The organism is Arthrobacter sp. TJ-265 (genome assembly GCF_058269135.1).
This window is the reverse complement of the sequence record NZ_JBZCND010000004.1, coordinates 1-111,893: the sequence shown is the minus strand read 5'-3', so window position 1 is coordinate 111,893 and position 111,893 is coordinate 1. Positions and strand designations below refer to the sequence as shown.

The 111,893-nt window shown below is 67.3% G+C and carries 113 protein-coding genes (1 of these 113 running past the window's edge); 50 read left to right on the top strand and 63 right to left on the bottom strand.

Annotated elements, in window-relative coordinates; all coding sequences use genetic code 11:
* From AC4D2E_RS14325 to AC4D2E_RS14305, 5 genes are all read left to right on the top strand, one after another.
* Positions 1-1,202, top strand: the 3' portion of a protein-coding gene (locus AC4D2E_RS14325; protein ID WP_490953044.1) for a glycosyltransferase. The gene continues 10 nt to the left of window position 1, outside the view; only the last 1,202 of its 1,212 coding nucleotides appear in the window; its start codon lies off the left edge, out of view; its stop codon occupies positions 1,200-1,202.
* Positions 1,202-2,329, top strand: a complete 1,128-nt coding sequence (locus AC4D2E_RS14320) for a glycosyltransferase family 4 protein (RefSeq protein WP_490953043.1) — start codon at positions 1,202-1,204, stop codon at positions 2,327-2,329. The genes AC4D2E_RS14325 and AC4D2E_RS14320 overlap by 1 nt, the downstream gene beginning before the upstream one ends.
* Before the next feature lie 68 nt (positions 2,330-2,397).
* Positions 2,398-4,167, top strand: a complete 1,770-nt coding sequence (locus tag AC4D2E_RS14315) for an ABC transporter ATP-binding protein (protein ID WP_490953042.1) — start codon at positions 2,398-2,400, stop codon at positions 4,165-4,167.
* On the top strand, positions 4,164-5,366 hold the full coding sequence (locus AC4D2E_RS14310) for a phosphotransferase family protein (protein ID WP_104167792.1): 1,203 nt from the start codon (positions 4,164-4,166) through the stop codon (positions 5,364-5,366). Before AC4D2E_RS14315 ends, AC4D2E_RS14310 begins: the two co-directional genes overlap by 4 nt.
* Positions 5,366-6,421 (top strand): phosphotransferase, encoded by a 1,056-nt coding sequence (locus AC4D2E_RS14305; RefSeq protein WP_490953041.1) that lies wholly within the window; start codon positions 5,366-5,368, stop codon positions 6,419-6,421. Before AC4D2E_RS14310 ends, AC4D2E_RS14305 begins: the two co-directional genes overlap by 1 nt.
* A 33-nt stretch (positions 6,422-6,454) precedes the next feature.
* Here AC4D2E_RS14305 and AC4D2E_RS14300 read toward each other — a convergent pair whose 3' ends face one another.
* The 7 genes from AC4D2E_RS14300 to AC4D2E_RS14270 all read right to left on the bottom strand — a co-directional run bounded on the left by AC4D2E_RS14300 (position 6,455) and on the right by AC4D2E_RS14270 (position 11,435).
* Positions 6,455-7,132 carry a response regulator transcription factor gene (locus AC4D2E_RS14300; protein ID WP_490953040.1) on the bottom strand — a complete coding sequence of 226 codons (678 nt, stop codon included), beginning with the start codon at positions 7,130-7,132 and terminating at the stop codon, positions 6,455-6,457.
* Positions 7,129-8,736 carry a sensor histidine kinase gene (locus AC4D2E_RS14295; protein ID WP_490953039.1) on the bottom strand — a complete coding sequence of 536 codons (1,608 nt, stop codon included), beginning with the start codon at positions 8,734-8,736 and terminating at the stop codon, positions 7,129-7,131. The genes AC4D2E_RS14300 and AC4D2E_RS14295 overlap by 4 nt, the downstream gene beginning before the upstream one ends.
* Positions 8,726-9,100 (bottom strand): hypothetical protein, encoded by a 375-nt coding sequence (locus AC4D2E_RS14290; RefSeq protein WP_490910286.1) that lies wholly within the window; start codon positions 9,098-9,100, stop codon positions 8,726-8,728. Before AC4D2E_RS14290 ends, AC4D2E_RS14295 begins: the two co-directional genes overlap by 11 nt.
* Before the next feature lie 57 nt (positions 9,101-9,157).
* Positions 9,158-9,607, bottom strand: a complete 450-nt coding sequence (locus AC4D2E_RS14285; RefSeq protein WP_490953038.1) for a hypothetical protein — start codon at positions 9,605-9,607, stop codon at positions 9,158-9,160.
* Between the two features lie 101 nt (positions 9,608-9,708).
* Positions 9,709-10,152, bottom strand: coding sequence for a GNAT family N-acetyltransferase (locus AC4D2E_RS14280; RefSeq protein WP_490953037.1), 444 nt, complete (start codon positions 10,150-10,152; stop codon positions 9,709-9,711).
* A gap of 111 nt (positions 10,153-10,263) precedes the next feature.
* A complete protein-coding gene (locus tag AC4D2E_RS14275) occupies positions 10,264-10,953 on the bottom strand; it encodes a GAP family protein (protein WP_490953036.1) in 690 nt (229 codons plus the stop codon).
* Positions 10,926-11,435, bottom strand: a complete 510-nt coding sequence (locus AC4D2E_RS14270) for a TetR/AcrR family transcriptional regulator (protein ID WP_490910290.1) — start codon at positions 11,433-11,435, stop codon at positions 10,926-10,928. Before AC4D2E_RS14270 ends, AC4D2E_RS14275 begins: the two co-directional genes overlap by 28 nt.
* A 181-nt stretch (positions 11,436-11,616) precedes the next feature.
* Between AC4D2E_RS14270 and AC4D2E_RS14265 the strand changes: the two genes are divergently transcribed.
* Together AC4D2E_RS14265 and AC4D2E_RS14260 are read left to right on the top strand one after the other, a co-directional pair.
* The gene (locus tag AC4D2E_RS14265) at positions 11,617-12,195 is read left to right on the top strand and encodes a winged helix-turn-helix domain-containing protein (protein ID WP_490910291.1); all 579 of its coding nucleotides are present in this window, start codon (positions 11,617-11,619) and stop codon (positions 12,193-12,195) included.
* Positions 12,192-12,983: an SRPBCC family protein gene (locus AC4D2E_RS14260; protein WP_490953035.1), complete on the top strand. Its 792-nt coding sequence runs from the start codon at positions 12,192-12,194 to the stop codon at positions 12,981-12,983. Before AC4D2E_RS14265 ends, AC4D2E_RS14260 begins: the two co-directional genes overlap by 4 nt.
* Positions 12,984-13,065: 82 nt before the next feature.
* Here the strand turns inward: AC4D2E_RS14260 and AC4D2E_RS14255 are convergent, their stop codons facing one another.
* Positions 13,066-13,926 (bottom strand): polysaccharide deacetylase family protein, encoded by an 861-nt coding sequence (locus AC4D2E_RS14255; protein ID WP_490953034.1) that lies wholly within the window; start codon positions 13,924-13,926, stop codon positions 13,066-13,068.
* Entirely contained in the window at positions 13,916-15,466 is a 1,551-nt protein-coding gene (locus AC4D2E_RS14250; protein WP_490953033.1) for a YcaO-like family protein, read from the bottom strand. Before AC4D2E_RS14250 ends, AC4D2E_RS14255 begins: the two co-directional genes overlap by 11 nt.
* Positions 15,467-15,641: 175 nt before the next feature.
* On the opposite strand from AC4D2E_RS14250, the gene AC4D2E_RS14245 reads away from it, so the two are divergent.
* The 3 genes from AC4D2E_RS14245 (at position 15,642) to AC4D2E_RS14235 (ending at position 18,904) form a co-directional block, all read left to right on the top strand.
* Positions 15,642-16,949: an ABC transporter substrate-binding protein gene (locus AC4D2E_RS14245; protein WP_490953032.1), complete on the top strand. Its 1,308-nt coding sequence runs from the start codon at positions 15,642-15,644 to the stop codon at positions 16,947-16,949.
* Entirely contained in the window at positions 16,949-17,911 is a 963-nt protein-coding gene (locus AC4D2E_RS14240; protein ID WP_490953031.1) for a carbohydrate ABC transporter permease, read from the top strand. Before AC4D2E_RS14245 ends, AC4D2E_RS14240 begins: the two co-directional genes overlap by 1 nt.
* Positions 17,912-18,118: 207 nt before the next feature.
* On the top strand, positions 18,119-18,904 hold the full coding sequence (locus tag AC4D2E_RS14235) for a carbohydrate ABC transporter permease (protein WP_490953030.1): 786 nt from the start codon (positions 18,119-18,121) through the stop codon (positions 18,902-18,904).
* A gap of 44 nt (positions 18,905-18,948) precedes the next feature.
* On the opposite strand, the gene AC4D2E_RS14230 is transcribed toward AC4D2E_RS14235, so the two are convergent.
* A complete protein-coding gene (locus tag AC4D2E_RS14230; protein ID WP_490953029.1) occupies positions 18,949-19,671 on the bottom strand; it encodes a TetR/AcrR family transcriptional regulator in 723 nt (240 codons plus the stop codon).
* 89 nt (positions 19,672-19,760) lie between these two features.
* Here AC4D2E_RS14230 and AC4D2E_RS14225 point away from each other — a divergent pair, with 89 nt between their 5' ends.
* The 3 genes from AC4D2E_RS14225 to AC4D2E_RS14215 are packed head-to-tail and all read left to right on the top strand — an operon-like array spanning position 19,761 to position 22,122.
* Positions 19,761-20,567, top strand: coding sequence for a DUF4386 domain-containing protein (locus AC4D2E_RS14225; RefSeq protein WP_490953028.1), 807 nt, complete (start codon positions 19,761-19,763; stop codon positions 20,565-20,567).
* Between the two features lie 5 nt (positions 20,568-20,572).
* The gene (locus AC4D2E_RS14220; protein ID WP_490910300.1) at positions 20,573-21,166 is read left to right on the top strand and encodes a hypothetical protein; all 594 of its coding nucleotides are present in this window, start codon (positions 20,573-20,575) and stop codon (positions 21,164-21,166) included.
* The gene (locus AC4D2E_RS14215) at positions 21,163-22,122 is read left to right on the top strand and encodes an NAD-dependent epimerase/dehydratase family protein (RefSeq protein ID WP_490910301.1); all 960 of its coding nucleotides are present in this window, start codon (positions 21,163-21,165) and stop codon (positions 22,120-22,122) included. Before AC4D2E_RS14220 ends, AC4D2E_RS14215 begins: the two co-directional genes overlap by 4 nt.
* A 75-nt stretch (positions 22,123-22,197) precedes the next feature.
* Here the strand turns inward: AC4D2E_RS14215 and AC4D2E_RS14210 are convergent, their stop codons facing one another.
* Complete coding sequence (locus tag AC4D2E_RS14210; protein WP_490910302.1) at positions 22,198-22,452, bottom strand: hypothetical protein; 255 nt, start codon at positions 22,450-22,452, stop codon at positions 22,198-22,200.
* A gap of 224 nt (positions 22,453-22,676) precedes the next feature.
* Here AC4D2E_RS14210 and AC4D2E_RS14205 point away from each other — a divergent pair, with 224 nt between their 5' ends.
* Genes AC4D2E_RS14205 through AC4D2E_RS14180 form a run of 6 tightly spaced genes read left to right on the top strand, consistent with a single transcriptional unit; the run spans position 22,677 to position 29,127 of the window.
* Entirely contained in the window at positions 22,677-24,137 is a 1,461-nt protein-coding gene (locus AC4D2E_RS14205; RefSeq protein ID WP_490953027.1) for a fumarylacetoacetate hydrolase family protein, read from the top strand.
* Positions 24,130-24,855, top strand: coding sequence for a GntR family transcriptional regulator (locus AC4D2E_RS14200; RefSeq protein ID WP_490910304.1), 726 nt, complete (start codon positions 24,130-24,132; stop codon positions 24,853-24,855). Before AC4D2E_RS14205 ends, AC4D2E_RS14200 begins: the two co-directional genes overlap by 8 nt.
* Positions 24,856-24,864: 9 nt before the next feature.
* Positions 24,865-26,415 carry a 5-carboxymethyl-2-hydroxymuconate semialdehyde dehydrogenase gene (gene hpaE / locus AC4D2E_RS14195; protein ID WP_490910305.1) on the top strand — a complete coding sequence of 517 codons (1,551 nt, stop codon included), beginning with the start codon at positions 24,865-24,867 and terminating at the stop codon, positions 26,413-26,415.
* A 34-nt stretch (positions 26,416-26,449) separates the two neighbouring features.
* Positions 26,450-27,526: a 3,4-dihydroxyphenylacetate 2,3-dioxygenase gene (gene hpaD, locus AC4D2E_RS14190; protein ID WP_490953026.1), complete on the top strand. Its 1,077-nt coding sequence runs from the start codon at positions 26,450-26,452 to the stop codon at positions 27,524-27,526.
* Positions 27,527-27,553: 27 nt separating this feature from the next.
* A complete protein-coding gene (gene hpaH, locus AC4D2E_RS14185; protein ID WP_490953025.1) occupies positions 27,554-28,339 on the top strand; it encodes a 2-oxo-hept-4-ene-1,7-dioate hydratase in 786 nt (261 codons plus the stop codon).
* A complete protein-coding gene (locus tag AC4D2E_RS14180) occupies positions 28,324-29,127 on the top strand; it encodes an HpcH/HpaI aldolase family protein (RefSeq protein WP_490910308.1) in 804 nt (267 codons plus the stop codon). The genes hpaH and AC4D2E_RS14180 overlap by 16 nt, the downstream gene beginning before the upstream one ends.
* On the opposite strand, the gene AC4D2E_RS14175 is transcribed toward AC4D2E_RS14180, so the two are convergent.
* Positions 29,121-30,659: an aromatic amino acid ammonia-lyase gene (locus tag AC4D2E_RS14175; RefSeq protein ID WP_490953024.1), complete on the bottom strand. Its 1,539-nt coding sequence runs from the start codon at positions 30,657-30,659 to the stop codon at positions 29,121-29,123. The two genes, AC4D2E_RS14180 and AC4D2E_RS14175, sit on opposite strands and share 7 nt — an antisense overlap.
* Before the next feature lie 131 nt (positions 30,660-30,790).
* On the opposite strand from AC4D2E_RS14175, the gene AC4D2E_RS14170 reads away from it, so the two are divergent.
* Positions 30,791-31,405 (top strand): ClpP family protease, encoded by a 615-nt coding sequence (locus AC4D2E_RS14170; protein WP_104167767.1) that lies wholly within the window; start codon positions 30,791-30,793, stop codon positions 31,403-31,405.
* Positions 31,402-32,013, top strand: a complete 612-nt coding sequence (locus AC4D2E_RS14165; protein WP_490910311.1) for a ClpP family protease — start codon at positions 31,402-31,404, stop codon at positions 32,011-32,013. The genes AC4D2E_RS14170 and AC4D2E_RS14165 overlap by 4 nt, the downstream gene beginning before the upstream one ends.
* 6 nt (positions 32,014-32,019) lie before the next feature.
* Here the strand turns inward: AC4D2E_RS14165 and AC4D2E_RS14160 are convergent, their stop codons facing one another.
* The 5 genes from AC4D2E_RS14160 to AC4D2E_RS14140 all read right to left on the bottom strand — a co-directional run bounded on the left by AC4D2E_RS14160 (position 32,020) and on the right by AC4D2E_RS14140 (position 34,788).
* Complete coding sequence (locus AC4D2E_RS14160; protein WP_104167765.1) at positions 32,020-32,400, bottom strand: helix-turn-helix domain-containing protein; 381 nt, start codon at positions 32,398-32,400, stop codon at positions 32,020-32,022.
* Positions 32,401-32,535: 135 nt separating this feature from the next.
* Positions 32,536-33,297, bottom strand: a complete 762-nt coding sequence (locus AC4D2E_RS14155; RefSeq protein WP_490910312.1) for an ABC transporter permease — start codon at positions 33,295-33,297, stop codon at positions 32,536-32,538.
* Positions 33,294-34,100: an ABC transporter ATP-binding protein gene (locus AC4D2E_RS14150; RefSeq protein WP_490953023.1), complete on the bottom strand. Its 807-nt coding sequence runs from the start codon at positions 34,098-34,100 to the stop codon at positions 33,294-33,296. The genes AC4D2E_RS14155 and AC4D2E_RS14150 overlap by 4 nt, the downstream gene beginning before the upstream one ends.
* On the bottom strand, positions 34,097-34,456 hold the full coding sequence (locus AC4D2E_RS14145; RefSeq protein WP_490910539.1) for a DUF1048 domain-containing protein: 360 nt from the start codon (positions 34,454-34,456) through the stop codon (positions 34,097-34,099). Before AC4D2E_RS14145 ends, AC4D2E_RS14150 begins: the two co-directional genes overlap by 4 nt.
* A gap of 2 nt (positions 34,457-34,458) precedes the next feature.
* A complete protein-coding gene (locus tag AC4D2E_RS14140) occupies positions 34,459-34,788 on the bottom strand; it encodes a PadR family transcriptional regulator (RefSeq protein ID WP_490910314.1) in 330 nt (109 codons plus the stop codon).
* Positions 34,789-34,919: 131 nt separating this feature from the next.
* On the opposite strand from AC4D2E_RS14140, the gene AC4D2E_RS14135 reads away from it, so the two are divergent.
* Positions 34,920-35,354 (top strand): hypothetical protein, encoded by a 435-nt coding sequence (locus AC4D2E_RS14135; RefSeq protein WP_490910315.1) that lies wholly within the window; start codon positions 34,920-34,922, stop codon positions 35,352-35,354.
* Here the strand turns inward: AC4D2E_RS14135 and AC4D2E_RS14130 are convergent.
* Complete coding sequence (locus tag AC4D2E_RS14130) at positions 35,320-36,372, bottom strand: glucose 1-dehydrogenase (protein WP_490910316.1); 1,053 nt, start codon at positions 36,370-36,372, stop codon at positions 35,320-35,322. The two genes, AC4D2E_RS14135 and AC4D2E_RS14130, sit on opposite strands and share 35 nt — an antisense overlap.
* Before the next feature lie 190 nt (positions 36,373-36,562).
* On the opposite strand from AC4D2E_RS14130, the gene AC4D2E_RS14125 reads away from it, so the two are divergent.
* Together AC4D2E_RS14125 and AC4D2E_RS14120 are read left to right on the top strand one after the other, a co-directional pair.
* On the top strand, positions 36,563-37,579 hold the full coding sequence (locus AC4D2E_RS14125) for a nitronate monooxygenase (RefSeq protein WP_258069865.1): 1,017 nt from the start codon (positions 36,563-36,565) through the stop codon (positions 37,577-37,579).
* A 31-nt stretch (positions 37,580-37,610) separates the two neighbouring features.
* A complete protein-coding gene (locus tag AC4D2E_RS14120; protein ID WP_490910317.1) occupies positions 37,611-38,351 on the top strand; it encodes a CPBP family intramembrane glutamic endopeptidase in 741 nt (246 codons plus the stop codon).
* A gap of 52 nt (positions 38,352-38,403) precedes the next feature.
* Here AC4D2E_RS14120 and AC4D2E_RS14115 read toward each other — a convergent pair whose 3' ends face one another.
* The 7 genes from AC4D2E_RS14115 to AC4D2E_RS14085 all read right to left on the bottom strand — a co-directional run bounded on the left by AC4D2E_RS14115 (position 38,404) and on the right by AC4D2E_RS14085 (position 46,376).
* Entirely contained in the window at positions 38,404-38,754 is a 351-nt protein-coding gene (locus tag AC4D2E_RS14115) for an L-rhamnose mutarotase (RefSeq protein ID WP_490910318.1), read from the bottom strand.
* 17 nt (positions 38,755-38,771) lie between these two features.
* The gene (locus AC4D2E_RS14110) at positions 38,772-40,241 is read right to left on the bottom strand and encodes an arabinose isomerase (RefSeq protein WP_490910319.1); all 1,470 of its coding nucleotides are present in this window, start codon (positions 40,239-40,241) and stop codon (positions 38,772-38,774) included.
* A 78-nt stretch (positions 40,242-40,319) separates the two neighbouring features.
* Positions 40,320-41,381 (bottom strand): rhamnose ABC transporter substrate-binding protein, encoded by a 1,062-nt coding sequence (rhaS, locus tag AC4D2E_RS14105; protein ID WP_181033627.1) that lies wholly within the window; start codon positions 41,379-41,381, stop codon positions 40,320-40,322.
* 61 nt (positions 41,382-41,442) lie between these two features.
* Positions 41,443-42,633, bottom strand: coding sequence for an ABC transporter permease (locus tag AC4D2E_RS14100; protein ID WP_490953022.1), 1,191 nt, complete (start codon positions 42,631-42,633; stop codon positions 41,443-41,445).
* Positions 42,626-43,669 carry an ABC transporter permease gene (locus AC4D2E_RS14095; RefSeq protein ID WP_104167760.1) on the bottom strand — a complete coding sequence of 348 codons (1,044 nt, stop codon included), beginning with the start codon at positions 43,667-43,669 and terminating at the stop codon, positions 42,626-42,628. The genes AC4D2E_RS14100 and AC4D2E_RS14095 overlap by 8 nt, the downstream gene beginning before the upstream one ends.
* Positions 43,666-45,219, bottom strand: coding sequence for a sugar ABC transporter ATP-binding protein (locus AC4D2E_RS14090; RefSeq protein ID WP_490953021.1), 1,554 nt, complete (start codon positions 45,217-45,219; stop codon positions 43,666-43,668). The genes AC4D2E_RS14095 and AC4D2E_RS14090 overlap by 4 nt, the downstream gene beginning before the upstream one ends.
* Before the next feature lie 125 nt (positions 45,220-45,344).
* On the bottom strand, positions 45,345-46,376 hold the full coding sequence (locus AC4D2E_RS14085) for a LacI family DNA-binding transcriptional regulator (RefSeq protein WP_490953020.1): 1,032 nt from the start codon (positions 46,374-46,376) through the stop codon (positions 45,345-45,347).
* Between the two features lie 223 nt (positions 46,377-46,599).
* On the opposite strand from AC4D2E_RS14085, the gene rhaI reads away from it, so the two are divergent.
* The 3 genes from rhaI to AC4D2E_RS14070 are packed head-to-tail and all read left to right on the top strand — an operon-like array spanning position 46,600 to position 51,336.
* The gene (gene rhaI / locus AC4D2E_RS14080; RefSeq protein ID WP_490910323.1) at positions 46,600-47,766 is read left to right on the top strand and encodes an L-rhamnose isomerase; all 1,167 of its coding nucleotides are present in this window, start codon (positions 46,600-46,602) and stop codon (positions 47,764-47,766) included.
* The gene (locus AC4D2E_RS14075; RefSeq protein WP_490953019.1) at positions 47,763-49,847 is read left to right on the top strand and encodes a bifunctional aldolase/short-chain dehydrogenase; all 2,085 of its coding nucleotides are present in this window, start codon (positions 47,763-47,765) and stop codon (positions 49,845-49,847) included. The genes rhaI and AC4D2E_RS14075 overlap by 4 nt, the downstream gene beginning before the upstream one ends.
* A 1-nt stretch (position 49,848) precedes the next feature.
* Positions 49,849-51,336 carry a rhamnulokinase gene (locus tag AC4D2E_RS14070; protein ID WP_490953018.1) on the top strand — a complete coding sequence of 496 codons (1,488 nt, stop codon included), beginning with the start codon at positions 49,849-49,851 and terminating at the stop codon, positions 51,334-51,336.
* Here AC4D2E_RS14070 and AC4D2E_RS14065 read toward each other — a convergent pair.
* The 7 genes from AC4D2E_RS14065 to AC4D2E_RS14035 form a co-directional block, all read right to left on the bottom strand.
* The gene (locus tag AC4D2E_RS14065; protein WP_490953148.1) at positions 51,325-51,726 is read right to left on the bottom strand and encodes a DUF2256 domain-containing protein; all 402 of its coding nucleotides are present in this window, start codon (positions 51,724-51,726) and stop codon (positions 51,325-51,327) included. The genes AC4D2E_RS14070 and AC4D2E_RS14065 overlap by 12 nt on opposite strands.
* Before the next feature lie 8 nt (positions 51,727-51,734).
* Positions 51,735-51,878: a hypothetical protein gene (locus tag AC4D2E_RS14060; RefSeq protein WP_490953017.1), complete on the bottom strand. Its 144-nt coding sequence runs from the start codon at positions 51,876-51,878 to the stop codon at positions 51,735-51,737.
* A gap of 706 nt (positions 51,879-52,584) precedes the next feature.
* On the bottom strand, positions 52,585-53,628 hold the full coding sequence (locus tag AC4D2E_RS14055; protein ID WP_490910328.1) for an SIS domain-containing protein: 1,044 nt from the start codon (positions 53,626-53,628) through the stop codon (positions 52,585-52,587).
* A gap of 29 nt (positions 53,629-53,657) precedes the next feature.
* Complete coding sequence (locus AC4D2E_RS14050) at positions 53,658-54,506, bottom strand: carbohydrate ABC transporter permease (RefSeq protein WP_490910329.1); 849 nt, start codon at positions 54,504-54,506, stop codon at positions 53,658-53,660.
* Complete coding sequence (locus AC4D2E_RS14045) at positions 54,503-55,474, bottom strand: carbohydrate ABC transporter permease (protein ID WP_490910330.1); 972 nt, start codon at positions 55,472-55,474, stop codon at positions 54,503-54,505. Before AC4D2E_RS14045 ends, AC4D2E_RS14050 begins: the two co-directional genes overlap by 4 nt.
* 2 nt (positions 55,475-55,476) lie before the next feature.
* Positions 55,477-56,769, bottom strand: a complete 1,293-nt coding sequence (locus tag AC4D2E_RS14040; protein ID WP_490953016.1) for an extracellular solute-binding protein — start codon at positions 56,767-56,769, stop codon at positions 55,477-55,479.
* A gap of 47 nt (positions 56,770-56,816) precedes the next feature.
* A complete protein-coding gene (locus AC4D2E_RS14035) occupies positions 56,817-57,905 on the bottom strand; it encodes an N-acetylglucosamine kinase (RefSeq protein WP_490910332.1) in 1,089 nt (362 codons plus the stop codon).
* A gap of 54 nt (positions 57,906-57,959) precedes the next feature.
* Between AC4D2E_RS14035 and AC4D2E_RS14030 the strand changes: the two genes are divergently transcribed.
* The 3 genes from AC4D2E_RS14030 (at position 57,960) to AC4D2E_RS14020 (ending at position 60,220) form a co-directional block, all read left to right on the top strand.
* Complete coding sequence (locus tag AC4D2E_RS14030; protein WP_490910333.1) at positions 57,960-59,171, top strand: ROK family transcriptional regulator; 1,212 nt, start codon at positions 57,960-57,962, stop codon at positions 59,169-59,171.
* Positions 59,172-59,376: 205 nt separating this feature from the next.
* Positions 59,377-59,571: a hypothetical protein gene (locus AC4D2E_RS14025; RefSeq protein ID WP_490910334.1), complete on the top strand. Its 195-nt coding sequence runs from the start codon at positions 59,377-59,379 to the stop codon at positions 59,569-59,571.
* A 175-nt stretch (positions 59,572-59,746) separates the two neighbouring features.
* Positions 59,747-60,220, top strand: coding sequence for a cupin domain-containing protein (locus AC4D2E_RS14020; RefSeq protein WP_490953015.1), 474 nt, complete (start codon positions 59,747-59,749; stop codon positions 60,218-60,220).
* A gap of 141 nt (positions 60,221-60,361) precedes the next feature.
* On the opposite strand, the gene AC4D2E_RS14015 is transcribed toward AC4D2E_RS14020, so the two are convergent.
* From AC4D2E_RS14015 to AC4D2E_RS14000, 4 genes are all read right to left on the bottom strand, one after another.
* Positions 60,362-60,811: a DUF4913 domain-containing protein gene (locus AC4D2E_RS14015; protein ID WP_490910336.1), complete on the bottom strand. Its 450-nt coding sequence runs from the start codon at positions 60,809-60,811 to the stop codon at positions 60,362-60,364.
* Positions 60,808-61,164 (bottom strand): TraM recognition domain-containing protein, encoded by a 357-nt coding sequence (locus tag AC4D2E_RS14010; RefSeq protein ID WP_490953014.1) that lies wholly within the window; start codon positions 61,162-61,164, stop codon positions 60,808-60,810. The genes AC4D2E_RS14015 and AC4D2E_RS14010 overlap by 4 nt, the downstream gene beginning before the upstream one ends.
* Positions 61,068-62,210: a type IV secretory system conjugative DNA transfer family protein gene (locus AC4D2E_RS14005; protein WP_490953013.1), complete on the bottom strand. Its 1,143-nt coding sequence runs from the start codon at positions 62,208-62,210 to the stop codon at positions 61,068-61,070. The genes AC4D2E_RS14010 and AC4D2E_RS14005 overlap by 97 nt, the downstream gene beginning before the upstream one ends.
* Positions 62,211-62,410: 200 nt before the next feature.
* The gene (locus AC4D2E_RS14000) at positions 62,411-62,956 is read right to left on the bottom strand and encodes a hypothetical protein (protein WP_490953012.1); all 546 of its coding nucleotides are present in this window, start codon (positions 62,954-62,956) and stop codon (positions 62,411-62,413) included.
* Positions 62,957-63,166: 210 nt separating this feature from the next.
* Between AC4D2E_RS14000 and AC4D2E_RS13995 the strand changes: the two genes are divergently transcribed.
* A complete protein-coding gene (locus AC4D2E_RS13995) occupies positions 63,167-64,729 on the top strand; it encodes a GGDEF domain-containing protein (RefSeq protein ID WP_490953011.1) in 1,563 nt (520 codons plus the stop codon).
* Positions 64,730-64,871: 142 nt separating this feature from the next.
* Here AC4D2E_RS13995 and AC4D2E_RS13990 read toward each other — a convergent pair whose 3' ends face one another.
* Positions 64,872-65,627, bottom strand: coding sequence for a MerR family transcriptional regulator (locus AC4D2E_RS13990; RefSeq protein ID WP_490953010.1), 756 nt, complete (start codon positions 65,625-65,627; stop codon positions 64,872-64,874).
* A gap of 226 nt (positions 65,628-65,853) precedes the next feature.
* Positions 65,854-66,378, bottom strand: coding sequence for a small multidrug efflux protein (locus AC4D2E_RS13985; protein ID WP_490953009.1), 525 nt, complete (start codon positions 66,376-66,378; stop codon positions 65,854-65,856).
* Positions 66,379-66,864: 486 nt separating this feature from the next.
* On the opposite strand from AC4D2E_RS13985, the gene AC4D2E_RS13980 reads away from it, so the two are divergent.
* The 3 genes from AC4D2E_RS13980 to AC4D2E_RS13970 all read left to right on the top strand — a co-directional run bounded on the left by AC4D2E_RS13980 (position 66,865) and on the right by AC4D2E_RS13970 (position 71,599).
* Positions 66,865-67,743, top strand: a complete 879-nt coding sequence (locus AC4D2E_RS13980; RefSeq protein WP_490953008.1) for an alpha/beta fold hydrolase — start codon at positions 66,865-66,867, stop codon at positions 67,741-67,743.
* Positions 67,721-68,554: an alpha/beta hydrolase gene (locus AC4D2E_RS13975; RefSeq protein WP_490953007.1), complete on the top strand. Its 834-nt coding sequence runs from the start codon at positions 67,721-67,723 to the stop codon at positions 68,552-68,554. Before AC4D2E_RS13980 ends, AC4D2E_RS13975 begins: the two co-directional genes overlap by 23 nt.
* 174 nt (positions 68,555-68,728) lie before the next feature.
* On the top strand, positions 68,729-71,599 hold the full coding sequence (locus tag AC4D2E_RS13970; RefSeq protein WP_490953006.1) for a helix-turn-helix transcriptional regulator: 2,871 nt from the start codon (positions 68,729-68,731) through the stop codon (positions 71,597-71,599).
* A 224-nt stretch (positions 71,600-71,823) separates the two neighbouring features.
* Here AC4D2E_RS13970 and AC4D2E_RS13965 read toward each other — a convergent pair whose 3' ends face one another.
* Together AC4D2E_RS13965 and AC4D2E_RS13960 are read right to left on the bottom strand one after the other, a co-directional pair.
* Complete coding sequence (locus tag AC4D2E_RS13965; RefSeq protein WP_490953005.1) at positions 71,824-72,753, bottom strand: SDR family oxidoreductase; 930 nt, start codon at positions 72,751-72,753, stop codon at positions 71,824-71,826.
* Between the two features lie 155 nt (positions 72,754-72,908).
* Positions 72,909-73,748, bottom strand: a complete 840-nt coding sequence (locus tag AC4D2E_RS13960) for a helix-turn-helix transcriptional regulator (protein WP_490953147.1) — start codon at positions 73,746-73,748, stop codon at positions 72,909-72,911.
* A gap of 183 nt (positions 73,749-73,931) precedes the next feature.
* Here AC4D2E_RS13960 and AC4D2E_RS13955 point away from each other — a divergent pair, with 183 nt between their 5' ends.
* Both AC4D2E_RS13955 and AC4D2E_RS13950 read left to right on the top strand, forming a co-directional pair.
* Entirely contained in the window at positions 73,932-74,765 is an 834-nt protein-coding gene (locus AC4D2E_RS13955; RefSeq protein WP_490953004.1) for an amino acid-binding protein, read from the top strand.
* Between the two features lie 300 nt (positions 74,766-75,065).
* Positions 75,066-75,863 (top strand): CPBP family glutamic-type intramembrane protease, encoded by a 798-nt coding sequence (locus AC4D2E_RS13950; protein WP_490953003.1) that lies wholly within the window; start codon positions 75,066-75,068, stop codon positions 75,861-75,863.
* A gap of 128 nt (positions 75,864-75,991) precedes the next feature.
* Here AC4D2E_RS13950 and AC4D2E_RS13945 read toward each other — a convergent pair whose 3' ends face one another.
* On the bottom strand, positions 75,992-77,095 hold the full coding sequence (locus tag AC4D2E_RS13945; protein WP_490953002.1) for a PQQ-dependent sugar dehydrogenase: 1,104 nt from the start codon (positions 77,093-77,095) through the stop codon (positions 75,992-75,994).
* A 51-nt stretch (positions 77,096-77,146) separates the two neighbouring features.
* Positions 77,147-78,172, bottom strand: coding sequence for a zinc-dependent alcohol dehydrogenase family protein (locus AC4D2E_RS13940; RefSeq protein ID WP_490953001.1), 1,026 nt, complete (start codon positions 78,170-78,172; stop codon positions 77,147-77,149).
* Positions 78,173-78,311: 139 nt separating this feature from the next.
* On the opposite strand from AC4D2E_RS13940, the gene AC4D2E_RS13935 reads away from it, so the two are divergent.
* Complete coding sequence (locus tag AC4D2E_RS13935; RefSeq protein ID WP_490953000.1) at positions 78,312-79,193, top strand: helix-turn-helix transcriptional regulator; 882 nt, start codon at positions 78,312-78,314, stop codon at positions 79,191-79,193.
* Positions 79,194-79,241: 48 nt separating this feature from the next.
* Here the strand turns inward: AC4D2E_RS13935 and AC4D2E_RS13930 are convergent, their stop codons facing one another.
* Complete coding sequence (locus AC4D2E_RS13930; protein ID WP_490910355.1) at positions 79,242-80,009, bottom strand: MerR family transcriptional regulator; 768 nt, start codon at positions 80,007-80,009, stop codon at positions 79,242-79,244.
* A gap of 128 nt (positions 80,010-80,137) precedes the next feature.
* Positions 80,138-80,401 carry a hypothetical protein gene (locus tag AC4D2E_RS13925; protein WP_104167728.1) on the bottom strand — a complete coding sequence of 88 codons (264 nt, stop codon included), beginning with the start codon at positions 80,399-80,401 and terminating at the stop codon, positions 80,138-80,140.
* Positions 80,402-80,550: 149 nt separating this feature from the next.
* On the opposite strand from AC4D2E_RS13925, the gene AC4D2E_RS13920 reads away from it, so the two are divergent.
* Positions 80,551-80,982 carry a helix-turn-helix domain-containing protein gene (locus tag AC4D2E_RS13920; RefSeq protein WP_490952999.1) on the top strand — a complete coding sequence of 144 codons (432 nt, stop codon included), beginning with the start codon at positions 80,551-80,553 and terminating at the stop codon, positions 80,980-80,982.
* A 29-nt stretch (positions 80,983-81,011) separates the two neighbouring features.
* Here AC4D2E_RS13920 and AC4D2E_RS13915 read toward each other — a convergent pair whose 3' ends face one another.
* Positions 81,012-82,241, bottom strand: a complete 1,230-nt coding sequence (locus AC4D2E_RS13915; RefSeq protein WP_490952998.1) for a PucR family transcriptional regulator — start codon at positions 82,239-82,241, stop codon at positions 81,012-81,014.
* A 266-nt stretch (positions 82,242-82,507) separates the two neighbouring features.
* Here AC4D2E_RS13915 and ald point away from each other — a divergent pair, with 266 nt between their 5' ends.
* Positions 82,508-83,620, top strand: coding sequence for an alanine dehydrogenase (gene ald / locus AC4D2E_RS13910; RefSeq protein WP_490953146.1), 1,113 nt, complete (start codon positions 82,508-82,510; stop codon positions 83,618-83,620).
* A gap of 25 nt (positions 83,621-83,645) precedes the next feature.
* Here ald and AC4D2E_RS13905 read toward each other — a convergent pair whose 3' ends face one another.
* The 3 genes from AC4D2E_RS13905 to AC4D2E_RS13895 are packed head-to-tail and all read right to left on the bottom strand — an operon-like array spanning position 83,646 to position 86,222.
* A complete protein-coding gene (locus AC4D2E_RS13905; protein WP_490952997.1) occupies positions 83,646-84,701 on the bottom strand; it encodes a Gfo/Idh/MocA family protein in 1,056 nt (351 codons plus the stop codon).
* Between the two features lie 14 nt (positions 84,702-84,715).
* A complete protein-coding gene (locus AC4D2E_RS13900; protein WP_490952996.1) occupies positions 84,716-85,543 on the bottom strand; it encodes a GAF and ANTAR domain-containing protein in 828 nt (275 codons plus the stop codon).
* A 49-nt stretch (positions 85,544-85,592) separates the two neighbouring features.
* On the bottom strand, positions 85,593-86,222 hold the full coding sequence (locus AC4D2E_RS13895; RefSeq protein WP_490952995.1) for a TetR/AcrR family transcriptional regulator: 630 nt from the start codon (positions 86,220-86,222) through the stop codon (positions 85,593-85,595).
* A gap of 113 nt (positions 86,223-86,335) precedes the next feature.
* On the opposite strand from AC4D2E_RS13895, the gene AC4D2E_RS13890 reads away from it, so the two are divergent.
* Positions 86,336-86,896, top strand: coding sequence for an NADPH-dependent FMN reductase (locus AC4D2E_RS13890; protein WP_490910360.1), 561 nt, complete (start codon positions 86,336-86,338; stop codon positions 86,894-86,896).
* A gap of 103 nt (positions 86,897-86,999) precedes the next feature.
* Here the strand turns inward: AC4D2E_RS13890 and AC4D2E_RS13885 are convergent, their stop codons facing one another.
* The 3 genes from AC4D2E_RS13885 to AC4D2E_RS13875 form a co-directional block, all read right to left on the bottom strand.
* A complete protein-coding gene (locus tag AC4D2E_RS13885; RefSeq protein ID WP_104167720.1) occupies positions 87,000-87,191 on the bottom strand; it encodes a hypothetical protein in 192 nt (63 codons plus the stop codon).
* Between the two features lie 32 nt (positions 87,192-87,223).
* Complete coding sequence (locus AC4D2E_RS13880) at positions 87,224-88,198, bottom strand: lantibiotic dehydratase C-terminal domain-containing protein (RefSeq protein WP_490952994.1); 975 nt, start codon at positions 88,196-88,198, stop codon at positions 87,224-87,226.
* Between the two features lie 83 nt (positions 88,199-88,281).
* Entirely contained in the window at positions 88,282-88,422 is a 141-nt protein-coding gene (locus AC4D2E_RS13875; RefSeq protein WP_490952993.1) for a hypothetical protein, read from the bottom strand.
* Positions 88,423-88,792: 370 nt separating this feature from the next.
* Here AC4D2E_RS13875 and AC4D2E_RS13870 point away from each other — a divergent pair, with 370 nt between their 5' ends.
* Together AC4D2E_RS13870 and AC4D2E_RS13865 are read left to right on the top strand one after the other, a co-directional pair.
* Positions 88,793-89,761 (top strand): helix-turn-helix transcriptional regulator, encoded by a 969-nt coding sequence (locus AC4D2E_RS13870; protein ID WP_490952992.1) that lies wholly within the window; start codon positions 88,793-88,795, stop codon positions 89,759-89,761.
* Between the two features lie 58 nt (positions 89,762-89,819).
* On the top strand, positions 89,820-91,112 hold the full coding sequence (locus AC4D2E_RS13865; RefSeq protein WP_490952991.1) for an aminotransferase-like domain-containing protein: 1,293 nt from the start codon (positions 89,820-89,822) through the stop codon (positions 91,110-91,112).
* 19 nt (positions 91,113-91,131) lie between these two features.
* On the opposite strand, the gene AC4D2E_RS13860 is transcribed toward AC4D2E_RS13865, so the two are convergent.
* From AC4D2E_RS13860 to AC4D2E_RS13830, 7 genes are all read right to left on the bottom strand, one after another.
* Positions 91,132-91,356 carry a hypothetical protein gene (locus tag AC4D2E_RS13860; protein ID WP_490952990.1) on the bottom strand — a complete coding sequence of 75 codons (225 nt, stop codon included), beginning with the start codon at positions 91,354-91,356 and terminating at the stop codon, positions 91,132-91,134.
* Between the two features lie 9 nt (positions 91,357-91,365).
* Entirely contained in the window at positions 91,366-93,030 is a 1,665-nt protein-coding gene (locus AC4D2E_RS13855) for a dihydrolipoamide acetyltransferase family protein (protein ID WP_490952989.1), read from the bottom strand.
* Between the two features lie 9 nt (positions 93,031-93,039).
* On the bottom strand, positions 93,040-94,014 hold the full coding sequence (locus AC4D2E_RS13850) for an alpha-ketoacid dehydrogenase subunit beta (protein ID WP_490952988.1): 975 nt from the start codon (positions 94,012-94,014) through the stop codon (positions 93,040-93,042).
* Positions 94,014-95,231, bottom strand: coding sequence for a pyruvate dehydrogenase (acetyl-transferring) E1 component subunit alpha (gene pdhA / locus AC4D2E_RS13845; RefSeq protein ID WP_490952987.1), 1,218 nt, complete (start codon positions 95,229-95,231; stop codon positions 94,014-94,016). The genes AC4D2E_RS13850 and pdhA overlap by 1 nt, the downstream gene beginning before the upstream one ends.
* Before the next feature lie 101 nt (positions 95,232-95,332).
* Positions 95,333-96,523 carry a histidinol-phosphate transaminase gene (locus tag AC4D2E_RS13840; protein WP_490952986.1) on the bottom strand — a complete coding sequence of 397 codons (1,191 nt, stop codon included), beginning with the start codon at positions 96,521-96,523 and terminating at the stop codon, positions 95,333-95,335.
* Between the two features lie 9 nt (positions 96,524-96,532).
* On the bottom strand, positions 96,533-97,807 hold the full coding sequence (locus AC4D2E_RS13835; protein WP_490952985.1) for a hypothetical protein: 1,275 nt from the start codon (positions 97,805-97,807) through the stop codon (positions 96,533-96,535).
* Complete coding sequence (locus AC4D2E_RS13830) at positions 97,804-98,112, bottom strand: hypothetical protein (protein ID WP_490952984.1); 309 nt, start codon at positions 98,110-98,112, stop codon at positions 97,804-97,806. Before AC4D2E_RS13830 ends, AC4D2E_RS13835 begins: the two co-directional genes overlap by 4 nt.
* A gap of 158 nt (positions 98,113-98,270) precedes the next feature.
* On the opposite strand from AC4D2E_RS13830, the gene purB reads away from it, so the two are divergent.
* The 4 genes from purB (at position 98,271) to AC4D2E_RS13810 (ending at position 105,287) form a co-directional block, all read left to right on the top strand.
* Positions 98,271-99,701 carry an adenylosuccinate lyase gene (purB, locus tag AC4D2E_RS13825; protein ID WP_490952983.1) on the top strand — a complete coding sequence of 477 codons (1,431 nt, stop codon included), beginning with the start codon at positions 98,271-98,273 and terminating at the stop codon, positions 99,699-99,701.
* Between the two features lie 61 nt (positions 99,702-99,762).
* Complete coding sequence (locus tag AC4D2E_RS13820) at positions 99,763-100,650, top strand: endonuclease/exonuclease/phosphatase family protein (protein ID WP_490952982.1); 888 nt, start codon at positions 99,763-99,765, stop codon at positions 100,648-100,650.
* A gap of 81 nt (positions 100,651-100,731) precedes the next feature.
* Entirely contained in the window at positions 100,732-102,174 is a 1,443-nt protein-coding gene (locus tag AC4D2E_RS13815; protein WP_490952981.1) for a lipase maturation factor family protein, read from the top strand.
* A 671-nt stretch (positions 102,175-102,845) separates the two neighbouring features.
* Positions 102,846-105,287 (top strand): hypothetical protein, encoded by a 2,442-nt coding sequence (locus AC4D2E_RS13810; protein WP_490952980.1) that lies wholly within the window; start codon positions 102,846-102,848, stop codon positions 105,285-105,287.
* A gap of 37 nt (positions 105,288-105,324) precedes the next feature.
* Here the strand turns inward: AC4D2E_RS13810 and AC4D2E_RS13805 are convergent, their stop codons facing one another.
* The 3 genes from AC4D2E_RS13805 to AC4D2E_RS13795 all read right to left on the bottom strand — a co-directional run bounded on the left by AC4D2E_RS13805 (position 105,325) and on the right by AC4D2E_RS13795 (position 106,961).
* Positions 105,325-106,053 carry a class I SAM-dependent methyltransferase gene (locus AC4D2E_RS13805; protein ID WP_490952979.1) on the bottom strand — a complete coding sequence of 243 codons (729 nt, stop codon included), beginning with the start codon at positions 106,051-106,053 and terminating at the stop codon, positions 105,325-105,327.
* A 92-nt stretch (positions 106,054-106,145) separates the two neighbouring features.
* Positions 106,146-106,469, bottom strand: coding sequence for a hypothetical protein (locus AC4D2E_RS13800; RefSeq protein ID WP_490952978.1), 324 nt, complete (start codon positions 106,467-106,469; stop codon positions 106,146-106,148).
* 69 nt (positions 106,470-106,538) lie between these two features.
* Positions 106,539-106,961, bottom strand: coding sequence for a hypothetical protein (locus AC4D2E_RS13795; RefSeq protein ID WP_490952977.1), 423 nt, complete (start codon positions 106,959-106,961; stop codon positions 106,539-106,541).
* 197 nt (positions 106,962-107,158) lie between these two features.
* Between AC4D2E_RS13795 and AC4D2E_RS13790 the strand changes: the two genes are divergently transcribed.
* From AC4D2E_RS13790 to AC4D2E_RS13775, 4 genes are all read left to right on the top strand, one after another.
* Positions 107,159-107,929 (top strand): hypothetical protein, encoded by a 771-nt coding sequence (locus AC4D2E_RS13790; protein WP_490952976.1) that lies wholly within the window; start codon positions 107,159-107,161, stop codon positions 107,927-107,929.
* A gap of 153 nt (positions 107,930-108,082) precedes the next feature.
* Complete coding sequence (locus AC4D2E_RS13785) at positions 108,083-109,162, top strand: hypothetical protein (RefSeq protein ID WP_490952975.1); 1,080 nt, start codon at positions 108,083-108,085, stop codon at positions 109,160-109,162.
* Entirely contained in the window at positions 109,159-109,527 is a 369-nt protein-coding gene (locus AC4D2E_RS13780; protein WP_490952974.1) for a GntR family transcriptional regulator, read from the top strand. The genes AC4D2E_RS13785 and AC4D2E_RS13780 overlap by 4 nt, the downstream gene beginning before the upstream one ends.
* 413 nt (positions 109,528-109,940) lie before the next feature.
* Positions 109,941-110,681 carry a hypothetical protein gene (locus AC4D2E_RS13775; RefSeq protein ID WP_490952973.1) on the top strand — a complete coding sequence of 247 codons (741 nt, stop codon included), beginning with the start codon at positions 109,941-109,943 and terminating at the stop codon, positions 110,679-110,681.
* A 91-nt stretch (positions 110,682-110,772) separates the two neighbouring features.
* Here AC4D2E_RS13775 and AC4D2E_RS13770 read toward each other — a convergent pair whose 3' ends face one another.
* Both AC4D2E_RS13770 and AC4D2E_RS13765 read right to left on the bottom strand, forming a co-directional pair.
* A complete protein-coding gene (locus AC4D2E_RS13770) occupies positions 110,773-111,279 on the bottom strand; it encodes a DUF7010 family protein (RefSeq protein WP_490952972.1) in 507 nt (168 codons plus the stop codon).
* A 138-nt stretch (positions 111,280-111,417) separates the two neighbouring features.
* Entirely contained in the window at positions 111,418-111,648 is a 231-nt protein-coding gene (locus AC4D2E_RS13765) for a hypothetical protein (RefSeq protein ID WP_490952971.1), read from the bottom strand.
* Positions 111,649-111,893: the final 245 nt, after the last annotated feature.

Below are 111,893 nucleotides of genomic sequence, written 5' to 3'. Positions count from 1 at the left end.
ATCCGCGGTTCTCCGAGACGTTCATCGTGACCGAGATCCTTGCCCGGGAAGCGCAGGGCGAGGACCTCCGCCTCTTCTCGTTGCGTCCGCCGATCGACCCCCGATTCCACCCGGAACTCGCTCGCGTCCAGGCCGGCGTGACGTACATACCGAAGCCTTCGAAGATCCTCGAGGCCTGGGGCCTGCTCGGGGAAGGCCTGGCGACGATCCCGACGTTCGGGGAGCGCTTCGCGCACATGCTGCCCGATCTACTGGCGATGGACCCGACGGAAGCCCATCAGGGAGTCGGGCTGGCTGCGGAGTTCGCCCGCCAGGGCATCACCCACGCTCACGCGCACTTCGGATCGATGGCCGCCCGCGCCACCGCCATCGCCGCAGAACTCGTCGACATCCCCTTCTCCTTCACCGCCCACGCGAAGGACATCTTCCACGAGGAGGTGGACGCGGCGGTCCTGGCGGACCTGATGCGCCGGGCTCATCACGTCGTCACGGTCAGCGACTTCAACCACCGCTTCCTCGACCGGCTCGCGACCGGCGCGGATGCCTCCGTGCACCGCGTCTACAACGGCCTGGAACTCGGCCGGTTCCCGTACGAGGACCCGGCACCACGCGGGCCGGTCCTGCGTGTCTGCGCCGTGGGCAGGCTGGTCGAGAAGAAGGGCTTCCGCTACCTGCTCGACGCCGTCGCCCGGCTGAAGGCCGACGGCCTCGCCCTGGACGTCCGCATCGCGGGAGGTGGCCCTGAGCATGAGGATCTCCTTGCGCAAGTACGTGCGCTCGACCTCGCGGACGACGTCACGCTCCTCGGCCCCCGGACCCAGGAAGAAGTCGTCGCCGTGCTGCGGTGGGCCGACGTCTTCGTCGCGCCGTGCATCATGGCCGCCGACGGCAACATGGACGGCCTGCCGACCGTGCTCCTGGAGGCCATGGCAACCGGCGTCCCCTGTATCGCGAGTGACGTGACAGGAATTCCGGAGGTCTTCGATTCCGGGGACGGCGCCCCCACGGGCATCCTGACCCGGGCGGGGTCCACAGCCGATCTCGTCGACGCCCTCACCTACTGTGCATCCGCCGACCTGACCGGGATGGCACGCGCGGCGCGGCAGCTGATCGAGTCGTCGTTCGACTCCGTGGAGCAGGCTCGTCGGCTGCGCGAGCTCCAGACCGGACAGGGCGCCCTGAGCTCGTCGAAGGGGTCCTGATGCACGTCGCCTATGTGTGCGTCGATCCCGGTATCCCGGTGTTCGGCTCCAAGGGAGCCTCTGTCCACGTCCAGGAGATCGTCCGGAGCTGGCTGGCCCGCGGCGCCGATGTCACCGTCTATTGCACGCGAATCGGCGAGTCGGTTCCCGACGACCTTGCCGGCATGCGGGTGGTCACCCACCCCATTCCCCGCGGCAGCGGCCCGGAGCGTGAACAGTCCCAACGGGACGCCGCCGCTGCACTGGCTGCACAGGCCGTGGAGGACGGCGTCACCGCGATCTATGAGAGATACTCGCTCTTCAGTGATGCGCTTGCACGGATCATGAACGCATTGTCGGTCCCCGGCATCCTCGAGGTGAATGCGCCCCTCATCGATGAACAACGGACCCACCGCGCACTGCACGACGAGGGAGCAGCACTGCACGCACTCAGGATCCAGCTTTCGGCGGCGACGGTCGTTGCGTGCGTGTCCGATCCCATCGCTGCCTGGGTTGCCGCACACGCATCGTCCGATCCCCCGCCCAGGATCATCACTGCACCCAACGGGGTCAATGTGAGACGCATCGTGCCCGCACCGGAAGCCGATGGCACCCCCACCGTGGTCTTCGTCGGAACCCTGAAACCATGGCACGGGGTCAGCGACCTCATCGAGGCGAAGGCGCTGTCCGACGGTTCCTGGAGACTGAGGATCGTCGGGGACGGTCCCGAAGCCGCAAGCCTGCGTTCCCTGGCCGCCGCGAAGGGTGTGGACGCCGACTTCACCGGGGCGTCGACTCCTGCCGAGGTGCCCACGATGCTTGCCGGTTGTGCGATCGCGGTGGCACCCTATCCCCGGACCGAGCGGGAGGAGGAGCAGTACTTCTCCCCCCTGAAGATCTACGAGTACTGCGCCGCCGGATTGCCGGTCGTGGCATCGGCCGTCGGGCAGGTTCCGGGCATCGTCGACGACGGGGTGACGGGCGTCCTCGTCGAACCCTCGCACCCCGCGGCGTTGGCGGCCGCCCTGGACGAGCTCGCGGGAGACCCACTCGCACGCCGCACCATGTCCATGGCTGCCCGCCGGTTCGCGGAGCGCCACAGCTGGGACGCCGTCCTCGATGCCATCCTGGAAGAGAGCAACCTGTGAGCAGGCCGACCACCCCCGGTCCACCGACCTCCGGACCACCGGCGAAACCCCTTCGAAGGACGCTGCGCATGGTGCGGCCGCACCTCGGCCGGCACAGGACGCTCATGGCCGGCGGCGTCACGGCCCTTCTGCTGGAGGTCGCGTTCCGCGTTCTGGAACCCTGGCCCGTGAAATTCGTCATCGACGCCGTGACCAGGAGCCTCGGCGCCGATTTCTCCGGTGGTGGACCCTCAGCATCCCCGGGTCTGCTGATCCTGTGCGGGGCTGCGCTGGTGGCGATCATCGGGTTCCGTGCCCTGTTCAACTTCCTCGCCACCATCGCGTTCGCCCTGACCGGTTCCCGTGTGGCCACCGACCTACGGTCCCGCGTATTCGCGCACGTCCAATCGCTGTCACTGTCCTACCACTCCTCGTCCCGGACGGGCGACATGGTCCAGCGCCTCATCGGCGACGTGGGGAAGCTCCAGGAGGTGGCCGTGAGCGCGGGCCTGCCGCTGATCGCGAACTGCATCACACTCGTGGCCATGGCCGGCGTGATGTTCTGGCTGGATCCCCTCCTCGCCCTCGTCGTCGTCGTCGCTTCGGCGGCATTCCTTCTGCTGTCGAGGCTGAGCACCGGGAGGATCACCGTCGCCGCACGCCGTACCCGGAAGGGCGAGGGGGCGCTGGCGAACACCGCGCAGGAGAGCCTGGGAGCCATCCGCGTCGTCCAGACGTACGGTCTCGAACAGACACTGGCACGCCAGTTCGGGACCAGCAACGAGAAGACGCTGCGCGAAGGCGTGCTGGCCCGCCGTCTGGCCGCGGCCCTCGAACGCCGCACCGATGTCATCGTCGGCGTCGCGACCGCACTGGTGCTCACGGGAGGCGGCTGGCGTGTGGTGCAGGGCGCCATGACGCCCGGCGACCTCGTCCTGTTCCTCATGTACCTCAAGACGGCGATGAAGCCCCTCCGCGACCTGGCGAAGTACACCGGGCGCATCGCCCGCGCGACCGCATCGGGCGAGCGCGTCGCCGATCTGCTCGATCAGCCGGTCGACATCGAGGACAGCCCCCACGCAGTTCCCCTGTCCCGGGTGTGGGGCGACCTCGAGCTGCGCGGCGTGACGGCAGGGTACACGCCCGACGAACCAGTGCTCCGGGATGTGGACCTGACGTTCATGGGCCACCGTCGCACAGCCGTCGTCGGCCCCTCGGGCTCCGGGAAGTCCACCCTCGCCTCGCTCGCGGTACGGATGATGGACCCGCAGACCGGGAGCGTCCACCTGGACGGCAAGGACCTCCGGCACGTGACCCTCGAATCACTCCGCTCCAATGTCAGCCTGGTGCTGCAGGACGCCGTCCTCTTCACGGGCACCATCCGGGAGAACATCCGCTATGGCCGCATCGACGCTTCGGACGAGGACGTGGAGTACGCGGCGAAGCTCGCCAACGTGCACGGCTTCGTGGCGCAGTTCCCGGACGGGTACGACACGACGGTGGGCGAACGGGGCGGGACCCTCTCCGGCGGCCAGCGCCAGCGGATAGCGATCGCGCGGGCGCTGCTGCGCGATGCACCGCTCGTGATTCTCGACGAGGTCACCACCGGCCTCGACAAGGACTCGCGCGCGGAGGTCCTGAAAGGGCTGGACCTGCTCTCGCGGCATCGCACCACGATCACCATCACCCACGAACCCGCCGTCGCGTTGACGCACGACTGGATCATCTGGCTCGATGACGGGACCGTCCGCTTCGAAGGGTCCCCCGCGGACATCAGGGAGCACCCGGTCTACGGGGGGTGGGCCGGTGAAGCCGACGACGTCAAGGACCTGTCAGCCACCGGCCGGCGGCAGCCATGAGCGTCGCCCTCATCGACCCGGCGCTGCCCGCGCTGCCGGCCATCTTCGATCCGGTCGGATTGTCCGCCCTGTTCTCGCGTCCGGTGCACGCCGACCGGCTACGCCACAAGCAGGGCGTCTCCGCCGTCGCACGCCTCCGGACCCGTCACCCGGGACAGGCTCCACCGGCCGACGCCCGGCGGGCACCCGATGCGGATCCCGCCCCGCGATGGGTGGCGACCTACGCGCCGCACCACGCCGCCAAACTGGACAAGACGCTCGCGCGGGCCGCGAACCACGGATATGACATCGACGTGATCGGACTGCCCGGACGGCATACGCTCGTCGCCGGCCCTATCGGCCTGGACATGAAGCTGCACGACACCCTCCGGGCATTCGAGGGGCACCATCGCCTGTCCCTCGGGCCGGGCCGGGTCCTCAACTACAACCCCCACCGCCGCGTGGTCTTCCGGATGGAGACGGCCGCCGGCGCCACGGTCTGCAAGGCCGGCCGCGCTGATCCCGCAGAGACAGCCTTCCTCGCCGACCTCGCACGCCGCGGTGTCCCGGTCCTGCAGCGGATCATCCCCCTCGACGCGCCGCAGGCCGGCACCCTGCGCTACTACCCCTGGTTCGGACAGGGAGACCTCCAACAGGTGGCCGGCGAGGATGGTCACGACGCCGCCCGCTCCGCCGGCGCCGCCCTTGCACTCCTGCACGCACAACCCACCGACCTCGCACCACGACCAGCACGGGACCTGCTCCACAAACTGCGCACCCTGAACGAGCGGGACCTGCACCTGACGCCGGGAAGCCAGGCACGACTGAGCAGGATCCACGCCGCGCTCGTCCGACGCCTGGGCGACGACGACCGCACAGCCCTCGTCCATGGTGACTTCTCCGCTGATCAGGTGCTCGTCGACGCCTCTCACGTGGTGCTCGCCGACTTCGACCGGTCGACGACGGCGCCCCCCGGCACGGATATCGGCTCGTTCGTGGCCGTCGACCTGCTGCAGGAACGCGCTTCAGGCCGTACCCTGCGCGGACACTTCCTCGACGGCTACGAGGACGCCGGTGGGCGCATCGACCAGGACACCGTGCTCGCCTGGACCGCCGCACATCTCCTGGATCGCCTCGACGAGCCGTTCCGGTCCTGTTCACCCTCGTGGCGTGACGACACCGAGGAACGGCTCGAGATGCTCGCAGCCCTGGTCGCGTGATGCTCATCCCCGACGATGTCCTGGACAACGAGGGCACGCGGCTCACCATCCACCGCACCTGGCCGCACGACGGTGGACTCACCATCGAAGCCGTCGACGAGACCACAGGGCGTCTGCGGGCCGGACACCTCGATGCGGATGGCACGGTGGCGTTGACGCCCTTCGGGGAGGACCCGGCCCTGGCAGGTCTTCCCGCGGCCGTCGACGCCGGTGAACTCCTGGTACACCGCTTCACCAGGAGGGCCGTCGTGAGGACGGACAGCGCATACCTGAAGCTCCTGCCACCTCGGAAGGTCGGCCGGGTCGTCACCGCTCACGCCACGGCTGCCGGGCTCGTCGCAGCCGCAGGCATCGCCACTCCCCGCGTCACCGCCGTCGACGGGGCTACGCTCACCCTGTCCGCGGTGCCGGGCGCCAGTCTGTACGATCTCGGCTGCTCGAGTACCAGTGCCGGGAGCGATGGCAAGGCAATGCTCGACCACGCCTGGTCCGTCTGGGCCGCTCACTGGCCGGCTTTCGCCGCCGTCCCCGGTGGTGATGCTGGTCGTCTGCCTTCCTACGGCCCACATGACGAAGTCGAGACGCTCGCCACCTGGATGGTCCGCTGCCTCGACTTCGGTGCCTCTCCGGTCCCGGACGCGGCCCTGCGTGCGGCAGTACGCACCGCTGCCGGCCGTCTTCTGCACGGTACGGCGCAGGCTCCCGTCCTGTCCCACCGCGACCTCCATGACAAGCAGGTGCTCATCTCCGGCGGGGGGAGCAGCCAGGGGACGCTCGGGCTGATCGACTGCGACACGCTGGCCCTAGCCGAGCCGGCCCTCGACCTGGCGAACCTCCTGGTGCATCTGTCGTTCCGTGAGGCGCAGGGCCTCCTCAGCGCCCGACGGCGTGCCGCCGGGGAGCGTGCGATCCTCGCCGTGGCGGAGGAACTGCTGGTACCCGAAGACCGGCTGGACGCCTATGCGCTGTCGACGAAGCTGCGCCTCACGTGCATCTACGCCTTCCGCCCGCGTTGGCGGCAGCTCACGAAGGACTGGTTCCACGACGCCCTCTGATGCCGGCCGACGCGCTCGGTGCTCGGCGTCGGGCTAGGGCCGGGGACGATCGGCGACCAGTCGGTACCCCATGCCGCGGACGGTCGCGAACCGCTCCGGTCCGAGCTTGTTGCGGAGGTACCTCACATAGACGTCGACCACGTTGGAGCCGGGGTCGAAGTCGTACCCCCAGACGCGGGAGAGCAATTGCTCCCGGCTGAGGACCTGGCCGGGGTTGCGCAGGAACGCCTCGGTCAGGGCGAATTCGCGGGCGGACAGGTCCACCTCCCTGCCGTCGATGAGGGCGCGGCGGGTCCGGAGGTCCAGCTGGAGGCCTTCGTGGGAGAGGACGGAGCTCTCGGTGCGGGACGGATCCGGGCGCAGGCGCAGACGGACGCGGGCCAGTAGCTCCTCGAAGCGGAAGGGCTTGGTCATGTAGTCGTCGGCGCCGCCCTCGAGGCCGGCCACGGTGGCGTCCGTGGTGTTGCGCGCGGAGAGGATGATGACGGGGGTGTCGTTGCGGGCCTCCCGGAGTCGTCGGAGCACCGTGAAGCCGTCCTGGTCCGGCAGGCCGAGGTCGAGGATGACGAGTTCGAAGTCCCCGGTCTGCGCCAGGTGATAGCCGTCCCGTCCGTTGATCGCGCTGGTGGGCACGTAGCCGGCCGCCCGGAGCCCCTTCGCGATGAAGGCGCTGATGCGTTCCTCGTCCTCGACGATCAGGATCTGGGTCACGGTTCCTCCTTCGTGGCAGGGCCACGGTGCTCGCGGGATACTGCATCGGCCGGGTTCCGGCGGGCCGCCGTCGGAAGTTCGAGGGTGAAGGTGGAGCCGCGGCCCGGCGCCGACAGGACACTGACACCGCCGCCGTGGGCCTGCGCGATCGCTTCGACGATGGACAGACCGAGGCCCGCGCCCTCGGCGCGTCTGCCGTCGGAGCCGCGTTCGAAGCGGCCGAAGATGCGCTGCTGGTCGGCGGCGCTGATGCCGATGCCTTCATCACGCACCCACAGGCTGAGACGGTCGCCGTCGAGCCGGGAGCCGACGGCGATCGTCGACCCGTCCATGGAGAACTTCACGGCATTCGCGGCGAGTTGAAGCAGCGCCTGCGTGACCCGCCGGTCATCGAGTGGGACCTCCCCTTCAGCCCGTGAGTCGATGATCCATCGCCGGTCACCCAGTCCGCGTGCCTTGTCGAGGATGTCGTCCGTCAGGCGATCGACGCTGGTCGGTTTCGGGCGGACGAAATCGGGACGAGCGCTCCCGGCCAAGGTGACCAGGTCGTCGACGAGGAGACGCATGCGTTCCAGCTCGTCGAGGGCGACGGCCCGCACGGCGTCGACGTCCTCCCGATCGGTAGGATCCTGCAGCTCGAGGTGACCCTGGATGATGGTGATCGGCGTGCGGAGCTCATGGCCGACGTCGTCGAGCAGTTGCCGCTGCGACGTGAAGGACTTCTCGAGGCGGTCGAGCATCGCGTTGAAGGTCCGCGTCAGATCGGACAGGTCGTCGTTCCCGGTGACGACGATCCGCTGCGAGAGGTCGCTGTCATTGATGGTCTGTGCGGTCTCCCGGAGCCGCCGCACCGGGTGCAGCAGGTTGCCGATGAGCAGCCAGCCGACTGCGCCGATGAGCAGCAGCGCCCCGAGGCTGATCAGGGCGAAAGTGGTGAACGTCCGGTTCAGCTCCGCCCGTTCCGCGTCGATGTCGTAGGCGAGGACGAAGGTGGTGGGCTCCGTGTCCTCGCTCAGCATGACCGGCACGACGATGGCGCGGTAGGTGGCTCTGGCGGTGTCGATCGTCGTGATGGCGACGTCGTCCGCCGACGAGCGGTCCGCCGCGGCGGCCACCAGCTCGGGGTCGTCCTCGAGGCGCAGGGACACGGCGTCGTTGGCGAGGAGAACCGCGTCACCGGCGCGGATGCCCATCATGCCTTCGTTCGGGGCAGGAAGGGTGCGCTGCATGACGAGGTAGACGAGGGTCTCGGCAGTGACGAACGGAGATCGGGTGGCGGGATCGATGCCCGTCGCCAGAAGGGTCTCGAACTCCCCGAAACTGCGTTCCAGCGAGTTGTCGATGTCCGCGTTGAGTGTTGCCCGTTGCAGTCCGTATGCCGTGGTTCCTGCGAACAGGAGACCCAGGGCGGACAGGGCGAGCAGTGCGCTCAGTACACGGGACCGGACCGACCACCGACGGGTCGCACGGCTGAAAACGCGGCCGATCCGGTCCAGTCTGCCCCCGTCCTGCGCCGTCGGGGTGTACCGAGGCGGAGGTGGGCGGCGCACCAGGTGACCGCGGACAGGCACCGCAGGGAGCGGCCGCGTCTTCTCAGTCGTCATCGTCGTCATCCCCATCGCCCACGTCGTCGTCATCGTCATCGTCATCGCCGATGATCGGTGGCGGCGCGGGCACGACCTCCGGTGGAGGGGCGGGGGCAGGGGCCGGAGCGGGGGTTGACGCAGGCACGGACGGTGTCGGGGACCCGTCTGCGGGCGGCTCCGGGCGCGGAGACTCCGGGGTGGGATCCGCCGGCGGGAGCGACGGCGGTCCCGGAACCGACGCGGGGTCGGTGAAGACGACCGCGGGTCCGAGCTGCTGATCGGGAGGATCACGCACGATATTGACGAGGGTGAGCACGCCGGTCACCATGAGGGCGGCAAGTACCGCGCCCAGGAGCCACATCTGAAGCGCCGCGGATCGCATGGCTCAAGTATCCCGCCGCTTCGTGAGACCAAGATGAGAAGGACTCGTCGATCGTGCTTATCCGCCGGCCACCGCGTACTCCCCGTGCAGGTCCTCCGCCAACCCTTCGATGTCCCAGGTCGTGGGTTCGCCCGTGGCCACGGCAGTCACGTCGACCACCATCCAGTTAGTGCCGCGGGCGAGGTGCACCTCACCCTGGTTCGAGCCGGTCCGGATCTCGAAGGCCTTCCGGAGGGAGTCCTCGTCCGGGTACAGATCGATCTGCACGTTCTCCGAGCACAGCTTCTGTTCGGACGTCAGCGCGCCCCCGTCCGCCGGCACGATCGGATCACCCGCAGGTTCGGCCTCGCACCCCAGCACTCCGTCCACGGCGGCGTACGCCTCGTCCATGGAGGTGAATGCCGGCGGGGCGTCGGTGTGCGCCTGCCCTGGGGTGCTGCAGCCGGCGAGCAACCCGACGGTGAGAACGGCGGCCGCTGCAGCGCCTGGAGAACGTCCTTGGTGCATAGCTTGTACCCCCATGACTATCGAACGCACTCTGCCAGAACCCGCCCGATAGGCGAAGCATCGCGTGAAGCATCGCGTGAAGCGATGCCCGAGCCGACGACTCAATCCTTGAAGGTGAAGAACGTGACCGGCGCGGCGGTGGCTCCCAGTGCCCGGTAGAACTCCAGGGCGTGCACATCCTCATTGTCTGCAGGAACGAAGATCTCGTGAATGCCCTCGGCCGCGGCGGCGGCACGCAATTCGAGGACGAGTCGACTCGCGATGCCCTGCCTCTGATGGTCCGGCCGCACGGCGAGATCGTAGATGAACAGCTCCGACGACTGCGAGCGTGTCATGGGCAACGTGTGAGCGGTCAGGCCACCGATGATCTCCGGACCGATCGACGCCGCGAAGGCCCAGAAATTCTCTCGCCCCAGAAGGTCATCGACATAGTCCTGACCGAGCTGCTCATAGTCCTCCTCGAAGACCCGCGCCATCATCTCGACCATGATCCTTGCCGTGGCAGCGTCCCCCCGGACCAGGCGCCTGACGTCGAGCTCGCTCATCGCAGCATCATCCCACGCTCCGACCGCCCCGTCCCGGGTGAGAGGCGCGATCCGTCAGGTGGCGCCGAATGCGTTCGTCCGTCGAGACGGTTGGTGGCCGTGGCAGCCTGCTCAGGGCCAGAGGGCGAAGGTGAGGACTGCGGCGGCGAGGACGAACAACGTGAACGCTGCTGGGAGGGAGCGTCGGACAATGCCCGTGGAGAACCGGTCCAGCACCTTGCGTAGGCGTGTCCTGACTGTATCGCCGTGAGCCATGCCGAGGGCCAGGAGGATCAGGCATGGGATGCAATAGACGAGCGCGTAGCCGGCGAGGACGACCAACCCGATAGGGATGTCGACATCCGCGGCGACCATGCGTTCGATGGCGATGAAGTAGGGAAACGCGTTGGGCAGGTCGGCTCCGGTGATGATCACACCCAGCGGGAAAGCAGTCCACACCCCGAACCACGGCGGAAGATCGATCCCTTTCCTCTCCCGGTCCCTGAAGCGGCGGAACCCTGCAACCGCGAGAGCGACGGCGGCGATGAGGAACACTGCACGGCGTAGCCAGATGAGCCCTTCACCTACGGCATCGGCGGCGACGCTGGCACCGAGGAAGATCGCCGTGCCGAGGGCGAAGACGGTGCTCATCGCCCCGAGAACGAACGTCAAGGCCGAACCGACAGGCCGATGGGCGACGGCGAGCAGGATCAGGGTGATCACGACGATCGTCGCCGGGTTCAACGAGTCGGCCAGGGCGAGACCCGCGATACCGGCGAGCAGTCCACCACCGATCACGTCGGGGACCTGCCATTCAGCCACTGCAGGATCGAGTCGAGGCTGGCCCCGGTGTCGTCGTCGGCAAGGCTGTTCAGCAGCATCCCGTCACCCAGGAGGCGGATGATCGAGGCCGTCACAGGATCCCCCGTTTCAACGGTGAACAGGTGTTCCCACCGCCGGGTGGCCTCGGCCGCATGCTGCAGAAGCGTATCGGTCAGAGAGGTCCGATCAGTGAGCAGGATCGACATTGCCCGGTAGAGGGCAGCCTCTTCACGGGAGGACGACAGGCGCAACCAGGTCTCGACCACCGTGCCGCGCTCAGCGGCCGCGGTCAGAGCCTGGTCCAGATCCCGTATCGCCTGCACCGCGATGCCCTCCACCAGGGCATTGCGCGAGGAGAAGTGGTGCATCAACCCGCCCTTGGACACCCCCGCCTGCTGGGCGATCACCCCCATGGACGGCACCGACCCGGTCTCGATCGCCAATCGCCGAACGGTCTGCAGGATGTGTTCCCTGGTGCTCATGAAGCAACGGCACCACGAGAACCGACCGACCGGTCGGGTTGGTATCGGGAATCGGGCATCCTCATCACTCCCTCCGGCCTCCAGGTGACTGATCGTCGGTGCCGGCGGGGATGCGGATCCGAGGGCGTCATTCATCCGGCCATCTATTGACAAAGTTTATTGTCAAGCTCAGGATGGTCGCATGCAGGACGTCGAAGTCATCGAGAACGCAGAGGCAGCCGCCGTCGTGCTGGATCCGGTCCGCGCCAGGCTGCTCGGGGAGCTGGCCGTTCCGGCCTCCGCCGCCGGGCTCGCCCTGCGAGTCGGCCTCGCACGCCAGAAGGTCAACTACCACCTCAAGGCGCTCGAGCTGCACGGCCTGGTGGAACTGTTCGAGGAGCGCCGGCACGGGGGCATCACCGAGCGGGTACTGCGGGCGTCGGCTGCGTCCTACGTCGTATCACCCGCCGCCGTCAGCGCATCCGCGGCCGATCCGGAGGCCAACGACGACCACCTGTCGGCGGCCTACCTCGTAGCACTGGCCGGCCGCCTGGTGCGCGAGGTCGGCGCCCTGGCCCGCCGGGCCGGCGCATCCGGCAGGGCCCTGCCGACACTGACCATCGACACGCAGATCGGGTTCCGGTCGGCCGCCGACCGGGCTGCCTTCGCCGACGAGCTGACCGCTGCGGTACTCGACCTGGCCGCTCGCTACCACCATGACGACGGGCGCCCGCACCGGCTCGTCGTCGCTGCACACCCACTTCCCGAGGAGAACCGATGAACACGATCCCGAACGTCCCGTACCGCCTGGAATTCGCCGTCGAGGTCCCTGGGACCCCGGAGCAGGTCTGGCAGGCCATCGCCACGGCCAAGGGCATGAGCGCCTGGTTCCTGCCGACCGAGATGGAAGAGCGCGAGGGCGGCTCGCTGCATTTCACCATGGGCCCCGAGATGGGGTCGGATGGCCGGGTCACCGGCTGGGACCCGCCACGCCGCCTCGAGTACGAGGAGGACTGGGCCGCCCTCATGGGCAAGGACCCGGCTGCGCTCAGCCCGCTGACCTCCGCGTTCCTCGTCGAGGCCCGGTCGGGCGGCACCTGCGTGGTGCGCGTCACCAGCAGCGGCTTCGGGACCGGTGCCGCCTGGGAGTCGGAGTTCTGGGAGGACATGGGCGCCAACTGGATGCCGTTCTTCGACAACCTGCGGCTCTACCTCTCGCACTTCCCCGGCCAGGAGACCACGCAGCTCGAGGCCACCGCCTCCCATCCCGGCGACGCGCAGGCGCTCTGGTCGATCCTGCACGACGCGCTCGGACTGGGAGACGAGGGTGCCACGGTCGAGATACGCGGTGCCACCGGCACGGTCGAGCGTGTAGGCGAGCGGCAGACGCTGGTCCGGCTCACCGCGCCGGTGCCCGGGATGCTCAGCGTCTTCACCTACGGCGAGAGCGCCGGGACCGCGACGGCGGGCGTACGGGCGTATCTGTTCTCCGCCGACGCGGCGGACTACGTGCGGCGCGAAGAACCGGAGTGGCAGAGCTGGCTTCAGGGGCTCACCGTCCCGGCCTGACCTGCGCGCCGTTCCCCGCGGGGGCGGTCGGAGACCGCGAAGCAAGCCTGATCGCGGTCTCCGAGTACGGCAGGCAGCACGGCTAGATGGTCTCCCAGGACCAGTTGGAGACGAGGTCGGTCACCCCGAGCTCACGCAGTCGTCGGTTCCCGAGCAGGCTGTCATCGAAGCGTGCACCCCCGCACCACGCACCCACCCGTGGTGCGCGGCCGGCGATCCGGGTGAGTCGATGCACGACGTCGGTCACCTCGGAGGTCACCGTCGCGGGCGTGATCTCGTCCGCCGAGCGATGGGTGAGCGTGTGGAAGCCCAGTGCGTGGTTCCGTGCCAAGCGGATCAACTCGTCGTCGCTCAGGGTGCCGGCACGGTCGTCCAGGACCTCGAGGGCGATGGGCAGGATCACGACGCGGAGCCCGAGCCGTTCGCAGATCGGGACGACCATCCGTGCCGCGTCCTTGTATCCGTCGAACAGGAGGACGACGACCCGCGGATGGAGCTCCTCGTCCGCGCCGGCCGTCAGGAGATCCCGGAGCCGTGCCAGCTTGTTCAGCCGCCGGTCCGCGATCTCGAGGTGTCCCGGCAGGACATCGTGGAAGTTCAGGGCGAGGAGCGGGATCGCCGACAGCTCACCCTCCGACCACCCTGCGCCTTCGCTCTCCAGCAGGAGTTCCCCGAGGACGCTCTGCAGGACGTAGGCCTCGTAGGTGAACGGTACGGGGCGCCGGAGTGCTGCCGGCAGTGGGCCCATGATGCCCGGGATCAACGCGGACGGATCCGCTCCGGCGGCCACTGCGGCGTCGTCGAGCAGCACCACCGGTGCTCCCCCGGGCTGCTCACCCTGATCCAGGATGTACGTCTCCAGCTCAGCGGCGCTCTGTTCACTGTTCATCATGTCCGGCGTGTCCGGCATGTCCGTCGTGGGATCGGGAGCACTACTGCTCACCGAGGACGAGTCGGGCGGCATGCCGGCCGGGCTCACGGTACAGCGGCAGCAGCCCGGCCGCGACGGCCTCGACGGCGTCACGATCCACCCATGCCGGGCCGCCGAGCCGCTCGACGGCTTCGTCGGTCAGGATCACTTCCCGCCAGCCGTCGCCCTCGGGTCGCCGGCCCACGCGCGCGAGATCGCCCCGCCCGTCGTCGACCAGTCTCCGCACACCCGCCTCACCGATCCGGCCATAGGCGACCGTCTCCACTTCGGTCCCGGGCACCACCACCTTGACCGCCCGTGCCACGCCGTCATCGGTCGGTCCAGGGGGCGTCAGATCGGCGACAAGAACGTCGAGGCCGTGGTCGGTCATGACCGCCAGCGGGTCGGCGGTCGGCCGCGTCGGGAGATCACGGAACCGCATGACCGATCGGCGGGAGAACACCGTGGTGTCCAGGCGCGCCCGCACGGCTGCGTCCTGCTCCGCGCCGGCAGTCAGCCAGGCCACGGTTGCCTCGAGGACGCGCGGTTCCTCGGCGCCGGGATCGACGACGGCCAACGCGTCGTGCAGATAGTCCCGCGGCGTGATGCGTCGGACCGCGGCCAGGGGGCCGTGCATGAACGCCTTCCGGGCCCGGGCAGAGGCGAATTCGAGCACCGCCTTGCGCAGCGCCACATCCCGGTCGGGATGTGCCGCCTCCCCGCAGGCTGTCGCGACGACGAGATCGTCGCCCGGTGCGTGCCCGACGACGTACAGGTCGGGTACCCCGCGATCGATCGACGCGATCTTCACCAGCACGTCCACCCCCGCGCTGCGCAGCGCTTCGAGCGCCTGGCGGGTCTCGGCGTCCCCGTCGTCGGGGCCCAGTTCGACGACCGTCCCCCGGTCGAGCGCCCGGAAGGTGAGACCGTTGCCGTCGCGTTGAAGGATCTCGAGGACGCCGTGGACAACGGCCTGCCGCAGGCTCGTCCCCGCGCCCATCCCGTTCGCGACGGGCATCAGCAACCGCTCACCCGTATCGCGATCATCGAGCTCCGACGGGCTGCTCGCGACGAGATCGACCGGGACGAGCACCGGCTCCCCGTCGAGTTCCAGGGCCGGCCCACCCCGGCGGTCGGAGCTGTCGAGGCTTCGGGCGGCGAGGGCTCGACGCATCGGCACCCAGGTCAGGACCATGTCATCGGCGTAGGGGGAGCCCACCGGCAGCCCCAGGGTCCGCGGGTCCGCGACTCCCGCTGCTCCATGGCGACGCCGGAGTTCGCTGTACGACGCCGTCGTCCGCCCGAGGCGTGCGAACGCCATGAGGGAGAAGGCGCTTTCGACCGTCTCACCGAGAGCACCGACACGCGCCTGCGCCGCGGACGGACCGTATCCGACGCCGCCCAGGGCCGCGCCTGCTCCACGCCACCACGTCGCCCACGTCGGGACGCCGGTCCGGTCGAGGCCGTCGATCGCGAACTGCGCCTGCAACCCCGGGAGAGCGGCCTCGTAGGCTGCTGCGGCCGCCGCCAGTGCCCCCTCAGCCGGCAGCGCAGTCCCGCTCCTGTGCATCATGCCCCCAGTAGAGCACACGGCTCCACGATGCGATCCGAGTGGACGCCGTCGCCCGCTGACAGTAGTCCTCGGGGTCGTCGGGGACGGTCGCCGGGCGGAAATACTTTGCCGGCGCCCTTCGGACTGTCGGCGCGGCGCTGTAGGTTGTGATCACCCTCACCCGGAAGGCATGAACATGACTATTTCCAGACGGCAGATCCTTGGCGGAGCAGGTTTCCTCGCGGCGGCGGCGGCGCTGAACGGATGCGCGGGATTCTCCGGCGGCTCCAACTCCGGCGGGGGTGACGGTGAGCAGGACACCCTGACGTTCACCACCTGGGGCAGTCCGGCCGAGGAGGAGGGTTTCCGCCGCGGGATCGAGGCGTTCAAGGCCGCCAACTCCGGTGTGGACGTCCAGCTCAATCTCGTACCCTACGAGCAGATCTTCCAGAACATCGACGCCCAGCTGCAGGCGGGGACGGCGCCGGACCTCTTCCGCGTCGACTACGGCACCATCGGTGCCTACAGCAGCCAGGACCAGCTCCTCGACCTCAGCAGCTACTTCGACACAGCGGCGGGCGAGGAGTTCCTGCCCGCCATGTGGCAGGCCGTCCAGTTCGAGGGCAAACCGTACGGCGTTCCGCACCAGACCGACACCTCTGCCCTCGTGTACCGTACCGATCTCTTCGAGCAGGCGGGCATCACCAGTGTTCCCGACAGCCTCGACTCCGCGTGGACGTGGGAGGAGTTCCGCAGGGTTGCGGAGCAGCTCCGCGGCTCCCTCCCCGACGATCTCTACCCCTTCGTCTACAACTGGCAGCTCGGCGGTTCCACCCGCTGGCTGAGCTGGCTCTTCCAGGCCGGTGGCCGACTCTTCAACGACGATCTCACCGGCTCCGCCATCCAGTCCGACGCCGGGACGAAGGCCCTGGCCTTCACCCAGGGTTTCTTCACCGACGACCTCGTACCCCCCAGCAGCTCCGTGAAGTCCTCCACGTACGCGGACAACGCTTTCTCCGCCGGAACCACCGCCATGGCCTTCGTGGGCAACTTCGTGCTTCCGAGCCTGGATGAGGCCATCACCGACTTCGAGTGGAGCGCCACCTACCTGCCCCGCGACGAGCGTGGTGCCTGTGACCTGGGCGGCAACGCCCTCGTGGCGACGAAGAACGCCCGAAACCCGGAGCTTGCGGCCGAGTTCCTGAAATTCATGACGCAGCCGGATCAGATGTCGGACTTCTGTGCGCGCGCCATGGAGCTGCCCACCCTGAAGAGCCTCGTCGACTCCGAACTCGATTACCAGACGCGGCCGGACATCGCAGGCATCTTCGTGGAACAGGCAACCACCCTGGAGCCGTCCGACGTGGAGCAGCTCACCTCCCCCGCCATGGCGGCGATCAACCCCAAACTGCGCGACCAACTCGAGGCTGCCTTCACCCAGGGCCAGCCGGTCGAGGAGACCCTGGCGAACATCGCAGCAGCCGTGGATGAGGCAGCCGGCTGATGTCCGCCAGCACCTCGGCCCGCGAGGAGTCCACCGGTGACACCCGAGGGCTGCCCCCACCGGTTCCCACCTACACGGCCAGGGCAAGGAACGGGGCGCATCGGCGCACGCTCGCCTCCTACGGCTTCCTGGGACCCAATCTCGTACTGCTCGGCGTGTTCCTCTTCCTGCCACTGGGCTGGGCCTTTCTGATCAGCTTCCAGGAATCCAGCGGCTTCGGAGCGAGTGGCTGGGTGGGGCTGCAGAACTACCAGCGGCTCGTCACTGATCCCACTTTCTGGCAATCGGCGCTCAACACCGCCGTCTTCACCCTGATCACGGTGCCATTGAGCCTCGCCCTGGGGCTGGCCCTGGCGGTCCTCATGAACTCCGTGCTCCCTGGGCGCAAGCTCTTCCGCACGCTGGTCTACCTGCCCATGGTCATCTCGGGCGTCGCCACGGCCCTCATGGGGGTGCTGCTCTTCGATGAGGCGACGGGCATCATCAACAAACTCCTCCGCGAGGGCGGGCTGGCAGGCATCCCCTGGCAGTCGCAGGGATCTGCCGCGTTCGCCTCGATCGTCCTGGTGACGCTGTGGATCCGCGTGGGGTTCAACATGGTCATCTACCTTGCCGGGCTGCAGAGCATCTCGCCGGAACTCTATGAAGCGGCGAAGCTCGAGGGCGCCAGTTCATGGCAGCAGTTCCGCTACCTCACCGTGCCCCTCGTCGGCCCGTCCACATTCTTCCTGCTGATCATGGACGTCATCTACTCGTTCCAGGTCTTCGACACCATCTTCGTGATGACCGGGGGAGGTCCGGGCCGGTCGACCTCGGTGCTGGTCACGTACGCCTACGAGAACGGCTTCGTCACCCGTGACCAGAGCTACGCGGCGGCTATCGGCATCGTGATCTTCCTGCTGACCCTCGTCTTCACCGTCCTCCAGTGGCGGGGCAACCGCACGCGCGACACCACCGGATAGCTCGACGCAGCGCCGGCCGGCACGGGTCGGCGCCAACGACCACCCATGACAGCCCACGAGGACAGGATTCCCATGGCGCATCCACTCTCCCCCAGGGGCAGTGACCGGGCGACTCGCCCGGCCGGTCCCCCAGCAGGACCGGCCGATTTCGTCCCCCGCGTCAAGCGGATATCGCCCACGCAGCATGCATCCGCGGCGGCCCGACTGGTGACCGCCGTCATCGTGGGCCTGATCATGATGTTCCCGCTGTACTGGATGGTCACGATCGCCTTCTCCCCGAACGCCGACGTCTTCAGCCGCGAGCTGCGCATCTGGCCTTCCGAGTGGTCGCTCGAGAACTTCCGTACCATTTTCGGCCGCTTCCCGACGGCCACCTGGTTCGGCAACTCCGTGGTCATCACGGTCATCGTCACGGTCCTCACCGTGACCGTGAACCTGCTGGCCGGCTACGCCTTCGCCAAGCTCGACTTCCGCGGCAAGGGAGCGATCTTCCTCCTGGTGTTGAGCACGATGATGGTCCCGGTGCAGGTCCTGATGGTGGCGCAGTTCCGCCTCGTCACGGAGCTCGGGATCTACGGCACGTTCTGGGCGGTCATTCTGCCGTCGGCTGCTTCCGCGTTCGGCATCTTCCTCGCCCGCCAGTTCATCATCGCCATTCCCGACGAACTCATCGAAGCAGCGAAGGTCGATGGCGCGGGCACCCTCCGGATCTTCCTGCAGATCATCCTGCCGCTGTGCAAGCCGCTGATCGCCGTGCTCGTGCTGCTCACCGTGATGTACCAGTGGAACGATTTCGCGTGGCCGCTCATCGCGCTCAAGGACAGCCAACTCTTCACCCTGCCCATCGGCCTGCTGTACCTGAGAGGGCAGTACGGGGCCGACTACGGTGCCATCATGGCGCTGGCGCTCGTGTCCATCACGCCGATCGTCATCATGTTCCTCGCCTTCCAGAAGTACTTCGTGCAGGGCCTCGCACGCAGCGGCATCCGGTAGGAGGACAGAAGCAGCAGGGCGCCACTCCGGATCCGGCCGTCGCGTCACCCAACGGCGGCCTGCGCCACGGGGACAGTCGTCCGGGTCGCCGAGTCACCGAGGCCGTCGAGTATCCGGTGGAGTCCCCACAGATACTGTTCGGTGGACACGTACCGGGCCATGACCTGAGCGGCGGCGGCCGACAGCGGGTACGTCTCGGCCGGTATTCCGGAGAAGCCGGAGTACCGTGCCGCGATGCGATCCGCTTCGGGGGGTGCCTGACGGACGTCACCGAGTTCCGCCACCTCCAGGGCGATCGAGCCGAAGACGTAGACGATCAGCAGGTAGGAGGCCTTCGCTGCGTCCGTGGGCGAGAACCCTGCGCCGGAGAGGACTTCCATCAGCCGTTCATTGAGGGCAAGGGCGCGGGGGCCGTCCATGGGACCGCCGATCATCAGTCCGACGGCACCGGGATGAGCCGTGAGGCGCTCCCTCAATTCGACGGCCAGGAGCTCGATCCGCCGTCGCCAGGGCACGTCCGGGTCCACGAATGCCGCGTGATCGACCTGCCCGAGAAGATGCTCGACGATCGCCCTGATGACGGCGGCCTTGTCGGGGAAGTACGTGTAGACCGCGTTGGGAGCTACGCCGATCCGGGCGGCGATCCCTCGGATGGACGCCGCAGCGACACCGCCCTCGTCCAACAGGCCGAGAGCGGCCTCCACGATCTCCTCCCCGGTCGAAACCCTCCGCGGGCCGCGACGGGAACCCTTGAGTTGCTCGGTCATCGACGGACTCCTTACCCTTGACACTTTTCTGTACAGGGTACAGCATTTGTACACCGTACAAATAAGGTCTCGGGGAAGCAGGGTCGATCATGACAACCAGAAGCAGCATCAGGAGCCTACGGCGGCTCACCGGCACCCTCTTCGTGGTCAGCGCCGTTGCTTTCGCCGCTGCGGCGACAGCCCTGTCCATCGCCTTCGACTGGCCGGACATCCTGCGGGAACCGCCCGGCACCGTCCTGCCTGCTTTCGCAGCCGGCGGACCCGGCCTGGTCTGGCTCTGGTTCGCGACGGCCTGGACCTACGGCCTCCTCGCCCTGCCCGTTCTCCTCCTACCCGCGGCCCTCGGACTGCAGAGGAGTCCCGCAGTGCGGGTGGCTACCTCTGTGGGCGCCGCTTCGGTGCTGGTGTCCCTCATCGGGTTCCTTCGCTGGGTGTTCGTCGTCCCACCACTCGCTGACTCCTATGTCACCGGTGATGCAGTGACCCGGGCGGCGGTGGAGGCTGCATGGACCGCGCAGCATCAGTTCGGGGGAGCGCTGCTGGGAGAACACCTGGGCCAGGTGCTCGTCATCGGCTGGTCGGTCACGCTCAGCGTGATCATCTTGCGCAGTGGGATCCTCCCACGCTGGCTCGGCACCGTGGGCATCGTTGCCGGCGCGATCTACCTGCTCAATCAGGGCGACGTCTTGTCGACCGCCGTGCCCGGTTTCCCTGTCTGGGACCTGGCCGGGCTCCTCGGCAGCACCGCCTGGGGACTCTGGGTGGCCGCCCTCGGCGTCGCCCTGTTGACCCGCCCTGCTCCCGACCACGCAGGCTCTGCCGGCCGACCGGAGTCCACATCCTTCCCCCTCGCCCCGACGGACAGCCGGCCGGCCCCCTCCGGACCGAGGACCTGATCCTCATGGTGCACTCCCCCTCATTCCGATCCCCGTTCCTGCGCACCTGGCTTCTGTGGATTGCAGGATTCATTGCGTTCCCCGTCGCCGGCCTCATCGGCAGCTTCGTCGTCGGTCGCGTCGACAACAGCGCCTCGGCGCTCGTCGGCGGCGCGATTGCCGGGCTCATCATCGGCAGCGGCCAGACGCTGGCCGGCAACCACCGCCTGCAGGCGGGCAGGTGGATACCGGCGACCACTGTGGGGACGAGTGCGGGGCTGCTCCTCGGCGCCTCCGCGGTGGACTACGGCACGTCCCTCGCCGACCTCGCGCTGATGGGAGCCCTCAACGGCCTCGTCGTGGGCGCTTGCCAGGCTGCAGCATTGCCGCGTGGCGTGCGTCCCCGCTGGGTCTGGGCGGCCGTCGTTCCTGCCCTGTGGGCGCTGGGCTGGACCGTCACGACCCTGCTGCGGGTCAGGGTCGACGAACAGTTCATCGTCTTCGGAGCCACCGGGGCCCTCGTCTTCGCCGCACTCTCCGGACTCGCCCTCCACTGGCTCGTTCCCTCCCGGGCGGATGCTACTCCCGCAGCGCTCCCGACGAGGTCGGCGACAACGTGAGCGCCGGGCTGCACGTCATCTTCGGCACAGGAGCGATCGGCCTCGCCACCTACGATGCGCTCCGTCGCCGCGGCCGCACCGTACGACTCGTCAACCGTTCAGGCCAGGCCCCCGTCGGTGCTGACGTCGAGGTCCTCGCCGGCGATGGCCGGGACGCCTCTTTCGCAGTGAGCGCGGCTCGTGGCGCCGCCGTCGTCTACCAGGCACTGAACCCGCCGTACTCCCAGTGGAGTCAGCAGTTCCCGCCACTGCAGGCAGGCGTGCTGACCGCTGCCGAAAAGGCGGGCGCACGCCTGGTCAGTCTTGAGAACGTCTACATGTACGGGCGTCCCGCAGGACGCCCGCTCACCGAGGACCGCAGGAACAACGCCCACACCAGGAAAGGGCGGCTCCGGGCGGGCATGGCCGAGGAACTACTCGCAGCACACAGGGCCGGCCGCGTCGAGGTCACCATCGGTCGCGCGTCGGACTACTTCGGCCCCCGCGGCGGTGCCCAGTCCAACCTCGGCGACCGCGTCTTCCCCTCCGCGCTGGACGGCAGGACCGCGACAGTCCTCGGCAACCCCGACCAGCCCCACACCTACACCTACCTCCCCGACATCGGCGAGGGTCTTGCCGTCCTCGGCGACCACCCCGACGCCCCGGGACAGATCTGGCACCTGCCCAACGACCCCCACACCCGCACCACACGACAACTCGTCGAGATCATCTACAGGCAGGCCGGCCGGCCTCGGCCCAAGCTCCGCGCCGTCCCGCCACTGCTGCTGCGCGCGCTCGGACTCATGAACCCCACCGTGCGCGAACTCCTCGAGATGCAGTACCAGTTCGAGGAACCCTTCATCGTCGACAGCAGCAAGATCACCGACCGCCTCGGCATCACCGCCACACCGATCGAACACGCCATTACCGAGACGCTCCGAACCTACCGTCAGGTGCAGGACCCATCGGAACCATAGTGCCGGTCGACACCGACCCCACTGCGGTGATCCCGGTGGCAGGCGTCGTCGCCCACGCTGCTGATCGCGGGAGGCTCAGCGCCGGATCCCTTTCCAGAAGTACGCCACGGGGCCCACGAAGTTGATCGCGATGATGGCAGCCCACATGCCCTTGCTGCCGTTCACCGTGTCCTTGGGCCGGGTGGCCAGGTCTGTCCAGGCGAACGCGGCCAGGGACAGTTGCACGGCGCCGAGGACCAACACCCTCGCCTTCTGCCCGTCCGTGAGGTCGCTCCAGCGCTTCTTGGCGGCTTTCTTCGAGTGATGGGTGGATGCATTGCGGTCAGCCATGGGGGTCTCCCGAGTCGGAGCCGGTACCGGAAGCGGGGCTGATGCCTCATCTCCCGGCGCACGGACAGGCGGTACGTTCGGATGCCAAATTCCACCACGGACCGCAGTCCACCACCATGCCCCGGGCGAAATTCCTGCGGCGGCAGAAGATACCCGACCTTGACGCATCCGAACGCCCCTGCCTACTCTTCGTATACGATTTCGTACTCGATGAGGAGCAACGGGTGGAACTGCTCGACGACGGCGTCCTGACCGCAGCCCGCAAGGTCATCGCGGTGCACATCAACTACCCCAGCCGGGCTGCCCAGCGGGGCCGCACGCCCGAACAGCCGTCCTATTTCCTCAAGCCACCCTCCTCGCTCTCCCTGTCCGGTTCCACCGTCGAGCGTCCTGCCGGCTGCGAGCTGCTCGGCTTCGAGGGCGAGATCGCCCTCGTCATCGGCTCCCCCGCCCGCCGGGTCTCCCCCGACACCGCGTGGAGCCACGTCCGCTGGGTCACGGCCGCCAATGACCTCGGCGTCTACGACCTGCGCTACGCGGACAAGGGGTCGAACCTGCGGTCCAAGGGCGGGGACGGCTTCACCCCGGTGGGTCCCGGGCTCCTGCCGGCCGACGCCGTCGACCCCGCCGCCCTCCGGATCCGCACCTGGCACAACGGCGCACTGGTACAGGACGACACCACCGCCGACCTCCTCTTCCCGTTCGCGCGGCTCATCGCAGACCTGTCCCAGCTCCTCACGCTCGAACCCGGCGATCTGATCCTCACCGGCACGCCGGCGGGAGCGTCGGTCGCCGGTCCGGGCGATGCGCTGGAGGTCGAAGTGACCGCGGGCGGCCTGTCCACGGGACGGCTGGCCACGACGGTCAGCGAGGGCACGACCCCCCTGGCCCCCTTCGGTGCCCGTCCGAGGGTGGACGACGTCCAGCGCGAGGAGGCCTACGGCTCCCGCGAGGCGGCCGGACTGCCCACGCCGCAGAAGGTCCTGACACCCTCACTGAAGGCGACGCTCGAAAGCGTCTCCACCGCCACCCTCTCCTCCCTGCTGCGCAAGCGGGGGCTGAACAACGTCAGCATCGACGGCCTGAGCTCCACGCAGCCGGGCCGGCGCGTCGTCGGACTCGCCCGCACCCTCCGGTACGTGCCGAACCGCGAGGACCTCTTCATCGCCCACGGCGCCGGGTACAACGCCCAGAAACGCGCCATCGACACCGTCGACGAGGGGGAGATCCTCGTGATGGAGGCCCGCGGCGAGAAGGGCACGGGCACGGTCGGGGACATCCTGGCCCTCCGTGCGCAGGTGCGCGGAGCGGCGGCGATCATCACCGACGGAGGCGTCCGCGACTTCGCCGCGGTGGCCTCCATGGACATGCCCACCTTCTACGCCAACCCGCACCCCGCCGTGCTGGGGCGGCGCCACATCCCGTGGGACACCGACGTCACGATCGCCTGCGGAGGGACGACCGTCCAGCCCGGCGACATCATCGTGGCGGACGCCGACGGCATCCTCGTGATCCCGCCCGCCCTCGCGGCGGACCTAGCCGCGGACGCCGTCGCCCAGGAGCGGGAGGAGACGTTCATCGCGGAGATGGTGGCCGACGGGCACGGCGTGGACGGCCTGTACCCGATGAACGCCGCCTGGAGGGAACGCTACGGCCAGTGGCAGGAACGGCATGCTCATGGCTGAGCCGGTAGCGACCGACGACGCCCCCGCGGCGGGCAGCAAGTCGCAGCAGGCCTACGGTGCCGTGAAGCAGCGGATCGTGGACGGCGCCTATCCTCCCGGACACCGGTTGGTCCTGGCCGCCATCGCGCAGGACCTGGGGGTCAGCGTCGTGCCCGTGCGTGAGGCCATCCGCCGCCTCGAGGCCGAGGGCCTGGTGACCTTCCAGCGCAACGTGGGAGCGACGGTCGCGGGGATCGACCCCACCGAATACCTCTACACCATGCAGACCCTGAGCCTCGTCGAGGGAGCGGCGACGGCGCTGTCCGCACCGCTGATCGACGCCGAAGTGCTGGACCGGGCCGGCGCGGTCAACGAGGAGATGCGCGCCTGCCTGCAGGACTTCGATCCCCTCCGTTTCACCCGGCTCAACCAGGACTTCCACGCCATCCTCTTCGAGCGCTGCCCCAATCCGCACATCCTCGACCTGGTGCACCGCGGGTGGAACCGGCTCGCGTCGCTGCGGTCCTCGACGTTCCGCTTCGTGCCCGAGCGCGCCCGCGAGTCCGTCGAGGAGCACGCGCACCTGCTCTCCCTCATCGCTGACGGTGCCGACGCCGACACCATCGAACGCTTCGCGCGCCTCCATCGCAGCGCCACCCTCGACGCCTACCTGACGCACTTCAGCGCCACCGAAGCAGCCACCGACGCAGACCCTGACGCAGCACACGACCACGGTTAGGACCCACCCATGACGAGCCCCGGTGCACAGCCGATCGCAGCAACCGAGCAGCACATCCCGGAAGGACTGCCGTCCTCCCTCCAGCACTACATCAACGGCCGGTTCGTCGACTCCGTGGGCGGGGCGACGTTCGATGTCCTCGATCCGGTGTCCAACACCACGTACGCCACCGCGGCGGCCGGCCAGCAGGAGGATGTCGATCTCGCGGTGGCCGCCGCACGGGAGGCCTTCACCGACGGACCGTGGCCGCGGATGAAGCCCCGCGAGCGCGCCCGCGTGCTGAACCGGATCGCCGACGCCGTCGAGGCGCAGGAGGCCCGGCTCGCCGAGCTCGAGACCTTCGACACGGGCCTGCCGATCACGCAGGCGAAGGGCCAGGCCCTGCGCGCTGCCGAGAACTTCCGCTTCTTCGCGGACCTCATCGTCGCCCAGTTCGACGACGCCATGAAGGTGCCCGGCTCCCAGATCAACTACGTGAACCGGAAGCCGATCGGCGTCGCCGGCCTCATCACCCCGTGGAACACGCCGTTCATGCTGGAGTCCTGGAAGCTCGCGCCCGCCCTCGCCACCGGCAACACGGTGGTCCTGAAGCCCGCCGAGTTCACGCCCCTCTCCGCGTCCCTGTGGGCGCAGATCTTCAGGGACGCCGGGGTGCCCGACGGCGTCTTCAACCTCGTCAACGGTCTCGGCGAGGAGGCCGGGGACGCCCTCGTCAAGCACCCCGACGTCCCCCTCATCTCCTTCACCGGGGAGACCACCACGGGCCAGACGATCTTCCGGAACGCCGCGGCGCACCTGAAGGGACTCTCGATGGAGCTCGGCGGGAAGTCCCCGTGCATCGTCTTCGCCGACGCGGACCTCGACGCCGCGATCGACTCGGCCCTCTTCGGGGTCTTCTCTCTCAACGGCGAGCGCTGCACCGCCGGCTCCCGCATCCTCGTCGAACGGCCCGTGTACGAGGAGTTCTGCGATAAGTACGCGGCCCGCGCGAAGACCATCGTCGTCGGCGATCCCCACGATCCGCGGACGGAGGTCGGGGCGCTCGTGCACCCGGAGCACTACGCCAAGGTGGCCTCCTACGTGGAGATCGGCAAGACGGAGGGCCGCCTCCTCGCCGGTGGCGGGCGCCCCGAGCACCTGCCCGAGGGCAACTACATCGCGCCCACGGTGTTCGCGGATGTCTCCCCCGACGCGCGGATCTTCCAGGAGGAGATCTTCGGGCCCGTCGTCGCCATCACCCCGTTCGAGGACGACGCCGAGGCGCTGGCGCTGGCCAACAACACGCGCTACGGGCTCGCGGCCTACGTGTGGACGAAGGACCTGACCCGCGCCCACACCTTCGCGCAGAACGTGGAGGCCGGGATGGTGTGGCTCAACAGCCACAACGTCCGCGACCTCCGGACGCCCTTCGGTGGCGTGAAGTCCTCCGGCCTCGGGCACGAGGGCGGCTACCGCTCCATCGACTTCTACACCGACCAGCAGGCCGTGCACATCACCCTCGGCACCGTCCACACCCCGAAGTTCGGCAGCGTCACGGACTCGGCCGCCAACGAAGGCTGAACCTTCCCCGTCCGCCCGACGAAGAGAGAATCCCATGACCACTCCTGTTCCCACACCCTCGGTCCCGGCACCGGACATCGTCCGCTGCGCCTACATGGAGATCGTGGTCACCGACCTCGCCCGCTCGCGTGAGTTCTACGTGGACGTCCTCGGCCTGCACGTCACCGAGGAGGACGAGGACGCGATCTACCTCCGCTCCCTCGAGGAGTTCATCCACCACAACCTGGTGCTGCGGCGCGGCCCGGTCGCCGCCGTCGCCGCCTTCGCCTATCGGGTGAAGTCGCCCGCGGAGGTGGACGCCGCGGAGGCGTACTACCGCGAACTGGGCTGCCGGACCGAACGACGCCGGGACGGATTCACGAAGGGCGTCGGCGACTCGGTGCGCGTCGAGGACCCGCTGGGCTTCCCGTACGAGTTCTTCTACGACGTCCAGCACGTGGAGCGCCTCACCCAGCGCTACGACCTGTACTCGGCCGGCGAACTCGTGCGGCTGGACCACTTCAACCAGGTCACCCCCGACGTCCCGCGGGGACGTGCGTACCTCGAGGACCTCGGCTTCCGCGTCTCCGAGGACATCCAGGACTCCGACGGCGTCACCTACGCCGTGTGGATGCACCGGAAGCAGACCGTGCACGACACCGCCCTCACCGGAGGCAACGGCCCGCGCATGCACCACGTGGCGTTCGCGACGCACGAGAAGCACAACATCATCCAGATCTGCGACAAGATGGGCGCCCTGCGCATCAGCGACCGCATCGAGCGCGGACCCGGGCGGCACGGCGTCTCCAACGCCTTCTACCTCTACATCCTCGACCCGGACGGCCACCGCGTCGAGATCTACTGCCAGGACTACTACACGGGCGATCCGGACAACCCGACCATCACCTGGGACGTCCACGACAACCAGCGCCGCGACTGGTGGGGCAACCCCGTGGTGCCGTCCTGGTACTCGGAGGCCTCCCTCGTGCTGGACCTGGACGGCAACCCCCAGCCCGTCGTCGAGCGGGAGGAGCGCAGCGAGATGGCCGTCACCGTCGGCGCCGACGGCTTCTCCTACACCCGCAGCAAGGACGACGGCGTCGAGGGCTTCAAGCTCGGCACCCAGCTCTGACCGCCGCTCCGCCACCGAAGGAACCCGATGCTCGATCCGCAGACCATCAGCCAGATCGCCGACGAACTCCTCGACGCCGCCCGGACGAGGACCCCGGTCCCGCTGCTGACGGCCCGCTACCCGGGCATGACCGTCGAGGACTCCTACGCGGTGCAGCGCCTGTGGCGGCAGCGGAACGAGGACGCCGGCCGCACGCTCGTGGGGCGGAAGATCGGGCTCACCTCACGGGCGATGCAGGCCGCGACGGGCATCACGGAGCCGGACTACGGGGCGATCTTCGACGACATGGTGTTCGAGACCGGCTGCTCGGTAGCGTGGGACACCTACACGCATCCACGGGTCGAGGTGGAACTCGCCTTCGTGCTCAAGCACGATCTCGCCGGGCCGGGCTGCACGATCTTCGACGTCCTGAATGCCACCGACTACGTGGTGCCGGCCCTCGAGATCCTCGACTCGCGCATCGAGATGCAGGGGCGCACCATCGTGGATACCATCTCCGACAACGCGGCGATGGGCGCCATGGTCGTCGGCGGCAGACCGGTGAGGCCGGACGCCGTCGACCTCCGCTGGGTGTCCGCCATCCTCTACAAGAACCAGGTGGTCGAGGAGACCGGCGTGGCCGCCGGGGTCCTCGACCACCCGGCCGCTGGCGTGCACTGGCTCGCCAACACGATCGCCGCCCACGGGGACGGCCTGAAGGCGGGCGACATCATCCTCGCCGGATCATTCACCCGGCCCATGTGGGTTCATGCGGGCGACACCGTCCACGCCGACTACGGACCGTTGGGGGCTGTCACATGCCGCTTCCACTAGGGGATTCCTTCCGCGAGGCGCTGGCCGCCGCCGACCGCCCGCTCGTGGGCATGTGGGTGTGCTCGGGTAGCCCGCTGGTCGCCGAGATCTGCGCCGGCGCGGGGCTGGACTGGCTGCTCGTGGACGCCGAGCACAGCCCGAACGGCCTCGAGTCGATCCTCGCCCAGCTGCAGGCCGTCCAGGGGTACCCGGTGCGGACGCTCGTCCGGCCACCCGTCAACGACGCTGTCCTCATCAAGCAGTACCTGGACCTGGGCGTGCAGAACCTGCTGGTCCCGATGGTGCATTCCGTCGCGGACGCCGAGGCCGCCGTCGCCGCGACCCGCTACCCACCGGAGGGCGTGCGCGGCGTCGGGTCGGCGCTCGCCCGGGCCGCCCGCTGGAACCGGGTGCCCGACTATTTGGCGCGTGCGTCCTCGACGATCAGCGTCACCGTGCAGATCGAGTCGACGGCGGCCGTCGACGCGGTGGAGGACATCCTCGCGGTCGACGGCGTCGATGCGATCTTCGTCGGCCCGTCCGATCTCGCGGCGTCCATGGGTGTTCTCGGCCGGCAGGAACACCCCGAGGTGGTGGCCGCCGTCGAGCAGTGCCTCGCGGCCGCGACGCGGGCCGGCAAGCCGGCGGGCGTCAACGCCTTCACCCCGTCCGTCGCACGGCGGTATCTGGACAACGGGGCCGGGTTCGTCCTGGTCGGCGCCGACGTCGCGCTGCTCGCCCGCGGTTCCGAGGCCCTCGCCGCCGGCTTCATCCCGGCAGCAGACGGCGGTCCCCGCGCGAGCTACTGACGGCTCGGGGCCGGATACTGCTCCCGGATCCTGTGGTGGACCTCTGCCGCAGATGCCGCCCCCACGGCCGCCGCATGGACCAGCGCCGCCACCCGGGCGGTCCCGCTGCCCAGCCGGGTGGGGGACGACAGGTCGAGCACGTCGACCGCCAGCAGCACTTCGATCGCGAGGAGATCCGAGAGCAGTCCCAGGGCCTCCTCCGTCTTCCTGACACCGAGGACAGCCCCCGTGGCATGATCCTCGACGCCCAGATCCAGGACGGTCGAGTTGAGCGTCGCGGGGGCCGCCAGAAGACGGAGGGCCGTGAAGCAGGCCGACGCGGCGTACCGGAGCTGGACGCCGGGCAGTGACGCCGGGCCCATCGCCGGCGGTGGAGTCCCCCGTTCCAGGGATCCCATGACGGCGTCCCACAGGTGGCTCATGCGCCGCTCGCTGAGCTGCCCCACGTGGACGAGGGCCACGCGCAGGGCGTCGAAGGACACGGCCATCACGATGGGATGGAAATTGCCGTTGCTGATCATGGTGCCCGAGGTGACGTCGGCCAGGGGGTTGTCACTCGCGGAGTTCAGTTCGACCTCCACCGACCGGCGCGTGGCCGCCAGGAACTCCCGCAGGGCCCCGTGGACCTGGGGGACCACCCGGAACGACAGTGCATCCTGGACGGACCGCGGTCCTGCAGCGTCCAGCAGCCGGCTGCCCTGGAGCAGGCCCAGAAGGTGCGCCGCGGCGGCGATCTGCCCGGGGTAGGGCTTGGCGCGGCCGACCGCGGGCAGGACGATGGACGGATTGCCGCCCGTCGCCTCGAGGGACAGGGCGGCGGCTTCATCGGCGGCGTCGGCGACCCGGGCGGCGTGGGCGGTCACGATGGCGCCGTGCCCCACGGAGACCCCGTTGGAGGAGATCAGGGCGAGGCCGTCCTTCCCCTCGAGGCGCAGCGGCGGGATCCCGGCACGGCGCAGCGCCTCCCCGCCCGGGAGGGTCACGCCGTCGTACCGGGCAAGGCCTGCGCCGACGGCCACCTGCGCGATACCCGCCATGTGGCCGATGTCCGCGGCCCCGATGGAGCCGGTTCCGGGCAGAACCGGATGCACCCCGGCGTTGAGCATGGACACCAGGGTGCCGGCTGCCGCGAGGCTCGCCCCGGACCCCCCTCTCGCCATGCCGTTGATCCGCACGACGATGGCCGCCCGGACGACGTCCTGTGCGAGCGGCGGCCCGAACGCTCCTCCGTGGGTGTCCACGAGCATCCGCTGCTGCCGTTGGAGTTCCTCGCGACGGACGCGCTGGTCCTTGCCGTGCCCGACATTCGTGGAGAGCCCGTAGACCGGGATGCCTGACGCGAGCGCCTCGTCGATCAGCACCCGGCCCGCCGCGATCCGCGCTCGCGCCGCCTCGCCGAGCCTCAGTTCTGCACCCTCGACGGCGGCCAGGAGGTCCTCGATGGTCAGGGGCTGGGCGTCGACACTGACGGGGTCCATCATCGCCTCCAGGATCGGGTCCGCCGAGGAACGTCGCTGCGGACGTGGCGACACTGTACTCCTGCCGGTCCTTCGTGGGGAGGCCGGCGGTGAAGCTCCGGGCCTCCCACCCGCGCAGCCCGCAGCAGATCTGCCTGCGGCAGCGTGCCATTGCCCGGGCACGGCGGCGGGACGAGGGTGGGGCCATGACCGACGAACGCAGATCACCATCCCTCGACGACACCCTGACCCAGCAGCTCATGAGCCACCGGATCCTGCTGCTCGGCACCGAACTGGACCAGGAGGGCGGCAACCGGCTGTGCACGCAGCTGATGCTCCTCTCCGCCGAGGATCCTCAGCGCGACATCAGCCTGTGGATCAACTCCCCCGGCGGATCCGTGCCCGCGATGCTCGCCATCCGCGACGTCATGCGCCTCATCCCGAACGAGGTCTCCACCGTGGTCCTCGGCCTGGCCCTGAGTGCCGGACAGTTCCTCCTCAGCTCCGGCACGCACGGCAAACGGTTCGCCCTGCCCCACGCGCGGGTCCTGCTGCATCAGGGCTCGGGAGGAATCGGCGGCACCGCGATGGACATCGCCATCCAGGCGGAGGACCTCCGGCACACGCGGGACACCGTGCTCGGGCTCATCGCCGCGGACACCGGCCAGCCGATCGAGCGCGTCACGGCCGATTCCCTGCGGGACCGCTGGTTCACCGCAGCCGAGGCCCGGGCGTACGGGTTCGTGGACAGGATCATCGACCACGTCGACGACATCCGGCCGGGCCGACGCCCCGCGGTCAGCCTGGGAGGCGTGCGATGAGCAGCTACACCATCCCCTATGTCACCGTGCACCACGGCAACGGGTCGCAGCAGACGCTCGACATCTTCAGCAGCCTGCTCACGGAGCGCATCATCTACCTCGGCACGCCGCTGGACGACGGCGTGGCCAACGCGCTCATCGCGCAGCTGCTCCATCTGGAGTCCGTCGGCTCGTCGCTGCCGATCGACCTCTACATCAACTCGCCGGGCGGGTCCATCAGCGCCATGCTCGCCGTGTACGACGCCATGCAGTACGTCACGTCCCCGGTCCGCACCACGTGCATCGGGCAGGCGACCTTCACCGCGGCGGTGCTGCTCGCCGGGGGAGAGCGCGGTGCGCGCTCCATCCTGCCGCGCGGACGCGTGGTGCTGCACCAGCCGACGGTCGACACGGGCAGGGGCACCATCCCGGACCTCATCCTCGAGGCCGACGAGGTGGAGCGGATCACGGCGCTGCTGGACGAGCTCCTCGCCCGGCACACGGGGAGGTCGGTGGAGGACATCCGGCGGGACACGGACCGGAACCTCGTCCTCGACGCCCGGCAAGCGGTGGACTACGGGGTGGTCGACATCGTGGTGGAGTACCGGAAGACCGACCTGCCGGGATAGGGACGCTCAGGCGGCGAGGTGGACCTGCGACGAACCGCCCTGGGCCATGCGGGCGGTGGCATGGGAACTCAGGGTCCGGACCGTCACGCCGAGCGAGCGGGCGATGGCGGCGAGGATCTCCGACGAGGCGTCCTTGCGTCCGCGTTCGATCTCGGAGAGGTACTGCGGCGAGATGGCTGCACGGCCTGCGACGTCCGTGAGCCGCTCGCCCCGGTCCAGGCGGAGGTCGCGCAGCACGTCGCCGTAGGCCTCCCGCAGGAGCGGTTCGCGCTCCCGGCCGGTTCCCGGGGTGCGCGGAGGACCGGCCGGGCGGCGTTCCTCCCGGGGCGGGACCTCCCGCGGTCGTCCGGTGGATGCAGGTGACGGAAAGTACAGAATCTCGCCCATGCAGCCCGACTGTAGTCCGGCGAGGAGCTCCATGGGGGCCGCTCTGCTCAGAGCAGAGCGGCCTCGGCCGGGAGATCCCAACGTCGGGCCCGTGGAGATGGTCGATCGTTTCCACTCGGAGGGACCCGTGCGACCTCAGTGGGTCCTGCGCCGGTACATCATGATCGCGACGGCATACGCGACTGCGAGGAGCGCGGCGCACCACCCGAGCGCCATCCAGAGATCGGCGCCGACGGGCCGGCCCGCGAACAGGTCCCTGATCGAGTTCACGATGGACGTGACGGGCTGGTTCTCGGCGAACCATCGGACCGGGCCGGGCATGGTCTCCGTCGGGGCGAAGGCGGAGCTGATGAACGGGAGGAGGATCAGGGGATAGGAGAACGCACTCGCACCGTCCACCGTCCTGGCAGACAGCCCCGCGATCACCGCCATCCAGGTCAGCGCCAACGTGAAGAGCACCAGCATGCCGGCGACCCCGAGCCAGGCACCGACACCCGCCGTCGTCCGAAAGCCCAGAAGGAGGGCGACGCCGACGACGATCACGAGTGAGACGAGGTTCGCGACGAGCGAGGTCAGCACGTGCGCCCACAGCATGCTGGACCGTGCGATGGGCATGGACTGGAAGCGCTCGAAGATGCCGCTCTGCAGGTCCAGGAACAGACGGTATGCGGTGTAGGCGACGCCGGACGCGATCGTGATGAGCAGGATGCCCGGCAGCATGTAGTTCACGTACGAGGACGTGCCCGTGTCGATCACCCCGCCGAACACGACGACGAACAGCACCATGATGGCGACCGGCATGACCGCCGTCGTCACGATGGTGTCGAAGCTGCGGGTGATGTGGCGCAGCGAACGGCCCGTCAGGGCGGCGGTATCCCCGACGAAACGGGTGCTCATCGGGATTCCTTTTGGGTCTGCCGGTCGCCCGGGGCCGGTTCTGCCGTGCCCCCGCCGATGATCCCGAGGAACACGTCCTCGAGGGTCGGCTGCTTCTCGACGTACTCGACGCGGGCGGGGGGAAGCAGCCGCTTGAGATCGGCCAGGGTGCCGTCGGCGATGATCCGGCCCTCGTGGAGGATCGCGATGCGGTCGGCCAACTGCTCGGCTTCGTCCAGGTACTGGGTGGTCAGCAGCACGGTCGTGCCCCGCTCTGCAAGCTCCCGGATGGCCCGCCACACCTCGAGCCTCGCCTCGGGGTCGAGCCCCGTGGTCGGTTCGTCAAGGAAGATGACGGGTGGGTGGCCGATGAGGCTCATGGCGATGTCCAGGCGACGCCGCATCCCACCGGAATAGGTCGCGGCCTTGCGGTCCGCGGCCTCGGTCAGCGCAAAGCGCCGGAGCAGGTCATCGGCGATCCCGCTCCGATCCTCGAGGTGCCGGAGCCTCGCGACGAGCACGAGGTTCTCGCGTCCGCCGAGCACTTCGTCCACGGCGGCGAACTGCCCGGTGAGGCTGATGGACTCGCGCACGTCAGCTGCGTGCGTGGAGACATCGAAGCCGTTGACGGCGGCGGTCCCGGCGTCGCCGGCGAGCAGGGTGGACAGGATTCTCACGACGGTCGTCTTGCCAGCGCCGTTCGAACCGAGCAGCGCGAAGATGCTGCCGACGGCCACCTCGAAGGAGACGCCGCGCAGGACCTTCACCTCCCTGTACGACTTCTCGAGCGCTGTCACCCGGATCGCGGGAGCCTGGGTGGTCATCGCCGTTCCTCCGCCTCAGCACGGTCGATGGCCCTGGCGAGCCGCTCCCGTTCCTTCCGGATCCAGCTCCCGCCGCCGTAGTTCTGCATGAACTCCTCGGCGAACTCCACGGGGTCCGTCCCGACGACGTCGCGGAGCGGGGTACCCGCGGCGATGCTCTGCTCGAACAGGTCGGCGAGGTCGTTGACCATCGCGATGAGGCTGCTGCCTTCATCGCTCGGTCCGAGGTGGAGGAGGTAGCGCTCGAGCGCGAGGGCCGCCTCCCGGTATCCGTCGGGCATCCGCCGCACACGCTCCCTGTACTCCCTGTACCGCTTCTTGGCGCCGAGATCCCCGACGATCTTCTCGATCCACATGGTCACCGTCCTCCTTCGCGGAGCTGTTCGAGCCGTTCCGAGAGGAAGCTCCAGGTCCTCCAGAACTCGTTGAGGTACTCCTGCCCCTGCGTGTTGAGGGAGTACACCTTGCGAGGTGGCCCCTTCTCGGAGGGCACTTTCTCGACGTCGACGAGACCGCGCTGCTCCGCGCGGATCAGGAGCGCGTAGATGGTGCCTTCCGCGATGTCCGTGAAGCCCTGATCCCTCAGCCACGCCGTGATCTCGTAGCCGTACGCCGACCTGCCGGACAGGAGTGCGAGGACGATCCCCTCGAGGGTGCCCTTCAGCATCTCCGTCGCCTGCTTGCCCATGGGCCCTCCTCAGCTACTCAGTGACGCTGTCTACTGGTACAAAGTAACACTGTGTACTGGTAGCTAGCAAGAGGGAGTAGTGGGCTTCCCGGGGGATTCTCTGGCGTGGCTGCATTCGCTACGATCCGAGCATGACCCGACGTCCGTTCCGCCGCGCCCCGCAGGGGCCGGTCGACCTCCCCGCCGCCCTCCTCGCCGTCGTCGGCGGCTTCCAGGCCGCACTGGCCGCAGGCGCGCCGTGGGGAGAAGCGGCCTACGGGGGCGCCCACCGGGGTGTACTGCCGGCGAAGTACCGGGCATCGAGCGCCGTGTCCACGCTGGTGTACGCCGCGCTGGTCCTGGTCACCCTCGGCAGGGGCCCGGGCCCGACGGCGCGGCGCCGGATCCTCACGGCGGCGTCCGGACTCATGATGGTCGGCACGGTGATGAACCTCGCGTCGCGGTCCCGGATCGAACGGCTGGTGTGGACGCCGGTGGCGGGGACCCTCGCGGTCACGCTGCGGCGCGCGGCCCGCGCACCCCGTACGGGGGTTACGTCGGGTCCTGGAAATCCAGGACGACCTTGACGTCGTCGTCGTGCTGCTCGAAGGCGTCCCGGAAGTCGTCGATCCTCACCCGTCGCGTGATCATCCGCTCCAGCCAGGACTCGTCGGCTGCTGCGAGAGCTGCGGCCGCTGACGTGTAGTGCCGCTTGTTCGCGTTGACGGTACCGAAGATGACCTCGTTCTGGAGGACGGTGGTGCGGTTGAGATCGCCGATGTCCGTGGGGGTCTTCCCGCCGACCCCGGAGATCCCGGTCAGACAGGTGATCGAATTCTGCCCTCCCCCGGTGATGGCCTCGAGGATGACCGGGGCGACGCCGGTGCATTCGATGATGACATCGGGACGCACCTGCGAGTGCTGCAACGAGTCCGTGTGATAGACGGCGCCGAGGTCGCGCACCAGTCCGGGCTTCGGCCCCTCCGTGATGAGGTCGTACACATGTACTTCCAGTCCGCGCTGGATACCGAGAAGCGCTGCCAGGAGGCCGACGGGACCCGCTCCGGTCACAGCAACGGTTTCCGGCGCGAAGTAGGCCCTCTGGCCGATCCGCTCGATCTGCTCCCACGCCTTGCAGACGACGGTCGTCGGTTCCAGGAGCACACCGACCCGCTGCAGGGCGGGGTCCAGCTTCACCAGGGCGTCCGCCTGGCCCCGCCACTGCTGGCGGGCGAACCCGTCGAGTTCCTTGATGCCATGTTCTGCATAGCGGCCGTTCAGGCACATGTCCCACTCGCCCGCGGCGCACGCCCCACACGGAACCGGGTCAGGCCTTCGGACGATGCCGACCACGATATCGCCCGGCGCCAGATCCGAGCCGGCAGGGGCCTCAGCAACCCGGCCCAGATTCTCATGCCCCAACACCAGGTGGTCTTGTCCCGGAGGAGCGACACCGAAGTCGCCGGCGACGATCTCGGAATCGGTTCCGCACAACCCCACCGACAACGTGTCGACGAGCACGTCGCCCTCCTCGGGGGGCGGCGCGGCAATGTCACGCAGCTCCAGTGAGTCCGCCACCCCGGGGGTGACCGTCAACGCACGCACGCTCTTCTCCTTCCGCTGGTCTGCCGGCAGGTGCCGATCCCTATCATCCGAAAGTCGGTGGCGGAAGCGCAGGCGGATGAAGCGACAGGAGACATCTTGACAGGGGCGCCTGCAGCGATGCTCGAGGCAAGGAACCGTCCCGCGCCGGTGGCGGGTGCTCCTGCCGACGATGGGCACTACCGTGGTCCTCGTGCTTGCCTCTGATCTATCCTCGCTGCGTCGGCCGATCATCGGCGCGCCCATGGCCGGAGGGCCCTCCACCCCTGAGCTGGTAGCAGCGGTCACCAATGCGGGTGGCCTGGGGTTCCTTGCCGGCGGGTACAAGTCGCCGGATCACCTCGCCCAGCAGATCAGCGCCACCCGGACCCTTACCGGGGGCCCGGTGGGGGTGAACCTCTTCGTCGTGTCCGCGGACGACGCGGACGGGAAGGAGCTCGAGGCATACCGCCAGGAGCTCCAGGTGGAGGCGGACCGGCACGGGGTCGAACTCGGACGGCCCCGCTGGGACGACGATGCGTGGGAGGGCAAGCTCGACGTCGTGCGCGCGGCGAAGCCGGAAATGGTTTCCTTCACGTTCGGCTGCCCGGCCGCCGCCATCCTGCGCGACCTCGACGAGCTGGGGATCCTCACCGCGGTGACCGTCACGGATGCTGCTGAAGCACGCACCGCTGCAGGCAACGGCGCCCAGGTCCTCGTGGTGCAGGGACCCGGAGCCGGAGGCCATCGCGCGACCTTCGATCCTGCCGCCGAACCCGGTACCCATCCGCTGACCGAACTTCTCGCCACCATCAGGACCATGACCGATCTGCCCCTGATAGCAGGCGGGGGCATCAGCACACGGCACCTCGCCACAGAGATCCTCGGTGCCGGGGCTGCTGCCGTCCACGTGGGAACGGCTCTGCTGCTGGCTGACGAGGCAGGAACAACCCCCGCGCACCGCTCGGCACTGAGGGACCCGCAGTTCACGGAGACGTCGGTCACGCGCGCGTTCACCGGACGACCGGCACGGAGCCTGCGCAACCGCTTCATGGACGACCACCCGACCACCGCCCACGCCTACCCCCACATCCACCACATGACCTCCCCCCTGCGTGCAGCCGCAGCAGTGCGCAACGATGTGCAGGCACTCCACCTCTGGGCCGGGACCGGGTACCGGCACATCCGGCAGGGCTCTGCGGCCGACATCGTCGCCGCGCTGACCCCCTGACGCGGGCCACATCATGACAGGGAGACCTCCTATGACAACCAGTCCGAGCATCGGACGAGAATCCGCGGGACGGCAGGTGAGGCCGGCAACTCTCGGTCAGGCGGCCTGGGCGCTGATGTTCGTGGTCGTCTACATCGCCGTGGTCGCCGGCACGATCGTCGTCGTCGGGCTCTCAGGCATCGTCGACTTCACCCTCGCCACCCTGCTGCCGGTGTTCCTCGTGACGGTCACGGTCGCCGCGATCCTCGCCCTCTATCTCCACCTCGTCCGCCGAAATGGCCTCCGGCCGGCCGATCTCGGCTTCCGGCGCCCCACGCCCCGGCTGTTCCACCTGCTCTGGCAGATCCCGGTCATCATCCTCGTCTGCGGCAGCCTGCAGGGCCTCTTCCTCGTCGCCCTGACCGGCCTCGGCGTGGACACGGCGTCGGCCGGAACCGCCGACCCCCTCGCGGAGATCATTACTTTGTCGGGCCCGTGGATCGCCGTCTGCTTCCTGATCATCGCCGTCCTCACCCCGCTCTGGGAGGAGGTCCTGTTCAGGGGTGCCTTCCTGGACGGATTCACCCGGCGCTTCCGGCCCGTCGTCGCGATCACCCTGTCCGCAGCGCTCTTCGCCGCGGTCCACCTCGTCCTGCTGACGTTCGTCTACCTCTTCACCCTCGGCATCGCGCTGGCCCTGCTTCGACGGTTCCACCGGAACCTCTGGGCCCCGATACTCCTCCATGCCGCCAACAACGCGCTCGTCACCCTCACCGTCCTCGCCGTCGTCTGACTCAATCGGCCCACCCCGCCGTCCGGACTCGACGACGGCGCCGCCCGCAGACCTACAGCTGGTCCTCCAGGTGGAAGACCTCCTCGAGGCGGAGGAAGCCCTCATCCGGGCGACCCTCGAGCGCCACGAAGAACGGTCCCATCTCCGCCTGCCACCGGGCATTGACCTCGGTCGCGGCCATGGCGGCGTGCGACGCGGCGAAGTCCTCGCACTCCACGTACCCGATCAGCAGGCCGTCCGGGCGCAGGAACAGCGAGTAGTTGTTCCATCCGGTGTCCTTCAGCGCCCGGGCCATGTCCGGCCAGATCGCCGCGTGGCGCTCCCGGTACTCGGGGATGCGCTCGGGCCGGACCTGCAGCTGGAAGCAGACGCGTTCCATGGGTCTCCGTTCGTCGTCGTTCATGTCGCGGGTGGGAAGGATCAGAGCGAGACGTGGCGGTGCTCGACGCCGAGCAGGGACGCCGCGGCCTTCACATCGGCGGCCCGATGGCCCACGCACAGCGCCCAGTGGTGGCCGACGCCGGTCCGGCTCCACTCGTCCACCCACACCCCGGGGTCTCCCCCGAAGTCCACGCGCGACGTCGTGTTCCCGATCGCGAGCAGCGAGCCGGGGACAACAGTGCCCTCGGAGGTGACGAAGACGTAGGAGCCGTCCGGGTCCTGCCCGATGCCGAACGTCGTCACCGGTCCCTGCCGGACGTCGAACTCGACGGACACGCCCCAGCCCCGCTTGCCGTGATAGACGCCGAGCCCGCGCAGCAGCGGCCGGGCGGCGCTGACCGCGAGGTGCGCCGGGCCGTCGTGCCCCATCTCCACCACGCCGTCGAAGAAGTTCAGGGCCTGGATCTCCGTGAAGGACCCGCCGGCGCCCATCGCCTGCGAAGCGAGCATCGCGATCGAGGTCCGCAGCTCGTACTCCCCCGCCATGGGGACACCACGGGCCGTGAGGATCGACGCGCCGAGGATCATGCCCGCCCCGAGCCGTTCGTGCTGCTCCCCCGCGAGACCGCGGTGGTAGTAGGCGAGGGAGTCGAGGTCGAACTCCGAGACGAGCCGGTCGAGCCCCACCGAGACCTTCGCGCCCCACGCGAAGTCGTCGTCGTCCACGGATCCGTCCACGGTGAACAGGCTGCGCGCGAGATCCACGCGCTCCCGGACCTGGCTCTCCGTGACCTCCCCGACGAACTCGCGCAGGTCGTCGAACTCGACCACCTCCACGTGGGAGCCGAACGTCGTCGAGACCGTGGTGAGATCGGTGGAGACGTCCAGCATGCCCGGGTACAGGTGTCCCATGAGGCCGTGGCGGGCGTGCCGGAGCCGGCCCCGCACGCCCGCCGCGTGGACCCACCGGCCGATGCGCTCCCAGGCGGACTCCTGCTTCAGGTGCCCGGACACCGAGCGGAAGGGGATGCCCGCACGCCCGAAGACGTTCGCGACCTCCGGGACGGGGCACTGCCCGCAGTAGGCGAGCCACCGGCCGGTGTCGAAGTTCGCGTGATCCATGGCCTCCGTGGGTTGCAGGTCGATCACGAGGACCGGGGTCTGCGAGCGCTGGGCGATCGGGAGCACCATGGAGGACGTCAGGTAGGTGGTGAGAAAGATGACGATCAGGTCGCAGTCCGCGCGCCGGAGCTCCTCGGCCGCCCCGGCCGCCTCCCGCGCGTCGGACACGAAGCCGACGTCGGTCACGTCGGCGTCGAGCGCCTCGAAGCGTGAGGTGACGTACCGCACCGATTCCCGCAGCTGGGGCAGGAGGTCGGGGAACTGCGGCCAGTATGCTCCGAGTCCCCCGGAGACGAGCCCGAGGCGCGTGGGACGACGGCGGACCGGCTCGAGCCGGCCCGGGAGCGCAAGGGGCGTGTCGGGTCCTGCCGCGGAATCGGTGGTCATGGGCGTGCTCCTCAGGTGGAGGGTCGGAGTCCCGCGGGAAGGGCGGGGCATCCGAGGACGCCCCGCCCTGCTCGGCGGCTAGAAGTCGTAGTCGTCGATGTTGTCCGCGTTGAACTGCGTGGGCGGACCGACCAGCACGATGCCGCCGTCGCCGATCTCACGCTCGCCGAGCTCGCCGGCCTCGAACGTGTCGCCGGCCTCCCCGGTGATGTCGCCGTCGGCCAGTGCCTTGCCCGCGAAGGCCGCGACGTAGCCGAGCTGCGCCGGATCCCAGAGCGCGAACTCGGTGACGGTGCCGTCCTTCACGAACGGCCGCATCTCGTTCGGCAGGCCGAGGCCCGTCAGTGCGACCTCGCCCTTGTACTCGGAGGTGGAGAGGTACCGGGCGGTCGCGGCGATGCCGACCGTGGTGGGAGAGATGATGCCCTTCAGGTCCGGGTAGGCCTGCAGGAGCCCCTGCGCCTCCTGGAAGGACTTCGTGTCGTCGTCGTCGCCGTAGACCTTCGCGACGAGCTCGATCTCCGCGTAGTCGGGGTTGGACGCCAGTTCCTCCTCCATGAACTTGATCCACTCGTTCTGGTTCGTGGCATTCGCGGTGGCGGAGAGGATGGCGATCTCCCCCGCTCCACCGATCTGCTCGGAGATGAGCTCGAGCTGGATCAGCGCCACCTCCTTCGCGTCCACCTGGCTGACGAAGAGGTCGCGGTAGTCGGGGTTGGTGTCGGAGTCGAACGCCACGATCTTCGCGCCGGCGGTACGGGCCTCCTCGAGGGCGGGGCCCACGGCATCGGGATCATTGGCGGCGATCACGATCACGTTGGTGCCGCGCTGCGTCTCGGCGTTGATGAAAGACACCTGGCTCGATGCGCTGGCATCCAGCGGGCCCACCACCTCCGAGGACGCGAAACCGGCCTCCGAGGCGCCGTCCTCACCGCCGCCCAGCACCACGTCGGTGTAGGGGTTGTTGAGCTGCTTGGGGATGAAGGTGATCGTCTGCTCGCCTTCCGACCCGCTGCCGCCCTCGCCCCCGCTGTCGGAGCCGGTGTCGCCGCCGCAGGCGCTGAGGACGAGCGCGGCGCTCGTGGCGAGGGCCGCGACGGCCATCCGCCGTCGGGTGGATCCGGAATGGATGAACCTCATTGTTTCTTCCTTTCGATGTGCGCTGGGAACCAGTCGCCGGGTGCAACCCCAGGGGGACGGCCTAGGGAAGTGGTGCGGTGCGGACACGCCTGGCGTGGCGTGCCTCGCGGATGGCGGACGCGATGTTGGGCGCCACCACCGAGATGATGAGGAGGGAGCCCGTGACGATGATGAGGACCACCTCGGAGACGCGGTCCAGCTTGAGTGCATAGTTGATGGTGCCGATCAGCAGCACCCCGGCCAGGACCCCGGGGATGGACCCCTTGCCGCCGAAGATCGAGACTCCGCCGAGCAGCACCGCGGCGATCACCGCGAGTTCCAGGCCGCTCGCGTTGTCGCTCCGGGCGCTCGAGTACCGGAGCGTCCAGTAGATGCCGGCGAGCGCGGACACCGTGCCGGTGGCCAGGTACAGCAGGAACTTGGACCGGGCGACGTCGATGCCGACGAACGTCGCGGCCTCCCTGCTGTACCCGAGGGCGAAGAGCCCCCGGCCGAAGGGCGTGAAGTGCAGGACGACGGCGAACGCGACGATGAGCACGACGACGCCGATCATGACCGTCGGGATGCCGGTGCCGCCGATCTTCGAGGTGGCGAAGGCGGTGAGCCCGGGCGGGAAGTTCGCCACGGCGTTGTCGCCGATCACCACGAGCGCGAGGCCGCGGAAGAGCGCCAGCGTGCCGATGGTCACCGCAAGGGACGGTAGCCCGAGATAGGCGATGAGCACTCCGTTGAAGGCTCCCGCGACGAGTCCCGCCAGCAGGCACACCACCAGGACGAGCGCGATCGGCATGCCGCCCTGCCAGAGGACACCCATGAGGGCGCTGGTCAGCCCGGCGATGCTCGCGACCGAGAGGTCGATCTCCCCGGAGATGATGACGAGCGTCATCGGCAGCGCGATGAGCAGGGTCGGGATGACGTCGAGGAGCAGGAACCCCACGGTGACCGGTGACGCGAACCGCGGGATCGTGAGGCAGGCGTAGACCACGACGACGATGAGCACGTAGATCATGACGGCGTCGCGCCCGAGGAGGATCCGCGCGGCGCCCGTACGCCCCTTCGGGATGGCGAGCACCTTCGTGGTGTCGGCCTTCCGCCCCGCCGGACGCGCCTGCTTCGGCTGCTTCTCCTCGGGGGTCCTGGTGCCTGGGGCGGACATGCGCCTGCCTTTCGCTGGGGTGCCGTTCTCCGGCGGGTGGCCTTCGGTCGGGGTGGCGTTCTGCGCACCGGGCTGGTCGTCGAGGCGGTCAGACATTGCGGGCCTCCGCGATCCGGAGCTTGCGGGCGGACCGGACACTGGCGATGCGGTCGATGACGACGGCGGCGAGGATCAGGACGCCGACGATGGCCTGCTGCCAGAACTTGTCGACACGCAGCGCCGTCAGGGCGCTGGTGATCGTGGTCAGGAGGAGGGCGCCGATCGCGGCGCCGAGCACGGTGCCGCTGCCGCCGAAGATCGCGACGCCGCCGACCACCGCGGCGGCGACGACGTCGAGCTCGAGGCCCGCCCCCGTCGTCGCGCCCACCGAGTTGAAGCGGCTGGCGTACAGGACGCCGGCCAGGCCGGCCAGCAGTCCGTTGACCACGAAGGCGAGCAGGACGCGGCGGGTCACCGGGATGCCGAACAGGCGGGCGGCGTCGGGGTCCGACCCGATGGCGTACAGGTCCCGTCCCTGCCGGGTGCCGAGCATGTAGACCGCGACGATCGCGACGACGCCCACCGCGATGAGCGTGATCAGGGGGAACCCGAGGAACGTGTCCACGGACAGGTCGCCGAACGCCTGGGGCCGGTCGCCGGCGAAGTACTGGGTACCACCGGCCCAGGCGTTGTTGATGCCCCGGTAGATGTAGAGCGTGCCGAGCGTGATGACGAGGGCCGGGACCTTCGCGATGGTGATGAGGAGACCGTTGAACGCGCCGAGGGCGGCGCCGAGGAGCATCCCGAGGACGAAGACCACGACGATCGGCACATCGGGCGCGGCGGCGAAGAGGCTGCCGGTCCCGAAGGCGACGAGCCCGAGGATGGATCCGACGGACAGGTCGATGTTCCGGGTGATGATCACGAGGGTCTGACCGACGGCCAGGATCATCAGGATGGTCGCGTTGAGCAGCAGGTCCTTGATGCCCTGTTCACTGAGGAACAGCGGGTTCAGCGCCGCGGTCACGGCGACGAGCAGCACCAGGGCGAGGATCACCGGGAGTTCGCGGAGCTTCAGGAGCGAGGCGAGGACCGAGGTCCTCTCGTGTCCGGGAGCCGGGCGGGCGGGCGCGTTCTTGCTGTCGAGGCTCATCGCGAGGACTCCAGGGATGCTGTGGCGGCATGCATGACGGTTTCTGCGGTGGCCTCTGCGCGGTCGAGTCGCCCGGTGATCCGGCCCTCCCGCATGACCAGCACGCGGTCGGCCATGCCCAGCACCTCGGGCAGCTCGGAGGAAATCATGAGGATCGCGATGCCCCGTCCCGCCAGCTCGGAGATGAGGCGGTGCACCTCCGCCTTGGTCCCGACGTCGATGCCGCGCGTCGGCTCGTCGATGATCAGGAGCTTCGGGTCCGTGGCGAGCCACTTCGCGAGGACGACCTTCTGCTGGTTCCCACCGGACAGGGTGGATACGGCGTGTTCGGGTGAGCCCGCCTTCACCTGCAGCCTCCTGCCCCAGGTCTCGGCGGCCTCGCGCTCGGCACGCGCCCTGATGATGCCGAACCGCGCGAGGGAGTGACGGAGCGTCAGGGCCGTGTTGCGCTCGACCGACAGGTCCATGACGAGCCCCTGCTTCCGGCGGTCCTCCGGGACGAAGCCGATCCCGGCGTCGATCGCGGCACGCGGGTCCTTGCGGCGCAGCGGCGTGCCGGCCATCCGGACGGTGCCCGACTCGTAGCGGTCGATCCCGAACACGGCGCGGGCCACCTCGGTGCGCCCGGCTCCCACCAGCCCGGACAGTGCGACGATCTCGCCCGCGCGCACCTCGAAGTCGATGTCGTGGAAGACGCCCGGCCGGGTCAGTCCCTCGACCTCCAGGACGACGTCGCCGGCCTTCGTCTCGGTCTTCGGGAACAGGGCGTCGATGTCGCGTCCCACCATCTCCCGGACGATCGCCTCCACCGACGTGGCCCGCGTCTCGTGGGTGGCGATGTAGGCGCCGTCCCGCATCACCGTGATGCGGTCGCACAGGCCGAAGACCTCGTCGAAACGGTGGGAGATGAACAGGATGCCGCTGCCGGCGTCTCGCAGGCGTCGGGCGACGGCGAACAGGCGGTCCACCTCGACGCCGCTGAGCGCCGCCGTGGGCTCGTCCATGACGAGGATGCGGGCATCGAGGGAGATGGCCTTGGCGATCTCGATGATCTGCTGGTCGGCGATGGACAGTCCCTCGGCCACGCGGTCGGGGTCGATCGGGACACCGAGCTGGCCGAACAGCTCCCTCGCGCGGCGCCGCATCTCGACGCGGCTGATGAGGCCGAAACGGCCCCGGGGCTGCCGCCCGATGAAGATGTTCTCGGCGACCGTGAGATCGGGGAAGAGCGTGGGTTCCTGGTAGATGACGGAGATCCCGGCAGCCTTGCTGTCGGCGACGTTGCGGAAGCTGACGCTCTGCCCGCCGACGAGGAACTCCCCCGCGTCCGGGTGGTGCACCCCCGCCAGGATCTTCACGAGGGTGGACTTCCCGGCGCCGTTCTCACCGACCAGCGCGTGGATCTCGCCTGCCGCCAGGTCGATGGTGCCGTCGGCGAGGGCGACGACCGGACCGAAGGTCTTCAGCGCCCCGCGGAGTGCCAGCACGGGGGTCCGCCCCGGTGCGGACGGGTCCGTGGCGTCACTGCCAGGGCCATCAGGGTGCGTCACTGCGACTCCTCGGGAAGAAATGAATCGTTTCAGATTCGATGTCCTCGAATAGTAGGCGCGACCCACAGGGCCGTCAACAGGCCGAGATCGGACTGTGACCCCGGCGCGACCGCGGGGTCGACCCGTCAGCCGGGAGCTTGGACCCGGGCCTGCGAGCTGCGGCGTTCCACGAGTTCGGGATCGAAGATCACCTGGCGCCGGCGGGCGGTGGGCCCCTCGATCTCCTCGAGGAGCAGCTCGACGGCGGTGCGCCCCATGAGCTCGGTCGGTTTGCGGACGCTCGTCAGCGGGACCACCGTGGAGGCGGAGAAATCGATGTCGTCGTACCCGATGAGCGCGAGGTCCTCGGGGATCCGGAGGCCGCGGATCAGCAGGACAGCCTGCATGACGCCGATCGCGAGGAGGTCGTTGGCGCAGAAGATGCCGTCCGGCAGCTCCTCGTGCCGGCGCCGGGCGATGGTCTCCCCGACGTCCCGGCCGGCCAGGACCGTCATGGCATCGGCTTCGAGGACCTCCAGCACGGCGCCGTCCTGCTCCGCGATCGCCTGGCGGGCACCCGCCAGACGGTCCGCGACCTGGCGGTAGTCGGCCCTGGTCCCCACGAACGCTATCCGCCGCCGGCCCGCCTCGAGCAGGTGCCGGACGGCGATGTAGCCGCCGGCGACATCGTCCACGGACACCGAGCTGCAGCGTCGCTGCGGGTCGACGCGGTCCACGAGCACCACGGGCATGCCCCGCTGGCGCAGCGCCTCGACGCGTGGGCCCACATCCCCGACCGGCGAGATGAGCATGCCCTGCACACGCTGCTGCTCGAAGACGTCGATGTACCGGGCCTCGCGCTCCGCGTCCTGGCCGCTGTCGCCGAGCACCACGGTGCTCCCGTTCTCGGCAGCACAGTCCTCTGCCGCGCGGGCGAGCGAGGAGAAGAAGGGATTCCCGACGTCGAGCACCACCAGGCCGATGGTGCGGCTCTGGCCCGCCCTCAACTGCCGGGCGGCGTCGTTCCGCACGAAGCCGAGCCCGTCGATCGCGGCCTGCACGCGCTCGCGGGTGGCCGTGGAGACGCGCGCAGGATGGTTCAGCACGTTCGAGACGGTTCCGACCGCCACTCCGGCCCTGTCCGCGACGTCCTTGATGCTGACTGGTCGGCTGCTCATGGGGACTCCGGCTGTCTCGGAGGTCTCGTCGCGCGTCGGCGGGGCGCCGATAGGACGGTTGACACTCGGTCTCCCGCAAGGATAGCTTTGAAACGTGCTAATGAAACGATTCAAAAGCACGACGCATCCACTTCCTCGTCCGGGCCCCGTCCGGACGGGCGACAGAACCCGAGAATCACCGCCGGTGGAATGAAGCACCCGGCCCGCACGCTGGAGAGAGTACATGACTGTCATCGACGACATCGCGGCAGAGCTGGACCAGCTCGCCATCGAGGTGCCCTCCTGGGCCTACGGCAATTCCGGGACCCGGTTCAAGGTGTTCGCGACGCCCGGCACGCCGCGCACCGTCCACGAGAAGATCGCCGATGCCGGCATGGTCAACCGACTGACCGGCCTTGCCCCGAGCGTGGCCCTCCACATCCCCTGGGACAGGGTCGACGACTACGCGAGCCTCGCCGCGCATGCCGGCGAGCACGGCGTACGGCTCGGCACCATCAACAGCAACACGTTCCAGGACGACGACTACAAGTTCGGCAGCCTGACGCACAGCGACGCCGCCGTGCGGAACAAGGCGATCGACCACATGTACGAATGCATCGAGGTCATGAACGTCACCGGCTCCCGGGACCTGAAGATCTGGCTCGCGGACGGCTCGAACTACCCGGGGCAGGCCGACATGCGGTCCCGGCAGGACTGGCTGCAGGACTCCCTGCGGAAGGTCTACGACCGCCTCGGCGAGGGCCAGCGGCTGGTGCTCGAGTACAAGTTCTTCGAGCCGGCGTTCTATCACACGGACGTCCCCGACTGGGGTACCTCCTACGCCCACTGCCAGCAGCTCGGCGACAAGGCCCTCGTCTGCCTCGACACGGGCCACCACGCGCCCGGGACCAACATCGAGTTCATCGTGGCGCAGCTGATCCGCCTCGGGAAGCTCGGCTCCTTCGACTTCAACTCCCGCTTCTACGCGGACGACGACCTCATCGTCGGGGCGGCGGACCCGTTCCAGCTCTTCCGCATCATGGCCGAGGTGATCCGCGGCGGCGGCCTCGACCCGTCCAGCGGGATCGCCCTCATGCTCGACCAGTGCCACAACCTCGAGGAGAAGATCCCCGGGCAGATCCGCTCGGTGCTGAACGTGCAGGAGATGACGGCGCGCGCCCTGCTCATCGACCGCCCCGCCCTCACCGCAGCGCAGGAGGCCGGCGACGTCCTCGGCGCCAACGCCCTTCTGATGGACGCCTTCTACACCGACGTCCGCCCGGGCCTGGCCCGGTGGCGCGAGTCGAAGGGACTCCCTGCGGATCCCCTGACCGCGTACCGCGACAGCGGATACCAGGACCGGATCAACACCGAACGGCAGGGCGGCCAGCAGGCCGGATGGGGAGCATGACAGTGACGACGAAGCAGCCGACGACGGCCACACCTACCAACGGCACAGCCAATCAGACCGTCAGCGACCTCATCGGGCGCTCCAACCGGCTCGGCGCCGACAAGCGCACCACGAACTACGCCGGCGGCAACACGTCCGCCAAGGGCACGGGCGTCGATCCCGTCACGGGCGAGGACGTGGAGCTGCTCTGGGTCAAGGGATCCGGAGGCGACCTCGGCACGCTCACGGAGTCCGGGCTCGCCGTCCTGCGGCTCGACCGCCTGCAGTCCCTGCGCTCCGTGTACCCGGGGGTGGAGCGCGAGGACGAGATGGTCGCCGCGTTCGACTACACCCTCCACGGAAAGGGCGGGGCGGCGCCGTCCATCGACACCGCCATGCACGGGCTCGTCGACGCCGCGCACGTGGACCATCTGCACCCCGACTCCGGGATCGCCGTCGCGACCGCGGCGGACGGCGAGGCCCTGACCAGCACCATCTTCGGGCCGAAGGTGGTCTGGGTGCCCTGGCGGCGGCCCGGGTTCCAGCTCGGCCTCGACATCGCCGCCCTCAAGGAGGCGAACCCCGAAGCCATCGGCACCATCCTCGGCGGCCACGGCATCACCGCCTGGGGCGACACGTCAGCGGAGGCCGAGGCGAACTCGCTGTGGATCATCGAGGTGGCGGAGCGGTACATCGCCGAGCACGGCCGTCCGGAACCCTTCGGGCCGGCGCAAGAGGGCTATGCCGCACTGCCCGAGGAGGAGCGCCGGGTGAAGGCCGCGACCCTCGCGCCGACCATCCGTGGCCTCGCCTCCACGGACAAGGCACAGGTGGGCCACTTCACCGACGATCCCCGCGTCCTCGACTTCCTCGCGTCCACCGGGCACCCGCGCCTCGGGGCGCTCGGGACCAGCTGCCCCGACCACTTCCTGCGCACCAAGGTGAAGCCGCTGATCCTCGACCTGCCGGCGGACGCCGACGTCGAGAGCTGCCTGCTGCGCCTGCGCGAACTGCACGCTCGATACCGCGCGGACTACGCCGCCTACTACGACCGCCATGCGACGCCGGACTCCCCTGCCATGCGCGGCGCGGACCCGGCGATCGTGCTGGTGCCCGGCGTCGGCATGTTCTCCTACGGCGCCACCAAGCAGACCGCCCGCGTCGCCGGGGAGTTCTACCTCAACGCCATCAACGTCATGCGGGGCGCCGAAGCCATCTCGACCTACGCGCCGATCGAGGAGAGCGAGAAGTTCCGCATCGAGTACTGGGCCCTCGAGGAGGCCAAGCTCGCGCGCATGCCGAAACCGAAGTCCCACGCGGGGCGCATCGCCCTGGTGACGGGAGCGGCGTCGGGCATCGGCAAGGCCATCGCGACGCGCCTCGCCGCGGAGGGCGCCTGCGTGGTCATCGCGGACCTGGACATCGACAGCGCGAGCAGGGTCGCCGAGGATCTCGGCGGGTCCGACATCGCCATCGGCGTGCAGGCCGACGTCACTGATCCGGCCCAGGTGCTTCAGGCCGTGAAGGCCGCCGTACTGGCGTTCGGGGGGCTGGACCTCGTGGTCAACAATGCCGGGCTGTCCATCTCCAAGCCCCTGCTCGAGACCACCGAGAAGGACTGGGACCTGCAGCATAATGTCATGGCGAAGGGGTCCTTCCTCATGTCGCAGGCAGCCGCGAAGGTGCTGATCGAACAGGACATGGGCGGGGACATCATCTACATCTCCTCCAAGAACTCCGTGTTCGCCGGGCCGAACAACATCGCCTACAGCGCCACGAAGGCGGACCAGGCCCACCAGGTGCGCCTCCTCGCCGCCGAGCTCGGCGGCTACGGCGTGCGCGTCAACGGCATCAACCCCGACGGCGTGGTCCGCGGCTCCGGCATCTTCGCCGGCGGCTGGGGTGCCAAGCGGGCAGCGGTCTACGGCGTGGAGGAGGAGAAGCTGGGCGAGTACTACGCCCAGCGGACGCTGCTCAAGCGCGAGGTGCTGCCGGAGAACGTCGCCAATGCCGTGGCCGTCCTGACCTCCGCCGAACTCTCGCACACCACGGGGCTGCACATCCCCGTGGACGCGGGCGTCGCCGCGGCGTTCCTGCGCTGACATGGTGGTCGACCCGACACCGGTGTTCGTGGCCGTGGACATCGGGGCGTCCTCCGGCCGGGTGATCCTCGGCAGGCTCACGGACGCCGGTCCGGAGCTCGAAACCGTCCATCGCTTCCCCAACGGCGCGCATTTCCTCGGCGGCGCCCTGCGGTGGGACATCGAGGCGCTCTTCGCGGAGGTACTGACGGGTCTCCGTCTGGCAGGTGAGGCCGCGGCGCGGGCGGGTGGCACCGTGGCGAGCATCGGCATCGACACGTGGGCGGTGGACTACGGGCTCGTCGACGACGCCGGCACGCTCCGGCATCTGCCCTTCAGCTACCGGGACGACCGCACCGCGGCGAGCATCGCCGTCGTGCATGGTGCCGTGCCGCCCGAGCGGCTGTACGCGCGCACCGGGCTGCAGTTCCTGCCGTTCAACACGGTCTACCAGCTCGCCGCCGAGCGGTCGCTCGAGGGTGTCCAGGCGCTGCTCATCCCCGACCTGCTCGCGTACCGGCTGACCGGCGAGCGCCGCACGGAAGCCACGAACGCCTCCACCACGGGACTGCTCGACGCCGCCACCGGCACCTGGGCGGCCGATCTCTTCGACCCGCTCGGCCTGCCCCCGGAACTCTTCCCGCCGCTCGTCGAACCCGGCACGGTGGTCGGCCGCCTGCTGCCGGCCGTCGCGTCGGCGACGGGCCTCCCGGCGGCCACCGCCGTCGTCGCCGTCGGGTCGCACGACACCGCCTCCGCCGTCGCCGCGGTCCCCGCGGACTCCCCGCACTTCGCGTACATCTCCTCGGGCACGTGGTCGCTCGTCGGCGTCGAACTCGACGCCCCCATCCTGACCGGGGAGAGCCGCGCCGCGAACTTCACCAACGAGCGGGGCGTCGACGGGACCATCCGCTACCTGCGCAACACCGGCGGACTCTGGCTGCTGCAGGAGTGCCTGCGGGAATGGAGCATCGAAGGGCCCGAGCCCGATCTCACCGGGCTGCTGGCCGCCGCGGCGACCCTGCCGGCCGACGGGCCGACCATCGACGCGGACAGCACCGACTTCCTGGCGCCGGACGCCATGCCCGCGCGCATCCGGCGGGCCGCCGGGGCGGGGCGGGACGTCCTGCCGACGCGGGAGGCCGTGGTCCGGTGCATCCTGGACAGCCTCGCCGCAGCCTACGCGCGGACGCTGCAGGACGCCGTCCGGCTGTCAGGACACCGCATCGACGTCCTCCACGTGGTGGGCGGAGGGTCGCAGAACACGCTGCTGTGCCAGTTGACCGCCGACCGCACGGGACTGCCGGTCCTCGCAGGCCCGGTCGAGGCGACGGCGCTCGGCAACGTCCTCGTCCAGGCGAGGGCCGCCGGCGTGCTGGGCGCGGCTCCCGGAACCTCCGGCTCTCCCCTCGCAGGTCTGCGCGCGGCCGCCCGCCGCTCGGCCCGGACCGTCCGCTACGAGCCTGCGCAGCGCGTGGCTGCGACGGAGCGGATTCCGTCAGCGAGGTGACCGCAGGGCCACGGGCCCCTTCGCCGTCGACGGGTCGACGACGACGCCGCGCTGCACCATCTCCGCGAGGCCACGGTTCACGAGGCGGCGCGCCGCGCTCCGGGCAGGCTCGTACAGGAGGCTCCCGCCGTCCTCGTCGAGGGCCCGGGCGGCCTCCGCCGGGTCGAGGCCCTGTCCGCGCGGCACGCTCCGGAGGCGTGCCAGGAGCCACTCCTCGAGGGCCGTGTCGATCGATTTGACCTTGCGGGCCCGGCAGGCGTCGCTGCAGTAGAGCACCGTGTCCCAGGTCCGCTCCCACTTCTTCCGCCACTCCATGCGGCGGCCGCACGACCTGCAGAACTTCGAGTCGGTCGAAGCACCGGGACTGGGCCCCTTTGCGGGCGGCCTCACCCGCGGCGTCACGCGCGTCCGACCTTGGTGCGGATGGTGGCGAAGCCGAGACGCACGGTGATGTCCCAGCGGCGTGCATCGGAGGTTTGCTCGACGGCGTCGGCCACCGGTCTCACCACGCCCTGCTCGTCCGCGCTGCTGTCCGAGGTCATGACGGTCCTTCCTGCCATCCGTGCGGGTCCTGCGGCGGGCAGACGTGGGAAAGGACTGCAGTTCGGTGGTGCACCAAGCATAGGAGACGCGGCTATGCCATCAACGACGCATCACCCTCGACGCCTGCTACCTCCGCGAGCACGGCCGGCTCGGCTACACCGCGACCGTGAACCGCACCTAAGGTGCCACTGTCGACGCCGAGCACGCCATCCTCGACGCGCGGACCGACCGGGCCGGCACCCGGCCGCGACGCCAACCGCCTATACGTAAACCTCGGGGACGACAACGACAAGACAGTGACCCGCGGAGGAGCTCTGGCGACGATCACCGTGAATCACGACCGCAGCCTGCCGCCCATGAGGCGGTGCGGGCAGAAGCCGTTCGTACCGATGACGTCGCGACCCTCTCCGGCGTCTACAACGATGGCTGTATTCACCTACATCTGCGAGGGCCTGCCGACCGTGGGACAGCGCGCACTGCCGGCGGTCGACGAGCTCACCGCAGCGTTCGACCAGATCGGCTCGAACAGCGCCGAGTAGGGGCTGCGTCAACGTAAGTTGACATAACGATAAATATCGGCGGTTTAGGGGTGAGTTGTTTGTGGTGAGGTAGTGGACACCCCGGCGGTTAAGTAGCCGCCGGGGTGTCCCAGAATAGAAGCCTGCACCTATCTGAAGCGTCAGGCGACTCCCGCTATGAGGCTACCTATTCGTCATCATCCTTCCCGATTTTTGTGTCGGGCTGGCTGTAGAGGAATTCCTCGATTGTGATGCCCCGGCGCTTGGCGATCGCCTCGGTCACCACGTGAAGTGCGACGGTTTCCGCAATCACTCGCGTGAAGCCGCTGCTTGCCTCGGGCAGCCGGATCACGCGCACATTCCTGTGGGGCATCGCGTTGAGCTCGTCGTCTTTGCTTGCCGAGACGACGAGGACTTTCACCCCGGCTTCTGCCTGGGAGGCTACGATTCCGAGCCCCCGACTGTCGCCGAAGAGTACGAGGCCTGTTCCTTCGCGGGCACTCTCCATCGGCCCGTGAAGGTACTGGTAGAGCTCGTAGCCCGCTGTGGGCAAGCGCAGTGCTTCCCGAAAGACGAGGGCGCCTTGGGCTGCGGAGGTAAATGAGACACCGAGTCCTGCGAAGTCCACGAACGAGACGTCATCGAAGAACTCTGCGATGTCGTCGGCCTCAGGACCATACCGGTCGAGCGATTCCTGCACAATTGCCGGCACGGTGGATTCGTCGAAGGATCGATCCGGCAATCCTGCGGCACGCAGGAGCGCGGAGTAGGCCGCGAGCGTCGCAATGTAGCCCGCCGTGTAGACGGGTGAGTCGGGGATACCCCCGAGAGATACGACAGCATCAGAGACTTCGGCTATCTCGGCCTCGGGGTAGTTGGTGATCGCGATTCGGCTGCCCGCGCGCAACCGGCGAGCTACGTCGATTGGTTCCGGGCTGCGGCCGGATTCGGAAACGATCAGGTTGTGATCACCTGGTTCGAAGCCGTCCGGGGCGTCAAAGAGATCAGATGCGGTGATATTGACTCCACGAACGCCCTGTTCGGTGAGAGCCCAGATGAGTGCGTTCGCGGAGTGACTTGAGGCTCCCATGGAGATGACAGCAACGGTCTCACCAGGCTTCCAAGGCGCAATCGACGCCTTCGTGACCGATGTGCTGATGTGGCGCGTCGCGGTCTCGAGAGCGCTCGGTTGGTTCCAGACGGTCCATGAGAAAGTTTCACGGTTCTGCATGAGGGTTCCTTTCGTGCTGCTGTGGGTTGTCAGCCTTTGACGGCGCCGGCGGCGAGACCGCTGACGACCTGGCGTTGGAAGAGGAGTGCGATGAGGACGGGTGGAACCGATGCGATCAGGCCGCCCGCTGCAACCAGCCCGAAATCGGTCGTATAGCGGCCGGTAAACTCCGCGATTGCGACGGGCAGGGTTTTTGCGGCATCCGTCGAGGTAAAAATGAGCGCGTACATGAATTCGTCCCATGCGAGTAGGAACGCGAACATCGTTGCCGAGAACAGGCCTGGTTTCGCCGACGGGAGGATGACGTGAAAGAGTGCGCCCAATCTCGTCGTTCCGTCGATGCGGGCTGCTTCCTCGAGATCCGCCGGAATCGTCGCGAAGTAGTTGCTCAGGATCCAGAGAGTGAAGGGAACGACCAGGGCGCAATTGACGAGGATGAGCCCGATCCTCGAGTCCAGCAGTGAGAGCGAGCTGAGGATGAGGTAGAGCGGAATGAGCAGCGCCACCTGCGGCAGCATGTAGGTTGCGAGGAAGATCATGAGAGTCGTGCGTTGGAACGGGAAGCGCAGCCGCGCGAAGGCGTAAGCGCCGAAAATGCCCACCACCATGGAGATGACGACAGTGCTCGTGCCCACGACGAGCGAGTTCATGAATGCAGCGCGGAACGACGCGCCCACGGGTGATGATGCGTCGAAAAGGACGGTCGTGTACCGGTCGAGATACAACTCGCTCGGCCACCATCGGACGGGTCGCGCGACGATGTCACTCTGGGTGGAGACGCTCGCGAGAAGCATCCACGCCAGAGGTGCAACGCAACCGATGGCGACGACAACGGCAGCCGTGTAGATCAAGATACTGCCCCGGACGGTGCGCTTCACAGCAGGCTCATTTCCGACCGTCGGAGCAGTCGCAGGTAGAGGGCGGACAGGGCAAGGATGACGATCACGATCAGGTAGGAGATCGCCGAACCGAGTCCGTAGTTCTGTTCAGAGAACGCCGTCACGTACGTGTAGTACGAAATGGTCTGCGTTCCGTTCGCCGGACCGCCCCTCGTCATCGCGTAGACGATGTCGAAGACCTTCACCGCCTCGACGGTGCGCAGCACGAGCACGAGTGCGATCGCCGGCGCGAGCAGCGGAATCGTTACGGAGCGGAACGTGCGGAACCATCCGGCGCGGTCCATTCGCGCGGCCTCGTACAACTCCTGGGGGATGGTGGTGAGACCAGCGAGCAGGAAGAACGCCACGAGTGGAGTCGTCTTCCACGCATCAGCAATAATGACGAAATTGAGCGCGGTGAAGGGGTCGGACAACCACGCCTGGTACTGGTCGATGATGCCCAATTGCGAGAGCAACCCGTTCAGTGCGCCGTACTGGGCGTTGTAGATGCCCTTCCATAACGCTGCGTTCACGATAGTTGGCAGAGCCCACGGCAACACGACGAGGGCCCGCAGAAGCCAACGGCCCCTGATACGCGCATTGAGCAATGACGCGATCGCCAGTCCGAAGACGAGTTCAAGAGCCGTTGACGCGAGAGTGAAGTACAGGGTTCGACCCATCGCGTCCCAGAAGCCTTCGCTTGTGAGGGCCTGGGCATAATTTGCGAGGCCGACGAACGGGGTGTCGGTCGCGACGGCTGATTTCACCTCGAAGAGCGAGATGAGCAGTGTCCGGAACATCGGATACACGATGACGCCGAACACCACAAGGAACGCCGGCAGTAAGAGCCAGAATGCGAGGCGTCCCTGTCGCTCCTTCCGGCGTTTCACCGCTTTCCCGGGCACGGGTTCAGCCTCGCGCGGCGTGGTTCCCTCCTCAGGCGGCTTTGCAGCCGTCGCGACGACCATCGTCAGCCTTCTGCGATTTCGTTCGCTGCTGTGACGGCGTCATCCATAGCCTGCTGCGCGGACTTGGTACCCAGGAGTGCGTTCTGCAACTCGACCTGGATGATTTGGGAGACGCTCGAGTAGTTCGGTACAGCCGGCCGGAGGATCGAGGCATCGTACGCAGCCTCTGCAACCTCGAAGATCTCCGGGTTTGTCTCGACGAGTGCCTGGTCGGAGTAGCTCGACGCCCAGTTAGGCAGCCCCGCTCCCACATACCGGTCCTGAACCCCTTGACTTGTCAGGAAGGAAATAAACTCCCACGCGGCGTCCTGGTTCTTTGAGTTCGCTCCGATCGAGTAGGCCATGGCGCCATTGACGCCGGGGCGCTCACCCGAAGGGCCGGATGGCGTGGGCAGTACTCCGGCTGAGATGGAGGAAATCGACGGATCCTGCAGGTCCCGAAGCGTAGAGTCCCAGTTGAGGCCGAAAGCAGTTTCACCCTGAGCCATCGCCTTGGACACATCATCCTCGAGGAAGGTCGTCGATGCCGGGTTCGAAAGCCCCTCGTCGACGGTGGTCTTCATCCATTCAAGCGCTGCAACTCCGGCCTCGTTGTTGATGACGAGGTTGCCCTGGTCGTCGGTGAATTCTCCACCGAACGCTCCTAGCATCTGTGCGTAGTCACAGACGAGGGCCTCGGCCTGGGCCCAACTCCACGCGATCGGGTACTCACTGAGCCCCTGCGCCTTGATTTTTCGGGCGACGTCGAGCACTCCGTCCCACGTAGCAAGGTCGGACTCGTCAGCTCCGACTGCGGAAACCATGTCTCGGTTGAAGTAGAAAAGCTTGGTGGCTGGGCCATTGGGCACGCCGTAGTACTTGTCTTGGTATTCGGCCGTCGGAAGCACACCGGGAAGCATGTCGTCCTGCCATGACGAGGGGAACCGGTCAGTCAGGTCGGCGACAATGCCCTTTGACGCAAACTCTGCCGGCCAGATCACGTCGATTTGGAACACGTCGTAGCTTCCAGAGGGAGCCGAGGTGACGATCTTGTCGTGCAGAGCCTCGTATGAGACGAAAGTGGGCTTGACGTCGATATCGGGGTATTCATCCTCGAAATCCGCGACGATCTCGGCGTAGTCCTCCTCTGTGTAGCCCGCTTGCTTCATGAAGAGAGCGTTGACGGTTCCGGTGCCGTCACCGGTGGAACCACCTGCATTCGAGACTCCCGTGACACTGCATCCAGTGAGTGCCAGTGTGATCGCGAGCCCCCCTACTACGGTGCCGCGGTATGTCGTTGCCTTGACGGTGTTCATGTCGACCTCCATTGGTCAGTGATTCGTCGGTTTCGTAATTTTTAGGTTCAGCTGTGCGTCGGACGTGATGGCTCAACTTCTGGCCGTGTAGCTTCTACAGCCGTGAGGCGGTCTGTTCTGACCGCGAGTGTGTTGTCATGCTCTGATCGTTCAAGCCGCCGGGCGAGGCTGATCGCGCCGCCTACGGGGGGCGTGTCGAGCACGCGGAAGGGCTGGGTAACACCGGAGAGGGCGAGTTCCGTCTCAAGTGCCCGCGCCAGAAGCGGTTGATTGGAAACCACTCCACCGGCGGCCACAATGGCGTCGGCAACAGCGCCCCGATCGATAACGAGTGTGACCTGTCGCGCGAGCTCGGCCGCGGCGCGTTCGATCGTGCTCACCGCGGCGGCCGAGCCGGCCTCGGCGGCGGCGAAAACGATCCGCGCTGCGCTGGCCCAACGGTGCATGGTTGCCGTCGACATGAAGATCCACGCCAGCTCGTTCACATCCGTGGCTTCAAAGTGACTCATGAGGGAACGTCCGAGAAGTTCAGGTTCGTCGCCGGCGTCTGCTCGCCTGATGACAGCCAAGATTGCTTCTCGTGCAATGCCCGGCGCGCTTCCTGGGTCCGCGATCATCCACCCATGTCCGCCCGCGGCGATGGGTGTCCCGTCATGTGCTGTCCCCACCACGATTGAGCCGGTACCGGCAATCACACCAATGGCGTGCTCGACACCGGCCGCCGGGCCCACGAGAGCGGCATCATTCGTCACGAGGACGGGACCGGGGTGTTGTGAGGCGAGAGCGGCCTTGAAAGCCTCGATCTGTGAAGCGGTGTCACAGCCATGGGCTCCTACGACGAGTGGCACGTCGTGTGCAGTGCTCGTGATCTCTGCAACTAGCGCGAGCAGGGCCGCCACGCTGCTCGGATGATCAAGGCTGCGCGCTTGTAACCACTCATGCGTCGGCACACGCCGCTCACGCATACTCAATGCTTCATCCTCTACGCGGATGTGAGTCTTTGTGCCGCCGACGTCGATGCCAACAAATACAGGCAATGCTCCACCGACTTTCTTATAGATCAGACTGAAAAGAAGTAGTATGAGCGTAACGGCGTCACCGGGTGGCGTCAACGGTCTCCTCAATTGCTTGTGCATGAAGGAGTGCCGGGCACGTCATGATGGACAGAACGGCGAAAGAGAGGGGAGTAGGTGCCATTGAAGGCGAACCAAGCGGATGAAACCCCCGTGCGGCAGGTTCGATCGCGCACTGCCGCCACGACGAGCACGCTCGCGCTGGTCAATCAGACGGCGATCCTGGATGCGCTGAAGGGGCATGGCCCGATGTCGAAGGCACAACTCGGCCAGGCGACAGGACTCAGCTCGGCGACCATCAACCGAATCACTGCGGCCCTCATAGCGGACGGCCTCGTCGCGCACCACAGTGTCGAGACCTCCACGGGGGGAAGGCCGCCGATCGTGCTGGCCTTCGTCGGCACAGCACACGTCGTCGCAGCAGTTCAGGTCCGATCGGAAGACATCACAGGTGCGCTTGTTGATTTCGAGGGTGCGATCATCGAACGATTCGACCTTGCCGTCCCGCCCGGTTCCCCGACACAGGGTGTGAGCGCCTACAGAAAACTCTTGGCTAAGCTCGAGCGACGCGGGCAGGAGCGCGGCACCCCGGTTCTCGCGATCGGCGTGTCCGTCACGGCCATCGTGACGCCCGCTCGTACCATCACGGGTCTTGATCAATCACGCTGGGGTGACCTCAGCGTGCAGCAGCTTGAAGAGGGACGGTCTGTCGAGGTCGTCGTCGAAAACGATGCAAACGCCCTGGCCATCGGCGAATTACACCGTGGAATTGGGCGGCGCAGCCCGAACTTCGTGACGCTCCTACTCGAACGAGGCCTTGGAGCAGGCATCGTGGCGAATGGCGCCCTCTACCGAGGCGCCAACTTTGCGGCAGGCGAAATTGGGTTTCTCCTCGTCGAACCGTCCTCCTTGGGCAAGCGTTTCGACCAGACGGGTGATCTCGAAAGCCGGCTAAGTGCCCCCACCATCACGCGACTGGCAGACGACGCAGGAATTCCCCATGATGGTGCCATCTCCGCAATGGAGCTCATCTCTCTAGCCCGCTCAGGTGACCCGGGCGCGCAGCCCCTCGCGGATCGGGTTCTGGATGACGTAGCCCGGGCGCTCGGCGCGATCGCAAGCATCTTGGACCCGCAAGCCATTGTTCTAGGTGAGGGACTTGACCGAGAGTTTGATTTCGTGGCGCCCTCACTTCACTCGCGACTTGAAGGGCGCATCCAGCACGTTCCTGCAATCGTGACAGCCTCACTCGGCGCGGACGCAGCCCTCCTCGGCGCCGCTGAAATGGCAATCCGAGCCGCAAGCGACTACGCGTACCTCGCGTATTAGTCTGCGCTCATCGCTGCCGTCGTCGGAATCTAATCGACTAGGTGGCGTTCCGTAAGTCTTACGAACATACGGACTTGCGGCGGACAAAACCGAGCGCTGCTAACGGGAGTTCGACGAAGAACCAACCGGTAGCAAAATTTGAGCAGCCGCGCGGTCTTCCCAGCCTGGATGGCTCCGAAAGGAAGTGACGAAGATGGGAAATCGCATGGACCTGGTCATCGTCAACTGTGACGGGACACTCGTGGACGGCGAGGTAGTCAGCATCAAGGTGGACCAACGATTACTTGCTGACCAGAACTGGAACCTCGCTGTCAGGGGCACCACGGTTGGTGCACAGGTTCTGCCCCGCAAGCTCGCTCTTGCCGGGGGAGACCACCAACAAGGGATTTCGAAGCTCTGATTGATATAATCCAAGGTTATCGGCGAATTGATGGAGTCACGAACGGGCCGTCTTTTCTGACTAACGGTGTTCCGCTAGAGCTTTGACGGCATAGCGACCCGCCTGACGAGATGTCATCGCGCGACGTTTCTTCCCTTTCTGGCACTCCGGGCAGGACATGGGACAGAATGCGGTCATGGACATCACCGACAACGGACCGAACCCGAACGCCTTCGACATCGAGAGTGCTGCGACAGAGAACACCGCCTACCGCCGCGTCGCCTGGACGGGCAAGCACCTGCAGGTGACGCTCATGTCGATCGAGCCCGGCGGAGCGATCGGCCTCGAGGTACATCACGGCACCGACCAGTTCCTGCGCATCGACGCCGGGAAGGGCCGCGTGAAGATGGGTCCCTCGAAGGACGACCTCTCCTTCCAGCAGGACGTCGAGGACGGCTGGAGCATCCAAGTGCCCGCCGGCACCTGGCACGATGTGGAGAACACCGGGGACGAGCCACTGCGTCTCTACACGATCTACGCCCCTACACACCACGCGCAGGGCATCGTACAGGAAACCCCGGAGGCTGCCGAGAAGGACGAGGAGCAGGGCCGCGACGAACCGCCGTCGTGGGTCGAAGAAGTAGACGACAAGGGAGAAGAGAGCGCCTGAGTCATCAATTGCGATGACGCCCACTAAGCGCGCGGCGGACAAAAGCAACGCAGGCCATCCGTTCGTTCTTGCGTCAACCGCACCAGGAGTCGCGCAGCTCCACTGGCGGGCGTCAATTCACGGGAAGGCAGAGACACAGAATCACAGAAAGTGGTCTGGCTGGAGGCCGTGATGCAGTTCGACGCACCATCCCCACCCTGGTGTTGGTTGTTCAACTGCAAGCATCCGCCGGGCAGTCCTCGGGACATGAGTTGTTCCACATTCCCCAAAAGGCCCCCGCTTGGCGAACAAGACGGTCGCGTGGCGGTCGAAGTGGTCGATCCACCAGGACGACATGCCACCGTTCGCCTGGGCCTCTAGCCATTGCTCGTACAGGGCCCGGAACCGGTCGATGGCTTCGGGGTGGTTCCACCATTCGGGGCACCAGTACTGGTGCTGGGACCGGTCCACGGACTCGAGCATCGCCATCAGGGACTCCACCCAGTCGACCAATTCCTCCGGGGTAAACGCGAAACCCTCCGTCTCGTCGTCGTAACCGTTAGGTCGGGTGCTAGCTGCGTCATCACCTAGGTCGTGGAGGATGTCGGTCATGGGTGGTGTCCTGCCTGGATGCGGTCGAGGGTGGGTCCGATGCGGGCGGTGAGCGCCTTGTCGCGGAACCAGGGGATGGTGCGGACGATGGTTCCGCCGCCGTGGGAGGTTTTCACCCACGCCCGATTGGTGGGCAGGTCGGAGAGTCGGGCGACGGACAGGATGTCCCGCCGCTGGGTCTGCACCCACCTCGAGGATCCGTTCCGTGAGGTGGAGGTGCTGCGGATCTTCGCGTCGTACTGGCCGATGACCTTGGTCAGGGAGTCCAGGAACGCGGTGTCGTCGGATCCGCCGCCGTAAACCTTGATCGCGGCCGCGGACCAGAGGGTGTCCCACCCTGTGCGCTCGAGCATGGCCACCCCTGCCCGCGGGTTTGGAAGTAGGCGCTGACGACGATGCCCATCGACCCGAAGAACGAGTACCACTCGGGCGGATGCTTGAGCTTGACCACGTTCCCGACCTCGTCCAAGTCGGCCACGAGAGGCACCTGCAGGCGTCCGTCGGCGCGCCGTGCGGCGTGCTGCGCGGCAGTGAACACCGCGTAGACCAGCGTGGACACGAATGCGGCACCGGAGCCGGCGGCGTCTTGCGAGAGCAGGATCAGGGTGTCCCTGCTGGTCACGAACCGGGCCGGATCAAACGCCGGGACGCCCGGGGTGGGCGTCGACCACGCCACCAGCTCGTCATGGACGAGGGCCGAGGCCATGCGCTGGGCGCTGGCTGCCACGGACCCGCGGGTGTCCTCGGGTTGGCCGTTCATGCCTTTCAACGCCGACGCGGGGCCCACGTGCCCGGCGGCTTCGAGGAGCTCGGCGGGTTCCATGAAGTCCGCCGAGGACACCCACCGCAGCACCTCCCTCATGGTGCCGTTTCTCTTGGCGGCGGCTAGCAGGCACCAGGACAGAAATTCGCGTCCCTGCGAGTCGAACTGGGCGTCCCCTTTGCCCTGGCCGGCGTTCGGGGCGGACGAGGTTTCGAAGATCGACGCTACCTCGCCGGCGCTCACGGTGTCGGTGACGATTGTGAGCGGGTTGAAGATCATCGCCGGCCGGTGACTGTCGCGCCAGATCCGCTGCGGGTCGAACAGCCACACCGTCCCGGTATCGGAGCGGGCGGCCAGGACCTCGGCAACACCGTCGACCTTCTTGCTGGTCTTGATGTAGGCGCCGGGTGCCTCGAGCGCGTGCCGGACGACCTGCGTTGTCGTCTTGCCTCGCCCGGTCCCCCACACACGGATCGAGCACTCACGCCAGCCCTGGATAACTGCCTTCGTGCCGGAGTCACCGGCGTACCCGATCGTCAGGCCCGGGCCGATGCCCTCAGCGTCCGGATGGAGCCGGGCCGCTTCGGTGAGGCGCGCATCGAGCATCGCCGGGCGCATCTTCCCGCCAGGACTCATCCGACGGGACGCCTCAGCGGTCCTGGACACAGGTCGGGTGCTCCACCACGCAAAGGCAGCAATGACCACGACCGCTTCCGCGCCGAGCAACCAGCTCGCCGCTGCCGGCCACGGATCCCCGGTGGCAAGACCGATCGCCAATACGATCGGGTTCCATGACAGGTCGGTGGGAACCGGGGTGAAGGCTTCCCCGAGATGGATCAGGGCGACTGGCGCGCAGGGACTGCCAGAGTTCGTCCATGATCATCAGGTGATGGCGCTCTTCCATCAGCCCGGCGTCGGCCGGCGTCTTCGCGGCCGACGCCGGGCTGACCGTAGGACCAGCACACCGTCTGCACCGCAGCCCGGAGCGTCAGCTGGGACTCGTCGATGAGAGAAATGTCGACGTCAACGGAGGTGTCGATCTTCATTTCCTTCGTGGTCTGCTGGCAGAACACGTCCCCGAACGGTCCGTGCTCGCCAAGGGCGTTCAACCCGGCCAGGAGATTCTTGACCTGCGGCAGGTACTCCGTGGACTCCTCGATGAGCAGCGCCGACTGGATCTGCGGCGGTGCGGACTTGATGGCGGCGACGACGTCGCTGACCAGCGGCTGCCGGTCCTCCCTCTCGGCCTTCTCCGCGGCCACCGCGATCGCCATGGACAGCACCGTCTGTTCCTGCTTCTTGGCATCCAGCGGTTCCTTGAACACCAGTTCGATGAGCCCGGTGAGGGTCATCAGGCGCCGGGCGTGGATCTCGGCGCGCATCTGCCCCTTCAGAGGAGCCGGAAGCCATTCCAGCTCCCGCTGGCGCTGCCCGACGCGAGGAAAACCCGTCAGCCGTGACCCTTGAGGTGACGCCCTCGGCACGGCAGACTGAGCACACCAGTCTCATCCGGCACATCAGCGCCACACCATGGTCTCGTTCACGCTCCACGGTCAGCAGGACAGCGCTGCCCCGACCCCTGGAGCCACACCATGAATGACGCCGTCATCGAAAGCGGTTCCCTCCGCCTCGCGCAGGAGAGCGACCTCATCGCCACCCTCGAGGCCCTCGAGATCAGCACCGATCTCCCCCGCGCCGTGGCGGACGCAGCCGAGATCAGAGCCTTCGCGGAGACACTCGGGCGGCTCGACGTCGCGTTCTGGGCGGAGGTGACCGGGCTCGACGCGCTGGCCCGCACGGACGGCGCGCCCGGCGCGAGGACTCGGGGCCAGGAGATCCTCGAATGGGCCACGGAGCAGGGCGACGCGCGGCTCGCGAGCCGCTGCCATGCGCTCATCGCGATGATGGACCTCATCGCAGGGCACTCCGGCTCCGGCGCCGAGCAGGCGACGATCGCCGTCACACTGCTGGACGGCACCGAGAAGCCCCGGCTCCGGGCGAACTTCCTGACACGCCAGGCACTCGGCCTCCTGGTCGCCGGCCTCCTGCAGCACGGCTTCGACGTGTCCCGACGGGCGCTCGCCCTCGCGGACCAGCTGGCCGACCCCGAACTCCTGGCCCGGATTGCGTCGAACGCGTTCCACTCCGCACTCGACGAGTCGATGCCGGACGAGGCCCGCTTCTGGATGCGGCGGCTGGAAGCCGTGATCGCTTCATCCCCCGACCTCGAAGCCGAACTGTCGGACGTCCTCGCCCGCGGCCATCTGGCGGACAACCGCCCCTGGGACGCCCTCGACGTGCTGGAGCGGGCCGGCGACGACGACGCCTCGACGTCGCAGCCGGAGACGCGGGCCACCCGGATGCTCCTGCTCGCGCAGGCCCACCATGGGGTCGGCAACCTGCCCGCGGCGCGACGTGCCCTCGACCGGGCGGAGCAGATCACGGTGAGTCATGCACTCGAGGAGGTCGCCTCCACCGTCCTGGAGGAGCGCGCCGCCATCGCGGCGTCCGCGGCCGACTTCCGGCTAGCCTACGAACTCCACCGGCAGTTCCACCAGGCGGCGCGGAGCCGGTGGATCGAGGCCCGCCGCTCCCGGGTGGACCACCTGTTCGCCGAGCAGAACGTCACCGAGGCGCTCGAGCGCGCGGAGCAGGCGGAAGCGGCCGTCGCCGTCGACCCCCTGACGAAGGTCCGCAACCGGCGGTGGGTGGAGGACACGCTGCCCGACGTCGTCCGGACCTGGCAGGCCCGAGGACCGTGGACCGCGTCCCTGGCCATCCTCGACCTCGACCACTTCAAGCTGGTCAACGACCGCCACGGCCACGCCGCGGGCGACGACGTGCTGGTCGCCGTCGCCGCGGCCCTGCAGACGTGCGGCGGGGTCCAGCACGTCGCCCGGATCGGAGGCGAGGAGTTCCTGCTGGTCCTGCAGCAGGACACCGATCAGGAGCAGGTCGCGGACCGGGTGCTGTCCGCCGTCCGGTCCCTCCGGTGGCCCGGGATCGACGGCGGCCTCCGCCTCACGGCGAGCATCGGCTTCGCCGGCTGCGACCAGGGGGCGACGACGTCCGATCTGCTGCAGGAGGCGGACCGCCGCCTGTACAGCGCGAAGCGGGCCGGCCGGGACAGGGCGGTCGGCCCCTGGTCGAGGTAAGCGTGCACTCCGCGGCACCGACGAGGGTTCATGGTTCGGCTGCGCCCGGAGGTGGAGACCAGACGTCACCCTTCTCGGTCACGCCGCAGCAGGCAAGGGCGGTGTCGATGCCACCTCGGTGCCCACATACCTCGGGCCCGCGTCAGGGCGCGCGCTCGTCCTTCGTGACCTGTTCGATCTTGAGGAGGCCACCGGCGATGACGCTCGCCCTGGCAAGGACGTCCAGTTGTGCCGGGTTGTACAGAGCCGTGAGCGATTCGATGACCGTGTTCCGGGTCACCTCGAGGCCTTTCGACAGGTGCTTCCCCGGGTCCGTGAGCCACGAGTAATCCCTTATGGCATGGGCAATGGTTGGTGCATAACGTTCGGCGAGTGCGGCGCGTACGGTTTCGTCGGCGTCAGAAGCCAACCCGTCGAATTCCTTGCTCACCGGATCTGTGTCCTCCCTGACCATCTTCCGCAGATCCTGCATCGCGTCGTCGTCGTACAGTTGGGAGTAGATGAGCATCAACGACTGGTCCTGCTTGGACAGGCGGGGTGCAACGTCCTCGAACCCTGCCGGGACGCCCGTCACGGAGGACCCCTGGAGGATCGCCTGAATCTCCGCCCTGGCACGCTGCAACCTCTCGATGCTCACCGCGAGGTCCGCGTCGATCGCCCTCAGCGCCTCGGACGACGAATCGCCGTCGAGGGCAACTTCGTCGATCTGATCGAGCGGTACACCGAGATCCCGTAGTCGGCGTATTTTCAGGAGACGGACGAGGTGCCTGACCTGGTACTGCTTGTAGCCATTGGACATCCTGTCCGGCTGCTCGAGCAGTCCGACCCGATGATAGTGACGCACGGTGTTCACCGTCGTCCCGGCCAGCTCGGCGATTCCTTGGGTGCTCCAGGCCATGCTCGTCAGCCTTCTTCGTTCATTGTCACCGGTTCAGTCGCGACACACCTGCTATGTATCGGTCGACCCTGCAGAAGGAAACTCCATGTTCCCACCACACGGTCAAGATGCAGAGAGAACCCTCCTGCGGAACCGCAGTGGAGGCGGTACCGGGAAGACCGGTCGATGGCGGTGCCACCGATGAGTCCATGACGCCAGACGCCCGGAGCCCCGCTCGAGGTCTCCGTCACCAGCCCAATACTCCGACAAGCCCGGTCGCAAGCGCCGAGATGACGACGGTCCATACCACGATGGCGATCGCCTGCCAGAGCAGGACCCGCTCCTTCCTGACGCCCGACGCCGCGAAGAACGTAGCGGTGAGTTGCGTGGGAAGAGCGAGTGGGGCGAGGAGACTCGCGCCCGGCACCCCGAATCGGGAGAGCCAGCCCTGCAGGCGCCGCTGTCCCTTCGCGCGCCGGGCTGACGGAGCGGCGGATGCAGGACCTGCCGGCTCGCCGCCGCCTCCTCGAGAGGCGACGACCTTCTCCCGGACACGGGAGCTGATGGTGACGACGGCGAGCACGCTCAGGAAGTTGCCGATCATCGCCGAGACCGCTGCCACCACCGGATTGATCCCGAGGAGGATGCCGATGCCGGCGGCTCCCTCGCCCTCGATGTACGGGATCATCCCGGCGATCGCGACTCCCACCGGCTGCACGATTTCGGGTAGCTGTTGAACCCACTCCTGCATGCCCTCATACGGGTTGTCCATTATGTCCTCCTTCTAATGCACGACGAGCGTGGATCGATCCACTGTCCTCACGCTTCTAAGGCGGCGCCGATTGCGCTCTGCCATGGCGTGATGTCGTGTGCTGGAACCAGTAAAGAGGCTGTGCCGACAACAGGGTCAAGGCCTCGAAACGAGTCGTTGGTCACACCGCCTGCTGGGGTGTCCTACCTCACCGCTTCGCCTCCTGCTCCTCACCGGAAACGGCGGACAAAGTCCGGGCGGGCACGGCCCCCCAAGTCCGAGCGTTTCAGCTCACCGTTGTCACCCACACCATGACAAGGCCGCGGTTCTGACGCGTGCCGGGAATGCAGCGCGAGGTCCCGGTGCCACCTGCTTCGAGGCGCCGGCTACGAGTTACGGAATTAACGGGCGCGATTTTCCTTGAACGACTACGCATTGCTCGTGGTGCGCCTCCTGTCAGATGCAAGGACGCTGGTGGGACCGAGCCGTGACGACCAGGAGGTACTCATGAGCTACATCACGACCGAGGACGGCACCGAGATCTTCTACAAGGACTGGGGTCCCGACGACGGACCGCCTGTTCTCCTCAGCCATGGCTGGCCGCTGAACAGCGACGCCTGGGAGGCGACCGCGCATTTCCTTGCCACTAAGGGTTACAGGGCTATTGCTCATGATCGGCGAGGGCACGGCAATTCCACGCAGACATGGCACGGCAACGAGATGGATACCTACGCCGACGATCTCGCAGCCTTGCTCAACGCGCTCGACGTCCGGGGCGTCACGCTCATCGGCCACTCCACGGGTGGTGGGGAGATCACACGTTACGTCGGCAGGCACGGCAGCGATCGCATTGCGAGAGTCATCCTGGTGTCGGCGGTGCCACCACTGATGGTCCGCACGGAGGACAACCCCGGAGGACTTCCGATTGAAACCTTCGATGCCATCCGGGCGGGAGAGGCAAGCAACCGCTCTCAGCTGTACCGCGATCTCGCTGACGGCCCGTTCTTCGGCAACAACCGCACCGGCGACGTCCCCCAGGGAACCCGCGACGCCTTCTGGCGGCAGGGGCTCGAGTCAGGCACCCGAAACGCCTATGAATGCATCGCAGCCTTCAGTGCCACCGACTTCCGGCCGGACCTCGCCACATTCGACGTCCCCCTGTTGGTGATTCACGGCGACGATGACCAGATTGTTCCCTTCGACATCAGCGGCAAACTGTCCGTCCAGATCGCCCCGAACGCGCGGATCAAGGTTTACGAGGGCGGCGCTCACGGTCTACCCGACACTGAACGCGATCGCCTGCATGCGGACATCCTCGAATTCATCTCCTCACCATCGAACCCTGAAGGGACCCCCACCCGCCATGAGCAGCTCCAGCAAACCTGACACCATCGTGTTGATCCACGGGCTCTGGGTCACACCTCGCAGCTGGGAAGAATGGAAGGCCCGCTACGAATCCAAGGGCTTCACCGTTATCGCCCCCGCCTACCCGGGATTCGAGATCGAGGTGGAGTCGCTACGCGAAAACCAACACGTGATCGCGAATCTCACCGTGCCGGACACCGTCACTCACCTGGCAAGCATCATCGGGGCTCTGCCGACCCCGCCGATCATCGTGGGGCACTCCTTCGGTGGGGTCCTCACGCAGCTGCTCCTCGCGCAGGGATTGGGAGCGGCTGGTGCTGTCATCAATTCGGCCCCGACCGAAGGTGTGCGTGTCACCCCCTTGTCGCAGGCGCGTTCCCTGTTCCCGGCGCTGAAGAACCCGGCCAACTTCCGTAGAGCGGTCGGATTCACCCCGGATGAATGGCACTACGCCTTCACCAACACACTCAGCCGGGAAGACTCCGACACGGCCTTCAACAGGTATGCGATTGCTGCCCCGGGAAACTGGGTATGGGCTTACGGGCTCCTCGCGAACTTCCAGCCGGGGCACCAGGAGACATGGGTGGATTACTCGGTCGACAGGGCACCGCTACTCTTCATCGGCGGTGGCGCGGACCACATCATGCCACCGGCGGTCAATAAGTCGAACGCCAAGCATTGGGCGAAATCCCCGGCACTCACGGAGTATCACGAGTTCGAGGGCCGGTCCCACTGGACCTGCGCTGAACCCGGATGGGAAGAAGTCGCCGACTACGCCCTCGCCTGGGCCCTCGCCCATGCGCGAACCGTCCCGTCCACGGCAACTGCCTAGAGGCCGGCTTCCTCCGCCCCCGAAGGTGCCTGATGCTCAGTGTGTGCTGGGGTACACACTGAGCAATCCAGCGAGTTGCTCGAAAGCCACATCCGAGTTCGCGTGGGCAGGGGAACGGCCCGGTTGATGCCCGTCACGTGACTTCGTCGTCGAGAGAGCTCATGAACACCTCGCATGTGGGAGCGCTTCCTTCTCACCTTCCGTACCGCTTGCTACGATCTGCTGGAGAAGGATCGCTGGCCTCCACTCGCCGGTCTCGAGGAACGGAACTCCATGGACGGGCAGGAACCGTCGAGACCGCTCATCGGGCGCTCTGAGGACAAGATCTGGTTGGCCGGCCTCCTATCGATGGCCGTTGAAGGGCGCGGAGCAGTCGGCGTGATCCGTGGCGACGCAGGCATCGGGAAGACCTTCCTTTTGACGTCGATCATTGATGAACACCCGCAGTTGCAGCATGTCCTTATTATCGGCGTCGAAGCCGAAGCGGACCTCCCCTACGCGGCGCTCCAGCGGCTGGTTCTACTGCATCGGGCAATGCTGGACGACCTTACGGAGGCACAGCGTTCCGCCCTGTTGGTCGCGGGCGGACTTGCCCACGGCCCACCAGCCTCGCGCGCTCTGGTGGGCTTGGGGTTGCTGAATCTGCTGGCCCGTATCTCCGACGATGCGCCAGTGGTCTACTTCATTGATGACGCGCAATGGGTGGACTCGGAATCGCTGGATGCTCTCGCCTTCGTCGGGCGGCGCCTTGTCGCAGAACGTATCGCGCTGCTGTTCGCAACCCGCACCAGTCCATCTGAACCCGCAGCACTCGAGCACTTTCCCTCACGCACTCTTGCTGGTCTCGACCACGAGAACGCACTGACGCTGATATCTGCATCGTCAGTACAAAAGGTCGATCTGCGGGTAGCTCAGCACATCGCCCGTGCTACTGGCGGAAACCCATTGGCTCTGGTGGATCTTCTCGCCGAGCTCACTGAGCGTCAGTTGCGTGGCGAAGAACTTCTGCCCGACCCTGTACCGCTGGGGAAACACCTTCAGGTGCACTACCTCAAACAGGGCCGCGAACTTCCGCCCGAAACGCAGACCTGGCTTCTTGCAGCAGCGACGGAGCCCGACGGCAACCTCGATGCGATCACCGCGGCCAGTGACGCACTCGGCCTACCAAGAGACGCATCAAGGCCCGCAGAGATCGCGGGCCTTGTTCGTGTCGATACAACGGTGAAGTTCCGGCATCCGCTTGTGCGCTCCGCCATCTATAACGGCCTGCCCAGCCACGACGTCCGCACCATGCACGGCCACTTTGCCCACGTGGCGAAGCGCAGGGGTGACACGTACCGATGGGTAACGCATCGGGCAGCGGCAACCATCGGATTGGACGATGAAGTAGCTGACGATCTCGAGACAGCGGCAGACCTGGCGACAGCGCGCGGGGGATACATGGCCAGGATGAACCTACTGGTTCGCTCCGCAGCCCTAACATCGGCGGCACACATCAAGGACCAGCGTCTGCTAGCCGCCCTTGAAGCCGGAATCGCGGCAGGAGCTCCTGCCCAAGCAGGCGCAATACTTCGAAGGCTCGACGCAGATCGGCTCGATGACCTATCCAAGGGCCGGTTGTTCATGGCGCGGTGTGATCTGGACACTCTCGCACCCGTTCGGGGACCCATCTACGCGCATCGACCTCAACAACTCCTTCGAGCGGCACGACTGTTCCGCACCTCTGCGCCCGCACGGGCCAAGAACGCGATCACCAGCGCATACTGGGCGCTCGTACAAGCGGACTATATGGTGCTCGGGACGTCCTCCCGAGAAGTGGCGGAGGAAGCACGTCGAATCTGCGAAGCAGCGCCGACCACCGATTTGCCCACCCAGGCCCTAGCCGCGTTGAGCAGTCTCATCCTTGACGGGCTCGAGGTCGCTGCTCCCCAGGTGCGGAACGTCGTTAGGCAGGCGACGACACCGCAGACCCCTGACGAGGAGATCCTGCAGGGCTTTGTTTGCCTAGCCTATGCCGCCTGCGTTCTGCGGGATGTCGAAGCGTGTGAGGCGATTCTTCAGCGGGCAGAGCATGCAGCGAGGAATCGGGGTGCCACCCTGGTGCTCTGCCGCATCCTGCTGCTCGGGGCATATTTCAACATGCAACAGGGCCGAATCAAGAGCGGCAGGGAGCGTCTGACCAGCGCCGCAGAAATCATCGCCTTCATGGGTCTGCCCAGAGTATGGACAGACATGGTCACCACCCTTCCGGTTCTTCGGGGGTGGTTCGGAAGTGAATCGGTCACTGAAGAGGACGACGTGACATCCGAAGCACGGGTCTTTGGATATGGCATGAGCAGTTCATCACGCCACATCGGAACGATGCTTCTTCGAGCGTCGGAAGGCCGATACAAGGAAGCCTGGGCAGCCGGCCGACAAGTCAGGTACGACGACCCGTTCTTCACCGGATCCCTGTACCTACCGGATCTCATCGAATGCGCCGCGCGGGCTGGTGACCATCAAAGTGCAACACGACTCTTCGAGCGATTCAGGGCTGAGCGGAAGTCTTCCGATAGCACCTGGGCGGCAGCACTGGAAGCGCGAACTGCGACTCACCTTGAGGACAAGGACAAGGACATGGCGTCGCGATTCGAATACGCCCTGGACCTGCTCACCGGGCCCGTCTTCGAAATGGACGCCGCACGCACCCACCTGTTGTACGGGGAATGGCTGCGTCGACGGCGCCGGCGAGGCGCTGCGACCCGCCACCTCTCCGACGCACTACTCCTATTTCAACGAATTGGCGCGCCGAGCTGGGCCGAGCGCGCCCGACGTGAACTAGCCGCCCTTGGAGAGGTGCATACGCAGGCCGCGAGGACGCCGGCAGCAGATCTCACTCCACAGGAACGGGCTGTTGCCAGGCTCGCCGCTCAGGGCAGCACCAACGCCGAAATATCGATGCAGCTCTTCGTCAGTTCGAACACAGTGGACTATCACCTCCGAAAGGTGTTCCGGAAACTCGGTGTCACGTCACGTCGTCAGCTGCAAGGCATCGACCTCGGCTGAACTGTTTCGGTTGGTCGACCCTGATGGTTACGGGTCGGGTCACCCGGGCTCTGGCCGACACACCGCAGGCTCAGCAAGCCCCTCACGAACGAACTCCTGAGCCGGTTACGAGATATCGATTATCGGCGAGCCGCTTCGCCTTCGTAACGCACGACCATCCATCTTCGTCGCCACTTCTCACCAAGGTCGCCTCCGAGACGGCCAGCGCGGGTCGTAGGGTCAGGTCAGTGCGGTGCATGGGCTGTGATGAGGTGTTCGGATACGTCCCAGAGGCGGTGTGCGTCGTCCATGTCGCGTAACGGTGCCCAGTACTCCTGGATTACTGGGGGCCCACCGGCAGTGCGCCTGGGTCCGAAGAAGTAGTCGCCCCCGTAGTCGGGATCGGTGGCTGCCATGAGCGCGGGCAGTGCCGCGTTCTGCGGGCTGCCTGCAAGGCCGATTTGTGCGAGGAGCCCGATAAGGCGGCGCTCCGGGGGGATCCGGTCGCGGCCCATGGCAGGCTGTGCGGCCAGGAGGTTGGTGGGTGAGATTCCTGGGTGTGAAAGATTGCTGCTGATACCCCACCCGTTGGCTCGGCTCCTGGCCTCGAGTTCCCGTGCGAAGAGGCCCACGGCGACCTTCGACCCGGTGTAGGCCTTCATGACGTCGTAGCTCTGCTCGTAGTTCAGGTCGTCCCAGTTCATCGCGCCCTTACGGGCGGCGACGCTGGTCTGATGGGTGATGCGCGCCCGGCCCTCGCGCAGGAGTGGTAGCAGGCCCAGGGTGAGGGCGAAATGGCCCAGATGGTTCGTCCCCCATTGCAGCTCGAACCCGTCCCGGGTCATCTGACGGGTGGGCGGGCGCATGACGCCTGCATTGTTGATCAGGATATTGATTGGGCGTCCCTCGGACGCGAGTGTGGCTCCGAGGGACGCTACTGAGTCCAGCGAGGACAGGTCCAAGGATCGGGTGCTCACCTTTGCGCCCTGGATGGCGAGGCGGATGCGCTGCACTGCAGTGTCGCCTTTGTCCTGGTTCCGCACAGGCATGATGACTTCGGCGCCGGCCTGAGCCAACCTGGTGGCGATAATGGTGCCGATCCCGTCGCTCGCACCAGTAACGACGGCAAGTTTCCCGCTCAGATCGGGAACGGAGAGATCGTATACGCGTGGCATCAGTGGTTCCTTTGCTCAAGTGTCGACAGTCACCGGATCGGTGCCTGACTTCATGCTTCACCGCTTGCCGCACTGCAGCTAGGACCTGTCGATCCACGGCTACCGGATCCACCCCTACCACCCGGACACCTGCAGCCTGGATCTCGTGGGGCGGCTCAGGACACGGTGACGTGTGTGCCGATGACAGTAAGGAGTTGAAGTTTTTCGTGGCTGTCGCTGCCGGGCACGGCCGTGTAAACCAGCAGCCGATGAGACTGATCCGGATCGAGCAAGGTCTGGCAATTCAGGTCCAGCCGGCCTACTGACGGGTGGATGAACCTTTTGATCTCCGGTGGTTGGACGCCCACTTCCTGGGTGTCCCAGACACGGCGGAAGGCCTCGTTGTCCTGCAGTAGCGCGGCGAGCCCGGCCGCCCTCGAGGTCGGCCCTCTGAGCGCGATGAGCTGGCGCAGTCCGGATGCATATACCCGTGATAGTTGCTCACGCTCCGCGGGTGGGTACGCTTCCCTGGCGGTAGGGTCGGTGAACCACCGATAGCCGATGCTTCGACCCGGCCCGGCTCGCTTGGACGCGTCGCCGAGAAGGGTCATTCCGAGCGGGCTTTGCCGCAGGGTCTCGCCCACCTCATTGATGACCTCCGCAGCCGTATCGGTCAGCCGATCGAGGATTCGCAGCAGCCCGGGACTGACAAAATCACTTGCAGCTCCCCGCCCTGGTGGGTTGTGACCGGCGAGGCGGAAGAGATGATCGCGCTCCCCCAGCGTCAGGTGCAGCCCCTGGGCGATGGAGGAGATCATCTGCTCCGATGGGCGCGGACCTGTGCCGCGTTCCAGCCTGGCGTAGTAGTCGGCCGACATGTGGCACAGCGCAGCCACCTCCTCTCGGCGAAGACCATGGGTCCGCCTGCGCTGACCACGCAGAAGCCCGACGTCCTCCGGCTGCAACGATTCCCGCCGATACCGCAGGAACGCACCCAATCCTTCCCGATCCATCACCTTCACCCTCCTCGTCATATGGGCCGACTCACATCCAGCCTCACCCGTATTCCCACTTCTACTTCTACTCCGGACGGAATCCGATAACCACGGCCTGCCGATCCACCTCTTCCGTCCGTCAAGTTGTTCGTCGTGGAACAGGCCGGCAACGCCGTGGAAGCGGGCGCGTCCCACGCTTGAGCCATGACACGTTCTACTGGTTCCACGGCCGCGTCGCTTCGGTGCGATTCCTGCGGGCAGCTGCCCGAGCCAGGGAAGGTCCGGCTGACGGTGGCCAATGTCGCCGTGATGCTGCCCATCGAACTGGTTGTCCATGCCGTCGTCGTCCAGACGCACCTCAGCTACCCGCTCAAGGTCCTCATCCTCGCGCTCACCGCGACCGCACTGGTGATCTGGGTGGCGGAGCCCTCCGTCATGAGGTTCCTCCGGGCCTGGCTCCACGCGCCGGCCCTGAGACAGCGCAAGCGCCTCGACACGGCGACCGATCTTTGGCGGGCCCGCGTCCTGGTCAAGGACAGCCCGGGCGCTTTGAAGCGTATCTCCCACCAGTTGGCCCGTCGTGGCGTGAATATCCTGTCGCTGCACATCCACCCCGGCGCACAGGCCAGTGTCGATGAGTTCGTCCTCGCCGCACCCGCAGGCGTCGGCGAGCAGGACCTCGTTCGGGCCTTCACCGCTGGTGGCAGCCCATCGGCCCGCGTCTGGCCGTCGACGGCTCTGGCTCTCGCCGACGGGCAGACGAAGGCGCTCTCGCTCGCCTGCCGGGTCGCGCAGGACCCCGTGGAACTGCGCTACGCCGTCGCCGAACTCCTCAGGGCCGAACCCGTGCTGGCGCCGTCGCCGACCGTCAGGTCGTTCGTCGAAGGACCCGTGGTGCTCAAGATCCCCTCCCCCACAGGGGAACCGCTGGTCTTCTCCCGGGCCGGGGAGCCCTTCACGGCCGCCGAATCGGCGCGGGCCCATCGGCTGTCGGAGCTGGCCGCGGCGGCCACGCACCCCACGCATCGCACTTTCTGAGGGTGTGGCGTCTGTACACTCCGGCGCAGCAGGCCTTGCCTACCGGTGACCAGGCACTCCCCTGGCCGGCCACGACCTGACAGGGAATCAATTGGGGACCTGAGGTTTACCGAAGAAGACGAACCAGTTAACATGCCTGTGCGGCTTGGCGTCGACGACCCGCCTCACTGGTGTAGGTGAGTAAGGCGGGCTGTCGGCGAGACCGATCGTCCCTACTGGGCGGCAATGTCTGGGCTGCATCACTCGATTCCGCGATTGTGAGATCAGGTCGCCAGCGGCCCAAGAATCGAAAGGTCTGTCATGTCCGTCATTCGGCGACATCCCGTCCTCACCTTCTTCCTCCTCGCCTACGTCCTCTGCTGGGGTGCTATTCCCTGGCAGAGCTTTTTCGCCCCCGGTGTCTTGGTCGCGGCCTTGATCGTCGTATCCCTGACCGAGGGCGTCGACGGGTTGAAGGCGATGGGGTCACGGTTGATCCGCTGGCGCGTCCGCTGGGTCTGGTACGCCATTGCGATCGTCGTGCCGTTGGCGGTCAAGTTCGCGTCCATCGGCCTCAACGTCACGTTGGGCGCCCCGGTTGCGGAGATCGCGGAATTCAGTGTCTGGTACAGCCTGCCGATGGCAATGGCGATCAACATCGTCAATCCCCTCAACGCGCAGTTACCGGAGGAGTCGAGCTTCCGCGGCTGGGCTCAGCCGAAGCTGCAGGCCACCCGCACCCCGCTTGCCGCGACCGTGCTGATGGCCGTCGGCGTCACCGTTTGGCATATCCCGTTCTTCCTGATGCCGCAGTTCGGGTCGAGTCCGGTCGAGGCCGCCGCCACGGTCGCGGTGACATTCTGGTACGCGTGGTTGTTCAACCACGCCTCCGGCAGCTCACTGATCACCTTGATCGCTCACGCGACCGAAGGCACGATCGAAACGAGCACTCTGTGGCAGACCTTGGACGACACGACCCGGATGATGTGGCTCTACAGCCTGGTTTGGTGCCTGGTCGCCTTGGGCCTCCTGGTCTTCGACCGCAAGTTCTGGACCAAGCCACCGGCAGTCATCGAGTCGGGCCGGAAGACCTCACCCGTCGCAACAGAGCCCGAATAGAGCCTCGACACAGCCGCTGACTGTGCAGCGACCGAGCATCGAAAAAGAAGCCACCCTGCCCGATGGGCGTTGTCGGTCGGCGAACTCACGGCCACTTGGCGGTCGGCCGATGTGCAGGAGGGTGACCGTCACGGGGCTTGGACGGGCAGGCGGAGGAGCTGATCGTCCGCCTTGAAGGGCTCCCCGCGTCCGTCGGTGTTGCTGGTGAGGATCCACACGTCGCCGTCGGGACCGACGGCGACGTCGCGGAGCCTGCCGTAGTCTCCGGTGAAGTAGTCCACGGATCGCCCGGGGTCGGCTGCCGGCACGGTGCGCAGCACCTGACCGCGGAGGTTGGCAATGTACAGGGTGCCGTCACGGTGGGCCATGCCACTGGGGCTGGCAGCCTTCGGGTCCCATTGCTGGACGGGATCGGTGAACCCTTCCGAGCCGGCGATGCCTTCGACGGCGGGCCAACCGTAATTGGCACCGGGCGTGATGATGTTGAGTTCGTCCCAGGTGTTCTGCCCGAACTCCGTGGCGAACATCGTGCCGTCGTCCGACCAGGCCAGGCCCTGGGGGTTGCGATGCCCATAGCTGTAGGTGAGGGAGCCGGGGAACGGGTTGTCGTCCGGGACGTCCCCGTCAGGGGTCATGCGGAGGATCTTCCCTGCGAGGGAGGTGCGGTCCTGGGCGGTGTCGCGTTGGCCGGCGTCGCCGGTCGTGGCGTACAGCATCCCGTCGGGGCCGAAGGCGAGACGGCCGCCGTCGTGGTAGTTCGCCGCAGGGATACCGTCGAGCAGTGTCTCCGCCTGCCCCAGCTCAAGGCCTCCCGGATCCCCGGCGAGAGTGAAGCGCTGGATGCGGTTGCCGTCCGCGGCCGTGGAGTAGACATAGAGCCGCTGCTCGTCGTCGACCGCCAACCCGAGCAGGCCACCCTCCCCCGCTCCGGCGACGCCCTCGACGGTCCCGATGACACGGGTCGAACCGTCATCGAGAGCCTCGAGGATCCTGGCGCTGTCCCGCTCACTGACGAGTGTCGCCCCGTCGGGGAACACCACCGACCACGGGGCCTCGAGACCCGAGACGACGGTGACGGGCTCGGCAATCGCCGCCTCTCGGCCCTGCGACGGCGTTGCGCCCTGCGGTCCCGGCTGGTTCGCGTCGCCGGTTCCGCCGCAGGAGGTGATGAGCGCCGCAATGCTGAGACCGGCCACGACGAGGGCCCTGCAGTGTGTGAAGCGAATATCCATGGTGGTCCTCCTGCGGCTGGGTCGATCGGCGCTCGTCCGGTGAACGTAGCATCAGTCGAGGGTCAGGAGGACCTTCGTGGCGCGGCGTTCTGCCATGGCCTTGTAGCCTTCTGCGGCGTCCTCGAGGGGCAGGGTGAGGTCGAAGACCTTGCCCGGGTCGATGGTGCGGTCCCAGATCAGCTCGATCAGGTGGGGCAGGTAGCGGCGCACGGGGGCAGGTCCGCCGAGGGTGTGGATGCCGGCGAAGAACAGTTCCATGCCGGGGATCTGCACGTCGTAGTTCACGCCGACGTAGCCGAGGTGCCCGCCGCCGCGGGTCGCTCCGACGGCCTGCATGAAGGACTCCTGCGTTCCCACGGCCTCGATGACCGAGTGTGCGCCGAGTCCGCCGGTGAGTTCCTTGATTCGGACGACACCCTCTTCGCCGCGCTCTTCGACGATGTCGGTGGCCCCGTAGAAGCGGGCGAGTTCCTGGCGGTCCTTGTGCCGGGACATGGCGATGATGCGTTCGGCGCCGAGCTGCTTGGCAGCGAGGATGGCCATCAGGCCCACGGCACCGTCACCGACGACGGCGACGGTCCTGCCCGGGCCGGCCTGGGCGGCCTCGGCCGCGAACCAGCCCGTGCCGAGGACATCCGAGGCGGCCAGCAATGAGGGGATCAGGTCAGCGTCCGGTTGGCCCGGCGTGGCGACGAGCGTTCCGTCGGCGTACGGGATGCGGGCCTTCTGGGCCTGGGTGCCGATCCCGCCGGCCACGAAGGAGGCGTGCACGCATTTGGACTGGAACCCGGCCCGGCAGATCTCACAGGTGTTGTCGGAGATGACGAAAGACCCGACGACGAAGTCGCCGACCTCGAGGGTCTTCACCCCGGAGCCGATCTCCTCGACGACGCCCACGTACTCGTGGCCCATCGGGGTGTGGTCCACGGGCTCGATGCCGCGGTAGGGCCACAGGTCGGACCCGCAGATGCAGGTGGCGGTGAGGCGGATGATCGCGTCGGTGGGCTCGATGATGGTCGGGTCCTCGCGGTCCTCGACCCGGACATCGCCGGGGGCGTGCATGATGACTCCACGCATGGTGGTACTCCTTCGACTGGTGTGACCGGATGGTCATTGCATCCAGTCAAACCCCGATCCGACGCGCGAAGGAGTCCCTGTCGAGGGATGTACCGACAGGGCACCCCAGCGCGGAAAAGGGCGACCTACGCTTGGCGCTATGGATAATCGAGCCGAGGTCCGCGCCTTTCTGATGTCGCGGCGCGCGAAGGTGACACCGGAGGAGGCAGGGCTGATCGCGGGCCTGAATCGTCGGGTGCCCGGGCTGCGCCGCAGCGAGGTAGCCACCCTGGCCGGCGTCAGCGTCGAGTACTACGCGAAGCTCGAACGCGGTGCCATCGCCGGCGCGTCCTCCTCGGTGCTGGACGCACTCGCCCGGGCGCTGCAGCTGGACGACGCCGAGCGCACGCACCTGTTCGACCTCGCCCGCGCGGCGGACGGCATACCCGCCTCCGGTCGGCCCCGGCAACGAACCCCGAAGAAGCCGCCGGCCCGGCCGAGCCTCTACTGGGCCCTGGAGTCCATCACGGACGGCATCGCCTTCGTCCGCAACCGGGGCCAGGACCTCCTTGCCGCGAACGCCCTCGGCCGCGCCTTCTACTCACCGCTCATCGGCGACGGCGGAATGGTCCCCAACCTGGCGCGCTTCCAGTTCCTCGACCCCGCATCCCGCGATTTCTACCCCGACTGGGACGCCTTCGCGGCGATGTGCGTGGCGATCATGCGGGCCGAGGCCGGAAGGGACCCCCACAACCGTGCCCTGCAGGAGCTGGTGGGTGAGCTCTCCACCCGCAGCGACACCTTCCGCAACCTGTGGGGAGCCCACGACGTACGGCGGCACGGGACCGGGACCAAGCGCTACAACCACCCCGTGGTCGGCGAACTCACCCTGGCCTACGAGGAGTTGCTGCCCACCGCCGAACCCGGGCTGGTCTTCATGATCTACACGGCGGAACCCGGATCGCCCTCCGCCGAGCGCCTCCGGCTGCTGGCCTCCTGGGCCGCCGACCACTCCTCGAGCCTCACGGTCCGGCATCAGTGACCTGTACGGCGTGACACCTGGAAGGGTCACATCCTGGCGGCACCCGGCTCACCGTCCGGAGTGAGCGAGCCAGGCCTCGAGCGCGTCCCGGACGAGTTCCGCGCCGCCCCGGCCGCCGTAGTTCACGGCGAACCGTGGATCCTGGACGTACATCGCCCCGAGTCCCCGGACGTACTCGGGCAGGAGTGCCCCGTCTCCGTCGCGGGGCACACCCGGGACGGAGGAGAGCCATGCGATGTGGCGCCCGGCCAGCTCCTGGGCTTCGCTACCGGTCGGTGCGACACCCCGGGCCGCTGCGTCGGTCCAGCCTGCGTTGAGCTCCGCGACCTCCCGGCCGAACGCCTCCCTCTCCGCGTCGGTCCGTCCGCGCCACCAGGCATCGCCCTGGGCGTAGGCGTCGTGGCCCCACCGCTCCTCGACCTCCTCCCGGTAGCGCGTGTGGTCGAATCCGTCGAACATCTTCTCGGGCATGGGTTCCTCTCCTCGTTCCAGGGCCTCGACCGTCGTGAGGACCGCTCTGATCTGGCGGTCGAGCCGTTGCTGCTCCCCGCGGAGGTGGTCGAGGTGGGCGCGCAAGGCGGATGCCGGGGCCACCGCGTCGCCGTCGTCGAGCACCGCGCGGATGGCCGGTATGGGCAGTCCGAGGGATCGCAGCAGCAGGATGCGCTGGAGCCTCACGAGTGCCGCGGCGTCGTAGAACCGGTACCCGTTGGCGCCCACGCGGGACGGTCGCAGCAGGCCGGTATCGCCGTAATGGCGCAGCGTGCGGCTCGTGGTCCCGGCAAGCCGAGCCACCGTGGTGATCGGGTATTCCACGTCGCACGCCTCCATCCGCCTCCTCCCGCCGCACGGTGCGCCGGGAGGATTCAACTGTAGGAATTGACGCTGCGTAAAGGTCAAGCGGCCCTATCGAGGCTGGGCCGCGGCGGGACGGGGCGGGCCGGTCAGTTGTACCAGAACCATTGCGGCGGACGCCACGACGCCGGGACGGCGTGCGCGTTGAAGGTGCCGCATTCGGAGCACGTGTAGCTCGCGCTCGCGGGGAGGAGCTCGGTGGAGTGGTCGGCCTGGCGCGCGGGCACGAACTCCTCGAAGATCAGGTAGTCGTCCGTGAGGCACAGGGGGCAGGAGGGAACTTCTTCAGTGAGCGGGGCTGAGACGGCGGAGCTACTGGTACGCAGGCTCCGCCCGTGATCGATTGTTGTCATGAGGTTCACCGTTTCCGTACCTGCAACCGACACTGGGTGCAGGTACTTGGGGTACGTATACGGCGAGAATAGACCTCTACTACTCAATGCGGAAGCCCAGGATCCCACGTAATCACGCCGATTACGGGCCCGGCTGGCACAATGGCCCCATGATCATCAGGGCTCCCAGATCGACGGCGGCACTTCCGCCGGAACAGGCCGCACCCCTGCGCTGCGCACTCGGTGGCAGCGCCGACGTCACCGTGTTCGTCGACGGCACCGCACACCGGCTTCCCGCAGAAGCCCAGGCCGCCGTCGTCGACCTCCTCGCCCGCCTGTCCGACGGCGACGCCGTCCAGGTGACGTCGGTCGCCGAGCTGCTAACCACCTCGCAGGCGGCCGAGCTCGCCGGCATCTCCCACAGCTACCTGCGCAAGCTCACCGATGCCGGCACCCTCCCGGTGGAGTACCGCGGATCGCACCGGCGCCTGCGCCGGGCCGACGTCGAGGACTGGCTGCGCAGCCAGCTGCGCCGCTCGGCCCCCTCGCCCGCTGAGCCTGCAGCGTCGGACCCCTCGCCGACTGCGCCCGACCAGGCGTAGCGGCGTCGTCGCCGTGATCGGCGGTGATCCTAGGACTGCTCGAAGCGGGGTCTGGAGCGCCACCTGCGGGCCTTGAGCGCGAGGTGCAGTTCCAGGCGCACCATGCCGGCCAGCGGGTCCGCGCCGATGATCGAGCGGATCCTCGTCAGGCGGTTGTAGACGCTGCTGCGGTGCAGGTGGAGTTGAGTGGCGACGTCCTGCACGGAACCGTTCTTGTCGTACAGCAGTTCGAGGACCGGCAGGAGTTCCCCGAGCCGGTCCGCCTCGCACAGTTCGTCGAACCGCACGCTGCCGTGCGCCGGGAACTGCCAGCCCATGGCGCCGAGGAACTGGTAGACGCCGATCTCGGCGAACGCCGACACCCCGCCGAGCTGGGGATCCACCGCGTCGGCCTGGGCCGCGTGCTGCGCCTGACGGAATGCGTCCGCGAAGTCCCGTGGGTCGGCGGCAGGTTCGCTGAGCCCCAGGACGAACCGCCCCGCGGGACGTCCCGCCCGCTTGGCCACCTCGACGCGGCACCGGTCCACCACATGCTGGAGGGCGCTGCGGCCCACCCTGGCCTCGCACAACAGGGCGGAGTGGGTGGACGCGCCGGCGCTGAACAGGACGGGCTCGACGCCGACCGTCGCCTGGAGGGCGATGGTGCGCTGGAGCAGGGCGGCCTCGTGCGGGTCCTCCCTCCCGGCGCGGGCCGACGACTCCGACAGCTCGTGTACGAGGGCCACGCGCCACGGCCCGTGCCCACCGAGCTCCCGCCAGCCGCGCAGGTCCTCCACCGCTGCGGGGACGCCGCGGCATGCGGCGAGGAACGTGGCCTCCCGCTGTGTGCGCCGCTCGGAGGATGCCGTGTCCGTCTCGAGCAGCAGTTCGGCGAGGCGGTCGATGGTCGGCCGGACCACTGGCAGGGCGGCAAGGATGACCGGGGCAGGATCCTCGCTGGAGTGCTGCTGCACCCACAGATAGCCCACGCGGAAGCCCCGGACGAGGAGGGGGACGCACACCCGCCCCAGCATCCCGAGGTCATCGTTCGCGGGGACGACGACCGCACGGACGGCCCGTTCGATCCCGTGGCGCAACTGCCACTCGCTGACGTCCGCCGGCACCTTCTTGCTCAGCAGGAAATTGACCCGGACGCGGTCGGCGGAGGTCTGGTGACTGCTGTACGCGAGGAGGACGCCGTCGGGATCCTCGAGGGACAGACCGCGCCCGAGCGTCTGCGCGAGCGACTCGACGAGGTCCTCGATCTGCTGGTTCTGCACAGCCCAACACTAAGCGGGGCCGGCCGCCATGGGCGACACTTGCCGCTTGCGGACTCGACAACTGTCGATGGCCCCGGCAGCGCCGATCTGCTAGTGATCCAGCTCACATGCCGGACCGATGGCGGTAGGACGGGTATCGACGACCGCGGGGCACGGTCTGCGCCGCCGGGTATCGCCTGGCCGCCGGGACCGGCCCCGGCTCGCGCCTCGAAACGCTCCCTATTCTGGAGCTACCCGTCCGCCCGATCGACCCCGTGGAGAACCCAATGATCATCGGCGTCCCCAAAGAAGTGAAGAACAACGAATTCCGCGTCGCCATCACGGCGTCCGGTGTGCACGAGTTCCGGGCCCACGGGCACACGGTGCTCGTGGAACGCGGAGCGGGGGTCGGTTCGAACATCACGGATGCAGCATACGAGGCTGCAGGCGCCGAGCTCGTCGACGCCGCGGACGACGTGTGGGCACGCGCGGACATGGTCCTGAAGGTCAAGGAGCCGGTCGGCGCGGAGTACCACCGCTTCCGCAAGGGCCTCATCCTCTTCACCTACCTCCACCTCGCGGCGGAACCCGAGCTGACCCGCGCCCTGGTGGACGCCGGCGTCACCGCGATCGCCTACGAGACCGTCCAGGACGGGCGCGCCCTGCCCCTGCTCGCCCCGATGTCCGAGGTGGCCGGGCGCCTGTCCGTCCAGGTCGGCGCGCAGGTCATGACCGCGCCCGCCGGCGGCCCCGGCCTGCTGCTCGGCGGCGTCGCCGGGGTCCGCCCCGCCAAGGTCGTTGTCCTCGGGGCCGGCGTCGCGGGCACCAATGCGACGGCCATGGCGGTCGGAACAGGAGCCGAGGTCACCATCCTCGACATCAACATCGCCCGGCTGCGGGAGATCGACGCCCTGTACGCCGGGCGCGTCAAGACCGTCGCCTCGAACTCCCTGGAGATCGAGACCTCGGTCCTCGAGGCGGACCTGGTGATCGGATCCGTCCTGATCCCCGGCGCCCGGGCCCCGAAGCTCGTCACGAACGATCTCGTCGCCCGGATGAAGCCGGGCAGCGTCCTCGTGGACATCGCGGTGGACCAGGGCGGGTGCTTCGAGGACTCCCGCGTCACCACGCACGAGGACCCCACCTTCACGGTGCACGGATCACTCTTCTACTGCGTGGGCAACATGCCCGGCGCCGTCCCGAACACGTCGACCTACGCCCTGACCAACGTGACGCTGCGGTACGCCGTGGCGCTGGCCGACCGCGGCGTCCGCGCCGCCTTCGACGCCGATCCGTCCCTGGCCCGCGGGTTGAATGTCGCGTCGGGGCGGGTCGCACACCACTCGGTGTCCGAGGCGCACGGCCTGGAGCTGGCGAAGGACTGGTCGGCGCTCGTCTAGTGCTGCGGGCACCCGGCCCGCCCGGTCAGGTGCCCTGCGGCCGGGACGGGTACGCGGCGTGGACCTGTTCGATCAACCGCACGACGTCGAGGGCGTCGTCCACCTGGACGGGCGGCGGCCCGTCGCCGTGGATCGCCGCGACGAGCCCCGAGTAGAAGTCCGGGTACCGGCCGAGGCCGACGGCGAGCACCTCGGTGTCGCCGTCGCGCCCCATCAGAGCCCGGGGCGGCACCATCAGGGCACCGGCTGCGTCGACGAGGCCGTCCGGCGTCACCCCCGCCGTGAGCAGTGCCTCCTGCGGGTCCGAGCCCGTGATCGTCAGTCCGCTCCGCGCGCCGGTGAGGTGGAAGCGGGGTCGGGCGAGCGGCGCGAGGGTCCCGGCGTGCAGCCGGCTGGTGACTCCGCCGTCGTGGCGCAGGACGAGGAACGCCGAGTCCTCGGCCGCGCCCCCGCGGTCGTTGCGTAGTTCGGCATACACGGGGACCGCCGGTCCGAAGAGGGTGAGCGCCTGATCGATCAGGTGTGAGCCGAGGTCGTAGAGCACTCCCCCGCCGTCCGTCGGGCCGGCGTCGCGCTTCCACGGCTTGCTGATGGACGGCTTCCACGATTCCATCGCCGACTCGAAGATCCGCACTCCGCCCAGGGACCCCGACCGGACCACGGTCTGCACCGTCAGGAAGTCCCCGTCCCACCGTCGGTTGTGGAACGGGACGAGGAGCTTGCCGACCGCGCGTGCTGCGTCGATGAGCCGCTCGCCGTCGTCCACGTGCACCACGAAGGGCTTGTCGACGACGACGTGCAGGCCCCGCCCGAGGGCTGCGGCGGCCAGCGGTGCGTGCGAGGCGTGAGGGGTGGCGATGACGGCGAGGCCGAGGTCCGGCACGGCCCGGAGCGCGTCGTCGAGGGTGGCAGCGACCTGCGCGGCCGGATAGGCGGTCCGTGCGGCGTCCCGACGTCCGGGGCTCGGCGTGACGACGACGGCGAGGTCCAATCCGGGATCGTGCTGGATCAGCGGTGCATGGAAGACGCTGCCGCCGTGGCCGAAGCCGATCAGCACCGTCCGGACGGGCCGGTGCGGCATCGGACCCACGGGCGTCAGGAGGGCTCGAAGTGGGCGCGGGGAACGGTCCCGTTCAACCCGGCGACCATGCCCGCGGCGAGCACCCGGAGCTTCACGTTGCGGGAGTTGGAGGCCCGGCGCATCTTGTCGAACGCATCCTTCTGCGAGCAGTTGTCCTGGCCCATGATGATCCCGACGGCGAGGTCTATCTCGGTGCGGGTCTGCAGCACGGCGTGGAGGTCCTCCGCCGTGGCGGCATGCTGCGCCACGCGCACGGCGAGCTTCAGGGCCTGCGACGCCTGCACCGTGAAGGCGCGGGCGACCCGCCGGTAGTCCTCGCTGAAGACGGAGACGTCCTCGGCGTAGAGGTTGAGGGCCGCACGCGCCGAGCCCTCGAGGTCCAGGGGAAGGCAGAACATGGCGCCGACGCCGTTCCGCGTGATGTGTTCCATGAACTCGGGCCAACGGGCTTCGGTACGGGCATCCGCGATGAACACCTCGTCGTGCACACGCAGGGCGTGCAGGCATGGGCCGTCATCGTGCTCGTACTGCACCTCGTCCATGGCTTTGGCCTTCTCCCCGCTGCTGCCCACGGTGAGCTGCTCGTGGACCGAACGCTGCAGGGTGATGCCGCAGTAGGTATCGCCCTCGGTGCCGAGCGTCTCGGCGGTGAACTCGGCCAGTTCCTGCAGGAAGGTCTGCACGTCGGGGTGGTCCACCAGGAGGTCCTGGAGCCGCGCGGCGGCGGTCTCGGGGGAAGGGAGGTCGACGTCGTCGGCCACGAGGTGGAGGCGCGGGCCGCCCATTGCCCCGTCCTCGACGGCTTCACGGGAGTCGGACATCTGCTCGGGTACCTCCTCCACGCTCCACCAACTTCACTCGACGGCCGGCAGGGCGCCGGCGCCTGCCAGTCTACAAGGGCCCGCGCTCTCTACGGCTGCGGTCGGCGTCCGACGCGAGGGCGGAGACCAGGGCGCACCACGCCCCGGCCAGGCGGGCGTTCGACATGCCGCGGTGCTCCTGCAGGTGCAGCAGCAGTCCCGCGTTCAGGAACGCCGACAACTGGTAGGCGCCCAGTTCCGGATCGGGAACATGCAGGCCGCGCAGCAGCATGGCCAGGTGCAGCCGCGTGAGCTGCTGCGTCGGGTGTTCGAGGTCCGGCCCGCCCTGCTGCTCGGCCGCCCGGAGGATCTGCCCGTCGAACCGCATGCGCTCGATACTCGCCTCGCCGAAGGCGATCAGCCGTTCGAGGGGTGGCGCCCCCGGCCCCAGGGGAGGAGGGCCTGCCATGAAGGCGTGCTGGAAGGAGCGCCCTGCCTCGTCCGCGAGCGCGTGCATGAGGCCCGCCCTGTTGCCGAACCTCCGGAAGACCGTGCCCTTGCCCACTCCCGCGCGCCGCGCGACGGCGTCCGTGGTCAGCCGTTCGGGACCGCAGGTCGCGACGATCTCGGCCGCGGCGTCGAGGATGAGGCGGCGGTTGCGTGCCGCATCGGTCCGCTCTCCGTCGTCGCCCGTGACCCGGAGCAATTCCTCGCCCTGCATGCCGCAACTATAGCGGCGGAATAAACCGGACTGTAGTCCGCTTGCAGCAGGGGATGCATCTGTCGCAGTACCGAACACCCGGGCCGTACGGCCCCACAGCCTTGGAGGAAACCATGTCCACCACGATCCTCACCCTCGTCGGAAGCCTGCGCGAGGGCTCCATCAACCGCCAGCTCGCGGAAGCGGCCGCTACCCATGCCCCCGAGGCCGTCGACGTCGTCACGTTCGATGCGCTGAACGACGTGCCGTTCTACAACGAGGACATCGACAACGACACCGACCGCCCCCAGTCCGTCGATGCCCTCCGGGCCGCGGCAGCCGATGCGGATGCCGTCCTGCTCATCTCCCCCGAGTACAACGGCAGCATGCCGGCGGTGCTGAAGAACGCCATCGACTGGCTCTCCCGTCCCTACGGCGCCGGCGCGCTCTCGAGCAAGCCCGCAGCCGTCATCGGTTCGGCGTTCGGCCAGTACGGCGGGGTGTGGGCCCATGACGAGGCCCGCCGCTCCCTCGGCGTCGCAGGCGCCACCGTGCTCGATGAGGCCCGGCTCTCCATCGGCAGCTCGATCACGCGCTTCGCGGAGCTGCACCCGAAGGACGACGCCGAGGTCTCCGGCCTGGTCACCGGGGTACTGATGGCCCTCGCCGGGGCGGCCACTCCGATCGCGGCCTGATCCCCAGCATCCGCCCACGTAGCACCGATAGCAGCGCGGGGACGACAGGACGCCGGCGCATTCCGCGCCGGCGTCCTGTCGTTCGGCTGCGTTCGGGGTCCCCTCAGTGCCAGAGGTTGTCCGCCCAGGCGGCATCCCTCAAATAGTCCCGCGCCGGGCCGATCTCCCAGAGCTGGCCCTGCGGGGCGAGGACGCCGTCGTTCTGCATCGACTCGACTTCCTCCGACGAACAGCCGAGGGCCTCGGAGAGGTCGGCGTCGTCCATGGCCAGCACGATGGTGGTCCTCGCGTTCATGGTGCAGTCCTTCGGTCGATGGGTGGGCCGGTCTATGGGGCGGTGCGTGAGGCTCGGGCCGGGGCGGCCAGCGGCTTCCAGCTCCGCGCGTACAACCCCAGTGCCGCCTCCTCCCGGGCGGCGAAACCGAGGCGGTTCAGCGCCATGTGCGCCTGGTACACGGTCAGGTGCTGGGCGCTGCGGCTGACGCGGACCTTGTCCGCCCGGTACAGATAGGTGTCGAGTGCGCGGAACCAGCGCCGCCGCCAGTTCTGCACGGCGGATTCCGCGGCCGTGGCCGCCATGAGCGCATGGAACCCGGGGGCTTTCGCGGCCACCTGCGCGGCCATCGCCTCACGTACCCCCGAGGCACGCGGGCCGACGTCGGCGGTGCACGTGCGGAGGTGGCTGTCCCAGTAACAGTCCCAGGAGAGTCTGCGGCGGTCCGGCCATCCCGCGGAATGGGGGCCGCGCATCATGCTCTGCGCGGAGTCGAAGAGGATCAAAGCCCCGAGCGCCGAGCGGCTCTGCATGCGGGGGAAGCGCTGATAGCCCCAGAGGGCGAGCTCGGAGCCGAGTTCGAAGACCTCTTCGGCGAGGTGCAGGCCCTCGACCCCGCCGTATCTGACGAGGTTGGCCTCGAGCTGTGGATCGGCCATCTCCCGGCCGCCCGAGTAGTAGGTGTTGCTGGCGGGAGCGGTGAAATGCTGGCGGACCACCAGCAGGGGCATGCTCCGTGCACTACGGGCCTGGAGTGCACGCTCGAAGGTGCGCAGGGGTTCCAGAACGCGGGGGTGGGCGTGGATGCTGAGCTTGACCTGGCCCACGAGGCCCGTCGACGGATCCTCGCACCGGGTGAAGTACCAGCGCTTGGCCCCCAGTGCCCGGGCCTGCGCCACCAGCGGGGTGACCAGTTCTTCGATGATGCCGTCCGCTACATCGAAGCCACCCGTCGAGAGGGAGAGATGCCACCACTGAGTGCTGACGGCTGTCCGTGAGGCGGTACGAACGGCGGTCAGCTGGCTCATGGCTCTCTCCTTCAGGGTCTGTGATCACCCCCGCTGGGGCGGGCTCCGGGGGCGCCCTCCGGACTCCGGTCCGGGGGCACCTGTTACTTCGGCCAGTCCCAGCTCGCCGCTGTGGGCTGACCCTTCGGCCAGTCCCAGCTACCCGCGCTGACGGACTGGCCTGCCGGCAGAACAGCTCCCACCACGATCAACAGGCCTGCAGTTGCGCCGAATACCTTCTTCATGGCGATCCTTCCTTGCCCGTGTCCGGGTGGTCGAGCTGTCCCCACACTGCCGATCGGCAGTGCCCGATCCGTTGCGGGAAGGCCCCCCTCGGGACTTCCACTGGATCGGCTTCATCAGAATGTCCGCCGCCGACAGGTAGTGTCCAGCAGTAGAGGTGGCCGTTTGCGGACATGGCGCGATCAGGACGCGGCGGCGCTCCATGACGATCCGAGACAGCGGTGTCCCGGGCTCAGAACCGCGGAATCACGCGGATCCCGGCGTTGACGGGACGGCTGGATTGCCACCGTCCCCGCTGTGTCATTAACTGGACATGCCATCTTTTTTGCACGCGATTCGCCGCTGGTACCAGTGGCCGGACAAGGAGCTCTCATGCTGGGTGCGACGTCGATCGAGGTGTACCGGTACGCCGTCGGACACCCGGGCTGGACGCGTTCCGAGGCCTCCGAGGCCCTCGGCCTGACGCTGCGCCGCATCGACGAGGCCGTCTTCGAGTTGTCCGAGCGCCGACTCCTCAGCCCGCAGGCCGGCAGCCCGGACGGGCTCGTGGCGGTCTCCCCCGACGTCGCCCTCGCGGACCTCGTCGACGCGGACGAACGCGCCATGCAGGAACTCAAGGCGCGCATCAGCGCCCAGCGGCGCGAACTGTCCAGCCTCCTGCCCACCTTCCTGGACGCGCGCAAACACGTCCTCGCCAGCACGTCGGTGGAGACCCTGGAGGACCCGCACCTCATCCACCGGGTCCTCATCGACTACGGGCGCGACGTCACCGAGAAGGTGTACATCGCGCAGCCCGGTCAGGGCTCGACGGCGGACGTCCACGAGGAGAGCGTCCGCAAGGATCTGGAGCTTCTGGGGAACGGGGTGCGACGGCGGACCCTGTACGACACGAGTACGCGCGACCACGTGCCGACCCGCAAGGCCGTGGAGGCGATCGCTGCTGGTGGTGGGGAGTTCGGCGTCCTCCCGTTCATCCCCCTCCGCATGCTCATCTTCGACGAGAAACTGGCCCTGGTGGGCCGCCAGCTCTCGCGCGACGACAAGGCCGCCCTGGTCATCAGGGACCACAGCCTCATCAACATCTTCACGCACCTGTTCGAGATCGCGTGGGAGATCAGCGAGTCCTTCCTCTCCCCGCAGCAGGTCGGGTCACCCTTGAGCGCGATGCAGCGCTCCATCATCCAGGGCCTCGCGAACGGGCTGTCCGACGAGTCGATCGCGCGGCGCCTGGACATCAATGTGAGGACCTGCCGCCGGCACATCGCCTGGATGCTGGACACGCTGCGGGCGGACAGCCGCTTCCAGGCAGCCCTGAAGGCGCGCGAGGCGGGATGGATCTGAGCAGCACCGCTGGGCAACACCTGTTGCCTGATAGTGAACCCGCGCCTAGACTCTGGGCGTGACGTCCTCCAGCGAGACCCCGACCGACTTCCTGCCCGCCGAGACCGAGGCAGCCCTCGAACGCGCCGTCGATTCCGCCGCGCGCCACGACCGGCTCTTCTCCCTGCGCGCGGCCAACATCAAGCAGTCGGCGGTGCGCGATGTCTTCGACATCTCCATCCGTCCGGGCCTCGTGTCGCTCGCGGGCGGGAGCCCGTACCTGAGATCCCTGCCGCTCGAGGACCTCAGCCGGACCGCCCAGAAGATCATCGCCGAGCGCGGGCTCGAGGCCCTGCAGTACGGCGGCGGTCAGGGCATGGACGAGCTCCGGCGGCTCGTCTGCGACGTGATGGCGGCCGAGGGCATCGAGGGCGCGAGCCCCGATGACATCGTGATCACCACCGGCTCGCAATCGGCGCAGGACGTCGCGGCGAAGGTCTTCTGCGATCCCGGGGACGTGATCCTCTGCGAGGACCCCACCTACGTGGGCGCCCTCAACACGTTCGAGGCGTACGAGGTCGACGTCGTCACCATCCCGATGGACGACGCCGGGCTGATCCCCGAGGAGCTCGAACGGGTCATCGCCGAACTCCAGGCGCAGGGCCGCGCGATCAAGCTGCTGTACACGATCCCCAGCTTCAACAACCCGAGCGGCATCACGATGGCCGCCGACCGCCGCCAGCGGGTCGTCGACATCTGCCGTGCCCACAACATCCTCGTCCTGGAGGACAACCCCTACGGCATGCTGCGCTTCGACGGCGAGCCTCTGAAGCCCATGCGCGCGGACAACCCCGACGACGTCATCTACCTCGGCTCCTTCTCGAAGATCTTCGCGCCCGGCGTGCGGCTCGGCTGGGCCCTGGTACCCAAGCACCTCTACCGCCGGTTCTATCTCGCCTGCGAGGCCGTGGTGCTGTGCCCGTCCCCGCTCACGCAGATGCTCGTGAGCGCGTACCTCACCGAGTACGACTGGCGCGGGCATCTGGACTCGATGCGCAGCCTCTACCGTGAGCGATGCGATGCCATGCTCGGCGCCCTCGCCGAGGAATTCCCCGAGGGCGTCCACTGGACCACCCCGGACGGCGGCTTCTTCGTCTGGGTCACCCTGCCGGAGGGCATCGACACCTATCCGCTGCTCTACACGGCGATCGACGCCGGCGTCGTGTTCATCCCCGGCGCTGCCTTCACGCCGTCGGACGAGCCCTCGAACAAGCTCCGGCTGGCCTTCAGCGCCGTCTCACCCGAGGACATCGTCGAGGGCGTCCGGCGCCTCGCGCCGATCCTGCGCGGCGCGATCGAGCAGAACCGGTAGCCCACCGGCCGGGCCACGCCTACTGCGGCGGCCGCTTCTGCTGGCGGAGCGTCACCGCGATGGAGATGAGTGCGGCGACGATCACGAGGATGGACAGCCGCGCCACCGCGCCGAGGTCGGGGAAGACCCACTGGAGGACGGTCGACGCGAGGAAGCCGATGAGCACCACCAGCAGGAGCCTGCTCAGGGGGTAGCGCGGTCGCGGGCTCCGGCTCGTTCCCCCGCCGGGTAGCTGCTGGTCCATGGCCCCACCCTAGTCGAGCAGCAGGGCGGGCTCCTCGAGGATCGAGGCGACGTCGGCCATGAAGCGTGCGCTGAGATCGCCGTCGACCACCCGGTGGTCGAACGATCCGCCGAGCGTGGTGATCCAGCGCGGGATCACCTCCCCGTCGAGCACCCAGGGCTTCTGCTTGATCGTACCGAAGGCCACGATCGCCACCTCCCCCGGATTGATGATGGGTGTCCCGGTATCGATGCCCAACGCCCCGATGTTGGTGATGGTGAGCGTGCCGCCCTGCATCTGGGCCGGTTGGGTTCTTCCGGCGCGGGCCGTGGTCGCGAGGTCGTTGAGGGCGAGGGCCAGTTCCTTCAGCGAGAGGTCCTGGGCGTCCTTGATGTTGGGCACCATCAGCCCCCGCGGTGTCGCGGCGGCGATGCCGAGGTTCATGAAGTGCTTGACGAGGATCTCGTCCTCGGCCCAGGTGGCGTTGACCGACGGGTTCCGCGCCGCCGCCCAGATGACGGCCTTCGCCAGGATGAGCAGCGGCGAGACCCGGATACCCTCGAAATCCCGGGAGGCCTTGAGCCGCTTGACGAACTCCATGGTCCGGGAGGCGTCCACGTCCACGAAGATGCTCACGTGGGGTGCCGTGAACGCGCTCTGCACCATGGCCTTCGCCGTCGCTTTGCGGACCCCCTTGACCGGGATGCGTTCGATGCGGCCGCCCCCGAGGAGCTTGCGGTCCGACCAGAAGGAGTCCGCGCCGTCCTGCTCGGCGTCACGCTGGGACTGGTAGCTCATGAGGTCCTGCTTGGTGACCTCGCCCGCGGAGCCGGTGGCCGGGACGTCCGCGAGATCGATGCCGAGGTCCCGCGCGGCCTTGCGGACCGGCGGCTTCGCGAGCACGCGGCTGATGAGCTGGTTCAGCGGGTTGGTCCGGACGGGTGTCTCGGCGGGACGGCCCGTGCGCGTCCCTGTCGGAGCGGGTGCCGCCTGTGCGGGAGACGTAGGGACGGGCGACGTAGGGACGGGCGACGCCGGCGCGGCGGCCGGTGCGGCGGCCGGTGCGGCGGCCGGTGCGATCGGTGCCACCTGCGCCGCGGCAGGTGCGGCGGGTGTCCCCTGCGCGGACGGCGTCCTGCGTGGTCGGCGCTTCACGGCGTCGGCCTTCGGTCCGGTGCCCACCAGCGGACCGGGCGTGGGCTCGGGGTCCGCGGCCCCGGGACCGGTGGCATCGACCCCGTCCTGTCGTGCCCCGGCGAGCTCCCCGGGCATCTCGGGCACAGGGACCGGGGCGTCGCCGGTCGGGGCATCGCCCGTCGGAGCAGCCGATCCGCCCCCGGCAGCACCGGGGGCCGCACCATCACCGACATGATCGCTGGCATGATCTGCGCGATCGGCGCCGCCGGAGCCGCCCGCAGCCGTGTCCGGGACACTGCCGTCCCCATCCGGGGCGACGCCATCCTCGACCGCGAAGATCGGCGTCCCGACCTCGATGGTCTCGCCCTCCGCGACGAGCAGCTCGGACACGATTCCCGCGTAGGGGGAGGAGAGTTCGACGAGCGACTTGGCGGTCTCGATCTCGCAGATGATGTCGTTGACCGCCACCGGAGCCCCGGGGGCCACCTTCCACTGCACGATCTCCGCCTCGGTGAGGCCTTCACCGACGTCGGGCAGGTTGAACGTCTTGAGCGTCATGATGGTCCTTCAGTATGCGAAGGCACGGTCGAGTGCCTCGAGGATGCGGTCGATGTCCGGCAGGTAATGCTCCTCAACGCGGGCCACGGGGTAGGGCATGTGGAACCCGCCGACGCGGATGACGGGGGCCTCGAGCGACAGGAAGGCGCGTTCGGAGATCCGTGCGGCGATCTCCCCGCCAATACCGCCGAACGTCGGCGCCTCGTGGGCGACGATCAGGCGGCCCGTGCGGGTGACCGATTCGGTGACGGTGTCGAAGTCGATCGGCGAGATGGAGCGCAGGTCGATCACCTCGACGCTGCGGCCATCCTCCGCCGCCGCCGAGGCCGCGGCAAGGGCGACGGGCACGAGCGGGCCGTAGGCGACGATGGTGGCGTCCGTCCCCGCGCGCAGGACGTGGGCGGAGAACGGATCACCGGCGGGCGCCGAGGTGTCCACCTCGCCCTTGAGCCAGTAGCGGCGCTTCGGTTCGAACACGATCACCGGATCCTCGCAGCTGACGGCCTGCTGGATCATCCAGTAGGCGTCCTGCGGGTTGGACGGCGTCATGATCCGGAGCCCGGCGGTGTGCGCGAAGAGCGCCTCGGGGGACTCCGAGTGGTGCTCCACACTGCCGATGCCGCCACCGTAGGGGATGCGGATCACCACGGGTGCGCTCAGCATGCCGTCGCTGCGCGTGCGCAGCTTGGCGAGCTGGGTGGTGATCTGGTTGAACCCGGGGAAGACGAAGCCGTCGAACTGGATCTCGCAGATGGGCCGGTACCCGCGCAGGGCGAGCCCGATCGCTGTGCCGATGATGCCGGATTCGGCGAGCGGCGAGTCGACGACGCGCAGGGCCCCGAAGTCCCTCTTCAGGCCGTCGGTCACACGGTAGACACCGCCGAGCTCACCGATGTCCTCGCCCATCAGCAGGGTCTTCGGGTCCTGGGTCAGGGAGGCGCGGAGGCCCTCGTTGATCGCCTTCGCGATGGTCATCGTCGCCATCAGGCGTGCTTCCCCTCGTCGACGAACCCGGCCTCGTACTGCTGGAAGAAGCGGAGTTCCTCCTGCACCAGCGGGTGCGGCTCGGCATACACGGTCGCGAAACGGCTCTCCATGTCCGGCACCGTCATGGACAGCACGGCATCGCGGAGCGCGGTGGCCATGGCCCGGGCCTCCGCGGCGAGTTCGTCGAAGAACCCGTCATCGGCCAGGCCCTGCGACCGCAGATGGGCCTCCAGGCGGACCAGCGGGTCGCGCGGCTGCCACTCCTGCTCGTCCCCGGACAACCGGTACTTCGTGGGATCGTCGGCGGTCGTGTGCGCACTCATCCGGTAGGTGTAGGCCTCGATCAGGACCGGCCCCTTCCCGGACCGGGCATGGTCGAGCGCCCAGCGCGTGACGGCTTCCACGGCGACGACGTCGTTGCCGTCCACGCGGACGCCCGGGAACCCGTACCCCTCGGCACGCCGCGCGAGAGGCACCCTGGTCTGGACGGCCGCAGGGACGGAGATGGCCCACTGGTTGTTCTGGCAGAAGAACACCACGGGAGCGTTGAAGGACGCCGCGAACACCATGGACTCGTGGATGTCCCCCTCGGAGCTCGCACCGTCACCGAAGTAGGCGACCGACGCCGCTTCCGGCAGCGAGGGGTCCGCGAGCTGGTCCCGCTGGATGCCCATCGCATAACCGACGGCGTGCAGGGACTGAGCCGCGAGGACGAGCGTGTAGAGGTGGAAGTTCCGCTCGCGGGGATCCCACCCGCCGTTCGTCACCCCCCGGAAGAGGCGGAGGATCTCCGCCGGCTCGACGCCGCGGGTCAGGGCGACGCCGTGCTCCCGGTAGGTCGGGAACGCATAGTCCTGGGGCTGCAGGGCGCGTCCGGAGCCGATCTGCGCGGCTTCCTGGCCCGTCAGGGGCACCCAGAGCGCCAGTTGGCCCTGGCGTTGCAGGGCCGTGGACTCCTGGTCGAAGCGCCGGACCAGGAACATGTCCCGGTAGAGCGAGCGCAGATGGGCGGCGTCCGTTGCGGCGAGGTAGGGCGAGAAGTCGACGGGCTCGCCGTCGATCTCCGCGGTCAGGCCGCCGGCCATCGTTCCGTCGGGGGCGAGCACCTGCAGCATGTCCACGGCGGCCTCCTGCTGCCCGCCGATCGCGGAGTGGGCAGCGCGCAGGACCTCCTCGACCTCGAACTCCGCTGCAGGCACACGACTGCCGCTCATGATCACTCCTCACGTGACGCACTACATTCCGCTTGAGGAATGTATGCAGTAAGTCATACACGGGACAACATATGTTCCCGGGACGTACTGATCAAGACTAGTCAGCGCCGGCCCGACGGCCTATTTAAGTCCGCTTCTCCCATTGAGGGGCGGTGCGTGTACTCTCCGCACAGCTCGAGGAAACGGGTGTTGGCGGCCTCCTCACCGATCGACACGCGGACGCCCTCCGACCCGAAGGCCCGGACGGACAGGGCCCGCTCCGCTGCCTTCGCCGCGAAGTCCTGGGTGTGCTCGCCGAGCGCCAACCAGACGAAGTTTCCCTCGGCCTCCGGGATGCGCCAACCCAGCCCGTGCAGCCCCTCGACGACGCGGACGCGCTCGACGACGATCGACTCGACCCGGGCTTCGACCTCCTCGATGTGCCGGAGCGACGTCACGGCAGCGTGCTCGGCGATCTGCGACACGGCGAACGGGACGGCGCTGACGCGCAGGTGCTCGGTGAGCGCCTGTTGGGACACCGAGTAGCCCACCCGGAGGCCGGCGAGGCCGTGGGCCTTGGAGAAGGTCCGCAGCACGATCACGTTCGCATGCTCCCGGTACAGCTCGATGCCGTCGACGGCATCCGGGCGCCGCACGAACTCCTGGTACGCCTCGTCGATGACGACCACCACGTGCGAGGGCACCTTCGTCAGGAAGCCGACCACCTGGTCCCGCGTGAGGATGGGCCCGGTGGGGTTGTTGGGGGTGCAGAGCAGGACGACGCGCGTGCGGTCGGTGATCGCCGCGGCCATCGCGTCGAGGTCATGCGTGCCGTCCTCCCGGACCGGGACCTGCACGCCCGCAGCACCCGCGAGGCCCACGCTGATGGGGTAGGCCTCGAACGAGCGCCAGGCGTAGATCACCTCGTCGGGTGCGTCGAAGTCGTTCTGGCCGGCGAAGGTGGCGAGGATCTGGTTCAGGGCGCCGAGGCTGCCCGCACCCGTGACGATGTCCGTCGCAGGAACGCCGAGGTAGCCCGCCAGCTCGGTCCGCAGCGCCGTCGTCATGGGATCCGGGTAACGGTTGATCGACGTCTCGGCGGCGATCGCGGCCAGGACCGCGGGCAGGGGCGGCAGCGGGTTCTCATTCGAGGACAGCTTGAAGCTCTCCAGTCCCTCGACCACCACGGGCGGTTTCCCGGCCGCATAGCGGGGAAGCCTGCCGAGGACCCCACGCGGGCGGATCCCGGCGGCCTCGGAAGCTGCGGCCGCGGGGCCTGGAGATGGTGCCGGACGGTCCTCGATCGATGTCATGGCCATAGCCTAGACCGGCCGTGCGCCTCGCGGCGCCTGCTCCCGGACGGCGGAGTGCGGCCGGTCGGCTCGACGCGTGGCCGCGAAGGAGTAGCGGCGCGCCACGCCGCCGGCGCCGGCGGTGGCCAGGAGCGCCGCCGCGGGGGCGAGCGACGGCGCGTCCCCGGCATCGACGAGACGCGCACCCCGCGCATAGTTCTCGAGTTTGTGGGCCGGACCGAAGCCCCGCGGTTCGGCCGAGCCATCGGGCCCTCGAACCGGCTCCGGCACCGGGGTGGCGAGGGTGACGGTGGTCGTGTGGCGGTCGTCGCCGTTCGGCGAGGAGTCGAGATCGGGGACCACGTCCTCCTCGTGCTCCAGGTGCAGGTACTCCGTGGCGCCGGTCGCGGACCATCCGGTGGGTGACCCGACGGTCAGGACCAGTCGGACGTCGTAGCGGCCGCCCACGCCTGCCGACTCCGCGAGATTGACGGCGTGCAGGCCGCCCTGGCTGTACCCCGCGACGAGGAGTGCGTCCCCCTCCTGCGCGCCGGCCCGATCGAGGGCCCGCAGGACGGCCTCCTCCGTGAAGCGGCTGTCCTCAACGAGGGCCTCCGCGATGCCCGACGCGTCGAAGGGATTGCTCCCCGCCTGCCCCTCGGGGCTCCCCGATTGCGTGCCGGGCAGGACGACGACGTAGACGGGCTCGTCGTCGGACCCCGCCCGCAGCACCTCGAAGGTGCCGGGAGCATCACCCTCGACCGCGGCCAACCGCTCCAGCACGCCGCCGACCGTCCCGTCGAACCGCACGGCCGCCCCGGTCTCGGCCGCGGTCAGCTCGACGGGGCCGACGGTCAGGACGCCGTGATCGATCGCCGCACGCGCGAGGCTCCGGGCCGCATCCTCGGACGCCCGGCGTGCGGCCTCGGTCGCGGCGAGCGCGACGTCGTCGGCCAGGCGGTAGGCGAGTAGACCGGCACGGAGCCGCGCCTCCGCCGAGGCGAGCGCCCGGGCGTTCGCCAGGGCGGCGGTCCAGGCTTCGTCGAGCTGTGCCAGGGCCGCCTGGTACTGCAGTCCGGCCACGCCGCCGGGGAGGTGGAGGTGCATGATGCGCCACGGGAGCTCGCTGACGTCGCGGTCCAGGAACCCCAGGGCGACGGCGACGTCCCCCGCATCAGCGGCGAGGAGGGCCAGCACGCGGGCGGCCTCCTCCAGCTCCTCCCACTGGAACCGGATCCCGCCGACGCCTCCGCGCACGGCCATCCGACCGTCGTCGCCCACGACGGGGCGCAGCCCGTCCGTCACGGCCCCACCCCGTGCTGCCGTTCCTCGGCGTCCCGCACCAGGCGGGCGAAGGCGCCGAGGTCCTGTGCGGCGCACTCGAGCAGATCCATGGTGCGGTTCAATTCCTCGCAGCGGTCCGCCAGATAGGCGCGGAAATTGCTGCCGGCGGGAGATTCCCAGGAGAGCAGGCCGACCGACAGCGCATGCGTGCGGATGTCCCCCAGCTGCCCTGCATGCCACCGGAGCCGGGCAGCCATTCCAGCCACCTCGGAGCTCACGACCGCCCATGTTTCGCCCGACCCTCCGCCGTCCACGCCGGCGTCCATGGCCACTCCTCTCCTCCGCCCGTCCGTCAACGCTAGGAGTGGAGCGGGAGAGTCCGGACGGCGGGGCCGGTATGTGGACAGGGACGACGACGGGTCAAGGGCGCGGGACGCCCCGCGGCGGGTGAGACCCGCCGTCGGCACCGTGAAAGGATGGGGGAATGGCTGACTCCGCGCTCCCCCGGGTTGAATTCGCTGCTCTGTCCAGAGGGGAGGGGACATCCCTGACGCTCGGTCCGCTCGACGGCCGGTATCGCGAGGCCGTCGCCCCGCTCGTCGACTTCCTCTCGGAGGCGGCACTCAACCGGGACCGCGTCCACGTCGAGGTCGAATGGCTGATCCACCTCACACGGCACTCCGTGCTGCCCGGGACCGGTCCCCTCGACGCCGACCAGGAGGCACGGCTGCGCGCGATCGTCACGTCCTTCGACGCGGGGGCCGTGGCGGAGCTCGGCGAGATCGAGGCCGTCACGGTGCACGACGTCAAGGCGGTGGAGTACTTCATCGGTCGGAGGCTGGACGGGATCGGGATCGGCCACCTGAAGCCGCTGGTCCACTTCGGCTGCACGTCGGAGGACATCAACAACCTCTCCTACGCCCTCGGCGTGAAGGGTGCCGTCCTGGACGTCTGGTTGCCGGCCGCCCGGGCGCTCGTCGCGTCGATCGCGGACCTGGCGCGCACGTCACGGGACACCCCGATGCTCTCGCGCACACACGGCCAGCCCGCGACCCCCACCACGCTCGGCAAGGAGATGGCCGTCGTCGTGCACCGCCTGACGCGACAGCTCGACCGCATCGCGGCCACGGAGTTCCTCGGGAAGATCAACGGGGCCACCGGCACGTACGCCGCCCACTACGCGTCCGTCCCGCAGGCGGACTGGCAGGACGTCGCGCGGTCCTTCGTGGAGGGCCTCGGCCTGACCTGGAACCCCCTCACCACGCAGATCGAGTCGCACGACTGGCAGGCGGAGCTGTATTCCGACGTCGCCCGCTTCAACCGGATCCTCCACAACTTCTGCACGGACGTGTGGAGCTACATCTCGATCGGGTACTTCGCCCAGATCCCGGTGGCGGGCGCCACGGGATCCTCGACGATGCCGCACAAGGTCAACCCGATCCGTTTCGAGAACGCGGAAGCCAACCTGGAGATCTCCTCCGGCCTGCTCGACGTCCTGGCGTCGACGCTAGTGACCTCCCGGTGGCAGCGCGACCTGACCGACTCGTCGAGCCAGCGCAACATCGGGGTCGCCCTCGGGCATTCGCTGCTGGCCGTCTCGAACGTCGTGAAGGGCCTCGCCCGGCTGGACGTGGCCGAGGACGTCCTCGCGGCGGACCTCGACGGCAACTGGGAGGTCCTCGGGGAAGCGGTGCAGATGGTCATGCGCGCCGAGGCGATCGCCGGCGTGCCGGGCCTCGACGACCCGTACGAGCGGCTCAAGGACCTGACCCGTGGGCACCGCGTGGATGCCGGACGCATGCGCGAGTTCGTCGGCGGCCTCGGCCTCAGCGCGGAGGCCGAGCAGCGGCTCCTCGCCCTGACGCCCGCGCGGTACACGGGGATCGCGGCCGACCTGGTGGACCACCTCCGCTGACCGGGCGCCGGCGTAGCGCCGGGCAGCAGCCGCCATGCACGTGCCGCACCGGAAGGGCTCCATGCCACGAACACCCGCAGCATCGCCGTCACCCGCCCTGATCAGGACCGGCCGCCACTCCCTCCACGTGATGAGCTTCAACATCCGGTACGACCGCCCGGCGACGCAACCCGACGACGTGGACTACTGGCCGGACAGGATCGCACCCCTGCAGGACCTGTTGCGCCGGGAGGTGCCGACGGTCCTCGGGGTGCAGGAGGCCCTCCACCACCAGCTGACGGTGATCGAGGCGGCCCTGCCGCCGCGGTACCGCATGATCGGTGCCGGCAGGGACGGAGGCAGCCGCGGCGAGTACTCGGCGATCTTCTACGACGCCCGGCGCCTGCGGCTCATCGAATGGGACCAGTTCTGGCTGTCGGACACCCCCAGGCTCATCGGCTCGTCCACCTGGGGCAACGGCGTGACGCGCATCGTGACATGGGGCCGCTTCCACGACGGCGGGACCGACCGGGAGATCCTCCTCGTGAACACGCACTTCGACCACGAGTCCGACGACGCGCGGGTCCGCAGCGCCGCCGCGGTGCTGGACCTCGTGCGCTTCTTCCGCCCCGCCCTCCCTGCCATCGTGATGGGCGACTTCAATGCCGACGCCGGACCGTCCTCCGCGTACCGCCGATTCCTCGACTCGGGAGTCCTCGTCGATGCGTGGGCCCGCGCCGACGAGCGCCTGACGCCCGCGTACGGCACCTACCCCCGCTACGGCCGTCCCGTGGACGGCGGTGCGCGGATCGACTGGATCCTCACCACACCGGACGTGCTCGTCCGCCAGGCGGCCGTGAACACCTCCACTCTGGACGGCAGGTACGCGAGCGACCATGCCGCGGTGCAGGCCCTCGTCGACCTCCCGCCCCGACGCCACGAGCCGGGTCCCCCGGAGCCGATCAGCTAGCAGGACAGCCGGCTCCGAGGCCGCAGACCTCGGGGTCGAAACGCCCTTGACGCCCCTCGCCGGGGGCCGGACGCTGAGGGGGTGGAGTGGGTCGCCGGCGTCCTCGCCGCCGAGGACTACGAGGTGGGGCGGCAGATCGCGCAGCGCGGGGTCGCCGCCGTGTACCTCATCGCGTTCCTGTCCGCCGTCGCCCAGTTCCCGGCCCTCCTCGGCGAGAAGGGCCTGCTGCCGGTCCCCGTGTTCCTCGAACGGGCCGGCACGCGGGCCGGTCCGTCGCTCTTCCGCCGCGGCTACACGGACCGCCGCCTGCGGGCCGTAGCCTGGACCGGCGCGGCCGTCTCCGCTCTGCTCGTCCTTGGCATCCCGCAAACCGGACCGCCGTGGGTCCCCCTGATCGCCTTCCTCCTGATCTGGTGGCTGTACACGTCGATCGTGAACGTGGGTCAGGCGTTCTACGGTTTCGGCTGGGAGAGCCTCCTGCTGGAGGCGGGGTTCATCGTCGCGTTCCTGGGGTCCACGGAGATCGCACCGCCGTTCCTGGTCCTACTGATGATCCGCTGGCTCGTCTTCCGGCTCGAATTCGGGGCCGGGATGATCAAGATGCGCGGCGACCGCTCCTGGCGCGACCTGACGGCCCTGTACTACCACCACGAGACCCAGCCCATGCCGAACCCGGCCAGCCGGTTCTTCCACCTGCTGCCGAAACCGCTGCACCGCCTCGAGGTGGCCGGGAACCACGTCACGCAGCTGGCCGTCCCGTTCCTCCTCTTCACGCCGCAGCCGGTGGCGGGCTTCGCGGCGCTGGTCATCATCGTCACGCAGGGCTGGCTCGTGCTCTCCGGCAACTTCGCCTGGCTCAACACCCTGACGATCATCCTGACCTTCGCCGCGGTGCCCGATTCCTTCTACGAGGCGGCGTTCCCGGCCCTCGACCTGTCCGGCGCCTACCAGCCGACGCCGCTGTACGTGACCGTCGTCGTCGTCCCCGCGATTCTCCTGCTCGCCTACCTGAGTTGGCCGGCGCTGCTGAACCTGTTCGCCCGGCGGCAGCTCATGAACGCGAGCTTCAACCGGTGGCACCTCGGCAACGCCTACGGGGCGTTCGGGAGCGTGACGAAGGTGCGGTACGAGGTGATCGTGGAGGGAACGCTCGACGACGTGGGTCCCGGCGCACGCTGGCGTGAGTACGAGTTCAAGGGCAAGCCCGGAGACCCGTCACGGATGCCGCGCCAGTTCGCGCCGTACCACCTGCGGCTGGACTGGATGATGTGGTTCCTCGCCCTCGGCTCGGAGCGGGGCTGGTTCACCCCGTTCCTGGTGAAGCTCCTCGAGGCGGACCCGCTGATCCTGAAGCTGCTCCGCCAGGACCCCTTCGACGGCGGGCGGCCCCGCTACGTCCGGGCCCGCATCTTCATCTACCGCTTCTCCACCCGGGAGGAGAAACGGGCCACCGGGCTGTGGTGGATCCGCGAGCCGCAGGGCGTCCTGGTGCACCCGGCCTCACTGCGGGCCGAGGCTTCCTGAGTGCGTGCCTGATGCGCCGTGGCGGGTCAGCCCATGGTCGCTGCTGCAAACATGTCCCGCTTCTGGACCCGGCAGCGACGAGTGCGTCGAGTTGCGGCCGCGCGTTCTGGGTCGATGTGCTCACGCGGGTGTATTCGAGATGGCCCATTCGACCAATGTGCCTCAGAAAGTCCTAATGAGACGGCGACTGAGACCGTTTATAGCGAGACGACTTTCCGAGACAGGACGTGCCCCGGATTTCCGCGGAAATTCTCGAGCTCAGGGGACGCCGGCCGAGTGCCTCAGAAAACTGTAGTTTTATGAGACACACCCGGAGGGCGGTTGCCCTAGAGAGGCGTACCGCTTGTGGTAGCTTTGCGCCCGTTTTCATCGTCCCGGGTAAACGCCCCTTCCCCGACCTGATGGCACTGACTAGCCCTCTGGGTCCCAGCAGGAGCGGTGAACGACCGGCTTACGGACACTAGCCCTCGACGGCTTGGTAGCCCAGATGGTCCTAATCACCTGAAGCGTCAGTGATTGCCGATCACAACGTCACGGCACCCCATGCGACGAAACGCGAGATCCCAACCGAGTCAGGACAAACACCGAACCACCAGCCAACTCCCATCTAGTAGTCTGCAACCATAAACTTTCCACTGACGGTTATGGTCGGATCCCATACAGACAACTAAGTGGCAGAAAACGGGGGTATTGTGGCAATCAAACCACTCAAGCGTTCAGAACTAGCAGAAAAATACGCTGACAAAACTTGGAGGGACCGTTACCTTGATTTGACGGACCTCGTATCCCTGCTCCGGGACTGCATCATAGACTCAAGCTACAAGGTGTCCGACGAACTCAATGGGGCAATTACGCTCTCCGCCTCAGGTCGTAAGGTTCGAGATCAACTAGTAACTAAAGAACAAGTTAATGCTAAGGAAGCAAACGTTCTTACTTTGCTTGGGTTGGTCCACATCGACCCTCTCGTCGACGTCATAAATCTTGACTTCGAAAAACTCGAGCTTGCTATCTCAAATGAGATCAAGTCGAAATCCCTTACTTATCCCCTGATCTACGGACGAGACCTGTACGATCGAGCAGCAGAACTCTTTACCGAAGAACGGGATTACCTGCGCCATGATGACACGCTAAAACTCCTCAAAGACCTTCCACAAGGAGTCTTCCAAGCAGGAAAGTATCTCATAGGGCCGTTCGGTTTGATCAAATGCGACCATTATCGTCTTCGATACGCTACAACAACTGTTCCAATGCAGCACTGTTCGGACCATTCGTGCCCCAGTGTTCACCGAGTTCAACTATCCACAAGTTATGACGCAGGAGTGAACCGGAACAGGCGTGCTCTGAACAAAATCTTGGATCAAATTTCTGATGAGCCTTCGGAGTGGAACGGATTTATGTCCGACATCACGGAGGACCTTCTCAATGGTTATGAAGTGAATAACTCCTCGACAATGCCTGAGCTTCTTGGAGACGGATTCAGCGATGTGGAACTTCGGGTCATTTTGCAGAATTCACCTAGGTTCACTGCAGGGCGCACAATAGCTGTCGCCAAAAGCGTGGGCATTGCCGGACTCACTGAAGCTCATGTTAGGCAGTTAGATCGCGCGCAGATACTGCAACTACTGTTGACTGAATCCGACGACGAGTTGGCTAACCTTGTAGATTCTTGTGTCAGGGACAATGTGATAAAAATTCCGGCTGGGGAGATTCGCCGCCCGAAGGTAAATGCGCAGCGCCGCTCGGGAGCATGGCGACTCGGAGCACAATTGAGTGAACATGGCGTGCGTTTCACCGGCGGCGGCCGCCAACTCCCACTACTTCGCCTCTCTGCGCTTAGCCGAAGTCTCTTCAACAGCGATTCTGCTCCTGAGATCGAGGAACTGGCATGGCTTCTCAGAGACACCCCTGGTGACACAACTGAGGCTCGGCTCGAGGAGTTTTTGAGGGTCTCTGAGCCTCGACTCGTTCTGGAAAAGTTGGTGCTTGCAAGTAAAAAGAACGCCGAACATGCTGGTAAAGAACTCAAGGTCCCACTTGATCAGCCCGACAACCAAGTCATCGATGCGCTTTTGTGGAAGTTAGGGTTCCCGCTTGGCCGACGGCTTGATGTTCGCGATGATTATTGGCGAAACCACGAAAAACTTGAAAGTTTCGTAAGAACGGCAGAATCGAGTTTGGGACTGAACGAAGAACGATTGCGAGGATTGTCCTCCAACTACTTCGTGAATCTTGAAAGATTCATTATGGATTCGTTGACCTTCCTCACTTGGTCCCTGTTGAATGATCATCACACTTCAGAGCAATCCTACGTTTTTTATCCAGATGCTGCCGTGCAGTTCACAATTGGAACATTAAATCAGTTCTATGAAGGCAGTCGCAGGAATTCTGACAATGACCTTAGATTGGACTCAAATCTAAGCCAAATTGTTCAAGGTTTTTCTCGCTTGTCCAAGCATTTAGAGGACCTCCGAAATAAAGAAGATAGATACAGAAGAGTCGAAGGGTCATTTCCTAAGTTCCATGATAAAACGCAACTTCAGAAGTTCCCCTTCAGCCATATCGTTCCGTTTCTGGATCTTACCGCAGAATCCCAAGTAAAGTTTGTTCAAGTACTTGGTCAGGTATCGTCCGATCTCAACGATTCGGGAATTATGACGGCGCGAAACGGCCTCCTTCACGCGAAACAGGAAACACCAACTTTGGACGAGTTGCGAGAGGCTTTGGATCGATCCCGACGCGCCTTGGACCGGCTTGAACAGATAGGTGGCGTCCGAACGACGTATGTCATGGCCAAGAGCCAGGCCAACTCCTGGGGCCGCTGGAATATCACGATGGAATCGAGTGGGAAGCAAATTCAATTTTCAACCCCTTCGTCTTACAGTTGGTTGGGCTTGCCCGGACTGACCAGTTCGCAGTATTTGATTCACGGGGCTCTCTTCGCGCCTCCGAATGAAATGCTGAGGTTCGTTGAGGGGTTTGAGTCGGAGTACGCCTCCTACTGGAACGGATATGAACGCCGACCAGAACCAGGCAACCGCATTGTGGCGGGCCAGTCCGAGAATCTTGCCGCTCCGATGGAGACTGGAACCTTCGTTGCAGCGAAAGCTGACTAGCTACGGCGATGGATCAGTTACCCGGTCAAGGATCGGCTTACAAGCGGACGGCAATGACCAGAAGTGCTCCAACTCCGTTTCCAACTGGCTCACCCTGATACCCGCCGAATACGTCCTCAACTGTCAGGCCTGCTTGCTTGAGCATGAGGCGGAGCTGGTCCTGCGAACGAAAACGCAGGGGCCCACACTCGACTCGCTCAGTCCCGTCCGGTGCCACCTCATGCGCACAAAAATCGACCAGCCCCGACTCTTCATCGACGTGCGTGGTCTGGTACCAGTGCTGAACTTCTCCCTCAGGCAGATCAACTATCCGATGACTGCGCTCCTTGGTCCAAGCCTCCCAACCGCGGGCATCCGGATCCCGCGCGTCGAAAGCGAGACGACCGCCAGGCACAAGGTGGGTGGCGATATCCCTGAAGGAATGAGCTAGTTCCGCGTCATCGAGGATTTCCTGAACAACGTTGGACGACATGATCGCCACGTCGAACCACGTTTCGGCAGGAATCGCACGGGAAGTGCCATCAACCCACTGAACCTGATCGGCACCCGGTTTTGAGCGAGCTGCCCGCAGGGAAGGCTGGTCAGGATCGACTCCCATCACGCTGCATCCAGCCGTTGCCGCGGCCAGGGTTATGCCCCCAGTCCCACAACCGAGGTCCAGCGCGCGTGCACCCGGGATTTCGGTCAGGAAACCGAGGAAGAAATCATCACTCGGTCCCCAGTCATTTACTGCGTCGTATAGGTCCGAGGCGTGATTGTCAGTCATCAGACCCAAGGTAGTCGGTGCCGGCAGTAATCTGCTGAGGACGCACGGTACTGGATCCTTCAGTGGGGTCTATCAATTGAATCGACCGTGGTTCATCTGGCCTCGACTCCGTATTCTGTGAATTGGAGCAGACGCTCACCGCCACCTGAGGTATCGATGGCTTCCTGCAGATGTATCGCGAACAATCGGAGCTGCCCGCTAAGGGCGGTCTCATCGCCGGGATGAGCCATGATTTCTGGATCGTTCGCGCGGATCCCCTCGAGGATGCCGGCGAGTGGCGCATCGAAGGCGTACTCCCGACCATCGGATGTGCGGAGCCGCACCTGACCCGCCGGTCCTTCCTCGCTGATGCAAAGGGTCCCAGACCAGGCAAGAGCTGCTCGCATGGCTTGCACGAGTTCGGGATAGTTCTGCATCCACTCAGCGTGCCCGATGTACTACAGAAGGACTAGAGAGGATCCCTCCACGTACAGATCGGCTCGGTTCTACCGGATGAGGATGTTGGTCTGTACTTCGGCCCAGTTGTCGCGCTGTAGATTCTCGCTGTCGTAGGAGTCGGTTACCAGCGTCATCTGAGGCAGCTCTGTGTTTCCACCCGGAGTGACAGTGATTAGTTGACCGTTACCTCTGCCGCAGCCTCCAATGAAGTCAGAGTCCACGACGGCGTACGCACAGTAGCCCTCCTCGTCGTTCATTGTCCCTATGAAGTACGCGACTTGATCCTGCTCCGCGACCTTCCTGACCGAGTCGATGTTCACGCTTTCATCAACCACGACATCAGGCAGCCGGTCCTGAGCAGTTGCCTCTCGGTCCAAAGCAGCGATGCCGTATTCAGCGCTGCTGCAACCGCTGACTAAGGTCAGGGTTGAGATCAGTGCTGTTGCTGTTGCCATCTGCTTGAAGCGCACGATCGTCCTCTCCATAGCCGTCAAAAGCATTACCTGGTGACGACGCTACCAATGGACGTAGTTACATCTGATGCGCGTCCGGAAGCGCAACAGCACCGTTACCTGAAGGGATCCGTCAACGGACGCTGACGGAAGTGGGAGGCCATAGCAGCCACCCTGCTCCTTGACGGCTGCAGAAGTTCGGTAATACTGAGCGGATGGGAGCATGGGGAGTAGGTATTTTCAGCAATGATGACGCGGCTGACGCCAAAAGCGCCTTCGGAGACCTAATCAGGGGAGGTCTCACGGCTAGCGAAGCAACCGACATCATCCTGGACGAGTTCTGCTTTGGCGACCCCCTTGATTCAGACAACAACCCCGTTTGGCTCGGTTTAGCAGCAACGCAACATCGGCTGGGTCATATCGTTCCGTCAGTTATCGCACGGGCTATTGAGATAACTCAGTCACAGGACGAGTTCGACCGCTGGAGTGACGATGACAGGAAAGCTCGCCAGAGGGCCCTTGAGAAGCTCAAGCTCAAGCTTCTTGAGTCCCCACCGGAACCTCGGAAGTACAAGCCGATCAAACGCCGGGAAACTGCGCTTCCCATCGGAAGCCATCACCTGTTCATTGATCAGCCAACAGGATCTCAGCTCCTCCTCCGCGTACTTGGGAGATACATCGACGGTAAAGGTAGCTACCCAATCTTCGGTGTACTCGACTGGGACGGTAGTGAGCACGTCCTCCGAGCCCCGCAGCACGCAGAACAGGTCCGGCACCAACAACCGCTAGAGGCACACCGCCCCTTCGTAACGGCATCGGTCGTCCGGGAAGAGGTGGATCAAGACCATCTCAAACCCCTCCCAGGTACATACCCTCGCGACCAGATAACCGTGACGAGCACTGGTGGCTACTCCTTAGTCGGTTGGTCCGAGCTAGTCGACCACGTGAAGAAGGAACTTTCAGAGTTGCCCGCGACGGTTCGATAGACCATCCCTCCCCGGTCGTGGTGATCTTCAGCGATCCAAGATGTGAGCAATGTGCCCTGCTCCTTGGTTATCCAGAAGGAAATCCGCTGCTAGGCTGCGTCGCTCGCCAGTCTTGTACTGTGCCCTTGACACAAGACAAGAAGGTCGCTTGTATTGCAGAAACGGTACAAGCAAGGTGAGGGGGACGTGGTGGGATCGATTTTGATACTGGTGGCGGTCGTGCTGGTGGCATTCCTGGCGGTCGGGGTGTGGGTGGTGGTCCGACGAGCAGTACCTGGTAGTCAAGAGAATCCGATCCCCCAGCAGGAGTGGTCTGATCGCACCGGAGCCCAGGTCGCCCCTGTATATCGCGGGGAAGCCCGGGCGGCCCTCGCGGCTATGATCGCTGGGCTTTCAGGCGCGCTGGTGATGTGCCTGATGGGGTCCTGGTGGAGTGAGGGGTACGGAATTACGTATGCCCTCGCCGGCGGAGTAGGGGCGCTGGCCGGTGTGCTCGTCTACATCGTCTATCCCAGGCCTGCCTGGGGCGCGGAGGAAGGCGGGCGCGTTGTCGCTGAGCTTTCGCCGCGGGGGCCTACATCCTTTGCCCGGCAATGGGTGTTCGTCCTGCCGCTCTCCGCCGCGGTCATCCTCATCCTTGGGTTGCTGCTGGCCGGAAGCTATTCAGCAACGGATGAATACGGTCTGCACCGTGTTTTCCAGAGGCGAAGCCTGGCGGGCTGGGGTGTCCAAGACGGACAGGTCATCGACGTGCAGTACAACCTCTCGACCAACGGGCCGTTCCCGGGCTGGTACTACGGGATTCCGGTGATCATCTGCACACTTCTGCTGATCGCCGTCGTCTACTGGGCCTTACACCGCACGGCCACCGCTCCGCGGCCAGCTTCAACGGATCTATTTACGGCCGACACATTCCTCCGCTCACACCGCACCCTGTTCATCATGTGCGCATCCAGCGCCGCCCTCGCTTCCCAGATCGCGGGGCTCGCAGCGATCACCGGTATGGTCCTGAGCGCAGCTCACCGCGACTCGGTTCCAACAGCTGACCTTGATGCTGTTGCCGGCACGATCGCGGTCGAGCCCGGCCACACACTCGGGCTGATCATGATGATGTTCTCGTTGATCATCGCGGTCGCAGCGGTCGTCCTTCTCATCAAGGCCTGCTCCATCGTCGCCGGTTTGTGGTCGGCAGGCGGCGAGATACGACGCGCGCGACGTGAAACTGTCCGATGATCAGCGTCGACACCTCATCGCCCCTCTCCCCTGTCGAGCAAATCCGGTCACAACTCGCGGCTCAGATACGAGCCGGACAAATCCCAGCAGACGCCCGGCTCCCTCCCGTACGGCAGCTTGCCGCCGACCTTCGCGTGTCCGCCGGATCGGTGGCGAAGGCCTACAAAGAACTCGAGACCGCAGGACTGATCCGCACAGCACGAGCAGCAGGAACACGCGTGAACCCCGGTTACGCAACCACGAAGCCACTCATCCGTGCGGCAGAAATTCTCGCGCTTCAAGCAGCCGAAGAAGGTCTGGGCCTCACAGAAGCACAGGGGCTACTGGCACACGCATGGACGCAGATACAGTCCGCATCTAAATGAACGCCCCGGCCTCGATATAGCTCTAGTGGAAAGTGTTCAGTCGGAGAACCCGCTACCACGCGTCAATCAGTCCCACCGGCTGCCAACCCCTGCCGTTATTCCAATCAAAGGATCCCTTGCGCGGGAATGGTCGTTTATGCCACACGAGGTCCGACACAGTAGTCGAGGCCATCAAGGCTGTCCGGAGGCGTCCCGGTTAGCGCACCATCACCGGGCATTTTTTCGGGCGAGTTTTAAGGGAATTGGAGCTCACAGCACTCACATGAAACTTCTCCGCCTGGGCAAGCCGGGATGTGAGTGTTCCAGCGAAGGACCGGCTTACGGGCGCATTGCTGGTAGGTTCCACGGCCTTTTTCGTGTTGTGATTGCACACCTTCAGATCGGTCGGACGATATTCGACCAGACTGGGGGTTATGGGAAAAACGCGTCGGCTTTGGATGGGGTCGCTTGTCTTCAGCGCAATGGTATTGCTCGCCACGGTCGCGGTGATGGTCTTCGTTCCATCGCAGCAGGTGGTTCTTGAAGTGGTCGTGATGCTGACAGGACTATGCCTCGGAGCTTTCTGTTCGCGTTTTGGTGTCTCCCGGCCCTGGATGGGATCTGTCGTTCTCGTGGTGTTCCTTGCGGTGTGGTTCGCCCTGGGCGCAGCGGGATATGCCTGGTTCGGCGGGTGCCTCGCTGGAGTGTGGCTCGGCGTGGCCTGGGGGCGCGCCAGTAAGGCACGCGTCGTCGACGTAGGGGACCTGTGGAACGTGAACGGGCACGGCTTCCGGACTGTCGCCGACGCTCGTGTCGCCGCGATCGACGCGTTGCACGCTTTGAATGGCACGACGCGCGGGCGCTTGATCGTCGAGTACGGTTCAGCTCGTTTCGAAGCAGCCGGCAGTGCGGTTTCGGGACTTGTGTGTCATCGCACGGCTCATATGGAGCAAGTCGACTCTTGGGCTGTTCTGTCGCAGGCCGGAGCCATGGAGAACGGAAGCGTGGATGTGTCGATGGGTTCCGTGAGGGCTTTCCTTCCTTCGCACGTCGTGCAGGAGGCTCACCCGGTGGAGGCAGCACTGAGGGATTTCCTAACGAATCCTGAGGCTGAAGTGGTGGGCCGGGAATGGATGCTCGGCAAGGACGCTGCGGCAATGCGCCTGAGCTCCTGATTTTCGCAGCTCTTCATCAAAGACACACGAGCCCCCAGAACGCGCGTCGATCGTTGAGTGGACCTCTTGATGGAGCGTAGTTACCGTCGAGCTATGTCTTTGCCGGGGGTGCGAACATCCCAAGACTGTAGGCGAGCAAGATCAAGGACATAACCAGCCCTGACCCGACGGCTGCTCCGAGAGCACTGGTCTGAGTGCCGATCAGCAGGCCCACACTTCCGAGGACGGCAAGAACCCCTCCGAGGGTGTAGAACATGGGTTCCTTGAAGGCCCACGCGAAGGGTATGAAGTGGAGTCCGACGACCAGGGCGATCAGCGCGGGTTGAAGCTCCAAGTTGCCCATTGATGTAAGCCGTCCGGTGCCGAGTGCTATGAGAGCGAACTCCATGATTACGCAAAGAAGGTAGATTCCGATTTGCTGACCCCGAGGAGCAGTGAACGGGCCTAGGTAGCGCGGCGAGGCGAAGAGGAACCAGAGGGTGCAGGCACCGGCAGCAACGACCAGGGTGCGCGCGACGACAAGGAGGAGCACTGTGATTCCTGGCGTGTAGGAAAACACGAAGACGCACGCGCCGAACAGCCCGATGAGAGTTCCCATTCGCCGCGGATCCGCGAAGCGCGGAGGTGCATCAGTCGAGTTCCACCCAGCGCTTCTGCTACCTGTCACTGAAAGACCCCCTGAAGATAAGTCGTTATCGCCGGCCGCCGGCTACAACTCGAGAACCGCCGGTCGACATCAGTCCTGCGGGGTGTTGTTGGGTGCAGGGTCATCCTTGCTTGAGGTCTTTTGTGTCCCGAGGATGAGGAACGTAATACCTATAGTGAAGAACGCAATCCAGGACGTCGTGCCCGAAAACATCATTCCAATCGCAACGACGAGGAACACGATCCCGATAGGCAGGAATGCCTTGCCCCCGCCCTCCAATCCGTCGTTGGACTCGGCCAGTGGATTTCCGTCACCGTTCATCTGGCAGACGCTACGTCGGCAACCGGGAACGCGCAACGATGTCACGGGCCTCAGCGTCCAACACGCCGCAGGACGATCCTCACCGCACGGAGTTCAATGATCGGGTAGTCATGTCTCGGTGCCTCCTGAAGTGGAGCCAGGTATATCCGTCACACCGGGGCCACATTGGTTTGACACAATCACACTGCGCGGGTGGTGGGATGTCAGAATCCGCGCAGTATGACGACCGTTCTCGGGAAATGCTC

Coding starts and splice junctions, on each gene's coding strand:
- AC4D2E_RS13790 (WP_490952976.1), top strand. CDS start 107,159: ATGGGAGCATGGGGAGTAGGTATTTTCAGCAATGATGACGCGGCTGAC.
- AC4D2E_RS13955 (WP_490953004.1), top strand. CDS start 73,932: ATGACACGTTCTACTGGTTCCACGGCCGCGTCGCTTCGGTGCGATTCC.
- AC4D2E_RS13990 (WP_490953010.1), bottom strand. CDS start 65,627: ATGGCCTGGAGCACCCAAGGAATCGCCGAGCTGGCCGGGACGACGGTG.
- AC4D2E_RS13945 (WP_490953002.1), bottom strand. CDS start 77,095: ATGGATATTCGCTTCACACACTGCAGGGCCCTCGTCGTGGCCGGTCTC.
- AC4D2E_RS13870 (WP_490952992.1), top strand. CDS start 88,793: ATGCTGGGTGCGACGTCGATCGAGGTGTACCGGTACGCCGTCGGACAC.
- purB (WP_490952983.1), top strand. CDS start 98,271: ATGGCTGACTCCGCGCTCCCCCGGGTTGAATTCGCTGCTCTGTCCAGA.
- AC4D2E_RS14310 (WP_104167792.1), top strand. CDS start 4,164: ATGAGCGTCGCCCTCATCGACCCGGCGCTGCCCGCGCTGCCGGCCATC.
- AC4D2E_RS13890 (WP_490910360.1), top strand. CDS start 86,336: ATGTCCACCACGATCCTCACCCTCGTCGGAAGCCTGCGCGAGGGCTCC.
- AC4D2E_RS13860 (WP_490952990.1), bottom strand. CDS start 91,356: ATGGACCAGCAGCTACCCGGCGGGGGAACGAGCCGGAGCCCGCGACCG.
- AC4D2E_RS14060 (WP_490953017.1), bottom strand. CDS start 51,878: ATGACCTCGGACAGCAGCGCGGACGAGCAGGGCGTGGTGAGACCGGTG.
- AC4D2E_RS14160 (WP_104167765.1), bottom strand. CDS start 32,400: ATGGGCGAGATTCTGTACTTTCCGTCACCTGCATCCACCGGACGACCG.
- AC4D2E_RS14085 (WP_490953020.1), bottom strand. CDS start 46,376: ATGAGCAGCCGACCAGTCAGCATCAAGGACGTCGCGGACAGGGCCGGA.
- AC4D2E_RS13965 (WP_490953005.1), bottom strand. CDS start 72,753: ATGCCACGCGTATACGATCTCTCCGTTCCCGATCTGAGCGGGAAACTT.
- AC4D2E_RS13905 (WP_490952997.1), bottom strand. CDS start 84,701: ATGCCGCACCGGCCCGTCCGGACGGTGCTGATCGGCTTCGGCCACGGC.
- AC4D2E_RS14110 (WP_490910319.1), bottom strand. CDS start 40,241: ATGACCACCGATTCCGCGGCAGGACCCGACACGCCCCTTGCGCTCCCG.
- rhaI (WP_490910323.1), top strand. CDS start 46,600: ATGACTGTCATCGACGACATCGCGGCAGAGCTGGACCAGCTCGCCATC.
- AC4D2E_RS14285 (WP_490953038.1), bottom strand. CDS start 9,607: ATGCACCAAGGACGTTCTCCAGGCGCTGCAGCGGCCGCCGTTCTCACC.
- AC4D2E_RS13850 (WP_490952988.1), bottom strand. CDS start 94,014: ATGGCGACGATGACCATCGCGAAGGCGATCAACGAGGGCCTCCGCGCC.
- AC4D2E_RS13780 (WP_490952974.1), top strand. CDS start 109,159: ATGATCAGCGTCGACACCTCATCGCCCCTCTCCCCTGTCGAGCAAATC.
- AC4D2E_RS14145 (WP_490910539.1), bottom strand. CDS start 34,456: ATGTGGATCGAGAAGATCGTCGGGGATCTCGGCGCCAAGAAGCGGTAC.
- AC4D2E_RS14140 (WP_490910314.1), bottom strand. CDS start 34,788: ATGGGCAAGCAGGCGACGGAGATGCTGAAGGGCACCCTCGAGGGGATC.
- AC4D2E_RS13885 (WP_104167720.1), bottom strand. CDS start 87,191: ATGAACGCGAGGACCACCATCGTGCTGGCCATGGACGACGCCGACCTC.
- AC4D2E_RS14280 (WP_490953037.1), bottom strand. CDS start 10,152: ATGAGCGAGCTCGACGTCAGGCGCCTGGTCCGGGGGGACGCTGCCACG.
- AC4D2E_RS13855 (WP_490952989.1), bottom strand. CDS start 93,030: ATGACGCTCAAGACGTTCAACCTGCCCGACGTCGGTGAAGGCCTCACC.
- AC4D2E_RS14040 (WP_490953016.1), bottom strand. CDS start 56,769: ATGAACACCGTCAAGGCAACGACATACCGCGGCACCGTAGTAGGGGGG.
- AC4D2E_RS13800 (WP_490952978.1), bottom strand. CDS start 106,469: ATGCAGAACTATCCCGAACTCGTGCAAGCCATGCGAGCAGCTCTTGCC.
- AC4D2E_RS13895 (WP_490952995.1), bottom strand. CDS start 86,222: ATGCAGGGCGAGGAATTGCTCCGGGTCACGGGCGACGACGGAGAGCGG.
- AC4D2E_RS13880 (WP_490952994.1), bottom strand. CDS start 88,198: ATGAGCCAGCTGACCGCCGTTCGTACCGCCTCACGGACAGCCGTCAGC.
- AC4D2E_RS14305 (WP_490953041.1), top strand. CDS start 5,366: ATGCTCATCCCCGACGATGTCCTGGACAACGAGGGCACGCGGCTCACC.
- AC4D2E_RS14165 (WP_490910311.1), top strand. CDS start 31,402: ATGAGCAGCTACACCATCCCCTATGTCACCGTGCACCACGGCAACGGG.
- AC4D2E_RS13950 (WP_490953003.1), top strand. CDS start 75,066: ATGTCCGTCATTCGGCGACATCCCGTCCTCACCTTCTTCCTCCTCGCC.
- AC4D2E_RS14005 (WP_490953013.1), bottom strand. CDS start 62,210: ATGAGTCCTGGCGGGAAGATGCGCCCGGCGATGCTCGATGCGCGCCTC.
- AC4D2E_RS14250 (WP_490953033.1), bottom strand. CDS start 15,466: ATGATGCACAGGAGCGGGACTGCGCTGCCGGCTGAGGGGGCACTGGCG.
- AC4D2E_RS14270 (WP_490910290.1), bottom strand. CDS start 11,435: ATGAGCACCAGGGAACACATCCTGCAGACCGTTCGGCGATTGGCGATC.
- AC4D2E_RS13770 (WP_490952972.1), bottom strand. CDS start 111,279: ATGGGAACTCTCATCGGGCTGTTCGGCGCGTGCGTCTTCGTGTTTTCC.
- AC4D2E_RS13830 (WP_490952984.1), bottom strand. CDS start 98,112: ATGGACGCCGGCGTGGACGGCGGAGGGTCGGGCGAAACATGGGCGGTC.
- AC4D2E_RS13775 (WP_490952973.1), top strand. CDS start 109,941: ATGGGAAAAACGCGTCGGCTTTGGATGGGGTCGCTTGTCTTCAGCGCA.
- rhaS (WP_181033627.1), bottom strand. CDS start 41,381: ATGAGGTTCATCCATTCCGGATCCACCCGACGGCGGATGGCCGTCGCG.
- AC4D2E_RS14220 (WP_490910300.1), top strand. CDS start 20,573: ATGGTGCACTCCCCCTCATTCCGATCCCCGTTCCTGCGCACCTGGCTT.
- AC4D2E_RS14210 (WP_490910302.1), bottom strand. CDS start 22,452: ATGGCTGACCGCAATGCATCCACCCATCACTCGAAGAAAGCCGCCAAG.
- AC4D2E_RS14035 (WP_490910332.1), bottom strand. CDS start 57,905: ATGCACAAGCAATTGAGGAGACCGTTGACGCCACCCGGTGACGCCGTT.
- AC4D2E_RS13820 (WP_490952982.1), top strand. CDS start 99,763: ATGCCACGAACACCCGCAGCATCGCCGTCACCCGCCCTGATCAGGACC.
- AC4D2E_RS14025 (WP_490910334.1), top strand. CDS start 59,377: ATGGACCTGGTCATCGTCAACTGTGACGGGACACTCGTGGACGGCGAG.
- hpaH (WP_490953025.1), top strand. CDS start 27,554: ATGCTCGATCCGCAGACCATCAGCCAGATCGCCGACGAACTCCTCGAC.
- AC4D2E_RS14015 (WP_490910336.1), bottom strand. CDS start 60,811: ATGACCGACATCCTCCACGACCTAGGTGATGACGCAGCTAGCACCCGA.
- AC4D2E_RS14100 (WP_490953022.1), bottom strand. CDS start 42,633: ATGTCTGACCGCCTCGACGACCAGCCCGGTGCGCAGAACGCCACCCCG.
- AC4D2E_RS13985 (WP_490953009.1), bottom strand. CDS start 66,378: ATGGACAACCCGTATGAGGGCATGCAGGAGTGGGTTCAACAGCTACCC.
- AC4D2E_RS13920 (WP_490952999.1), top strand. CDS start 80,551: ATGATCATCAGGGCTCCCAGATCGACGGCGGCACTTCCGCCGGAACAG.
- AC4D2E_RS13980 (WP_490953008.1), top strand. CDS start 66,865: ATGAGCTACATCACGACCGAGGACGGCACCGAGATCTTCTACAAGGAC.
- AC4D2E_RS13875 (WP_490952993.1), bottom strand. CDS start 88,422: ATGAAGAAGGTATTCGGCGCAACTGCAGGCCTGTTGATCGTGGTGGGA.
- hpaE (WP_490910305.1), top strand. CDS start 24,865: ATGACGAGCCCCGGTGCACAGCCGATCGCAGCAACCGAGCAGCACATC.
- AC4D2E_RS13940 (WP_490953001.1), bottom strand. CDS start 78,172: ATGCGTGGAGTCATCATGCACGCCCCCGGCGATGTCCGGGTCGAGGAC.
- AC4D2E_RS14245 (WP_490953032.1), top strand. CDS start 15,642: ATGACTATTTCCAGACGGCAGATCCTTGGCGGAGCAGGTTTCCTCGCG.
- AC4D2E_RS14045 (WP_490910330.1), bottom strand. CDS start 55,474: ATGGTCGTCGCGACGGCTGCAAAGCCGCCTGAGGAGGGAACCACGCCG.
- AC4D2E_RS14295 (WP_490953039.1), bottom strand. CDS start 8,736: ATGACGACTGAGAAGACGCGGCCGCTCCCTGCGGTGCCTGTCCGCGGT.
- AC4D2E_RS14320 (WP_490953043.1), top strand. CDS start 1,202: ATGCACGTCGCCTATGTGTGCGTCGATCCCGGTATCCCGGTGTTCGGC.
- AC4D2E_RS13995 (WP_490953011.1), top strand. CDS start 63,167: ATGAATGACGCCGTCATCGAAAGCGGTTCCCTCCGCCTCGCGCAGGAG.
- AC4D2E_RS14225 (WP_490953028.1), top strand. CDS start 19,761: ATGACAACCAGAAGCAGCATCAGGAGCCTACGGCGGCTCACCGGCACC.
- AC4D2E_RS13970 (WP_490953006.1), top strand. CDS start 68,729: ATGTGGGAGCGCTTCCTTCTCACCTTCCGTACCGCTTGCTACGATCTG.
- AC4D2E_RS14135 (WP_490910315.1), top strand. CDS start 34,920: ATGACCCGACGTCCGTTCCGCCGCGCCCCGCAGGGGCCGGTCGACCTC.
- AC4D2E_RS14230 (WP_490953029.1), bottom strand. CDS start 19,671: ATGACCGAGCAACTCAAGGGTTCCCGTCGCGGCCCGCGGAGGGTTTCG.
- AC4D2E_RS14010 (WP_490953014.1), bottom strand. CDS start 61,164: ATGCTCGAGCGCACAGGGTGGGACACCCTCTGGTCCGCGGCCGCGATC.
- AC4D2E_RS14265 (WP_490910291.1), top strand. CDS start 11,617: ATGCAGGACGTCGAAGTCATCGAGAACGCAGAGGCAGCCGCCGTCGTG.
- AC4D2E_RS13925 (WP_104167728.1), bottom strand. CDS start 80,401: ATGACAACAATCGATCACGGGCGGAGCCTGCGTACCAGTAGCTCCGCC.
- AC4D2E_RS14260 (WP_490953035.1), top strand. CDS start 12,192: ATGAACACGATCCCGAACGTCCCGTACCGCCTGGAATTCGCCGTCGAG.
- AC4D2E_RS14290 (WP_490910286.1), bottom strand. CDS start 9,100: ATGCGATCCGCGGCGCTTCAGATGTGGCTCCTGGGCGCGGTACTTGCC.
- ald (WP_490953146.1), top strand. CDS start 82,508: ATGATCATCGGCGTCCCCAAAGAAGTGAAGAACAACGAATTCCGCGTC.
- AC4D2E_RS14240 (WP_490953031.1), top strand. CDS start 16,949: ATGTCCGCCAGCACCTCGGCCCGCGAGGAGTCCACCGGTGACACCCGA.
- AC4D2E_RS14020 (WP_490953015.1), top strand. CDS start 59,747: ATGGACATCACCGACAACGGACCGAACCCGAACGCCTTCGACATCGAG.
- AC4D2E_RS14070 (WP_490953018.1), top strand. CDS start 49,849: ATGGTGGTCGACCCGACACCGGTGTTCGTGGCCGTGGACATCGGGGCG.
- AC4D2E_RS13765 (WP_490952971.1), bottom strand. CDS start 111,648: ATGAACGGTGACGGAAATCCACTGGCCGAGTCCAACGACGGATTGGAG.
- AC4D2E_RS13935 (WP_490953000.1), top strand. CDS start 78,312: ATGGATAATCGAGCCGAGGTCCGCGCCTTTCTGATGTCGCGGCGCGCG.
- AC4D2E_RS14150 (WP_490953023.1), bottom strand. CDS start 34,100: ATGACCACCCAGGCTCCCGCGATCCGGGTGACAGCGCTCGAGAAGTCG.
- AC4D2E_RS14115 (WP_490910318.1), bottom strand. CDS start 38,754: ATGAACGACGACGAACGGAGACCCATGGAACGCGTCTGCTTCCAGCTG.
- AC4D2E_RS14180 (WP_490910308.1), top strand. CDS start 28,324: ATGCCGCTTCCACTAGGGGATTCCTTCCGCGAGGCGCTGGCCGCCGCC.
- hpaD (WP_490953026.1), top strand. CDS start 26,450: ATGACCACTCCTGTTCCCACACCCTCGGTCCCGGCACCGGACATCGTC.
- AC4D2E_RS14055 (WP_490910328.1), bottom strand. CDS start 53,628: ATGCAGAACCGTGAAACTTTCTCATGGACCGTCTGGAACCAACCGAGC.
- AC4D2E_RS14095 (WP_104167760.1), bottom strand. CDS start 43,669: ATGAGCCTCGACAGCAAGAACGCGCCCGCCCGCCCGGCTCCCGGACAC.
- AC4D2E_RS13840 (WP_490952986.1), bottom strand. CDS start 96,523: ATGACATCGATCGAGGACCGTCCGGCACCATCTCCAGGCCCCGCGGCC.
- AC4D2E_RS14075 (WP_490953019.1), top strand. CDS start 47,763: ATGACAGTGACGACGAAGCAGCCGACGACGGCCACACCTACCAACGGC.
- AC4D2E_RS14120 (WP_490910317.1), top strand. CDS start 37,611: ATGACAACCAGTCCGAGCATCGGACGAGAATCCGCGGGACGGCAGGTG.
- AC4D2E_RS14155 (WP_490910312.1), bottom strand. CDS start 33,297: ATGAGCACCCGTTTCGTCGGGGATACCGCCGCCCTGACGGGCCGTTCG.
- AC4D2E_RS14315 (WP_490953042.1), top strand. CDS start 2,398: ATGGTGCGGCCGCACCTCGGCCGGCACAGGACGCTCATGGCCGGCGGC.
- AC4D2E_RS14170 (WP_104167767.1), top strand. CDS start 30,791: ATGACCGACGAACGCAGATCACCATCCCTCGACGACACCCTGACCCAG.
- AC4D2E_RS13975 (WP_490953007.1), top strand. CDS start 67,721: ATGAGCAGCTCCAGCAAACCTGACACCATCGTGTTGATCCACGGGCTC.
- AC4D2E_RS14000 (WP_490953012.1), bottom strand. CDS start 62,956: ATGCGCGCCGAGATCCACGCCCGGCGCCTGATGACCCTCACCGGGCTC.
- AC4D2E_RS14200 (WP_490910304.1), top strand. CDS start 24,130: ATGGCTGAGCCGGTAGCGACCGACGACGCCCCCGCGGCGGGCAGCAAG.
- AC4D2E_RS13805 (WP_490952979.1), bottom strand. CDS start 106,053: ATGACTGACAATCACGCCTCGGACCTATACGACGCAGTAAATGACTGG.
- pdhA (WP_490952987.1), bottom strand. CDS start 95,231: ATGAGCGGCAGTCGTGTGCCTGCAGCGGAGTTCGAGGTCGAGGAGGTC.